The sequence below is a fragment of the Sporomusa intestinalis genome, from assembly GCF_055383785.1.
Map to the genome: position 1 here is coordinate 113,973 of NZ_AP042390.1, position 115,343 is coordinate 229,315.

Below are 115,343 nucleotides of genomic sequence, written 5' to 3' on the forward strand. Positions count from 1 at the left end.
CCCAGATTAAAGCCGGAGCCGGTATTCTGGATGTCAACATGGGTGTCCCCGGCATTAATCAGGCTGCAATCATGAAACAGGTTATCGAAGAATTGTCGGCCTTGGTTGACGTGCCGTTAGCCATTGATACAACTGACCCGGCCGCCTTGGAAGCCGGACTCAGGGCTTATCCCGGCCGGGCTCTGATCAATTCGGTCACAGCGGAAACCGAAAGGCTGGAAAGCTTCTTACCCCTAGCGAAAAAATACGGGGCAACCGTATTATGCCTGCCGCTATCTGATGGCGGTGTTCCCACTACAGCCGCAGAACGAATAAAAGTTGCCCAACAAATCATTGACAGGGCAATCGAATATGGGCTAAAACGGCAAGACCTGTTGCTTGACGCCTTAGTCATGACAGTGGCAACAGATGCCCGGGCTGCCGCCGAAACATTACTAACACTCAAATTATACCGAGAGCATTTTGGCTGCCCTGCCGTTATGGGCCTCAGCAACGTCTCTTTCGGCCTGCCCCGGCGCGATTTAATGAATGCCTCTTTTTGCGCAATGGCACTTGCCTCAGGCCTTGATGCTCCAATCCTGAACCCCTTTGATCCGCTTATGCAGGATATCTGGTCAGCAGCCTCCGCCCTCGGCGGCCATGACAGCCAAGCGATTGCTTACAGCAAAAGGTATGTTGAACAGCCCGCCCCGGCAGTTGCCGTTAGCAATACGGAGCCTGACATATTAACGCAGATCCGGCAAACGGTTATTAATGGTGAAACCTCCGGTGTTGCCCCGCTCATCCGTCAGGCACTTGCCGAAAACTATTCACCGCTTACTATCACCGACCAGTCTTTAACAGCAGCCATGAATGAAGTGGGACAGGCTTTCGGCCAGGGGCGCTGCTTTTTACCGCAGGTCTTACTGTCAGCTGAAACCATGCGTGTTGCTTTTAATACAATTAAAGAGGTTCTCCCGGCTCATACTACCCAAAGCCTGGGAACCGTACTGTTAGCCACTGTAAAGGGAGATATTCACGACCTCGGTAAAAACATTGTTGCTGCCCTGCTGGAGAACAACGGCTTCACGGTTATCGACTTAGGAAAAGATGTTGCACCAGCAGCCATTGTAGCCGCTACCAAAGAGCACCAGCCCCATATCATCGGTCTTTGTGCGCTGATGACAACTACCCTGCCGCAAGTTGACATAACTATAAACGCTCTGAAGACGGCAGGTTTTGCAGTCAAAACAATTGTCGGCGGTGCTGTGCTTACCGAAAGCTACGCCCAGCAGGCTGGCGCCGATGCCTATGCCGCCAACGGAATAGCTGCAGTCAATATTGCCAAACAACTGCTACGCAACAACAATTAGCGCGCAGCTAAAATCCGCTGGCACGGGGCCTGCCCTGAGCTAAGTTCGCTCAAAAAAGACTGCCGGTAACTATCACGCCAGCCACTACAGCCATCACTGCCGCCAGAAACAACCAGCAACCATATAGCCCAATAAAAAAACGCGGCTTGCGCCGGGCCTGTGGAGAAAGCTCAAGCCGATGTTGCCCTTATCCAGGGAAAGTTAACCTTTCTATCAGGATAAAAAATTCCTGATACCATGTTTTATCTGGTATCAGGAATTTATAATTATAGCTATAATTATAACAGTAATTAAGAGGGCAGTTTTTATTTTACAGGCGGTTGCGGGCGACTATTTTTAACCTGAATATTAATATTAATATAATCACCATCAATATCCTGTTTGACCTTGATATCCATACCGCTTTTTTTCATTTGACTGACAACACTATTGATCGTATTGATAAAGATGCGCACATCCTTAATTATTTTTACAACCGTTTGTTTGGGGGTTGCCTGTTTCTCCTTTTCCCGGGAAATATTACGGGTATAGTTTTCAATTAAATCCTCTGTTTCTCTTACATTTAAGCCTTTTTCCAGTACCCCGCCGAGTACTTCCAACTGTACGTTAGTATCCTCAATTTTTAATAAGGCCCGGGCATGGCGTTCGGTTAACTTTTGCTCAACTACAGCCTGCCGTACTTCTGACGCAAGTTTTAACAACCGAAGTTTATTGGCAATTGTTGATTGATTCTTCCCTACCCGCCTGGCCAGTTCTTCCTGGGTAAAATTAAAGCTCGCAATCAAATGCTGATACCCTTCCGCTTCTTCCAAAAAATGCAGATCTTCACGCTGCAGATTCTCAATCATGGCCAACTCTGCCATCTCTTGGTCCTCAAGCTCCCGTATAATCACCGGGACCTCCGGCAATCCAGCCAAACGCGAAGCCCGCAATCGCCGTTCACCGGCAATCAATTCATAAACAGTCCCCCGCCTCCGGACCAACAACGGCTGAATGACCCCAAACTCACGAATGGAAGCAGCCAATTCCTGCAACGAATCATCATTAAAGGTTTTCCTTGGCTGAAAAGGATTGGGAATAATGCTGTCAGGCGCCACCTTTTGCACTGATTGCGTTTCATCAACAGACTCTGTATCTGTATTTAGAGCAGGTCTAGCTGCAACTATTTCATCAACAATAACGGCAGAACTTTTATCGGGCACAAGTTCGGGAATAGTTGGCGAAGCATCTCCAATACCAAACAGCTTGGCCAAATTTCTCATGTTTCCACCACCTACAAACAACATTTGCAACTTGCGTTTATTATATATGTATTCTGCAAAAACTGGAATTTTCCTCTAACTTAGAGTGGCTTTTTTTCCGGCGTTCCCGGCCTGCGTGGATATTCAGGCGGCGTTGCCGCAATCTTTTTAATATAAATAACGGCTCTTTTATCATCAATGCCGGGCAAACGGACAGGTTCCATACGCTCGATACGTCCACCAAGGACTGCTACAGCCCGGGCTGCTTCTGCCGCCTCCTCTTCGTATTGAGTGCCTTTCAGGGCTATAAACCAGCCGCCTGTACGAATAAAAGGCAAGCAGAGCTCACATAAGATATTTAGCCTGGCCACAGCGCGCGATACGGCAATCTGGAATTTTTCCCGGTATTGCCTGCCTTTGCCGCCCTCTTCCGCCCGGGCATGCACAAGCTCAACATCCGGCAGGCCAAGACTGTCGGTCACCGCCTGTAAAAACAGCAATCGCTTATTAAGGGAATCCATAAGGGTCAGTTTTAGGTCTGGACGGTAAATTTTAAGCGGAATACCGGGAAATCCGGCACCGGTGCCAACATCAATCATGTGGGCATTATCCTGAAAAATATCCTGCCGGTAACAGGAGAGAGAGTCAATGATATGTTTAACAGCCACATCCTGTGGCTGGGTAATAGCCGTCAGGTTTATTTTTTTATTCCATTCAATCAGTAGCTGATAATAAACTGCCATTGCTGTTAACTGACTTTCTGATAATATCAGACCATACGCAAACGACGCTTGCGCCAGCAGTTTTTTAAACTCTTCCATACCTAGCCCCCTTTATTATCCCGCCGGCTGCGTCGTTGTTCCAGATACACCATCAATATGGAAATATCGGCAGGGGATACACCCGATATTCGTGCCGCCTGCCCCACTGACAGCGGCCGAATTTTATTAAGCTTCTGCCTGGCTTCTAATGCCAGACCACTGATATGATTGTAATCAATGTCTGCCGGCAACAGCTTGGCCTCCAGTTTGGCGGAGCGTTCAACCTGTTCAACTTGTTTTTGGATATAACCTTCATATTTAACAGCTATTTCAATCTGTTCACGAACTAATGGCGGTATATCAGGCAAATCAAAATGGGGCCGTATGGCCTCATAAGTGATTTCCGTCCGCCTAAGCAAATCATACAAAGTAATGCCTGTGCGCAATTCGGCCGTACCAAGCGCAGCTAATTTACTTTGTACCTCAGCCACAGGCGTAATGTGTCTGTTTTTTAACAGGGCCAGCGTACTTTCAATTGCATTACGCTTAACAGTAAACCGCTCATACCTTTCATCACTGACCAAACCAAGCTTGCGGCCTTTTTCCGTCAGGCGAAGGTCGGCATTATCCTGCCGGAGAATTAACCGGTATTCGGCTCGCGACGTCATAATCCGGTAAGGCTCACTGGTGCCCTTAGTCACCAGATCATCAATCAACACGCCAATATAAGCATCGGCCCGCGATAAAATAAAGGGAGGCTTGGCCTGTATCAGCAGCGCGGCATTAATACCGGCTATCAGTCCCTGAGCGGCCGCTTCCTCATAGCCGGAGGTGCCGTTAGCCTGCCCGGAGGAAAACAGCCCGCTGATCTTTTTCGTTTCCAGGGTTGGCTTTAGTTCTGTCGGGTCAATACAGTCATATTCAATCGCATAGCCGACCCGCATGACTTCTGCGTTCTCCAGTCCGGGAATGGTCCGCAAAAAAGCCATCTGCACATCAACAGGCAAGCTTGTTGACATCCCCTGCACATACATCTCAGTAGTTCCCGTACCTTCCGGCTCGACAAAAACCTGGTGTGCTAATTTATCAGCAAAACGGACGACTTTATCCTCAATTGACGGGCAATAACGCGGCCCTGTCCCTTCAATTATACCCATATATAAAGGGGACCGGTGCATGTTTTCTCTGATAATAGCATGGGTCCCGGCATTTGTGTAAGTAAGCCAGCAGGGTACCTGCTTCCGGGTCATAATATCACTCATAAACGAAAAATTATGGGTAATCTCATCACCAGGCTGTATTGTCATTTTCCCTGTATCTACAGTCCGGGCATCCACTCTGGCCGGGGTTCCGGTCTTAAACCGCATGAGCGTAATACCTAAATCGCGAAGGGCCGCGGACAAAGTTATCGCCGGCCGCTGCCCGGCCGGCCCGCCAGGATAATTAATATCACCAATAATAACCCGGCCGCGCAGATAAGTACCGGTGGCTATTATCACACAGGCAGCAGTGTACAACTCCCCTAACTCCGTAACAACACCTGCGACCTGCCCGTTTTCAACAAGTATCTGCTCGATCAGTGCCTGTTTAACATCCAAACCGGGCTGCATTTCCAGTGTATGCTTCATCGTTAGCTGATACAGCTGTTTATCAGCCTGTGCCCGCAAAGCATGAACAGCAGGGCCTTTGCCGGTATTCAGCATCCGCACCTGGATACAGGTTTTATCAGTATTAATACCCATTTGGCCGCCTAGTGCGTCAATCTCCCGCACCAGATGGCCTTTAGCCGGTCCGCCTACGGCAGGATTACACGGCATCATCGCTATATTATCCAGATTAAGTGTAGTTATGAGCGTCCGGCAGCCTAACCGCGCAGCTGCCAGGGCGGCTTCACAGCCGGCGTGTCCAGCACCAACCACTATTACATCATATTTTCCTGCCTGAAACAACGGCCTTCACCTCTTAATAACAAAACTAACTCTTTTTTATATGACGGTTCACTTACCAATACAAAACTGGGAAAAAATCTGATTAATAATATCCTCACCAATCGTGTCGCCCGTAATTCCCCCTAATTTCTCCCAGGCGGCCCGCAGATCAACAACAATGCAGTCCGGCGGCATGCCGTCCTCAATTGTTGCCAGCGCCTCAGCCAAGCGTTGCTTCGTTTGCCTTAAAGCATCGGCATGACGCACATTATTCACAAAAGCGGCTTCCCCCTGGCTAACCTGCCCCTGATAAACTAAGTTGCTTATCATCTCCTCCAGTTCAGCCAGGCCATCGCCTTGCGTTAGCGAAGTTTTTACGGTCAGCCTGCTGCCAATATACTGCTTCAGTTCTGTAAAATCAAGCAAAGGGGGTAAATCATTTTTATTGACGACAATAATAGCCTGCTGCCCCGCAAGCAGCGCTAATACAGCCCGGTCTTCCGGGGCTAGCGGCTTGGAGGCATCTAAAAGCAGTAAAACGAGATCAGCCTGCTTTACTAAGGCTTTGGCCTTTTCGACACCTATTTTCTCCACAACGTCAGTGGTGTCATGAATGCCGGCCGTATCAATTATTTTAAGCGGTATCCCGCGGATGTTAACATATTCTTCAATACTATCTCTGGTCGTACCGGGAATATCGGTAACAATAGCCCTTTTCTCTTTCAGCAGGGCGTTAAGCAGGCTAGACTTGCCCACATTAGGCTTGCCAATAATTACCGTCGCCAAACCTTCCCGGAGAATCCTGCCGGTCTGCGCTGTAGCCAGCAGTTTATCGACATCAGCCTGCGCCTGAAGGATAAGCCGGGCTACATCAGCGGCTGCCGCTTCCTCAATATCCTCTTCCGGAAAGTCAATAGCCGCTTCCAGCTGGGCAATCATACTAAGAATGACATGGCGCAGCTGTTTAATCTCTGTTGACAATCGCCCGGAAAGATTGCCTACTGCCAGCTTAAGCGAAGCATCAGTTTTTGATCTGATAATATCAATAACAGCCTCAGCTTGAGCCAGGTCAAGCCGCCCATTTAAAAAAGCCCGTTTTGTAAACTCACCAGGCTCAGCCAGCCTTGAACCCTGCCCCAGCGTCAGCGCTAACATTTTCTTTAACGGCACAGGTCCACCGTGACAATGAATTTCGACAATATCCTCCCGGGTATAAGACCGGGGCGCCCGCATAAGGATTAACAGCACCTCATCAACAGTCTCGCCCGTCTCCGGGTCAATAATGTCACCATATACAACTTGATGTGAAGCAAACTGTGCTGCCTGCTTGCCGCTTTTACTGGTGAACAGCTTGTCAGCAATAGCCACAGCTTTATTGCCGCTAATTCTGACAATACCAATGCCGCCCTCGCCCACCGCCGTAGCTATAGCGCTAATTGTATCATCGTCTGTCAGCCTATTCAAAAAAACTTCACTCCTCGAGACATATACTCATCAGTTAACCGAAAATAAACCGGTAAAGGTAATATTATTCCCTATACCTTTCCCTTTTCCTGCAAGGCAATAATTAATATATTATTTACAGTAAATAAAGAAAATACACAGTAAAATTATTCTTACAGAGAAGTTACTAGCAGGTAAAAGATCTCTAAGATAGAAATAAATAGGTAATTGAAAAATGTCTATATTTGTCGTTATCGAAAAAAGAAAGAAGGGCTGGCAATGTCTGAAAAAAAAGGCATTTTACTGGAAACTGGCACAAATGAATTTGAAATAGTTGAATTCTCAATAGGCCCGGTCAGCTACGGCATTAATGTGGCTAAAGTCAGAGAAGTGATCAACCCCCTGCCTGTCACAAAAATGCCAAATGTCCATCCATGGGTAGATGGTATTTTTACCCTGCGCGGCCGGGTTATGCCGTTGATTAATCTCCCCCGCTGCCTGAACAGCCAATCTACTACAACCGCACCCAAAATTATTGTAAGTGAGCTTAACAACTACTATGTGGCCTTCCTCGTCGATGAAGTATCCCGGATTCACCGGATTTCCTGGGCAGCCATGGAACCGCCTCCCCATATTGCCAACTCAGAAATGGTTGTCGGCATTATAAAAATGGCCGATAAGATGGTGGTCCTGCTTGATTTTGAAAAAATAGTAGCCGAGATAAACCCCGAAATGAATCAAAAATTTAATGAAGTTACCGAACAGTCGGCCGATATAACGGAAATTCGTAAAAATAAAACGATTTTAGTGGCTGAGGATTCAAAACTGCTCCGGGATTTATTATTAGGCACCCTTCATAAAGCCGGTTATGCCAATATTATCCTGGCAGAAAATGGTCTGGATGCCTGGCAAAGAATTGAGCAATTAGCTGCTGCCAGTGAAGCGATTGAAAGCAAAGTTCAATTAATAATAACAGACATTGAAATGCCCCAAATGGACGGCCATCATCTCACCAAACGTATCAAAGAAAATGATAAATTAAAACATTTGCCTGTCCTGATTTTTTCCTCCCTCATTAACGAAGAGATGCGAATCAAAGGCCAGTCAATCGGGGCTAACGGGCAGGTCTCAAAACCTGAAATCAGCCAATTAATTGACCTTGTTGATAAATTCATTCTATAAAGGAACATTTGCGCACTCCGGACGCAAAGCGGTCGCCGGCCGTTCTTTCCAGATAAGAGTCATTCGTACTCATGATCAGAAACCGTATACTTTCTGATCATGTGAAAAAATCGGCTACCCCGCAGGTAGTCGATTTTTTTATCCACCCAAGCGCCTCTATTTCATTACCAAATCCCATAATTGCTTGCCAATAAGCAGGCTGGTCATGCCGATAAATAATGGGCGCACATAGGAAGTACCGCTTTTAATCGCAACCCTTGAACCGGCAATGGCCCCGCCAATCATGGCCCCGCCCATAATAAAACCATAATAAAAATTCACTGAATCAAGATATATAAATGTTATCACAGCAGCAATATTACTGGCAAAGTTCATTACTTTAGCATTGCCGGCCGCCACAACAAAATCAAAACCCAGCATTAAAAATGAAAAAATGAAAAATGAACCGGCTCCGGGACCAAAAAAGCCGTCATAAAAACCAATCCCAAACACCGCCAGGGCAATAATTGATTTTGTTTTCAGAGTAAGCCCCTGATACGTTGATTCTGCACCCCAGTCTTTTTTTAAAACAGTATAAACAGCCACAACAATTAACAGCAAAACTACCAGAGGCTTTAAAAACTCCGGTGGAATGTGACGAACCGTATAAGCGCCCAGAACAGAGCCGATAAAGGATAAAGGAAACAGCCAGGCTACCAGGCGGCAATCAATCTTGCCTGATCGCAAAAAAGAAATGGTGCTTGTCATGGAGCATAACGAGCTGGCAAGCTTATTAGTGCCTAACACCACACTCGGCGGCAGGCCGGTAAACAACAGCGCTGGCAGCGAGATTAAGCCGCCGCCGCCTACAACCGAATCAATAAAGGCAGCAATAAATCCCGCAATAAGTAAAAATAAAATAATTTCCGGACTAATTGATTCCAAATTAACATCTCCTATGTACTGAGCGCCAAAACCAATAAATTCATCATAAACCTTAACTGATTTATAAATCAAGTCTTTTTTTACTTTCTTATATTGTCAATAAATTCCCAGCAGTGTACAATATGGAGTGAAAGTGAGGTGCCTGTATGGTTTGTGAACACAAATATTATAGCCTGATCCTCAAAGGATGCTCCCGGCGGGAAAAACTGGGACAGCAGCTGGAAAGTGTCTTATTGCGCGGAAAACTAGCCATAAAAATGGCAATTGACCAGATGCCGTCTGTTATAATATATAAGGGCAAAGTTAGCAATATACTGGCGATACTGCCAATATTTACAACCGAAAAGGCCGCCATCACGATTACCCCTGGCGATGTTCCCTCACCCTTACCTTTAGAAAAAATTTATCCCGATTTTTCAGCATTAACCCCTGATTTACAGTCATTATTATCCCCTGTCCCCCCCAAGCTCTGGTTAGGTGAAACAATACATTTGATTGTGCCGGCAAAATTTTTAGATGAAAACGGGGCATTGGTCATATCCAGCCATGCTATCTATTTTGTTGATAAACCAGCAGGCGATACGGACCGCCGCTGGCTTATCATTCCCTATACTCACATTACCGGTTTCCCGGTTGTGCCGCCAGGTAATAATTTGATAATAAACTACTGCGATCCAAACGGTTGTCAGTCCAATTCCTTCGCAATCCAGGCCGAGTCCCTGCACGCTGCTGAAACAGCCATCCGTAAAGCCAAAGCAGCTAAATGCTATTTAACAAAAATTAAAACAACCTGCCCCGGTTGCGGTTTCCTGTCAGAGGATTACGCAGACACCGCTCCTCCGGAAACCCTTTGCCACTGTGGGCAGCCCTATGAGCGGACAATTATTGCTTAAAGGCATTGAAACTTTATCTACAGCTCACCCAGCAAACACCGCAATACGGCAAAATAAGCGGCAATCGCATAAACAATAAAGCCGGGGCACAGGCCCCGGCTTTATTGTTTATCTTTTTAAAGTAATAACCACTTTGCGATAGGGTTCATCGCCTTCACTATATGTAACAATCCGATTGTCACTCTGGAGAGTCATATGAATGATTTTGCGTTCCTGCGGACTCATAGGTTCAAGGACTACCCGCTCACCCCGCCGCTTAACCTTATCAGCCAGACGCATAGCCAGACGGGAAAGTGTTTCCGCCCTGCGCTTACGGTAGTCTTCCACATCAAGCACAATGCGGCTGCGCTCATCAGCGTCACGATTGGCGGCAAGATTAGTCAGGTATTGCAAAGCATCAAGCGTTTGGCCGTGCTTACCAATCAAGATGCCCAAATCTTCGCCCCTGAGATTAATGACCACATGATCCTCATTGTCCACGTTCTCCATAGTAACATTAATCTTCATCGTCTTAAATACCGAGCTTAAAAACTGCTTCGCCTCTGCCACCGGATCAATCGGACGAATAGACACTCTTACTTTAGCAAGCTTAGAACCGATAAAACCAAACAATCCCTTGTTCGGTACTTCCAGTACCTCATGGTCAACCCGGTCACGGCTTACTCCTAGCTCGGCCAGAGCCAATTCAATGGCTTCCTCAATTGTTTTACCAGTCTTTTCAGTACATGTAAGCTTACCGTTCATAAATTAACGTGCCTCCTCACGAGCAACCGGCGCATTATTACGATACATAAACCACTGCTGACCAATCTGGAACATATTGCTTACTACCCAGTAGAGTACCAAACCAGCCGGGAAAGTCAAACTGATGTAGCCAATAAATATGGGCATAAAAATCAGCATCATTTTATTTTGCTGAGTCATCTCTGTTGTTGTCTGCTTTTGCTGAATATAGGTTGTGAGGGCCGATAATACAGGTAATATATAGGTTGGATCAGGCTGAGCCAAATCCGTCATCCACAAAAAACTGGGCGGCAGCTGTGCATATTGATAATCGCGGATAGCGAAAAAAATCGCAATTAAGAACGGCATTTGCACAAGCAGCGGCAAACAACCTGCCAAAGGGTTTACCCCTGCTTCTTTATATAAATTAGCCAGTTCCTTATTAAGCTTTTCCGGATTACCTTTGTATTTTTCCTGTAACTCTTTCATTTTCGGCTGAATGTCCTGCATCGCTTTCATTGACTTTACCTGCTTGACAGTCAGCGGATACATCAGCGCTTTAATTGCGATAGTTAGTAAAATAATCGCAACCCCATAATTAGGAAAGCCAAAGCTTATTGTCAAATTATAAAAGAAAGTCAATGCAGTTTGCATAATATTGCTTAAAAAATCCAAAAAATTTCCCTCCTGCAAATAATTGGCTGTTTATTTAAACAGGATCATACCCGCCGGGATTAAACGGATGGCAACGCAAAATACGCCGGATAGCCATCAATGAACCGCGGGCAACCCCATACTTTTCAATAGCTGTTAGCGCATACTCAGAGCATGTAGGCACAAACCGGCAGCTAGGCGGTTTTAACGGCGACAAAAATAACCGGTAAAACTTTATAACACCGATAATAAAGCAGGTAATAATTTTTTTCATAATTTTTCCGTCCCCAACTTAGCTTTGGAACATAAGTCCAGAAAAGCCTTTGTCGTTTGGGCCAGTCCAGCTTTAACCAAAGGCTGGCGGGCAACAAGAATCAAATCAACTCCATTCATTAGCTCACTTTGATGAAGTCGATAAGCTTCTCTTAACAAGCGTTTTAACCGATTGCGAACAACAGCGGATCCTAAACGCTTGCCGGCAGCAAAACCAATCCGGCGTTTACCAGAACGATTTGGCAAAACATACAACACAAGAAATTTATTGGCATAGGACTTGCCAGACCGGTATACTGTCTGAAAGCTTTTATTTTGACAAAGCCTGCCGCATTTAGGCAGAGTAAACCTTTTGACCATTGTAATCATCCGGTTTCTATAATTATTTTTTGGAGATGCTCATAATTAATAGAATACTGTTATAAGCATCCCCATCTGATGGAAAAAATAGGCCACGAAAGCGGCCTACTTTATGCTGACAATTTTTTTCTGCCTCTGGCCCGTCTTCTTTTGATTACGAGCCGGCCGCCTTGGGACGACATACGCTCACGAAAACCATGAGTTCTTTTCTTCCATAGCGTATTTGGTTGGTAAGTACGTTTCATCTCTAACACCTCCTTATATCAAGCGGAGACAAACAAGATACTGAAATCCACAAAATTTCACTAGCTTAGATTATAGACCAGCGCAAGGCAACATGTCAAGAATATTGGCGCTGACAAATTAATTGTTCTGTGGATAAAATATAACTTTTTTGGCTACAGTCGAAAATATCTTGTTGATAACTGTCACGTGATTTGTTAATATAAATTATGCAGTTATCAACACCCGCTTGGGATAATGTTGATTTATATACATTTTTTATGACTTATCCACAAAAATCATGACTTATTCACAGACTTGTCCACAAAGTCTTATAACTTGATAATACACGGTTGCGGGATTATTATGTCCCGCCGTTGTATTTTTTTTTCGCCTTAAACACTAGCTGAATAAAACTTATACACAATTGTTGATATCTTTGTGGATAACTTATGTTAATTGTCCGTATATTTTGTGGAAAACATTGTAGGAAAGGACTGATTAGCTAAAATGAGCGCGGATACCGCTTATATGGCAAACATTTGGCAGCAGGCCCTGGTGCATATGAAAAAAGCTTTCATTAAGCCGCTTTTTGAAACATGGATCAAATCAACGATACCATTATCAATTAATGATACGGTTATAGAAATCGGCACTCCTAAACTATTTGTCAAGGAATGGCTGGAAAGCCGCTATCTTCCTGTTATTAAGGCTGCCTTAAAAGCTGCCGCTAATAAAGATTTTGAAATTGTCCTGATCAATATGGATATCGAAATGGAAGGCCTTGAAGACAGCCCCTTACTTACAGCCGTAGAAGAGGCTGAAAACGACATTATCAGCGATATTAACATTGAATCTATTATTGCCGCAGACATACAGGACACATACAAACCGGCATCGGAAACACCAGATGTTCACCCTGATATTCCCCAGGATGATTTCCTCAAATACCTTGACGATATCAGTGATATTCCTGAAGCAGCAGCCACGCTGCCGCCGTCCCAAATAACAGCGCCGGTCCCCTCTCCCCCGGCAGCAAGCCAACAGGACAAAAGAACTGCCCGCAATCAGCAGCTTTACAATCTTCCCCCGGCCGATGAATTTATTCTAAATCCCAAATACGTATTTTCCACCTTTGTTATCGGCAATTCCAACAGATTAGCCCATGCTGCCTCCTTAGCCGTTTCCGAAGCACCCGCCCAGGTCTACAATCCCTTCTTTATTTATGGCGGCGTGGGACTTGGCAAAACCCATCTCATGCATGCGATTGGTCATCGTATTAAAGAGAACAATCCCAACATGAAAGTTGTGTACATATCAAGCGAAAAATTTACTAATGAACTGATCAACTCTATTATCAGCGGCAATCCAGAAAACTTCCGGCAAAGATACCGAAATATCGATGTCCTGCTCGTTGACGATATTCAGTTCTTATCCAAAAAAGAACATACGCAGGAAGAATTTTTCCATACTTTTAATACCTTACACGAAGCAAATAAACAAATTATCATCTCCAGCGACCGGCCGCCGCGTGAGATTCAAACCCTGGAAGACAGGCTCAGATCCCGCTTTGAATGGGGACTGATTACAGATATTCAGACTCCCGATCTTGAGACAAGGATTGCCGTCCTGCGGAAAAAAGCAATGATGGAAAGCCTTAACGTTCCCAATGAAGTTGTTGTATATATTGCCAGCAGAATCGAAAACAATATCCGCGAGCTGGAAGGTGCCCTGATCAGGGTTATTGCCTATGCTTCGCTCAACAACCAGCCAATTGACATTGATCTGGCAACCGAAGCCCTTAAAGACATTTTTCCCAATGGACGTCCCAAACAAGTCACGGCAGAGCTTATCCAGGACATTGTTGCCAGCCATTTTAAACTTAAATTAGAGGATATGTCAGCCAAAAAACGTACCCGCAATGTGGCCTATCCCCGGCAAATTGCAATGTATCTTTGCCGTGAACTAACCGAAACATCTTTGCCTAAGATCGGCGAAATATTCGGCGGCAGGGATCATACGACAGTTATCCATGCCCATGATAAAATAAGCCGTGAAAAGAATATGGATGCCAAACTCAACAATACCCTCAAGGAATTGATTAAACGTATTGAAGCCTAGGTATAAACCTGTGTATAACCACTCGTTTATCCTGTACACAAAATGTTAATAACTTTATTCAGCAATTTACCTGTTAATATGTTGATAACCGGTATAACACTTATCGACATATTATAAACAGTATCATTTCTTATACCATCAACATTCGCCCTATTTATCAACATATCAACAGCCCCTACTACTATTACGGCTATTCTATTAATATATGCGTTAAATAATAATAATATTACAACCTAAAATAAATTTTTTACTGATCGACAATATGCAAGGAGGCCTTCCCATGAAAATAACCTGTGCTAAAGACCTGCTCAACCATGCAGTGCAAACTGTCCAAAAAGCTGTAACGGCAAAAGCGACACTCCCTATCTTATCCGGCATATATATATCAGCCCAAAACAATAAACTTGAGTTGCAAGCAACTGACTACGAAATCGGCATCAGCTGTGCTATTGATGCGCAAGTTGAAATCCCTGGTCAAATTGTCTTGTCTTGCCGCTATTTTCAGGAGCTGGTTAAAAAACTGCCAGGTGAGACGGTCGAAATAGCATCATCCGCTGAAGACCGGACAATAAAAATAACAGCAGGTACTTCTCAATTTAATCTTTTAAGTCTGCCGGCAGAAGAATTTCCGGTATTAAAACCATTATTTGACAATTCAGTCCCTGAAAATTCATTGCTCATTAAAGATAATTTATTGCGCGATTTAATCAAAAGGACAGTCTTTGCTTGTGCAACAGAAGAAAGCCGGCCGATCTTCACCGGCGCATTATTGGAAGCAACAGAATCTGATGTACGGATGGTCGCTACCAACACACACCGGCTAGCATTAAAAAAGAGTCAGCTGGAAACAACTAATAGCAGCTACAACCCTCTGAAAATTGTAATCCCCTCTAAGGTTCTTAATGAATTAGCCCGTTTGTTGTCGTCCGAGCTTCCGGTTGATGTAAATATCTGCTGGGAGAAAAACAGGGTGGCTTTTCGTTTTGAAAATGTCTATTTGGAATCAAGAATTATTGAAGGGCAATATCCGGACTATAACCGGGTCATACCTCCCCAATTTGGCACAGTAGCCTCAATCAATACAGCCTTGTTTATGGATGCTGTTGAACGTGTTTCGCTAATGGCCAAAGACGGCGAATACAATGTCATTAAATTTCAGTTTAATCCTGATCAGGTTATTATTACCTCTAATAATCCTGATGTCGGCAAAGCGTATGAAACAGTGCCTGTTACTACCGCCGGCACGGAGATAACTATCGCCTTTAATGCGAAATATGTAACTGATATTTTAAAAAATATCGGTACTCCGGAACTGCATTTTTCCTTAAATACACCGCTTAGCCCGGCTAGTATAAAACCTGTCAATGATGAAAATTATACCTATATTATCACTCCGGTACGCACAAGCTAATTGTGGAAAAAAGAGTAGCCACGGAGGAATTTTCATGGATGAAATCGAAATACATACCCCGGAAATAAATATAGATCAACTGCTGAAATGGGCAGGTATCATTGATAATGGTGCTCACATCAAACCTTTTATTGAGAACCGGATGATTACTCTTAACGGTACTATTGTCACTGAACGCCGCAAAAAAGTTCGGCCTGGGGACATCATTGCTATTAATGATATTGGCAGTTGGAGGATAGTTACAGGTGAGGTATGAGAGTAAATCGGCTTTTACTGCGTAATTTCCGTAATTATGTAAACATAAATATTGATTTTACGGCAAATGTTAATATCTTTGTCGGGAAAAATGCCCAGGGAAAAACTAATTTATTAGAGGCTTTGTATTTTTCAGCAATGGGCCGTTCTCACCGTACCAATACGGATCAGGAATTAATTCGCTGGGAACAGTCTGCCGCTGCCATTGAGGTTTTTTTTACCAGGCAGGATATGGAAAACTCTTTGAAAATAAAGCTTATAACCGCCCAAAATAAGGAGATACTATACAATAGTTACCCCTTACCGGCACGAGAGCTGGTCGGCTCACTCAATGCCATACTATTTTCGCCAGAAGATTTGTTGCTAATAAAAGGAGCGCCGGCTTTACGTCGGCGCTTTTTGGATAATGAGATTTCTCAGGCCAACCCGGCATACTATCGGCAGCTATTAAGTTATAACCGGATACTTGGTCAGCGGAATAACCTGCTAAAAAAAATCCGCGAAGGAAAAGCAAGCAGTGATATGCTCTATCCTTGGGATGAACAATTAGCCTGCGCCGCTGCCGTTATCATCAAAAAACGCTTGGAATCAGTTAAAAAGCTGACAATGCTGGCTAATCTCCATCACCGCAAAATTACTGCCAGCCGTGAAAACTTAACAGTGGCTTATTTTTTAAATGGCTCAGACCAGGATAAAACTAAAGATTTAAGCGGCTGGTATCATGAACAGCTAAGTCGTCAGCGTAAGCAGGATATTATCAGCGGGAGCACGGCTATTGGCCCCCACCGGGATGATTTGATTTTTTCAGTCAATGGCAAAAATATGCGTAACTTCGGTTCTCAGGGGCAACAACGCACAGGCGTATTAGCTCTAAAACTAGCCGAATTAGAGTTTATAAAATCAGAAACAGGAGAATATCCTATCCTATTATTGGATGATGTCATGAGCGAACTTGACGCCGGGCGCCGTTCTGAGTTACTCTTATTTATCAGGGAACGTGTTCAGACCTTTATCACTGCTGCTGATGAACAATATTTTTCTGAAGCAAAACTAGGAAAATTTTACCGGGTTGCAGGCGGTACAGTAACGGAGTGATAGCATTGTTTAGGCTTAAAGATGTATTACCGGCTACGCTTAAATCAATGGGACTGACCAAAAAATATAATGCCCAGTCGGTAATTGTCCATTGGCAGGAGATTGTGGGTGAAGAAATATCCAGCCACTCCTGGCCGATTTCGGTGGAACGGAACATACTGTTTTTGGCTGTTAATAATTCTGTATGGAGTCATCATTTAATGATGCTTAAACCGGAAATTGTGGACAAAATTAATAAATTTTTAAATGAAAAACTAATTTTTGATATTAGATTTCAGGCAGGAGATTTAAAAAAATACCAGAATCAACAAGACGATGGGGAAAATATTACTATTTTACAGCCAATAAAACTTACTACTGATGAATTAGCCGATATTTGGAAAAAAACAGATATTATTCAGGACCAAAGTCTCCGGAAAAAATGTTATTATATATTAGTCAAGCAGACCGCCATTACTAAAGCAAAACAAAAAGCAGGCTGGAAGGCTTGTAAAAACTGTAGTGTCTTATTGCCTCCAGCCCAGGATTTTTGTACAGCCTGTAGTATTGAACGTAAACAGGAAAAAAACCGGTCGCTCATTCAACTGTTAAAAGAGGCTCCCTGGCTTAGTTATCACGATACCTGCCAGTTTGTTGCCTGCAGTCCGCGGGAGTTTCATACCGCGAAAAAAGGGTTGGTGCATAAACTAATCCGGGCCTTGTTTGCACCAGGCTGGGACAAGCTGAATGAGGCTGTCTTAGTTATGTTGATGACAGGCATTACACCAGATCGGATAAATCAAAGCACAATTGATACAGTAATTGGAAAAATTAAAGTGCGACTTGCGGAAAAAGTCAGGAGGAAAAAATATGTTTCTGCACCTGGGCGCTGATACAGCTATTCCTTTACGTAATGTAATTGCTATTTTTGATTTAAAGATATCCAGCTCAACTGCGACAGAACAATATCTAAAAAAGATCAGATCTATGAATAAAGTTATTGATATATCTGATAATAGTGCAAAAAGTTTTATTATAACCGACCAAATTGTGTATCTTTCAGCTATATCATCACAAACACTTAAAAAAAGAGCTGGTCATTTACCGGTCGGAGATGAGGAATACGGGGGTTAAATATTATGGCAGATATGAATGATACAACAGTTAACGGCAATTACGGTGCTCAGCAGATTCAAGTCCTGGAAGGCCTAGAAGCCGTTCGTAAACGCCCTGGCATGTATATCGGCAGTACATCGTCCAAGGGGCTTCACCATTTGGTGTACGAGGTAGTCGATAATAGTATCGATGAAGCCTTAGCGGGATTTTGCAACAGGGTTGAGGTAACCATACATAAGGATAATAGTATTACCGTTACTGACAATGGCCGTGGTATTCCGGTTGATATGCACGAAACCGGCAGACCGGCTGTTGAAGTTGTGCTTACCATATTGCATGCCGGCGGCAAGTTCGGCGGCGAAGGCTATAAAGTTTCCGGGGGGCTCCACGGTGTTGGCGTGTCGGTAGTAAATGCACTGTCAGAGTGGATGGACGTGGAAGTAAAAAGAGATGGAAAAATCCATTTTATCCGTTTTGAACGGGGAATTACTGTACAGGACCTTACAATCATCGGTGAAACCAGCGAGACTGGTACTAAAGTTTGCTTCAAACCTGACAGGGAGATTTTTGAGGAAACCGAATATAGTTTCGAAACACTAAAAAATCGTTTACGGGAACTGGCTTTTCTTAACAGAACATTGACTATCACCCTGGCCGATGAAAGGACTGAAGTCAAGAAAGAGTTTTATTATGAGGGCGGGATCACCTCTTTCGTCGAGCATTTAAATAAAAGCCGCGATATTGTGCATAAACCAATTTACTTAAATGGCGCAAAAGACACTACCCTGGCGGAGATTGCTATTCAATACAACGACGGCTATGTTGAGAGTATCTATTCTTTTGTCAATAATATAAATACTCAGGAAGGTGGAACCCATTTAAGCGGCTTTAAAATTGCCCTGACCAGGACAATTAATGATTTTGCCCGTAAATTCAATGTTCTTAAGGATAACGACGAAAATCTCAGTGGGGAAGATGTCCGTGAGGGTTTGACAGCTGTTATCAGCGTAAAGATTCAGGAGCCGCAGTTTGAGGGACAAACCAAGACTAAGCTGGGCAATAGTGAAGTCAGAGGGATTATTGACAGTATTGTATCGGAAGGTCTCAATGAGTTTTTTGAGGAAAACCCGGCTGTGACCAAAAAAATTATTGAAAAATCGGTTACCGCTTCCCGGGCCCGTGAGGCTGCCCGGAAAGCGCGTGAATTAACCAGGCGTAAAAGTGCGCTTGAATCAAGTTCATTACCTGGAAAACTGGCTGATTGCTCAATTAAAGATCCTGATCAAACAGAGATCTATCTGGTGGAAGGTGACAGCGCCGGCGGCTCGGCCAAACAGGGACGGGACCGGCGGTTCCAGGCTATTCTGCCATTACGGGGAAAAATCCTGAATGTAGAAAAAGCACGGATGGATAAAATCCTTAACAATGAAGAAATCAGGGCGATGATTACCGCCTTTGGCAATGGCATTGGTGAAGAATTTGACATTGAAAAGCGACGCTATGGTAAAATTATTATTATGACAGACGCTGATGTTGACGGCTCACATATTCGTACTTTATTGTTGACCTTCTTCTATCGCCATATGCAGCCATTAATCCAAAGCGGGCATGTATACATTGCCCAGCCGCCACTATATCTCGTCAAAAAGGGACGGGAAAGCTGGTATCTTTACAGTGATGCCGAAATGGATAATTTGCTGGCCCGAATTGGCCGGGACGGTATTAATGTGCAGCGATACAAAGGGTTAGGTGAGATGAATCCTGAGCAATTATGGGAAACAACTATGAATCCTGAGACCAGAACTATTCTCAGAGTTGACCTTGATGATGCCATTGCTGCCGATGAAATTTTTTCAGTACTTATGGGTGATAAAGTAGAACCGCGAAGAAGATTTATTGAGGACAATGCCAGTAAAGTGAGAAATCTGGATATCTAAGGCCGTGAAAAAAGAAGCTGTACCGGTTAAGTACAGCTTCTTTTCCATCTGGCCTGTTAGTCAATTTTGCTGGCAGTACATTCATATAACAGTTTTTTAGCCTGGCGGGAGGCCCATTTGATTTCATTGGCGGTTACGGCCACATCAAGTAAAGGGTGGAGATAGTGACTGCCTGTCAGTGTTGCCTGCCACCGTTCAATTGCCTGGGTAAGCTTTTCCCAGTAATCTTCCCTTATTTCCTCCGGTACGGCTGGTTGCCTGTCAATAATGATAGATCGTAACTTGCTATTGACTCTGGTTATCGTAATACAGCCACTTGCCAGTATCTCCAGAATTTCTTGAAATTCCGGTCTAACTGGCTGCAGTCCTGATTGCAGCCGCCGGTCAAATCGTGCCGGCAGAAGTTCGTATATCCTGTCAGCCTTGCCGATCAGGGATTGATTATAATCAATAAATTTTTCGGTAACACTAAACCAGTTTGGCTGTCCCGCTTTACCGGCAGGTAATAAATCACCTTCACGGCTTAGAAATTCCAGCAAATTACGGGTTTCTTTGTTAAGTTTATGAACAAAATCTTTTTTTTCCGGGTATGGTGACGGTTTAGTATTGTCCAGTTTTACATAATCCTGAATAGCCTGGCAAAAATATAAAACAGCCTCTTTATTAGTTTGTTCCAGTTTTTCTTTAAATTGTTGTTGGTAGCGGGGCGGCCACAAAACAATATTTATAACCATAGCTACACTTAAGCCGACAAATATCACCGATGACCTGGCAAGGGCATGGGGAATAAATTGTTCGGCGCTGGAGCTTAAGACAAATAATGCGGCAATAATTCCCATAGTTATACTGCTTTGAAAGTTAAATTTAATATGTAAAGCTATTAGCAATATGGTTATGAAACCCATAACCATTGGATTGCCTCCGATCAGGTAACCAAAGATGAGGCCGGTTGTTACTCCCAGAATGTGTACCAGGATTTGATCCTGAGCTGTTTTTACCGACAGAAAAATAGAGGGCTGCATATTAATAACGGCAGAGACAGCGCCAAAAAAAGCAGGCTCAAGCTTGAGCAGTTTGCAAATATACATAGTAATTGTTACAGCAATTCCTGTTTTTATAATACGGGCGCCAATTTTCATATTACTACCTTCTTTTTCAGTTGTTTTGCCAATAACATGATTATACTGTATGTTGCCTTCAAATATAAGAATTTTTTATAACCGCAGCGAGTTTAATTTGTAAAATTTCATGGAACTGGGATAATTTTTATAGCCAGGTACTAATTCTAGGTATTATATGTTAATTTATTGTGGTATAATAATTTCACTGCTAGGTAATAGAAATAGGAAGCATGAAATGAGGAGGCCCGTTTTGTGAAAGAAATAGCTGTAGGAATTTTAGGGATAGGCTCATATGTTCCAGAAAAAATTATTACCAATTTTGATTTAGAAAAAACCATTGATACCTCAGATCAATGGATTGTCGAACGAACCGGGATACGGGAGCGCCATGTTGTGTCTGGAGGGCAGGCAACATCAGATTTAGCCACTAAGGCGGCCGAAAAGGCACTAGCAGATGCCGGGATTAGCGCCGAGGAGATTGATTTAATTATTGTTGGCACTGTTACTCCTGATATGCAGTTCCCATCGGTTGCCTGCTTAGTACAAAACAATATTAAAGCAAATCATGCTGCTGCTTTTGATCTTACGGCAGTATGCTCAGGTTTTGTGTACGGACTTGCCACAGGCAGCTCTTTTATTAAAACAGGCACTTATAAAAAGGTTTTAGTTATTGGTGCCGAAGCCTTATCGACAATTACCGACTGGTCGGACCGTAATACGGCCATCCTGTTTGGCGATGGCGCCGGGGCTGTTGTTTTAGGTGAGACAGAGCCAGGAAGCGGAATCCTTGGCATCGATTTGGGCGCAGATGGCAATGGCGGCAACCTATTGTGCGTTCCCGCTGGTGGCTCGCGTCTGCCGGCCACAGAGGAAACAATCTCCCAAAGACTCCATTATACTCAAATGGATGGTAATGAGGTTTTTAAATTTGCGATTAAAGTAATGGGGGAAACGGTAAATAAAGCGCTGAACAATGCCGGGCTTACGGCAAAAGATGTTACTTGTCTTGTACCACATCAGGCGAACATGAGAATTATCCAGTCAGCAGCCAAGCGATTAGGCTTGCCTATGGATAAGGTTATTGTCAATCTCGACAAATACGGCAATACATCGGCGGCATCCATCCCGCTTGCACTGGACGAAGGCATTAAAAGCGGCCGCATAAAGAACGGGGATGTCATCGCTTTAGTTGGTTTTGGCGGAGGGTTAACATGGGGCGCCACAATTATTAAATGGTTCAAATCCTGATACAGGCAATAAATCCCGCTGGCTTGTCCAGCGGGATTTTACTTATCTACAGCGGGATTTATTTTATATCAATAACTTTACCCTGAGTGATTGTTACTAATTGCTGGGGTGTAAGGCAAAATACAGCAAATGGCGTACCGGCAGCTGCCCAAACCTCGCTATATTGGAACAGATCCGTGTCAATAAAACAGGTAAGCCTGTTTATATGTCCGACCGGTGGAATGCCACCAATGGCAAAGCCGGTCGTTTCCTGAACATAATTGGCATCTGGGCGGGATACAGCTTCTCCCAGATATTCTTTCATCTTTTTTTCATTAATACGATTATTGCCGCTAGCAACAATCAGCACAGGCTCACCGCTGGTTTTCCCCCGGAAAATCATAGATTTAACGATTTGCCCTACTTCACAGCCAATCGTATTGGCGGCTTCAACACAGGTCCGGGTAGAATCCCGCATTGTTACTACTTTAAGTTCAAGGCCGTATTTATTGAGCTCTGCCTGAATTTTTGCCGCGCTTTTTCCTAATATTTCTGACATGATCGCTTCCTCCTGGCTGAACAATAATTAGTTTATGTATTATTATACAATATTTGTCACAGATGTGAAGTGTTTTTAGCATTTGCCTGAAAGAGGGCATATAATACAGCAACATAATGTTCCAGGAAAGGGAGCGGTAGAATGACTGACAGAAAAACAGATAAATTTCAGGGTTGTTGTCAGCTCAATTTTAATATATTGCCTGTCAATAGACCGGCCGCCGTAGATGCCGGTTTCTGGGTTCAGGCTACAGCCAGTGGTGAAATATGTGGTTATGATTGCGGCGGCAGTATTTCCATTTCGGCCGAAGGACTTATTCCCTTAGGGGTATATACTGTCTGGTTTGAGACTGACCGGGGCTTGCGCCCCGCAGCCCCCACTGATGCCGTATATACAGCTGACGGCTTTGATCCTAACAGATTGGTGGTTAATAGTGACGGAATACTTAACTATTATGTGGCACCGCTAAATTTTAATCCGTTTAGAGGTATACCTGTGCAAGGAAGCAAAAGTACGGCGATTATTTATGGGGTCGTTATTGGTTTTAACAGTTACCGGATTACCAATGGCACTGTTCCCGGCGAATTTAACGTCAATTTTTTTGAACAGCTGCGGGCCGATGTTAATTTTAGAACAGCAAGCAATCCTGCTCAGGAGAACGGTGAGCAGGATTAATAAAGAATTGTGACCGGGGTGCCGACAGAGATCATTCTTGACAGCTCTAACGCATCCTGGTTGTACATACGGATACAGCCCTTTGAGACCGCCCCGCCAATGGACGAGGGATTATTAGTGCCATGGATGCCATAATGGGGCTGATTTAACCCCATCCATATGGCGCCAAACGGACCGCCGGGATTGGAGACTTTGCTTACAATAAGAAAATTACCTGTTGGAGTAGCGGTAGATACTTTGCCGACGCCAACAGGATAGGTTTTGATTATTCTGCCATCTTTAATCAGCGTTAAGGTCCGCCGTGACAGAGAAATCTTAATTAAATTAGCCAATTAGATCACCTCCGTTACTATAATATGCCGTCATTGACAGATGTGCAGCGATAAAAAGCTACAGTACCACTACGGAGGTGCTTATGTTGTAAAGAATAAGATGTGAACTTTTTAACATGTGCAGAAGATAAATAGAAGGAATTTACTGAAATTTCTAGAATTAAAAAATTTAGATGGTATTATTTAGTAGTTAATATTTTGGAAGGGAGTGACTTATAAAAATGGCGCAATTACTAAAATGGTCACAGGGAATTAATGGCAAGCTGGCACTCTGTCTATTTTTTACAGGCATAGCTCCTTTGCTAGGAATCCTGCTGTTGATGGGAATCCTGTCTCCGGTTAAGTTTCAGGCAATTATTAATACATATATTATTGTTATGGCTGCGATTTTGTTACTATGGACACTGTTTATTACCAGATTAATAGCCAACCCAGTGCATGAATTACTGGCAAGTTTAAAAGAAATGGCCGCAGGTGGCGGGGATTTAAGCAAAAAACTATACATTCAATCCCATGACGAGATTGGTCAATTGGCCCATACGACGAATAATGTAATGGGAAAAATTTCGGATTTGGTAGGTGAAATTACTCAGGTCAGCGGCAAAGTATCAGCAGCAAGTAAATATTTATCCGAATATACGACCCAAACCACAGAAGCTATGCGGCAAACTACGGAAAATATGGGTGAAATTGCTGCCGGGGCTTGCCGTCAGGTACAGGATATAGAACAATGTAGCCAGTCTGCAACTCATGCCAGCGTACAAGTGCAGGATACAAACCGTCTGGCCGCCCAGACCGTTGAGCTGGCTAAAGCAGCAAATACGAGCGCCATAGAGGGTGTCAGCCAGGTTAAAGAAGCGATTATTACCATGACCGGGGTTAAGAATCAGATGGATATCTCTGCTAAAGCCATCCATGGGCTGGCAGAAAGGATGAATCAGATTGGACAGATTGTGGAGGTAATTACGGCGATTGCGGCTCAGACTAATCTTTTGGCGCTGAATGCCGCCATTGAAGCGGCCAGAGCAGGTGAACAAGGGCGGGGGTTTGCCGTGGTTGCCGATGAAGTAAGGAACTTGGCAGAAAGCTCACGCCAGTCAGCGGAAGAAATAACCAGCCTGGTACTGGGAGTACGCCAGGAGACTATTGATACAGTGACAGCGATTGAGGATGCTCTTAATAAGGCTAATAAGGGAGCAGAAATGGCCGGCGGTTCTGAAGCTGCCTTAAACCGTATTATCACGATTAGCCGGCAATTAAATGAACAAGTTACCTTTATGGCTGAAAATACGGCTGGAGTAGCAACTGATATTGAGAATATTGCTGTGAATATTAGTGAAGTTACGACAATTGCCCGCCAATTTTCCGGTGCCAGTCAGGAAATAAATGCTGCCAGCGAAGAGGTTTTTGCAACAATCGAGAAAATTGCGGCATCAGCGCATGAGCTTGATGGTATGGCCCAAAGTATGGAGGAAATGACAGCTCAGTTTATAGCTATTGATGAGACTACCAAAAAAAGAATTAAAGATAAAATGGACAAAGCCCGGGCATTATTAATGCAGCATGGAATTATAGCCATTAATAATAATCAAATGTCTGCCGGCAATGTAGTCATAAATAATAATGATCCGCTTGTTGACGAGATTGCGCAGAAGGTCGGCGCTTCTTTTACTGTTTTCCAGGGCAATACCCGGATCGCTACAACCGTAACGACAAAATCAGGCCGCCGGGCTACTGGGACAACCGCGGCTAAATATATTGAAAAGGCAGTACTTGAGCGGGATACCGAATATATTGGCCGGGCTACGGTAATGCGGCAGTGGTGCATCGTCAACTATGAGCCACTCAAAGACAGGCAGGGAAATATTATCGGCATGTTATTTGTGGGGGAAAAGTTAAAAAATTAGCAATAAATAAAAATAAAAAAGCAGTTGATGCAGATTTGTAAGCATTAACTGCTTTTTTTTATTAAGACAGGCCCAATTTTTTTGCGAAGGTAATAAATTAGTAAAAAGCAGGTTCTGCTCCAATATGACATAACATAGAATAAAATATTAAAATTTAGAATATTAACCTGGATTTCCATCTCATAAATACAAAAAAGGAGGCATGGAACATGGCCTATGATTTTGAAAAATTAATCAAACAAGACCGGGATGACCATAAACAATACAAATTTGAGGGCACGTTGCTGGATTATCTGACAATCCTTAAAGACAATCCCGGCGTAGCGGTACTGGCTCATCAGCGAATGTACGAATTGCTTATAAAATCAGGTGTTGCTACAATCCAAACAGAAGAGAACCCGCGGTTAAAGAGAATTTATGGTAATGATACCCTAAAGCGTTACAGTTTTTTTCAGAATAAATTCTTTGGTATTGATAAAAGCATTATGAAAATTATGCGCTATTTCCATTCGGCGGCAATGAAAGGGGAAGAATCCCGCCAGGTTTTATATCTGGTCGGCCCGGTTGGTGCCGGGAAATCGTCGATTATGGAAGCTTTAAAACAGGCGCTGGAAATGAGCCCGCCGATCTATATTCTTAAAGACTGCCCAATGCGGGAAGAGCCGCTTCATCTAATACCGAAACACCTAAGACCGCAGTTTGAAGAAATGCTGGGAATCAGAATTGAAGGGGACTTATGCCCTAGCTGCCGCTACCGGCTTAAAAATGAATATCAGGGCGAGTTTGAGAGATTCCCGGTGACGACATCTGAATTCTCTATTCGTTCGCGCAAAGGAATCGGCGTTGTGCCGCCGGTCGATCCTAATAATCAGGATACATCCGTTCTGTCCGGGTCTGTTGATATATCAAAACTTGATCTTTATCCTGAGGATGACCCGCGGGTATTGTCTCTTAACGGCGCTTTTAACGTAGGGAACAGAGGGGTTGTAGAATTTATCGAGGTATTTAAAAATGATGTGGAATACCTTCACACCATGATTACCGCTACGCAGGAAAAATCAATTCCCTCTCCCGGTAAAGGCGCAATGATCTATTTTGACGGCATTATTCTGGCCCATTCCAACGAAGCGGAATGGAACAAATTTAAATCCGATCATACCAACGAAGCGATTCTTGACCGGATTGTCAAAGTGGAAGTTCCCTATTGCCTGGAACTTGATGAAGAAGTTAAGATATACCGCAAGGTATTAAAAAATAGCAGTTTTAATGCTCATATTGCTCCGCATACGATTGAGGTCGCATCAATGTTTGCTATTCTTACCCGGCTGGCACCCTCTGCCAAGGTTGACGCGTTTACTAAATTAAAAATCTATAATGGTGATGAGATCGTTGAAAAGGGATCGACCAAAAAGATTGATATATTTGAACTGCGGGACGAGGCACCACGTGAAGGTATGTCTGGTATCTCCACCCGCTTTATCATGAAAGCTCTTGATACTACCTTGTCAGAATCAGAGTTTAATTGTATTAATCCGATTGCCGTCATTGAGACGATGGTTAAAGCCACAAAAGAACTAGCGATTGCCGATGACGAAAAGAAAAAATACCTTGGCTTTCTGCAGGACACCGTTAAAAAAGAATACAATAAAATTCTGGAAAAAGAAGTAACCAAAGCCTTTATCCATGGCTACCGGGAACAAGCGGAGAGCCTGTTCAACAATTATCTTGATCATGCCGAAGCTTATGTTAATGCAACTAAACTAAAAGATAAAAGCACCGGGGAAGAGCTTGAACCTGACGTTAAATTTTTACAATCCATAGAAGAACAGATTGGAATTACCGGCACAGCCGCCCAAGGCTTTAGACAGGATGTTACTTCCTATATGTTTTCCGTGATGCGGGGGGGCGGAAAAATTAAATATGAAAGCTATGAACCCCTGAAAGAAGCCATTGAAAAGAAGCTGACAGCTTCCGTGAAGGAACTTTCCCGCATTATTACCCAATCCAGGGTGCGGGATAAAGAGCAGGACAGCAAATTCAATGCTATGGTCGAAGCCATGCAAGACAACGGTTATTGCCCGCATTGCTGCAATGTTATCTTAAAATATGCCGCTAATAATCTGTGGAAGGACTAATGGGTAGCGGAGGTGACCTATGGCAATTTTTAAAGAAGGACGTACCGGCCAGTCAGACCGCTCTCAATATGATCGCAAGCGTCATCGGGAACTGGTGGAGGATGCTATTAAGCGGAATATGGGTGAAATTATTGCCGATGAAAGTATCATTGGCCAAAGCAAAAATAAGAAAATCAAAATACCGGTTAGAGGCATCAAAGAATACCAGTTTATCTATGGAAAAAACAATGGCGGAACAGCCACGGGCACAGGCGAAGAACAGCGTGGGCAGGTGATTGGCCGCAGTAATAACCAGCAGGAAAAAGGGATGGGGCAGGCTGGCAGTGAACAGGGTGAGGACATCTATGAGATTGAAATCACCATGGATGAAATCATTAACTACATGTTTGAGGATATTAAACTGCCTGATCTTGAGCGGAAAAAATTTGCCTTGCAGGAGTCTGAATATAAATTTAAAAAAGCAGGTTATCAGCGCAAAGGGATTCCGCCGCGTTTGGCTAAAAAGCGCACAATAGTAGAAAAACTCAAACGCCAGCAAGGCCTTATTCGGGAAAAAGTATTTATAAAATCTGATGTAGAGGATAACTCCCCGCAGCGGGCGCGAGTGCCTTTTCGTGAAGATGACTTGCGTTACTTCCGGGTTAAGGAAGATGTTCGGCGGCACTCGAATGCGGTGGTTTTTTGTATCATGGATGTTTCCGGCTCCATGGACCAGAGCAAGAAATATTTGGCCCGCAGTTTCTATTTTTTGTTGTACCAATTTTTGCGGTGGAAATATGAGCAGGTGGAAGTCGTATTCATTGCCCATACCACCGAGGCCAAAGAAGTAAACGAAAGGGAGTTTTTTCATCACGGTGAATCCGGTGGCACCATGATATCGAGTGGCTATGCAAAGGCGCTTGATATTATTGAACAGCGTTACAATCCTACCATTTGGAATATCTATTGTTTTCATTGTACAGACGGCGATAACTGGACAGAAGATAATCCAAGAACGATTGACAGAGCAAGGGAGTTGGCTGGCGTCAGTAATTTATTTGGCTATGTGGAGATACTTGCCAATTACGGTTATGGAGCAACGATTCGCCGCGAATTAGAACAAAAAGTCAAGGATGAAAATTTTATTATTGTCTCTATGGGCAGCAAAGATGATATCTGGCCGGCTTTTAAAAGGGTGCTGGAAAAGGAAACAGAAACCGGGTCAGCAACCGGAGGTGAATTGTAATGCCGGCAGAATATACAATCAGTGAGCTGCAAAACTGGAATGACCAAATTGAAAGATTGATTAAAGACAATAACCTTGATTGCTATGAGCAGCAATTTGAAATTTGCAGCTATGAGGATATGTTATGTTATGAAGCCTATGTCGGTATGCCTTCCCATTATCCCCACTGGAGTTTTGGTAAAACCTATGAACGGCAAAAAACCTTTTACAGCTATAATCTGACCGGTTTGCCTTATGAAATGGTAATTAATTCCGATCCTTGCCTTGCCTATTTAATGCGGGAAAACACGTTGCTTTTGCAGATATTGACGATTGCCCATGTATACGGGCATAATGACTTTTTTAAAAATAACCGTCTATTTAAACAAAACACCCGGGCGGAACTGACTGTTGAAATGTTCAAAAGTCATGCCGGCAGGGTACGGGACTATATTGCCGATCCCAGTATCGGACCCAAAAAAGTGGAGCGCATTCTTGATGCTGCTCATGCACTCCGATTTCAGGTTAGGAGAACAGGCGAGGGAAAACTGCCCAGCAGAACTGAGCTGGCGCAGGAGACGCCGGATAAGATTCCTGAGCGGTTAAAGTGTGATTTGCTGGGCTATTTAAGTGAACGCGGTAAACTGGCCTATTGGGAGAAGGATCTAATTAATATAGTCAGAGAGGAGACCTTCTATTTTCTGCCCCAGATGGAAACGAAAATAATGAATGAAGGCTGGGCGAGTTACTGGCATTATCTGCTGCTCAATCAAATGAAGCTGGCCCAGGGACTGCACTTTGAATTTCTACAGCGTCATAATATGGTTATCAGGCCATTTGAAGGCAGTATTAACCCCTATTTTATCGGCTTTAAAATCTTTGAATATCTTGATAAAACTGTTGGTCGGGAAAAAATATTTGAGATACGTGCGCAAGAGCGCGACCAGTCCTTTGTGCGGCGGTATTTAAACAGGCAGTTGTGCGAAGAGTTGTTTTTATTTAATTATAAGGTGCGAGGCGTTGACATTATCGTGTCTGAGATAGCTGATGAAGAGGGCTGGCAAGCGATTAGAGATGAATTAGCAAATTCAGTGGGGCTGGGCATGGTGCCGGAAATAAATCCTCAAGGTGTTGAAAATGGAGTATTGATCCTTGAGCATGTTTATGACGGGCGGGAATTAGAAATGAATTATGCTAAAGAGACGGTAAAATATATCGCTGATTTATGGGGCGGTAAGGTGGATTTAAAGACTAAGCTGAATAACCGGGATAAGGTTATCCGGTGTACTGACGATAAAATTGTATCTGTCTGGGATTTGTAAATAAAACAAACGCCCCCTTGCCAGCAGGCAATTTGCCTTAAGCAAGGGGGCATTTGTTATGATATGTATTCCCGGGCTGCTTCTTCACCGGTAAGAACCCGGTAAGCGCCTTCGGCCAGAGCCTGTAATTCATTTTCACCAGGCATAACAGTAACAGGTGCAATAAAACCGATATACTCTTTAAGCTTGTTTGTCAGCTGCTCCGAGTAGGCAATACCGCCTGTCAGAATAATATGGTCGACTTTACCACAGACCGGTACGGCCGCCGCCGCAATACTTTTGGCGATGGTATAAATCATAGCCTGATAGATAAGTGTTGCCTGCTTATCACCGGCAGCCGCGCGGTGTTCAACCTCGCGTACATCATTAGTACCCAGATAAGCTACCAGGCCGCCTTGGCCGGCTAATAACCTGGCGATAGCTTGCTGGTCCAGCTTTTCCTTAATAACTTTGGCCGCAAGTTGTCCGGCCGGCAGCGTTCCGGCCCGTTCCGGTGAAAAAGGCCCTTCGCCATCAAGGGCATTATTCACATCGAGAACTTCCCCAAACGCATGGCAGCCTACCGAAATTCCGCCGCCAAGATGGGCCACAATCAGATTGAGGCTGTCATAGGGACGATTTATGCTTTTGGCAAAACGTTTGGCAGCAGCTTTTTGGTTAAGGGCATGAAAAATACTTTTGCGGCTTATTTCAGGCCGGCCGGTAATACGGGCTACAGGTGCCAGTTCGTCAACAACCACGGGATCGACAATATAGCCGGGGCAGCCGCCCTGCCGGGCAATAAAGTCGGCCAGGATAGCACCAAGATTGCTGGCATGGGCTCCGTAACGGTTTTGTTTCAAATCCGCCAGCATACAGTCGTTAATCTGATAAGTACCGCTTACCATTGGTTTTAGCAGGCCGCCCCGGCCAACCACCGCTGCAAAATCCGCAGGACTAACATTTTGACTGGCTAAAAAAGAATTTATATTTTCCAGACGAAACTGTATCTGATCGGCAATACTGGAAAATCGGGCAATGTCTGTGGCGTTATGGCTGATATTCTGGACAAAAAATTCTTTGGTGTCATGGTATAAGCCAATCTTAGTCGAAGTTGATCCCGGATTAATTGTCAAAATTTGATACGTCATAATGACCTCCTAATCGCATCCATGTTATATCCTTATTGTAGTCTTAAAGCTATAGTTTGTTAAGCACAATAAAGGAAATAAAAATACCTGGTTAAACCAGGCGTATAATCCCCAGAATAATTAAAATTGCGCCAGGAACATAAGGAACCCGTTTTCTTAGATCATCGGAAAATAAGCGGGCGGCAGCACTAATTCCCACAGCAATCAGCAACATTTGAATAAAAGCCATGACTGCCGGAGTATAGAGGGGGAGCGGATTAATCAGGGCAGCGGCAAAAGTTGCAACCAAATTGTCAATACCCAGGGCTAAGCCGAGCAGTATAGCTTCAGCTGGGCTGATAGAACGGGAACAATCAATATCAGCGGTCTCTGGATCACTCATAATACTGATAACGATACGCCCGATACGGAGTTTTAGGGACGGAGTTTCCGTTAAGGATTTCTGCAGTGCGGTTTTTTTAGCAATATATTCCTGGAATATGTTCCAGGCGCCAATAGCAATTAAAAGCAATGATCCGCCAGTGACAGCCACTGCGGTATTAACAAATGACCCTAAGTAATAAGCAAGGGTGATGGCAGTACTGGTGAAAAGCGCAGTGATCACACCGATCACCGCCAATGATTTTGCCGGCATTTTTATTGATTTTATGCCGTAAGCTACGCCGGCGGCAAAAGCGTCGATACTGACAGCGAAGCCAAGCAGTAGTACATAAAAGATGCTCATAAAGTATATGCCTCCTGTTGTATTTTAAAAACGGTTTTCTTTTTCACGTTTAGTATATGGAATACAGGGAACAGCGGTTACAAGTCCATGGCCATGAGATACTTTTTATTGGCTGTAATGATTTTTGCAGGATTTTTTTGCATATGTGGGGAAAATATAGTAAGATGTCGAGTATTGAGGTGGTTTTGTGGAAGATGGTTTAGATTTAGGTTTAGGTAAAGTATTGCCTATCAACATTGAAGACGAAATGAAAAATTCATATATCGATTATGCGATGAGTGTAATTGTTATGAGGGCATTGCCTGATGTGCGTGATGGCCTTAAACCTGTTCACCGGCGAATACTTTATGCTATGCATGAAGCTGGTATGGCTGCTAATAAGCCATATAAAAAATCAGCGCGTATTGTCGGTGAAGTTTTGGGTAAATATCATCCTCATGGTGATTCTTCGGTATATGATGCCATTGTTAGAATGGCGCAAAATTTCTCTACCCGCTATATGCAGGTTGACGGTCATGGTAATTTTGGTTCTGTTGATGGTGATTCGGCGGCAGCCATGCGTTATACTGAGGTGCGCATGTCGCGGATTGCGGAAGAAATGCTGGCTGATATCGAAAAAGATACGGTTGATTTTGTTCCCAACTATGATGAATCATTAAAAGAGCCGTCAGTACTGCCGGCAAAAGTTCCTAACCTGTTGATTAACGGTTCATCCGGTATCGCTGTTGGCATGGCAACTAACATTCCCCCCCACAACCTGGGAGAAGTGGTTGATGGTCTGGTCATGATGATTGATAATCCGGCAGTGACTATCAATGAAATCATGATGGCGATAAAAGGTCCTGATTTTCCTACGGGAGCGTTAATCCTTGGCCGTGAAGGCATTCGCCAGGCATATACCACTGGTCGGGGCAGTGTGAAAATCCGGGCCCAGGCCAGAATTGAAAATATGTCCAGTGGTAAACAGCGTATTTTAGTCACTGAATTGCCTTATCAGGTTAACAAGGCCAGAATGATTGAAAATATTGCCGGGCTTGTTCGCGACAAGACTATAGAGGGCATTACCGATCTCCGGGATGAAAGCGACCGGAAGGGAATGCGGGTGGTCATTGAGCTGAGGCGTGACGCCAATGCAGATGTAGTTTTAAATCAGCTTTATAAACACACGCAAATGCAGGATACCTTTGGGGTTAATATGCTGGCCCTTGTTAACGGCCGCCCCAAGGTATTAAATTTGTTGGAAGTTCTCCAACATTACATTGATCATCAAAAAAATGTCATTGTGCGCAGGACAAAGTTTGAGCTGGATAAAGCCCGGGCCCGGGCTCACATTTTAGAAGGCTTAAAAATTGCATTGGATCATTTGGATGCGGTTATTAAGACGATCAGACAGTCGCAAACCCCGGAAATTGCTAAAAATGCTTTAATAGATGCGTTTGACCTCAGTGAGAAGCAGTCCCAGGCTATTTTAGATATGCGTCTCCAGCGCTTAACCGGCCTTGAACGTGAAAAAATTGAGAACGAATACAAGGATATTCTGGAGACTATCGAATGGCTGGAAGCTGTACTGGCTGACGAGGGTAAGGTAATGAATATCATTAAAGAAGAGTTGCTGGATGTCAAAAAGCGGTTTGCCGATGAACGGCGTACCGTAATTACCAGTGACGTATCTAAGATGGATATGGAAGACCTTATTGCCGAAGAGGATATTGTAATTACTCTGACTCATCAGGGGTATATAAAACGTCTGCCTGTTGATACCTACCGCAGCCAGCGGCGGGGCGGCAAGGGTGTAACCGGGATGGGAACCAAAGAAGAGGATTTTGTTGAACATCTCTTTGTGGCGACAACCCATCATAATCTCCTGTTTTTCACCACCAGAGGCCGAATGTACAGGCTTAAAGGATATGAGGTACCGGAGGCTGGGCGAACAGCTAAAGGCACTGCCATTGTTAATCTGCTACAGGTAGAAAAAGATGAAAAAATTACGGCTGTTATTCCACTTAAAGAATTCAGCGCCAAAAGATACTTATTTATGGCTACCCAAAAAGGTATTGTCAAAAAATCAGAATTAATGGAGTTTGATACTGCCCGTAAAGGTGGTTTGATCGCAATATCCCTGGATGAAGATGACGACTTAATTGGTGTCAAACTCACCAATGGTGAGCATGATATCATCATGGGTACCAGGGATGGTAAGGCTATTGTCTTCCACGAATCGGATGTACGGGTCATGGGCCGGACAGCTCATGGGGTTCGCGGTATTAACCTTGAGGCCGGTGATCAGGTCATTGGCATGGAGGTAGTGAAAAAAGACGGCGAAGTATTGACAGTAACCTCTGAAGGGTATGGTAAGCGTACAGCTATTAGTGAATATCGGATAACAGGCCGCGGTGGCAAGGGTGTTATTAATATTAAACCAAATTCGGCCGAAAAAATTGGTCATGTTATCGGCATAAAGGTGGTTAAACCCGGACAGGAACTGATGCTGATAACCAGTGACGGTATTATTATCCGGATGGAGATTGATACAATATCGGTAACTAGCCGCAGCACCCAAGGTGTTAAAGTTATGCGTACAGATAAAGATGATCAGGTTGTGGCGTTAGCAGTTGTGGAAAAAAAAGCGAATAATGATTAATTCTCAACAGGCTGGTGCTGATGCACCAGCCTGGTTTATTTGTCATTTACAATGGTTCTGATTGTGGTAGATTCTTATAAACGCTATTGACATAAACAGGCCTAGCGTGCTAATATATTTAAGTCGATTCAATTATAAGGTAATAATAACCAAGTATGAATAATGGCAGGAAAATTTAATCAAAATAACGCTGTTGACACGTTCACGTAAACGTGATAACATATAAAAGCTGTCGCATTCAGCAGTAAGCAAGACAATAATGAATGCAAGCGTATTAACATGATGCGCACGTCGGTCCCGGGCAGAGCGTATCGTCCATGATACGCCCGTGATCCTAGCGCATCCATGCGCGTCGTTCCCTGAAAACTGAACAATGTAAAGAAATGCATCATTAAAAGCCAGATGTGCGGTGTGCTGCCATGCAGCACAACCAACAACAATTTTGATTGAATTGAGCCGATAAAACGGCTTCAATATAAATGTAGTCACTATGTGATTGCAGCATTTTATTGGAGAGTTTGATCCTGGCTCAGGACGAACGCTGGCGGCGTGCCTAACACATGCAAGTCGAACGGAGTAGTTAGCAATAGCTACTTAGTGGCGAACGGGTGAGTAACGCGTAGACAACCTGCCTCTCAACTGGGGACAACACCGCGAAAGTGGTGCTAATACCGAATGTGGTATCTTCGTTGCATGACGGAGATAAGAAAGATGGCCTCTATATATAAGCTATCGTTGAGAGATGGGTCTGCGTCTGATTAGCTGGTTGGTGAGGTAACGGCTCACCAAGGCGACGATCAGTAGCCGGTCTGAGAGGATGAACGGCCACACTGGGACTGAGACACGGCCCAGACTCCTACGGGAGGCAGCAGTGGGGAATCTTCCGCAATGGACGAAAGTCTGACGGAGCAACGCCGCGTGAGTGAAGAAGGCCTTCGGGTCGTAAAGCTCTGTCGTTTGGGACGAACGTATCCTATGTAAATAATATGGGGTAATGACGGTACCAAAGGAGGAAGCCACGGCTAACTACGTGCCAGCAGCCGCGGTAATACGTAGGTGGCAAGCGTTGTCCGGAATTATTGGGCGTAAAGGGCGTGTAGGTGGCCTGATAAGTCGTGTGTCTAAGTGCGAAGCTCAACTTCGTATGGGCGCAGGAAACTGCCAGGCTTGAGTGCAGGAGAGGAAAGTGGAATTCCCAGTGTAGCGGTGAAATGCGTAGAGATTGGGAGGAACACCAGTGGCGAAGGCGACTTTCTGGACTGTGTCTGACACTGAGGCGCGAAAGCCAGGGGAGCGAACGGGATTAGATACCCCGGTAGTCCTGGCCGTAAACGATGGGTACTAGGTGTAGAGGGTATCGACCCCTTCTGTGCCGGAGTTAACGCAATAAGTACCCCGCCTGGGGAGTACGGCCGCAAGGTTGAAACTCAAAGGAATTGACGGGGGCCCGCACAAGCGGTGGAGTATGTGGTTTAATTCGACGCAACGCGAAGAACCTTACCAGGGCTTGACATTGAGCGAAAGGTCTAGAGATAGATCCCTTACCTTCGGGTAACGCGAAAACAGGTGGTGCATGGCTGTCGTCAGCTCGTGTCGTGAGATGTTGGGTTAAGTCCCGCAACGAGCGCAACCCTTATCCTTTGTTGCCAGCGCGTAAAGGCGGGAACTCAAGGGAGACTGCCGCAGAGAATGCGGAGGAAGGCGGGGATGACGTCAAGTCATCATGCCCCTAATGTCCTGGGCTACACACGTACTACAATGGGCTTAAACAAAGCGAAGCAAACCTGCGAAGGCAAGCGAAACGCAGAAACAAGCTCTCAGTTCGGATCGGAGGCTGCAACTCGCCTCCGTGAAGTCGGAATCGCTAGTAATCGCAGGTCAGCATACTGCGGTGAATACGTTCCCGGGCCTTGTACACACCGCCCGTCACACCACGAAAGTCAGTCACACCCGAAGCCGGTGGGGTAACCAGAAATGGAACTAGCCGTCGAAGGTGGGGCCGATGATTGGGGTGAAGTCGTAACAAGGTAGCCGTATCGGAAGGTGCGGCTGGATCACCTCCTTTCTAGGGATAAGCAGAGAACCAGGTTTTTAGGAGCGAAAGCGACGCGGAAACCTGAGTGAATCGCTTAGTTCTGAGCATAAGCGAAGAACATCATTAAGCGAGCTCCATTCCAGGTCGGTACATTTGGTTGATGCAGGAAATACTAGACGCACCATATGCGGTGGCTGTAGTAAATCCATTTACATTGTTTGGTTTTGAGGGAATGCTTTTGTTAGCAAAAGTTACTTGTTGAAACATACAGGCAACGATGATAACCTAGATATTCCTGAAAACAAGATATCCAGTGACGATAGCTGTGGGGTTCCACCTGTTCCCATGCCGAACACAGAAGTTAAGCCCACAAACGCCGAAGGTACTTGGCTGGAAACGGCCCGGGAGATTAGGAAGCTGCTGGTTCCGGAACAAAAGTTCCACAACCTGCCTGTTGAAATACACAAGTGGTTGTGATAACATAGATGTTCCGCTGTTCCTTGAAAACTGCACAGAAGAAAGCAAAGTAAAAGTACCTCTCATATGCAAATATGTGAAGTAACTTAACGAAGCGCAATTAGGATTTTTAAAAAATGACTTAACCTTAGTCACAAGCAAAGTTTAAGTTGAGGCGGAGACTGGCTAGAAGGTGCCATATGCTAGGCGCCCCGGAAACCCGAGCCGTGCCGCGTACTCGCGTACGCAAACAATCGGGTTGAGGAGCAACAACGCAGATGGCGGCTTATAGACAGTCGGAGCTAGAAGTCAAGTTAGTAAGGGCATACGGTGGATGCCTAGGCGCCAAGAGCCGAAGAAGGACGCGGTAAGCTGCGAAAAGTCATGGGGAGCCGCAAGCAGGCCCTGATCCATGAATATCCGAATGGGGGAACCCAGTGGTGGTCATGCACCATTACCCGGCGTAAGTCGGGAGGTAAGCCGGGGAACTGAAACATCTAAGTACCCGGAGGAAAAGTAATCAAACGAGATTCCCCAAGTAGCGGCGAGCGAACGGGGAAGAGCCCAAACCAGTGGACTTCGGTCGACTGGGGTTGAGGACCGGCAGAAGTTTCGTCAGGCCTAGCCGAACTACCTGGAAAGGTAGGCCGCAGAAGGTAACAGCCCTGTAAGCGAAAGGCAGAGCGAAATGGCCGGAATCCAGAGTACCACGGGACACGAGGAACCCTGTGGGAAGCAGGGGGGACCACCCTCCAAGGCAAAATACTCGAGGCGACCGATAGCGCATAGTACCGTGAGGGAAAGGTGAAAAGCACCCCGGGAGGGGAGTGAAAAAGAACCTGAAACCGTATGCCTACAAGCAGTCGAAGGCCCGTAGGAGGCTGACGGCGTGCCTATTGAAGAATGAACCGGCGAGTTACAATATCCAGCAAGGTTAAGTGGAAGACACGGAGCCGAAGCGAAAGCGAGTCTAAAAAGGGCGAAAGTTGGATAGTGTAGACCCGAAACCGCAGTGATCTATCCATGGCCAGGTTGAAGCGCAGGTAAAAATGCGTGGAGGACCGAACCCGTGAGCGTTGAAAAGCTTTGGGATGAGTTGTGGATAGGGGTGAAATGCCAATCGAACGCGGAGATAGCTGGTTCTCCCCGAAATAGCTTTAGGGCTAGCCTCAGGAAGTAAGTACAGGCGGTAGAGCACTGATAGGGCTAGGGGCCTAATGGGTTACTGAACCTTGTCAAACTACGAATGCCTGTAGTGGAATCCTGGGAGTCAGACTACGAGTGATAAGACCCGTGGTCAAGAGGGAAACAGCCCAGACCATCAGCTAAGGTCCCCAATGCCGTACTAAGTGGCAAAGGATGTGGAGATACAAAAACAACCAGGATGTTGGCTTAGAAGCAGCCACCATTAAAAGAGTGCGTAATAGCTCACTGGTCGAGTGTCGCTGCGCCGAAGATGTCCGGGGCTAAAGTACGGAACCGAAGCTATGGCATGTCTAACGACATGGGTAGGGGAGCGTTCTATACCCAGAGAAGGTATACCGTAAGGAGTGCTGGAGAGTATAGAAGTGAGAATGCCGGTATGAGTAGCGAAAAGACAAGTGAGAATCTTGTCCACCGAAAGCCTAAGGATTTCTGAGGAAGGATCGTCCGCTCAGAGTCAGTCGGGCCCTAAGCCGAGGCAAAAAGCGTAGGCGATGGACAACTGGTAAATATTCCAGTACCACCTAGGATCGTTTGAGCGAGGGAGTGACACAGGAGGGCAGGCAAGCGCGAGGATGGAAATTCGCGTCTAAGCTTGTAGGGTGCATCACAGGCAAATCCGTGATGCGTAAAGCCTGAGGAGTGACGGGTAGCTGTTAGAGATAATGGCGAAATTGCTGATCCCAGACTGTCAAGAAAAGCTTCTAGTGAGAGACTAGGTGCCCGTACCGTAAACCGACACAGGTAGGCGGGGAGAGAATCCTAAGGTGCGCGGGAGAACCCTCGTTAAGGAACTCGGCAAAATGTCCCCGTAACTTCGGGAAAAGGGGAGCTTGTAAACCGTGTAGACCAGAAGCGGTCGAAGCGGGAATGAGTTGCAAAAAAGAGGCCCAAGCGACTGTTTACCACAAACACAGGTGCCTGCTAAAGCGAAAGCTGACGTATAGGTGCTGACACCTGCCCGGTGCCGGAAGGTTAAGAGGAGAGCTTAGTGGAAACGCGAAGGTTTGAATTGAAGCCCCGGTAAACGGCGGCCGTAACTATAACGGTCCTAAGGTAGCGAAATTCCTTGTCGGGTAAGTTCCGACCCGCACGAAAGGTGTAACGACTTGGGCACTGTCTCAACGAGGGACCCGGTGAAATTGAAATACCTGTGAAGATGCAGGTTACCCGCGACTGGACAGAAAGACCCCATGGAGCTTTACTGCAACCTGACATTGAGTTTTGGTAAATGATGTACAGGATAGGTGGGAGACTAGGAAGATGGGACGCAAGTCTTGTTGGAGTCAATGTTGGGATACCACCCTTTATTTACTGGAGTTCTAACTCAAGGAGTAACGAAACTGAGGACAGTGTCAGGCGGGCAGTTTGACTGGGGCGGTCGCCTCCGAAAGAGTAACGGAGGCGCCCAAAGGTTCCCTCAGCGCGGATGGAAATCGCGCGAAGAGTGTAAAGGCAGAAGGGAGCTTGACTGCAAGACAGACAAGTCGAGCAGGGACGAAAGTCGGGCTTAGTGATCCGGTGGTACCGAGTGGAAGGGCCATCGCTCAACGGATAAAAGCTACCCTGGGGATAACAGGCTAATCTCTCCCAAGAGTCCATATCGACGGGGAGGTTTGGCACCTCGATGTCGGCTCATCACATCCTGGGGCTGAAGTAGGTCCCAAGGGTTGGGCTGTTCGCCCATTAAAGTGGTACGTGAGCTGGGTTCAGAACGTCGTGAGACAGTTCGGTCCCTATCCATCGCGGGCGTAAGAGACTTGAAGGGAACTGCTCCTAGTACGAGAGGACCGGAGTGGACGGACCCATGGTGTACCAGTTATCCCGCCAGGGGTAGAGCTGGGTAGCTACGTCCGGAAAGGATAAACGCTGAAAGCATCTAAGCGTGAAACCAGCCTTAAGATGAGGTCTGTCATTCGCAAGAAGTAAGGCCCCTTGGAGAAGACAAGGTTGATAGGCCAGGAGTGGAAGTGGAGTGATCCATGGAGCGGACTGGTACTAATAGGCCGAGGACTTGACTTTAAACCCTCGTTTGCATGAAGTGCAAACATCGATGATTATTGCGCAATGCTTATCTTCTGTGAAGTTTTCAGGGAATAAAGAGAGGAGAATTAGGAGGTTCCGCGCTCCGCTTGGAACTAAGCGATTCACGCAGGTTTCCGCGTCGCTATCGCTCCTAAAAACCTGGTTCTCTGCTTAAAAATCCAGTGACGATAGCTGTGGGGTTCCACCTGTTCCCATACCGAACACAGCAGTTAAGCCCACAAACGCCGAAGGTACTTGGCTGGAAACGGCCCGGGAGATTAGGAAGTTGCTGGTTGCAAAGCACCTACTGAATGTAGGTGTTTTTTATTTACCGTAAGTTTTGACTGTTTGCAAAAACTTTTTTTATTTGCCATATTATATTATAATAATTATTAGGTACAAACCGGCAATCTACACGAGGGAGGGTTAATCAAATGGCAAGCAAAATAGGCAAAGAGTTTATGGAGAAAACCAAGTACAAATTTGCCACACATTCTGATCAGGCCCGGGGCTTGCCACACCCGCCGGTGGAAATGGATATAGGTAATACCGGCTTTGTGATCGATCTGCCAGATCACAGTTCGGGGACGGCTGATATTTCCCTAACCCAGGCGATTCAGCATCGGACCAGTGTCCGTAACTATGCAGCCAAGGCATTGTCTTTATCTGAGCTTTCTTATTTGCTGTGGTGCACACAAGGGGTTAAGTCGATTGAACCGCATTTGGTCACCTTCAGAACCGTACCTTCAGCCGGGGCAAGACACGCCTTTGAGACGTATCTGCTAGTGAATCAGGTTGCTGGTTTGGAACCGGGATTATACAGGTTCTTAGCGGTTGATCACCAATTGGCCAAGCTAGAGGCCACAGGCAATATCGCCGAAATAATTACAGAAGCATGTCTGGGGCAAAAGTTTGTTAAGACAAGTGCAGTTACATTTATTTGGACGGCAGCTGCTTATCGTATGACCTACCGCTATGGCCAGCGCGGCTACCGGTATTTACACCTGGATGCCGGTCATGTCTGCCAGAACCTCTACCTGGCGGCAACCGCAGTGGATTGCGGCGTGTGCGCCATTGCCGCTTTTGATGATGATAAGCTTAATGCGGCACTGGTCATTGATGGCGATAACCAGTTTGCTGTCTATGTAGCAACTGTTGGGAAAAGAATATAACCCATGTAGTACCAGGCGATAGGGAAGAGGGAACCCACTCTTACTGACCAATAAAAATTCTTGACAGTTACATATACCTGTGTTACTATTACTCAAGAATAAAAAAAGAATACAGTATTTTTCATCAAGAGTTGGCTGAGGGACTGGCCCAATGAAGCCGCGGCAACCATCGCAAAGCGAACGGTGCCAATTCCTGCAACCTGTAAGGGTTTGGCAGATGAAGAATGCATAGTTTTTGAATTATGCCTCTTCGACTGCGAAGAGGTTTTTTATTTGTACAGCATAAAAGGGAGGCAGTTACTATGATTTCATTAACAGGATTGCAGAAGATATATAACGGCGATTCCGGCGCGGTAATCGCCCTTGATAATGTATCTTTGGCTATAAAGCAGGGCGAGATTTATGGCATTATCGGCAAAAGTGGCGCCGGTAAAAGCACGCTTATCCGCTGCATAAACCTATTGGAACGTCCTACCGCCGGCCAGGTATTTGTTGCCGGCCAGGAAATGACAGCGTTGTCGGAAGCGCAATTGCGCGATGCCCGTAAAAGCATCGGCATGATTTTTCAGCATTTTAATCTGTTGTCTTCGCGCACCGTGCTCGACAACGTAGCTTTTCCCTTGGAAATTGCCGGTATCGGTAAAGCGGAGCGGATAAAAAAAGTACTGCCGCTGTTAGAGCTTGTTGGCTTGTCTGACAAAAAAGATGTTTACCCGGCCCAGCTCAGCGGCGGGCAAAAACAACGGGTAGGCATTGCCCGGGCCCTGGCGAGTGAGCCCAAAGTGCTATTATGCGATGAGGCAACTTCAGCCCTTGACCCGCAGACGACAGAGTCAATTCTGGCTTTATTGAAAGATATTAATAGAAAGCTCGGCTTGACGATTGTTTTGATTACCCATGAAATGCATGTCATTAAGGCAATCTGTGATCAAGTGGCCGTAATTGAAGCCGGCCGGCTTGTGGAAACCGGGAAGGTGTTTGATGTATTTACCAGGCCGCAGTCAGACACCGCCCGTGAGTTTATTAAAGCCGTAGTAAATAATAAATTGCCGGAAGCCTTGGCCGAGATGGTATCAGACCAGCCGGTTGCCGGCAGCAACCTGGTTGTGCGCTTATCTTTTTTTGGGACGGCCACGAATGAACCTGTTATTGCCGGCCTAATCAGGCGTTTTGCCGTTGATGTCAATATAATCTCCGGCAATATCGACCATTTACAGGCAATACCTTATGGCACGCTGGTTATAGAGCTGTCAGGCAAACAGGAGGATATTCAAGCTGCGCTGCATTATCTGCAGGCCAGAGATTTAGGAACAGAGGTGATTGGATATGTCACAAGACATGCTTATGCTGCTGGCTGAGGCTTTTGGCGAAACAGTGTATATGGTAGCGGTTTCAGCCCTGGTCTCCGCCTTGCTGGGAATCCCGCTCGGGGTAATCCTGGTTATTACCGGCAAGGGCCATATAAAAGAGAACCTGGTTTTTAACCAGGCCTTAGGGGCAATAGTTAATGCTGCCAGGTCAACTCCGTTTATTATTTTGATGGTCGCTATTATACCTTTTACCAGGATTATTGTTGGTACATCCATCGGCACCAATGCGGCGATCGTACCTCTCACCATTGCGGCCATTCCCTTTGTCGGCCGGGTTGTAGAGTCAGCCCTCAAAGAAGTGGATGCCGGACTTGTCGAAGCAGCGCAGTCAATGGGGGCATCGCCCCGGCAAATCATCTTGAAGGTGCTTATCCCGGAAGCCCTGCCATCTATATTACTAGGGCTGACATTAATGGTAATCAGTTTGATTGGTTATTCGGCCATGGCTGGTGCAATTGGCGGCGGCGGTTTGGGAGACCTGGCGATCCGCTATGGTTATCAACGCTTTAGAGCGGATGTCATGCTGGCAACGGTTGTTATCCTGATCGCGCTGGTACAGATTGTCCAGTCCAGTGGCGACTACTTCGCCCATAAACTTAACAAACGCTAAACTATGGAAACAGAATACAGGGGGTATACGTAAGCATGGAAGCTATTATTGGCAATATTCGTGGCGGCGGTTACGCTTCAGCCAAGGCCCGGCAATTTACTGAATCAGTCATTAGAGAGATGAGCCGGATTGCGGCTGCCCATAATGCGATCAATCTTGCCCAGGGGTTCCCTGATTTTCCGGCGCCGGCAGCGATTAAACAGGCTGCTGTCAGGGCAGTTAATGACGATCATAATCAATACGCCATAACCTGGGGCACAAAAGGCCTGCGTGATGCTATTGCCGCCAAGGTGGAACGGGACTATGGCGTTGTTATCGACCCTGAACGCCAGCTTACCGTGTGTTGCGGAGCCACAGAGGGAATGATTGCCACCCTCCTGGCAATTGTTAACCCCGGCGATGAAGTCATTATATTTGAACCGTTTTATGAAAATTATGGCGCTGATGTAATCCTGTGCGGCGCGGTACCCCGGTATGTCAGCTTAACCCCGCCGGCATTTAATTTTAACCGGGAGGAGCTTATTGCCGCTTTTTCCGATAAAACCAGGGCTATCATCATTAATACGCCCAATAACCCGACAGGTAAAGTCTTTAATCGCGAGGAGCTGGAGCTCATTGCCCGCTTGTGCATTAAGCATGATGTACTGGCAATTAATGATGAAATCTACGAACATATCTTATATGACAATACTGAGCATATCCCGCTATGGACATTGCCGGGTATGGCTGACAGGACGATTGCCGTAAACAGCGTATCCAAAACCTTCAGCGTAACCGGCTGGCGCATTGGTTATGTTCAGGCCTCACCGGAGATCACGGCTTCGGTGCGTAAAGTACATGATTTTCTTACCGTAGGAGCGGCGGCACCCCTGCAGGTAGCTGCGGCCGAGGCCTTTACTTCCGGCCCGGAATACTATGCCGAATTGGCCGGTTTTTATAGCGAACGACGGGATTATTTGCTTACTGCCCTGGAGAAGGTTGGCTTTAGCTGTGTGCGGCCCCAGGGAGCCTACTATATCATGGCAGACATTACACCATTTGGCTGGGACGATGATGTGGCCTTTGCTAAATACTTGGCCAGCGAGATCGGGGTGGCTGTTGTCCCGGGCTCAAGCTTTTTCCGTCCCGAAAGCAATGCCGGCAAAACCTTGATCAGGTTTTGCTTTTGCAAAAAGTTTGAAACCCTGCAGGCCGCTGCCGACCGTTTGGCCAAGCTGACCATTAAAAAATAAGGAGTTATAAGAGGGGGAGACAAGAATGAAAAAGTATATAAAAACCGTTGGCCTGGCCACGGTTCTCATGATCGCAGTTGCCGGAATTGCCGGCTGCGGCAAACAGGCACCGGCGCCGACAGCAGATAAGATAATTAAGGTCGGGGTAACAGCCGGTCCTCATGCCGAAATCATGGATGTTGTTAAACAAGTTGCCGCTAAAGACGGCCTTAAAATTGAAGTTGTTGAGTTCAATGATTATGTTCAGCCTAATGTGGCTCTAAGCCAGGGCGATATTGACGTCAACAGTTTTCAGCATCAGCCGTACCTGGACAATATGGTCCAAGACCGCAAATATGATATAGTGTCGGTTGCGAAAACTGTTATTTACCCAATGGGCATCTATTCGAAAAAGGTTACCGCGCTTAATGAGCTTAAACCAGGCGCCACGATAGCCATCCCCAACGATCCGACCAATGGGGGCCGGGCCTTATTACTGCTGGAAAAGCAGGGCTTGATCAAGCTTAAAGCAGGCGCTGGCCTGAAAGCGGCAGCCGCTGATGTTGCTGAAAACCCCCAGGGTTATAAAATAAAAGAACTTGACGCTGCTCAGGTACCGCGTTCGCTGGAAGACGTTGATCTGGCCGCTATTAATACCAACTATGCCATGACTGCCGGCCTTGTTCCCAATAAAGATGCCCTAGCGATTGAAGACGGCAACTCGCCGTATGCAAATGTCATTGCCGTACAGGCAAAGGACAAAGATAATCCGGCAGTGGCTAAATTAATTAAGGCCTATCATTCCGAAGAGGTAAAAAAGTTTATTAACGAGCATTTTAAAGGCTCTGTAATTGCAGTCTGGTAATCGTAATATCGCATTACATAAAAAGCTACGGCTCTGGCAGCCGTGGCTTTTTAGCTCTATCGGCATTTATAAGTCTGGCGATATACATAAAAAATGACTCAAAAGAACCGTCCCCGTGAGTCCAGCCGTGTTTTTGTTTACTGTGCAGGAGATTGCCCGAAGTAAAGCGAAAACCCTTCAACAAAAGAGTACTGAGAAGTTAAAGGAGCGACTATGCGCATTTTACATACGGCCGACTGGCATTTTGGCAAAACAATTGAAGGCCGGGACAGACACCAGGAGCAGGTGGCGTTTGTGGAGGAATTAGCGGGCATTTGCGCAGATGAGCGCATTGATCTGGTGCTGGTGGCCGGAGATGTATTTCAGAGCCCTAACCCCAGTGCCGCCGCCGAGGAGCTGTTTTACTATGCCGTTGACAAGCTGGCCGATCATGGCCGGCGGGGCCTAGTCATTGTGGCCGGAAACCATGATAATCCGGACCGGTTGTGTGCCGCCGCACCGCTGGCCGGCCGTTTAGGCATTACTCTGGCCGGCATGCCTAAAGAAGAGCTTGGCCCCACCAGTCCGGCACCGGGGAAGGTGTACCGGGTTAATGGCGGCCAGGCCTGGCTGGAATTAGCGGTGCCGGGAATTGACCATACCGCAGTCATTGCGGCCCTGCCTTACCCGTCCGAAGGACGGCTTAAAGAGGTTCTGGCCGCCTCCCTGGAAGATAATGATTTGCGTCAGGGCTATAATAACAGGCTTGCCGGGTTGTTTAGCGCAATTAATACCAGATACCGGCCTGCTTCCGTCAATCTGGCGGTAAGCCATCTGTATGTCCGCGGCGGCATTGAATCAGAATCGGAGCACCAGATACAGGTAGGCGGTGCCTATGCGGTGGAGCCAACGGTATTTCCAGCTGGCGCCCAATATATTGCCCTTGGGCATTTGCATCGTCCCCAGTATGTAGGCGGGGCGACCGCTCCCTGCCGCTATGCCGGCTCGCCCCTGGCCTACAGCTTTTCCGAGACCGGTTATGCTAAGTCGGTAACTATTGTTGACGTCCGGCCCGGTCAGGCTGCCAATATCCGGGAATTACCGCTAAGTGCAGGCCGGCCGCTGGTAAGATGGCGGGCGACCGGCGGTTTGGCTCAGGTGCGGGCCTGGGTTGACGCCGGGCGCGATAAAGAGGCCTGGATTGAGGTGGAGCTGGAGATTGCCCAGGCGCTGGCGCTGGAGGAAATTCAGCAATTACGGGCCATGCATCAGGGTTTTGTTACCATCAGGCCGGTGTTTCAGATAGTAGAGGACCGTCTGTCCAAGGTTGCGGCTAGCCTGAACAGTATGCCGCTCAATGAACTGTTTATCCGGTTTTACGAACAGCAAAACGGCGGCCTTAAGCCTGATGACCGGCTGGTGGAACTATTTCTTGAATTAAGTCAGAGTATCCTGGACGAGAAAGAACAGCGTGACAGCAGCGGGGAGGCAGTGATATGAAGCCAATTCTGCTGAAAATTGCCGGACTGCACAGTTTCAGGGAAGAGCAGGAAATCCCTTTTGAGCGGCTGTCCGAGCTTGGGGTTTTTGGCATTTTCGGGCCGACAGGCAGCGGCAAATCCTCCATCTTAGATGCGATGACCCTGGCCTTGTACGGGACAGTGGTCAGAGCCGGCCGCCGCACCCAGGGCATCTTGAATCATGCGGAAAAACATGTGAAGGTTGTATTTTCGTTTTCACTGGGCCAGGCCGCTGAGCGCCGTCTGTACCGGGTAGAGCGCCGCTATGCCCGCAAAGATCAACTGGCTGTCGCTAACACTCACAGCCGGCTGATTCTGATACATGGCGGCCAGGAAGAACTGCTGGCCGATAAGGACCGCGAGGTCACCGAGCAGATAACCGGACTTTTGGGGCTGAAGGAAGAAGACTTCACCAGAGCGGTTGTACTGCCGCAGGGTAAGTTTGCCGAATTTTTGAATCTGGGCGGCAAAGAACGGCGGGAGATGCTGCAGCGCTTGTTTTCACTGGAACAGTATGGCAATGTGCTGATTAATAAAGTAAATGACAGGTTGCGAACTGCTGAAACAGGCTACATTGAGGTAGAGAGCGAGCAAAAAGGGCTGGGAGATGCTTCCCCGGCCGCTATTGCCAAGGCCCAGGCCGGGCTGAGTATTGCCGTCCGGTCGGAAGAACAGGCCCTGCAGGCGTACCGTCTGGCCGAGTCACAATATACTGAAGCGAAGACAGTATACAACCTGCAGGGTGAATTGTCCCGGAAGCAGGCGGAGCTTACTGCCCACCGGCGGCAGGAAACGGAAATACAGCAACTGGCCGCGGCTCTTGAACTGGCAGAAAAAGCGGAGCGGGCGGCCGGCGTTGTGAGCGAGTTTTTGACAAGCCAAACAAATGAGCAGGCAGCAGCTACGGTTAAGCAGCAGGCCTGCGAGCAGGCAGCCCGGCTGGCGGCGGTAAGCAAAGAGTTGCATGCCGCCTATAACACAGCCAGAGAAGCCCGGGGCAGGCGAGAGCCTGAGCTAATCGAACAGCGGACAAAGTTAGAAGCAGCCCGGCAGCTGGAAGAACAGGTAACCGGGCTGCAGGCTGCCGCCGCCGGCTTGGCAGCACAGCAACGGCAACAGCAGCTTGTGGCCGCCGGGGTCGGTGAGTCATTGGCGCAGCAGACAGCCCGCAGCCAGCAATATGAGGCAAGCTTAAAAAAGCTTGAGCAGCAGCTAACTGCTGCCGGTATTAGTGCGGTCCGGCGGGCCAAAGTGCAGGAATGCGTAACGGGTGCGCAAATTCTCCGGCAAAGCCTTATTGCTGCCGATAAAATTAAGCAGGCCGGGGTTTTACGCAAACAACAATGTGAACAGACAGCCGCTGCGGCCAGACAGGCAGAGGCAGCCCGGCAGCAGGTTGAACTGCGGTTAAATACACTGTCGGCGGCTGAGGCGAAAACGGCAGAGTTCCAGTTTCAGGCCGCAGCTGATCAGCTTGATCAGCTGCTGTCAGGTGAAAAGCAGGCCGCAGCCGTTCGGCTGGCCAGTGAACTGACGGCTGGCCGGCCTTGTCCGGTCTGTGGCTCTGACAATCATCCCTGTCCGGCAACAAACAAAGCAAATTCCGGTAATATTGATGGCTATTCGCATTTTGAGCAGGAAATTGCCGCTGCTAAACAACGTATGGCCCAGTTGACCCTAACCCTGACCGAGACAGGTAAAATGGTAGCAGCCGAGCGCCAAAGCCTGGCTGATGCGAGTGCTGCTGCGGCTGCGCTTAGCCAGCAGGCTGCGTCTGCAACTGCTGAACTTGATAAGGTCCGAACTGAATATGGCGAAGCCCGGGAGACGGCCAAGGACTTGCACCGGCAGCTATTAGAGGCCTTGCAGGCCGCAGATCTGAGCCTTGCCGGTCCGTTGTCGCCAGATGAAACACTTAGGCATGCGGAGAAACTGGCCGAATATATTAGTAATCAGGATATGCTGGCAGAAACACTGACAAAACAACTGGTTAGCCAGCGGCAGGAATACGAAGGCTGCCAGCGGGAAATTTCTATACTGCACCAGCAGGTGCAGGCGGCGGCGGCCGGTTTGGCAGCAATCACTGCCAGGGTTAACGCCGCGCAGGAACAGGTGACAGCCAAACAACAAGAGCTTATAGCCGTTACCCAGGGGATACCTGCCAGCCAGCTCTTGGCCCGAACAGCACAAGCCCTTGAAACGGTACGCAGAGAGGAAGAATTGGCGAAAAACCGGGCGGAACAGGCGGCAGAGGCCTTAATCACCGCGGAACAGGCCCGGACCCGGACGGAAACCAGCTGGCTGGAGGCGGTTAGGCGCCGGGAGCTTAGCCAGGTACAATTGGAGGCTAGACTACGGGAAGAAGGGTTTGCCGATGTCAACGCTATGACGGCCGTGCATATGCCGCCGGCCCGGCTGGAAGAAGGGCGCCGCCTGCTCAAGGTTTATGCGGAATTTGACCAGCGGCTGAACGCTCAGTGTGAACAACTGCTGGAGACTCTGCAAGGCCGGGTGGTCACTGATGCGGTCTGGGAAAAAATTCAACAAGGCCTGGCCCAAGCGGAACTGGAAAAGAATACGGCTACCCGGGAACGGGTAGAGGCGGATAAGGAATACCGGGATTTATCGGTTAAGCATCAACGCTGGTCGGAGCTGGAGGCGGTGCGGCTGAAGCTTAAAGAACAGCGGGAATGCCTGATTGCACTGCGTACATTGTTGCGGGGCAATATCTTTGTGGAATTCTTGGCTCAGGAACAGATGGAATTAGTGGCCCGGCAGGCATCGGAGCGCTTAAAACAGATAACCCGGCACCGCTATGCTCTTGAGCTTAACTCTGACGGCGGGTTTCTGATTCGTGATGATGCCAATGGCGGTGTCAGGCGGCCGGTCAGTACGCTGTCAGGAGGAGAAACCTTCCAGACCGCATTGGCCTTATCCCTGGCGTTATCGGCGCAAATTCAGCTTAAAGGCAAGTATCCGCTTGAATTTTTTTTCCTGGATGAAGGGTTTGGCTCTCTTGACCAGCAGGCCTTGGATGTGGCGATGACCACCTTGGAGAAGCTCCATATCGAACGTTTGACCATTGGCATTATCAGCCATGTATCTGAGCTAAAACAGCGTTTGCCGCGCCGGTTGGTTGTGGAACCGGCTGAACCGGCCGGGCGGGGCAGCCGCGTAAGGGTGGAGGAGGCATAATAATGGCGTTTAAGCCCGGGCGAGGCCTGATTCTTTGCTTAGTTTTACTGGCAAGTACCGTAATTGGGGCCGGTTTATTTATCACTAACTATACGGGTACCGCCAAGGCCGCTACATTTTCCTACCAGATGCTGCCGGCGGACGGGGCGGTTATCCAGAATAAGCAGCCGGAGCTCCAGGTTCAGCTTACTTTACACGGGGAAAGTCTGGAGTCTTATCAGCTGTATCTTAACGGCCAGGCTATAGCGGCGGTCTATCAGGCCGAACCGGGTTTGATTACCGGCCGTCCTCCCGGGGAACTCCAGGCTGGCAGGCATAACCTGAGCCTGACTTTCGTGCTTACCGGCTACCAGCCGGTAGAAATTAGCAGCAGCTTTACAATTGAGGATAAACGGTCCGAATACCTGCCGCCAGGCGCTGGAACGGAACAGTCCTCGTTCCTGGCGGCGGGTCTTACCGTCCTTAATCAATACCGCACCGCACTGGCGTTGCCGCCGGTAACCGAGCAGCCCCTGCTTACCCGCAGTGCCCAGGCCCATGCCGATTATCTAGCCCGCAACAAGCTATTTGGCCATTATGAGGATAAAACCCGGCCCGGTTTTACCGGGGCGACTGTAAAAGAGCGGGCCGAACTGGCCGGGTATTATCAGCCGGTGGGTGAGGGCCTGTCTACCGCAACTGTTTCTGGCGGGGTGGGAGTTGATAGTTTGATGGATGCCCCTTATCACCGCCTGGCGCATATAAACCCCAATTTTACCGAAGCCGGTATCGGCTTTACCCTGCGGCCGGATTGCACGGTGATTAACTATGGTGCGCCCCAGGGGTTCACAGATGGCAGAATCGTATTATATCCCTACCCGGGCCAGGCTGATGCCAAGATTGGCTGGAAAGCCGTCGAAAGCCCTAATCCCCTGGCCGCCTATGGCCAGGAGGAGACCTATGTCGGTTATCCGATTAGTTTAAGTGTGCATGACAGCGCCACCCGGGAACTGCAGGTTTTATCAGCCGGACTGGCAGCAGCCGGCGGACAGCCGGTCCCTTTTTACCTGGTTGATGCCAGCAAAGAGAGTTCCTGGAAGCAGCATGTATTTCTTATTCCCCGGACCGTACTGCTTCCGGGGATGACCTATACTGCGCGGATTGAAGCCCTGCGGCTGATGGCTGACGGCAGTACCGCCACCCTGCTCCAGGAGTGGACCTTTACCACCCTGCCTGACCTGCAGGCCTTGTCGGCTACGCTGGAGCAAATGAGCACCGGAGAGGATTTTGTTAATGTCAGGCTGAAAAATGGTGAACTTGCCGATTTGGCCTATACAGTTAAAAAAGGCGGTCAGCTCTGGCAGACTTATCAGGACGGGCGTTACCTGCGCTATAACCCCGGCCAGCCGCTGACCGGCACCTTTACGCTTGAGCTTACCAGCAGTTTGTTTTCCGCCCCTGTGGTGTATGAGCTTGAGATTACGGACAACAGGCAAAACAGGCAGCTTTTGCTGCATGCGACAAAAAAATGATAGAGGGAGGCTGACTGTGTATTTTAAACGAATCCTCAGTATTTTGACCCTTAGCTTTGCTCTGGCTCTGACTGCAGCTGCTGTTGGCGATGCGGCTCCGCTTGCCGGCCAACAGGCTGAGGTGCCGCCTGGGCCAGTGAACGTCAAGCTGGGCATTGACAACCTTGACAGGTATCTGCCTGTGTTCCAGGGAAAAAGGATTGGGCTTATAACCAACCCAACCGGGATGACCAGTGACTTTAACAGTACGATTGATGTGCTCAAAGCCAAGACCCGGCTTGTCGCGCTTTTTTCACCCGAACACGGCATCCGGGGCCATGTGCCGGCAGGGGCAGCAGTAGGCAGCTATGTGGATGAAAGGACCGGCATACCGGTTTACAGCCTGTATGGGCAAACTAAGAAACCGACTGCCGCCATGCTGGCTGATATTGATGTATTGGCTTTTGATATGCAGGATATCGGGGCCCGTTTCTATACTTATATGTATACGATGGCTTATGCTATGCAGAGTGCCAAAGAAAACGGCAAAACCTTTGTTGTGTTTGACAGGCCCAATCCGGTGGGCGGAACGGTGGTAGAAGGCAATATTATTCAGCCCGGCTATGAGTCATTTATCGGCCTGTATCCGATCCCGGCCCGCCATGGCCTGACAATTGGTGAACTGGCCAGGTTGATGAACCGGGAATATCAGATTGACTGCGAGCTTGTTATCATTCCCATGACCGGCTGGCAGCGCAGCATGTATTTTGCCGATACCGGTTTACCCTGGGTTATGACCTCGCCCAATATTCCGACGCCTGATACGGCGTTAGCCTACAGCGGCACCGGTATTTTTGGCGGTACTAATGTTTCTGAAGGCATCGGCACTACCCGTCCCTTTGAGCTTGTCGGCGCCCCCTGGATTAACGCCGCTGAGCTGGCCGGACATATGAATGCCGCCGGTCTGCCAGGAGTCAGGTTCCGGCCGGTGTATTTCACACCCCGCCAGCCTGAGGTTAAATATCAGGGCCGGCTGTGCGGCGGCGTGCAGCTGCATGTCACCGATAAGGAGGCATACCGGCCGGTACGCACCGGGCTTACCCTTTTGTATGCAATTAAAGAGCTAAGTAACGGCAAGTTTGCTTTTAATCAGTCGGCTACCGCCGCCACCGCCACCATTGATATCTATACCGGTGACAGCCATGTCCGCCAGGGTGCGCCGCTGGCTGAAATCCTGCGCCAGTGGGAGGGCACGGCCGGGCAGTTTAAAGAATTATCCAGGCAATACTATCTCTATCAATAGCCGGATAAGCAAAATTAGCTCCCAAGCGTACGGTCTGGCAGGTATGGCGGGAGTTATACCTGCCAGACCGTTTTTGAAACATAGCATCAATTTTAAAAAATCCCTATTACCAATGCAAGGATCCGGGACCGTGTGGTATAATCTGGGTAGCAGTATGAATTCAGCTGATGGGGGGAATTGGAATTGAGAATAAAGCATCTCAGACATGCTACTTTTCATTTGCATATGAATGGGCTGAGCCTGCTGGTAGATCCTGTTTTAGGCGCCGCCGGCAGTATGACGCCGATTGATAATTCGCCTAACCCGCGGCGGAATCCATTGGTAGAGCTGCCGGTTAGTACGGGCGAGGCAATAAGCACCGATGCTTGCCTTATTACTCATCTACATCGTGACCACTTTGACTCTGCGGCCGGCGAGTTTCTGCCCAAACACATGGCGGTGTTTTGCCAGCCGGAAGATCGGGATAAACTACAGGAACAGGGGTTTAATAACATCCAGGCGGTTAATCCGGCTGTTACCTGGCAGGGAATAACCATTACACGCACCGGCGGCCAGCATGGCACCGGGGAAATTGGCCGTAAAATGGCGCCTGTATCCGGTTATATACTGAAGAGTGAGGGTGAGCCTGTCCTTTATATCGCCGGTGACACTATCTGGTGCCCGGAGGTGGCTGCGGCCCTGGCGGAGCATAAGCCGCAGGTAATTGTGCTGAATGGGGGCGCGGCCAGGTTTAATGAGGGCGAACCAATAACCATGGGAACGCAGGATATCTATCAGGTATGCCGGCAGGCCCCCGCGGCCATAATTATTGTTGTGCATCTGGAAGCCATTAATCATTGTTTGTTGACCAGGGCTGAACTCAAGGGTTTTCTGGTTCAGCACGGTTTAGAGAGCAGGGTGATGGTTCCTGATGATGGTCAGTGGCTTATGTGTTAAACTGGCCGCAGGAGGGTAGTATATGAAGAGGTATGTGCTTATCTATAATCCCGTAGCCGGCGATGCGAAATTTAAAACCCGCTTGGATGAGGTAATCGAATACCTGCAGGCGGCAGACGGTATATTAATTCCATTCCGCACCAGGATTAAGGGGGATGTCCGGTCCTTCGTCAGTCAGATCAAGGGCTTTGCCACCGATGGCCTGCTTGTGGCCGGTGGTGACGGTACTGTCCATGAGGTTATCAACGCCATGCTGGCCGAATCTGTCGATGTACCCTTAGGGATTATCCCCAGCGGCACATGCAATGATTTTGCCAGTCACTTAAATCTGGGAAAAGATTTGACCGGCTGCCTGCGGGCCGTGACCGGCGGACAGTGGTCTACCGTTGATGTGGGCATGGTTAATGGCGAGTATTTCCTCAATGTGGCGAGTGCCGGCCTGCTGACCTCGGTGGCCCATAGTGTGGATACGGCCTTAAAAAATACCCTGGGCCGGATGGCCTACTATTTTAAAGGCCTGGGCGAGTTGCCCAGTTTCCGCTCCCTGCGGGTCAGGATAACGGCAGACGGCAGGACGATCAATGATGATATTCTGCTATTCCTGGTCATGAACAGCGGGCTGGTGGGCAGCTTTCCCACTCTCGCCCCTCAGGCCAAGATTGATGATGGCAAGCTGGATCTGCTGATTGTTAATAAATGCAGTATTCCCGAGCTTATGGGACTGTTTTTTAGTATCTTTTCCGGCCGGCATATTGCAAGCAGCCATATCCGGCACCTGCAGGCCGCCGATATCTTTATAGAGTGTGACGAACCGGTGGAAAGCGATCTGGACGGGGAATTGGGTCCATTGCTGCCGCTGGCGATTTCTACAGTAACCAATAAACTTAAGGTTTTCCGATTGACCTAAAGGAGGGCTATTATGCAGTCAACGACTTTATGCCTGCCTGTTCAGGGCCGGCCGGCGGAGCGTATCCTGCTCGGCCTGAAAAAGACCGGTTTCGGTTGCGGCAAGTACAACGGGTTTGGCGGCAAGTTTGAGGAGGGGGAGACGGCTGTTGCCGCGGCAGTGCGCGAATTGAAAGAAGAATGCGGCTTAGCCGTCCAGGAGGCTGACCTTGAATATGTGGGCGAATTGCAGTTTGTTTTCCCGGCCAGCCCGGAGCTTGACCATGATGTGCAGCTGTATGTGGTGTATACCTGGCAGGGCGAACCGCAGGAAACCCCGGAGATGAAGCCTGAATGGTTTGCTATCGCCGATATCCCCTACAAGCAAATGTGGGCCGATGATATCTATTGGCTGCCAGCCGTGCTTAAGGGTAAAAAAATCAGCGGCCGGGTAATTTTTGGTGAGAATAACGAGGATGTTGAGGATATCACCATCAGAAGCAAGTAAAAATTGTAAACGGCAAAATTAAAAATTTAATTGACAGAGAGACCTGTCTTTTGCTATACTTTGCACAAATACATATTTGCTATTATCAATGACCAGGGAAAGTACACACGGCCAGAGAGCCGCAGCGAGCCAACGGTAGTGGGAGTTTGGCGCTGCTCAGCCTGTCGAATGGGCCTGGGAGATGCAGTCCGAGCCGCAATCAGCGGGGTAGGCACTGACGGGTTGCTGCCGCCGTTATCAGGGAGCAGGTATCGGGCTGGTTTGCCCTGTACCCAGTAAGCCGGGCCGGAGTATTTCTGGCCAACCAGGGTGGCACCGCGGGTTATCCCCGTCCCTTAGTCATACAGTACCTGTATGACTAAGGGACGGGGTTTTAATTTTGGCCTGATTATACAAATGCAGCTAACTTATTAAGATAAACAAGGAGGAGATTAATGTGGAAAGCAAACAGCAACAAGAATTAATTACAGTCCAAACCGGACAGGAGGGCCGCTTCCGCTGGGTGGCGGTCACGGCTCTGCTGCTGGCTATTGGTGTTATATTAAAAATTGTTACCCCGGCGATTGCCGGTATTACTCCCAACTGGCTGATTGCCATGTATTGCATTGCCATTAATCTCACCCGGGTTGGCGTTAAACAGGCCGCCGGCATTGGTTTGGTAACAGGAGCTATCTCTATTCCCATATCCAAGGCTGCCTTGCCTTACGCCAACTTTATCAGTGAGCCGGTTGGCGCCGTTGTCTGTGCGCTTATAGTGCATACCTCACTGAGCCTGACAGTCGGCAAGATCAATCTGCGTCCGGCCATTACCGCCGGTATCAGTACTGTGGCCAGCGGGTTTACTTTTATTACCATTCTCAAAGTTGTGCTGTCATTGCCGCTGGCGGTTTATCTTTATGGCATGATGCCTGTTGTTCTGACAGTGGCCGCTATTAATATGGTCATTACCCAGCTTTTATATTTTCCCGCAAAAAAGATGTTTGGCGGCAAGGAGGCGTAATGAATGGCAGCTGTAGAATTTGAAAATTTTTCGTACGCCTATCCCAACGGCGGTGTCGTGCTTGACCAGATATCACTAACGGTTGAGAAGGGTTCATTCACTGTAATTACCGGTCCCAGCGGCGCCGGCAAGACGACGCTGGCTCTGGCTGTTGCCGGGGTTGTACCGCATTATTTCGGCGGGCGGCAGGGGGGAACGGTGCTGGTAGGCGGCCTCAATTCGTCGCAGAAAAGTATGGGTGAACTGTCTGAGCAGGTCGGAACAGTGCTGGCAGATTATGAAAGCCAGCTGGTGGCCCTGACGGTAGCGGAAGAAGTGGCGTTTGGTCTGGAGACCTCCGGTCTCAGCCGCAGTGAAATCAAACGGCAGGTGACGGCCGCGCTGGCTAAAGTAGGGCTTGCCGGGCTGGAAGAATGCCAGGTGGCCGGGTTATCGGGCGGGCAGAAGCAGCGGCTGGCCATTGCTTCGGTCCTGGTGATGTCGCCAGCCATCCTGGTGCTTGATGAGCCGGCATCAGCCCTTGATCCGGAAGGAGCAGCCGGGATTTATGAATTATTGTATGACCTCAATTGCCAGGGAACAACGGTGATTGTGGTTGAACATCAGCTGGCGCGGATTTTGCCCTATGCCAGCCAGCTTGCCGTGCTGCAGGGCGGCAGTCTCTGCTTTGCCGGTGATGTAAGCCAGACCCTGGCCTATATGTGGCAGCAGCCTGAGCTAAAGCTGGGAGTGCCGGCTTTATGGGCGATAAAGCTGACGCTGGAGCAGGAAACCGGGCTCCGCCTCGGGGCCTGGAAGAATGAGAGCGAGGCAGCCGAGGAACTCAACCGGCTTACTTGTATAAAAGGGGTGGCCAGAAGTGCCTGAATTACTCCTGAGCCTGAAAAATATTGAATTTAATTACGCAAGCGGCAAAAAAGCGCTGGATAAGGTTGATTTTACGGTAGCAGCCGGTGAATTTGTGGCGCTGGCCGGGCGCAACGGCAGCGGCAAAACAACGCTGACCCGGCTGGCCATGTCTCTCTTAAAGCCTGGTGGCGGCAGTATACACTTGCGGGGGCAAAACACGGCAGGTATGACTACGGCCGACATGGCCCGCAGTATTGGCTATGTATTCCAGAATCCCGACCGGCAGATATTCCGGGACAGTGTGCTTAAAGAAGTGGCTTATGGGCCTGAGCAGCTGGGCTTTGCCCCGGCGGCCGTCACCGAAGCGGCAGAATGGGCACTGGCTGTGACCGGCCTGACTGAATTAGCCGGCAGCTTTCCCCGCACGCTTAGCCGGGGCCATAAGCAGAAGGTGGCCATTGCCTCGGCTATTGCCATGCGCCCGCAAATGCTCATTTTGGATGAGCCGACAAGCGGCCAGGACCCCTGGGAAGCGCAAAGCCTGATGGAGCTGTTAACAGGCCTGAACCAACAGGGGATTACTATTATTCTGGTTACTCATGATATGGAGCTGATCAGCCGGTATGCTGCCCGGGCTGTTGTTTTGGAACAGGGCCGTAAAGTATTTGACGGCCCGCCGGCAGAACTGTTTGGCGGCAGTCAGGATATTGGCGCCTGGGGGCTGCTGCCGCCGTCAGCCCTGGCTCTAAACCGCCGGCTTACCGGGGTTAATGCCCAGAATGCCGATGACTTGGTGGAACTGCTGGGAGCGGCGATAAAACGAAGGAGGGAGCAGTATGCCTAGACTTGCACCGCTTACCAAACTTATCTTAACCGCGGCCGTGTCGGTATGGGCGCTGCTTGTGCCGACACTGGCCGGTCAGGCTGCCCTGGTTGGCGGCCAACTCCTGCTGTTTATGCTTTATCGCCTGTCAGGCAAGCATTTTAAGGGGGTTTTTGGCTTAGCCGTGTTTGCCGTCATGCTGGCCGGGCTTCAGTATGTATTTGGCAGTACGGTTGAGTTTGCCCTGATGACAGGGCTTAAAATGCTGGCGATGTCGCTGATTTTTATATTTTTACTGGCAACTACCCGCCTGCAGGACTTGACAGCCGCTTTAGTCAGCCAGTGCCGGATTCCGTACGAATATGCATTTATGTTTACCTCGGCGCTGCGGTTTGTACCTGATTTTCTGGCGGAAAGCCAGGCAGTCCGTGAGGCCCAGGCTTGCCGGGGCTATGTTTTTCGCGGCAATCCCCTGAAGCGGCTGCGGGACTATGTTGCGATCGTCGAACCGCTTGTTCTGCGGGCCGTGTCGCGTTCGGAAACCATGGCGATGAGTCTGGAGCTTAGGGGTTTTGGCAGCCGGGGCCGCCGGCAGTTTACGGCCGACGTAGCGCTTGGTACCGCCGATTATACGGTGCTGCTCCTGATGCTGGCCCTTACCGCCGGGCTGGCGGTTTTCCGGTAATTCGTCCAGTTGCTGCCACCAGGGTGCAAATAGGGTGGCAGCAGCATTTTTTTTGCCTGCCCATGAAGGAAAAAAAACTATATGGCAGAATATAATACCAAATATCAGTTGCTGTTCTGCTAACTGCATTGACGCTGGTATTTTGGGGAATAATTTAAAATCTGCCCGATGATTTAAACAAGAGAGGAGTTTCAACGCATGGCCGTAATTAATGAAAATTATCTAAAATTGCCTGGAAGCTATTTGTTTGCGGAAATAGCAAAGCGGGTCGCAAAATTCAAAGACGATAATCCCACTGCAAATATTATCAGACTTGGTATCGGTGATGTGACCAAACCCTTGCCTGAGGCGGTAATTAAAGGCCTGCATGCTGCTGTTGACGAAATGGCTGATGCCAGGACCTTCCGCGGCTATGGCCCGGAGCAAGGCTATGCTTTCTTGATAGAGAAAATTATTAAAACCGACTACGAGACACTGGGCGTAACCCTTGGTGTTGACGAAGTTTTCGTGAGCGACGGCTCCAAGAGCGATGTCGGCAATATTCAGGAGATTTTCGGTGTTAATAACAAAGTGGCCATTACTGACCCGGTATATCCGGTTTATCTGGACACCAATGTTATGGCCGGCCGCACCGGGCAGCTCAGCAGCGGGAAATTTGCCGGTGTAACTTATCTGACCTGCAATAGCGGGAACAATTTTATCCCCGCCCTGCCGGAAGAAAAAGTCGATATTATTTATCTCTGCTATCCTAATAATCCGACAGGCACCACCTTGTCCAAGGCCGAACTGAAAAAATGGGTCGATTATGCCAAGGCCAATGGTTCCATCATCCTTTATGACGCCGCTTACGAAGCCTATATTCAGGAACCTGGCGTGCCTCATAGCATTTATGAAATCGAGGGTGCCAAGGACGTGGCCATTGAGTTTAGGACCTTCTCCAAAAATGCCGGCTTTACCGGTACCCGCTGCGCCTTTACGGTGGTGCCGAAAAGCGTTATGGCTTATACTGCCGATGGCAGCCAATACCCCTTGAACAGCCTGTGGAACCGCCGTCAAACCACAAAATTTAACGGTGTGCCCTACATTATTCAAAAAGGGGCCGAGGCCGTATACACCCCGGAAGGGCAACAGCAGATCAAAGAGCTGATCAACTATTACATGACAAATGCCAAAACCATCCGCCAAGGCTTAAAAAGCATTGGCCTGGATGTTTTCGGCGGGGTCAATGCTCCGTATATCTGGCTTAAAACACCCCAGGGCTACGACTCGTGGTCCTTCTTTGACAAGCTCCTGACAGACGCCCACATCGTCGGCACCCCGGGCGCCGGCTTCGGTCCGGCCGGCGAGGGGTATTTCCGGCTTACCGCTTTCGGCAGCCAGGAGAGTACCAAGGAAGCGATTGAGCGGATTAAAGTCAAGTTAAGTTTGTAAGCAATAAAAGTGAGATTATCCACATCATGTGGATAATCTCACTTTTTTACGGTACAAGCCGGCGGCAATAAATTTCAGCTCCAGAGCGGTAGTGCGTCTGAGTTATGATGATTGGATTACGGTGATGGCAGCACCATCGCTGATTTCGTTTGTAGGGGCAGCTATAACCATACTTTCCGGCGGGAGGGCAGAGGTTACTTCTGTTAACTCGCCGCTTGTTTCTCCCGGTGTTATTTGCTGGCGCACCGCTTTACCGTTGACCGCGAGGTAAATAAAGCTTTGTCCCTGATCGTCCCGAACTATGGCGGAGGAGGGAACGGCAGGTACGGTGGCGGCGGCGCCTGTATCAATGCGGACCGTGACCGGCAGGCCGGGCTGGAGTACGCCGGCCGGGGGCGGGGTGAGAGCAAGGCGGGCCAGGAAGGCCGGGATTTGATTGTCTGTGATTTGGGGATAGATGCGGGCAACCTGCCCGGGCAGGGGCTGTTGCCCGGCCTCTACTGTAACCGGTGTGCCTAAATGGACCAGATACAAGTCATTCTGGTTAAGCTGAACCACAACCTCCACTTCCTGGCCACTCCCTAAAACAAGCAGCTGTTGCCCGGCCTGCACCGTTTTTCCGAGAACAGGCAGACCGGATACAATGCCGCTGACCGGGGCGTTGAGGGTGGTGTCGGCAGCCGGCCCCGTAGTTGGCGGCGCGGTTACAGCGGCTTTCGCCTGTTGGAGTTTGGCTGTGGCAAGCTCCAGCTGCCGCCTGGGGATCGCCCCGATTTCGTATAATTTCTGGTCACGGTTAAATTCTCTCAAGGCCTGTTCATAATTACTCCGGGCGTCCTGCCCGGCTGGCTGTGCCGCCGGTTCGGCCGCTGGCCGGAGCTTAAGCAGCGGCTGACCGGCTTTAACGGCCTGGCCTTCTGTTACATATAGCTCAATGAGGTAACCGGCCAGTTCGGCAGTGACCGGGACAAGAGCGGTGGTTTCGACCGTGCCGGGGCGGACGAGCTGGATTGATTTATTTATCGTACTAACAGGTACTGCTGTTAGGCTGACAGGCGGGCGGGGAGGCCGGTGCTGCTGAAAAAATGAGGCCGGCAGCAGATTGCCGCTGGCTGCCGCCAGCAGCGCCAGAGGAAATAGCAGTACACTGAATACCGTGAGCAGGCGATACTTAGGGGAAATTTTTTTCACACAGATCATCTCCAGTACTGTTTGGCTGGCACTGATACTATGTTCTCACTTTTCCCCGCCGGCGTCAAGTGTTGCCGCCAGGGTGGACTTTCCGCTATAATATAGAGAGGTTGGCCTGTAAGGAGGAGAGAACCTATGCGCGTTCGACAATTTATAAGTGCCAGTAAGCTGAAGGCCGGCAAACGGTGGATAAAACATATGGCTGTCAGGTGGCTGCTCCCGCTGGCAGTGGTATTTAGTATAGTTCTGGCAGGCCTCGCAGCCAATGATCAGCAGCCGTTAAGTGCCGCCAGTGTGCCGGCAGTGGGGCTGGAACCTGACCGGTATGGTGGCGACAGGCAGGTCGAGGCTGTTGAAAGCCTGGCGAGGAGTAATGACCCCTTAGCGAATAAGCCTACGATTTGGCCAACAAGCGGGGCCGTTACTTCCGGCTTTGGCGGCCGCAACTCGCCGGGGGGCATTGGCAGTGAAATGCATCCCGGCATTGATATTGCCAACAATGTCGGTACACCGGTTGTTGCTACCGCTGATGGCGTGGTTGCCCGCAGCGAGTGGTCTGACGGCTACGGCAATGTTGTTCAGCTTGACCATGGCGAGGGTATTTCAACCATTTACGGCCATAATTCACGCCTGGTGGTAACTGTCGGCCAAAGGGTCAGCAAGGGTCAGATTATTGCTTATCTTGGCAGTACCGGGAGAAGCACAGGGCCCCATGTTCATTACGAAGTCAGAGTAAAGGGCACGGCTGTGGACCCCCTGCGCTTTTTGGTGTTATAACTATTTTTTATTTCTTCATGGAAGTAAATAAGGATAAAAAATGACGGGCCGTTGCGGAGAGAAAGCGATTGCGGACCCAAATGAGGGCCGCTGCTGTTTCCAGGGCCGGATTAACTATTTCTTTGGTCATCAGATTGGCGCTGGGAACGAGGCTCACAGCCGAGCGCGGGACGACGGCAATGCCGATAGCGGCGGCGGCCCAGGCCAACAAGGGCAGGACATCGTCGCTTTCGCAAAGAATTTCAGGGGAAAAACCAGCCTGATGGCAGTGCTCGGTCAGCATGTTTTTGTATTTGCGGTGAATCATTAACGGTTGACCTGCCAACTCTGCCAGGTCAACCTCCGGCTTGCCGCCGCTGCCAATGCTGCTGTAGCCGGACCGGAAGGCAATAATAAGCGGCTCATTGGGCAGTTCAATTGATTCATAGACCTCTGTGTCAACAGGAACCCGTACCATGCCCAGATCAACGATACCTTTGTCAAGCAGTTCGGTAATCCGCCGGCTCTCTCCCTCCCGCAGGCGAAAGCGCACATGGGGGTAGCGGTTCCGGAAGGTGTGGATCAGATCAGGCAGAAGTGTGACCCAGGAGGAGGTAACGGCGCCAATTGACAAGGTTCCGCGCACGCCGGTGTCAAACTCCTTTAACTCCCGGACCGTATTAGTTGTCAGCTCCAGTATCTGCTCAGCCCGGTGTCTCAGCAGATTGCCGGCTTCGGTGACTTTTATCCGGCGCCGGCCCCGCTCAAACAGCTGAACGCCAAGCCGGGCTTCCAGCTGTTTCATTTGCCTGCTTAGCGGTGGCTGGGCGATATGCAGCCTTTTGGCGGCTGCAGTGATACTCCCCTCTTCAACAATAGCCAGGAAATACTGCATGTCCTGAATATTCATAACATCCTCCGGCATACCTGTACGGTATAGTTAGTGATTGTATTTAGTATTTTACGTATGGTAACGGACTTGTTACAATCATACGCAAGAACTATGCTGTCGTCAATGGTATTTTGGTCGGAGGGGTATTATGATTTTTAGCATGATGCATTTGGCGGGGTTTTTAGCCACGCTTATCATTGTTTTTGCGATTGGTATTTATTCAGCGCGCCGTGTGCAGTCGGCGGAGGCCTTTAGTCTCGGCGGGCGTTCGGCCGGACCGGCCATTGTATCGGGAACAATCGCCGGCACAATTATTGGCGGTGCCGCTACGATCGGCACGACGCAACTGGCCTATTCATCCGGTTTGTCAGCCTGGTGGTTTACCCTGGGGTCTGGCATCGGTTTTTTGGTGATGGGTTTTTTCTATGCCAGCCCCTTGCGCAATACGGGACTGGAGACGATCTCCCAATATCTTGTCCTGAACTATGGACGGCCCATCGGGCCGTTGACAAGCATCATTTCCTCGATTGGTATTTTCTTCAGCATCGTGGCCAGCAGTCTGGCGGGTATTCATTTGTTGACAACCCTTTTCGGGCTTGGATCCTGGCAGGCGGCTTTGGTTACCGTGCTGCTGGTAGCAACTTATGTTTTTTGGGGTGGAATGCAGGGAACGGGCTTATCGGGCCTAATGAAGGTCGGCATCATTTATGTCACGTTGTTTTCCGCCGGCTGGTATGCCTTGCAGTTTTTGCGGCAATTGCCAACCCTGGCAACTGTATTTCCCTCGCCGGTATGGTTCAGTCTCTTCGGGGCTGATGTCTGGGGCGGGCTTGGCAATGTAATTTCCCTGATTGTCGGTATTATCTGCACCCAGACTTATATTCAGGCAATCTTTGCCGCCCGTGATTCGCAGACGGCCCTGATCGGCACTTGTACAGCCGCGATTATCACTATTCCGGTAGGCTTGCCCTCGGTGGCAGTAGGCATGTTTATGCGCGTTAATTACCCCGATATTCTGCCGATTGATGCCTTGCCGATGTATCTGCTGCACCATATGCCCGCCTGGCTTGGCGGTATCGGTCTGGCCGGGCTGCTTATCTCGGTTGTGGGCTCGATTGCCGGCCTGCTGCTGGGCATTGCCACAATGGTGGCCCGTGATATCTTTCATGGGGTGTTGGGTGTCAGCGGCAGCCGCAGCTTGCTGTGGGTTAACCGCGGCACCATTGTGGTAATCGCAGCTTGCGCCATGCTGACGGCGCTGGCTAATCTGCAGTCCTTTGTTTTAAGCTGGAATTACCTGTCCATGGCCTTGCGGGGGGCGGGCGTGTTTTTACCGCTGACGCTGGCGGTGTTTTGGCCGGGGGTTTTAAAGCGCCAATGGGCGATTTCTTCCATGATCGTCAGTACGCTTTTCGCCATTGCCGGTTATTCCCTGTTGGCGCTGTCGGTCAATCCCTTATACACGGGATTGGCCGCAAGCTTGTCAGTCATTTTGACAGGGCGATTTTTTTTCTGGGTTTCCCAGCGGAGGCATGTACTTGAGTAGGCTCTTTTTTGCCCTGCCAGATTTAAAAATGCTGTAATGACCACGGGGTAAGAAACCGGAGCCACGGCGGCTGTGGCCGTGGCCTGAAGGCCTGGCAGAAGCCAGGGTTATCCCCGCTGCGCAGCCGGTAGGCGGCGGGCTGGTTGCAAGGCTATCACCAGCAATGATCGATATGATCATTACTGGTGATTTTTCATTATAAGAGCGGCATGCTATACTGTGTCCAGAGAAATTTTATATTTGCGCTAGCCTGAGGGAATTGCACAGCGTGACTTATAAGTAGTCAAAGAAGACACTTTCATTTTAGAAAGTGTCTTTTTTGTTTGCAGGCCGATACGGCTGCTGGGAGGAGGTGGCCCTGGGGGTGCCCAAGAAGGCCGGGCTAGGTGATTTAAGATTTTAATTATAGGAATAGGAGGAATTGGGAAGATGAGCAACATTCCATGTCAGGTGCCTGTGAGTAACAGCCAAAGGGGGTTCTTTGCCAAACTGGAGGCCAGGGTTCCCTTGTGGCAGCAAATGATAGTAGGGCTTATCATTGGGGCCATAGTGGGGAATTTCTGGCCTGATTTTGGTAAAACACTGGCCCCGGTGGGAACGGCATTTATTAAATCCATTAAAATGATTATCATTCCCCTGGTATTATCGGCCGTGACTTTGGGTATTTACCATATGGCCAGTGATATGAGGCAGTTGGGAAAGATGGCATTTGTTACCTTCTCCTGGTTTTATATTGCCACCGGCCTGGCCTCTTTGCTAGGGATTGTTCTTAATCAGATTTTTCACCCGGGGATCGGGGTGGAGATGGCTGCCACCGGTACAATTCCCAAAGATTTGGCAAAATCGATCGATTGGGTAAAATTTTTTCTGGATATGATTCCCGATAATGTGGTGGCAACTGCTGCCGCGGGCAAAATTTTGCCCTTTTTAACCTTTTGCATTGCCTTTGGGGTGGCCCTGGGGACGATGAAGGAAAAAGCCAAGCCAATTGCCGACGTTCTGGAAGCATTATTTGAAGCGACAATAAGAATTGTCAATGGTATTTTACGGGTGACGCCAGTGGCGGTGGCTTGCATTATCGCCTGGGTTTTTGCCTCCCAGGGCAAGGCAATGATTATTGCCTTATCCAAGTTAATCTTCACTTTATATGTGGGCCTGTTCGTTTTTGGCGTAATATTTATGATACTGGTTGCCTTGCTGGGCTATAATCCGATAAAAATGGTGAAAACAATAGCCGATGCCTTGTTATTGGGTTTTGCCACCTGCTCTTCCGAACCGGCCCTGCCCATCCTGTTGAAGCAACTGGAAAAGATGGGGGTTCCAACTAAAATACCGGCGTTTTGCCTGCCGCTTGGCTATACGTTTAATCTTGACGGATCGGCCTTATATCAATCGCTGGCGATCTGCTTCATTGCTGATGCTTATGGCATGGAGCTGACTCTGCCGGCCCTCGCGACCATCCTTATTACCACGCTGATTGCCAACAAAGGGACAGCTAATGTTCCTTCGGCCTCTCTTGTCGTCATGGCCGTTATCCTGACGACCATTGGCCTGCCGGCCGAAGCGATTGCCATCCTTGCCGGTGTGGACCGCCTTATGGATATGGGCCGCACGGTTGTCAATGTATTTGGCAATACCTTTGTCGCCTTGCTGCTGAACCGGTTTTTCGGCAACCCTGATGCCCCCAAGCAATTCAATTCAATGCCAGTATAGCTTTATGGGCCTGACCGCTTATACGGTGTAGGTGAGACTGGGTTGGCGCCGGCCAGTTCTATAAAAGCCCGCATAGCCGGTGTCAGCCATTTCTCACGGTGGTAGATTAATTGTGTTCTTACCTGAAATACAGGCCCGCACCAGTCCAATTCAATCAGATTATTGCGCTGGATATCGTCGGCAACCGCAATTTTAGGCAAAAATGCGATTCCTAAGCCACAAATAGTGCACTGTCTGATCGCGCCGATGCTGGATAGCTCCATAAATGCACCCGGTTTGGCCGCCTGTTCCTTAAACATGGACAGAATTAAAGGCCGGTAGCCGCAGCCGGGCAAGGTCGTGATTAGGCAGTGGCCGGCCAAAGCCCGGGGGGTGATTTTTTTCTGCCGGGCCAGGGGATGGAGGGGGCTTGCCACTGCTGTCAATTGCTCGTCATGTAATGTTTGTACTGCCATTTCCGGGGCCTTAACCGAATCGGTCAGTACTAAAGCCACATCAATAGCGCTGGCTTTGATTAATTCGAAAAAATGCTCACAGCTTTCTGTTTGTACCCGGATTTCAACCTGGGGATAGAGTCTGCGGTACTCGGTTAAAATCTGGGGCAGCCGGTATACGCAAACCGTCTCGGCGGCGCCAATATTCAAAACGCCACGGACCGCGTGCGGCAAAAATTCGCCTTTGGCCTTGGCACATAGTTCAAGAATATGTTTTACATTCTCAAAAAATTTTTTGCCGTCGTTCGTGAGCTGGATACCACGCCCCATCCGTTCGAATAACTTTACCTGCAGTTCGTCTTCCAGCTGACGGATTTGTCCGGTGATATTGGACTGGGCATAACCCAGCTTCAGGCCGGCTTTGGTGAAATTAAGTGTCTGGGCCGCTGTATAAAAAATTTGCAATTGACGTAACTCCATATTGTTCTCCTTGCTAATTATATAAATAAGTGATTGATACCATATAAAATAATCATTATTTTAATTAATAGTTACATGATATACTATTGCCGGAGATTAGTCTATATACTGCGCACTAAAGTATTTGGGCAGAGCGGAAATAATGTTACAAATTTGCTGCTTTGCCTAGTATTGCTGGCGAAGTATAAAGGAATTATAAGCCAAAAGAAAAGGGATGAGGAGCAAATGAGTAATGTGTTCTATCGGGCGCTAAATAAAGAGTACCTCGAGGTCGACTACGGGGAAGGTATTTATTTGTATGATACAGCCGGGAATAAGTATATTGATGCCTGTGCGGGCGCGGCCGTGGCCAATCTGGGGCATGCCCACCCGGGGGTGCTCGCGGCGATGGCTGAGCAGGCCCGGAAGGTCGCTTTCAGCCATTTGTCCCGCTGGACATCACAACCGATTCAGCAATTAGCCGATCTGGTAGCCGCTCTGGCACCGGCTTCGCTGAACAAGCTGTATTTGGTGTCCGGCGGTTCGGAAGCGACGGAGGCAGCACTGAAAATGGCCCGTGGCTATTTCGTGGAACGGGATGGGCAGAGCGCAAAATACCGGATTATTTCCCGGTGGAAAAGCTTTCATGGCAATACAATCGGCTCACTGTCCATGACCGGCGATAAACGCCGGAAAAAATATACCCCCTTGCTGCTCAATTTTCCCCATATTGCCCCAGCCTATTGTTATCGCTGTCCTTTTGGCAAATGCCAGGATACGTGTCAGGTGGAATGTGCCCTGGATTTGGAGCGGGCAGTGAAAATGGAGGGGGCCGAATATGTTGCCGCCTTCATTGCCGAGCCGGTAGGCGGGGCAGCCTGCGGCGCCATTGTTCCTCATAAAGAGTATTTTAAAATTATCCGCCAGATTTGCGATCATTATGATATTTTGCTGATTGATGACGAGGTAATGGCCGGTTTTGGCCGCACCGGCGCCATGTTCAGCATTGCCGACTGGGGTGTGGTGCCTGATATGATCTGCGCCGCCAAAGGGATGAGCGCCGGTTATTCTCCCCTTGGGGCCGTAATCGCAAAGCAGGAGATTTATGACACCTTTAAGCAGGGCTCTGGCGTATTTGTACATGGCCACACCTATGGCGGCAACCCCTTATCGGCCGCCGTGGCATTAGCGGTGGTTAAAACCCTGGTTGCAGACAACCTTGCAGAAAACTCCCGGACCATTGGCGCTTATTTACTGGCCCAAATGCAGGCAAAATTATTACCGTTCTCTTTTGTTGGCGACGTGCGGGGCAAAGGCTTGCTGCTCGGTGTTGAAATTGTCAGAGATAAAAAAACGAAAGAGCCCTATCCGGCAGTGCTGGGGATGGCGGAAAAGCTGACCGTCACACTGCTAAAACACGGGGTTATTGTCTATCCGGGCACAGGTAATGCGGACGGGGAAAACGGGGACCAGTTTCTCCTGGCGCCGCCGCTCATTATTACCAAAGACCAGGCAGATGAGCTGATTGCCGCGATGGTGGCCGGATTTAGGGAATTTGAAAAAAATATTGGCCCGCTTAAGTAAGAAGGGAGGATCAGATGGAAAAATTAATTATTACCATTGCTCCGACCGGCAATGTGCCGACCAAAGCTATGACACCGCACGTACCGGTAACGGCGGCAGAAATAGCCGCCGATATTATCGCCTGTTATGGACAGGGGGCGGCTGTTGCCCACATACACGCCCGGGATGAACAAGAGCAGCCTACCTGCGAGGTTGCCTGCTTTGCCGAAACGGTAAGGCTCCTTACTGCGTCCGGCTGCCCGATTATTAAACAGATTTCCACCGGGGCCAGGGGCGGGAAGGCTGGGGAAGCCAGGGCCGAGCCGCTGATGCTGAAGCCGGAGTCGGCCAGCCTGGCGACCGGGTCTTCTAATTTTCCGGCAAGCATTAACGCCAATGAGCCCAGGCTTATCGAATATATGGCAAAAGTTATGCTGGAAAAAAACATTAAACCGGAAATTGAAGTGTTTGATGTGTCGATGATTAATAATGCTGTCAACCTGCAACAGGCGGGGCTGTTAAGAGGGCCGCTGTTGTTCAACCTTGTCCTGGGAGTAAAAGGATCATTGCCGGCCACGGCTAAAAATTTATTTTTTCTGCTTGACAGCTTGCCGTCTGATGCTGTCTGGAGTGTATCCATTATTGGACCGCAGCATGTCAATTTGTCAGCGGTGGCTATCGCCTTAGGCGGCCATGTCCGGGTCGGCATCGAGGATAATGTGTATTACGCCAAAGGGGTTTTGGCAACGAATCGTGCTTTAGTCGAAAGGATGGCCACGATCGCCACAAGTATTGGCCGGGAGCTGGCAACACCGGCCGATGTTACAAGGATCTGGGGCGTTGCAGCCCTGTAGTCCGGCTGAAAAGTTAAGCCGCCAGAAGGGACAGTACGCCAAAGACAGAACAGCTTCGGCTGGCTGGCGAATGGGCAACAAACAAAAGAGAGCCTGCTGCACAAGTTGCGGCAAGCTCTCTCGTCCTTTTGGCGGCCAAGAACGTGGCTATTCAGTCTGGCTGCACCGGCGCGTTCAGGTGAGGCAGTTAATCGGCCTGCAAATATTTTTGCAGTACCGATCTTACTGCGCCGGCACCGGCTGTCATTTCTACAAAGTAATGTTCAATTTTGTCCCCTAACCCTGTTTCATACAGGTTCAGGCCAAACAAGTCCGCTCTGGCGAGAATAGGGCGCAAAGCGTGGCCGGCATTGGGGTTTTCACCTAGCCTGATACCGGCAACGGCCGCCGTTAAGCCAGCCAGCAAAGGATCAGGACTTAAACTCATGGTCCGGCCCTGGTCGTCAACTCCCAGCAGATAACGGCACCAGCCGGCAATGACAAGCGGTATGCAGGTAAGCTGCCGGGGATCTAAAGCCGGATTCCGGCTATAGGCTTTGATTGTTTCACCAAACCGCACGCCTACCTTCTGCGAGGTGTCTGTAGCAATGCGCTGCGGCGTATCAGGGATATACGGATTAGGCAATCTTACTTCAATGACCTCCCGGAGAAAGGCCTCCGGGTCCATAATCCCGGGCTTCATCACTACCGGCAGGCCTTCCTGATAGCCGATTTTTTCCACTAATTTTTTCAGTTGCGGATCTTTCATTTCATCGGCAATCAAAGTATATCCCAACAGGCAGCCAAAAATGGCTAATGCCGTATGCAAGGGGTTTAAGCACGTGCATACTTTCATTTTTTCAACAAGGTCAACGGTTTGTCTGTCGGTAAAAAATACCCCGGCCTGCTCCAAGGGCGGGCGGCCATTGGGGAATTTGTCTTCAATAACCAGATATTCAGGCTTTTCCGCATTGACAAACGGCGCAATAAAGGTGTTTTTGCCTGTGCAGATAATTTCTGTGCTGCTAAAACCCGCTTCCTGCAGGGTTTTCTGCACGCTTGCTGCCGGCCGGGGGGTGATTTTATCAATCATACTCCAGGGAAAAGCTACTATTTCCGGGTTGTTCAGATAGGTAAGGAACCCTGCTTCCGCCCGCCCGTTTTCTACCCATTTGCCGGCAATTGCCGCCATGGCGTTGTGCAGCCTGTCGCCATTGTGAGAGCAATTATCCATACTGACGAAGGCAAGCGGCAGCGCCCCGCTGCGGTAGCGTATGTAAGCCAGGGCAGTAACTTTAGCCATAACGCTTTGCGGCTGCTCCGGTCCGCTGCCCATGTCGGCCAGAACGTCTGCGGCATATGTGTCGCCACCAGCCTTCAGATTATAGCCTTTTTCCGTGATGGTAAAACTGGCGATTTGCAAGGAGGGTTGGGCAAATATGGTTTTAAGGCGCTGCCAGTCCCCTGCCGCGGCCGGATCGCCAACTAAACTTTCACTGATACTGGCAATAAGCTTTTTCTCCAGGCTGCCGTCGGCATTCATAATTGCCAGTAACCCCAGATTGTCATACGGGTCATAAATTTTTTTTATTATTTCGGTATCATAGGTTTCGACGGCAACGATTCCGGTTTGGCTTTGGCCGGCCTGCAGCAGCGTTTGCTGCAATGCGGCAATAAAACCGCGGAAGATATTGCCGGCGCCAAAATGTATCCAGGCCGGATTTTCCCGGGTTTGAGCGAGCATCCGGTCATAATCAAATGTTATACTTTCTATGCCGGCCTGGGCCCAGGCGGTGTTATTTTTTATCGAACTGCTATGTAAACTTACCATATTAAGCTTCCTCGCCTCCGTTAGTATCCGGTTTCTTGGTATTTCAGGTTCAGGCGGTGAATCGACGATCAGCGTCTGCCGGTGGGCAGATTAAGGTTTTGAACGGCCGGTTATATTTACGGAAACGGTCTTTAGCGGCAGGAAATAGTACTCATATTGCTGGCGCAGATAAGCGAGGTCAACGACGACCTTATTCAAATGTATGTCAATTGTGGCCTTTGCCAGCAGGGCATCTTTCTCTCTGATGGCCTGCAGCAGGGTTTTATGCTGCTGAATCAATTGGCCCCAGTCATAACCCACTGCTAAATTGAGCATTCTGACCCGGTTATAGTGGGCATTCATTTGCTGCAGCATAAACCAGATCCGCGCTTTTTTACAACCTTTAAAAATGGTACCATGCATGCTTTCGTCAAGCTCGAAAAATTTAAGATAATTTTTTTCATTGATACATAATTCCTGGAGGGTAACATTGGACTGCAGCTCAAACAGAGCCTCGCCGGGGAAAGACCGGCAGGCCTCCTGAATAATTTCCCGTTCCAGTGTTTCTCTGGCAAATTTTGATTCTTCGACCTGATCTGGGTCGATAAGAGAAACATAAGTTCCTTTCTGCGGTACAATATCCAGCAAGTTTTCCTGGGACAGCTTGATAAATGCCTCACGTACAGGAGTACGGCTCACCTGCAAATAGTCTGCGATCTCCTGTTCGGAAATACTTTGTCCCGGTGGCAGCGTTAAATTAACTATATTTCCTTTTAGTAATCGGTATACATACTCTCTGGCTGATTCCTGCGGAAATCGTTCAATTATGCGCAAGTTCTCACTTAACTCCTTTCTATGTTTTTCTTACATGGTATCATAGTCTTCTGAGTGCGTAAACAGAGTTATCTACATGGCCCGGCCTTGCTGCGAGTATCACACGTACAGGGCCGCTGTGTATATTTGACGTGGAGCTGTAACGCATAACTGAATTCACGGCATAATGACGTAGGCCGGCGCCGGACAGCGCTTAGTCAAAAACAAGGACAATCTTTCTCACGGCCGGGTCCTTGGCGTCAATCATGTCAAAGGCTTTTTGGGCATCTGCAAACGGGAGGGCATGAGACACCAAGCCGCCAAAGTCCAGTTGTTGGTTGCGGTAGGCGGCAATGACCTCTTCAAATTTATGGCATTGTAAACGGGAGCCGCGGATATCCAGTTCCTTGGCCGTTATTTTTAACTGGGCGACCGGCGACGGCTGATCCAGGAAGGCCATGGTGATCACCCGGCCTGCGTTACAGGTAACCTCAGCCAGCTGGGCTAAAGAGTCGGCCACACCGGCACCGTCAATTGAAACAGTAGGGCCATAACCGCCGGTCAGCCGGCGAACCGCGGCGATCATATCCTGCGTACTGGCATTGACGGCATGATGGGCACCCAGTTTGCGGGCTTCGTTCAGCCGTTCCGCCATGATGTCAGCCACAATTATTGTGGCGCCGGTCAGCTGAATTGCCTTGATTAAACTTTTTCCCAGTGCCCCGGCTCCTAAGATCAGCACTGTATCATCGGCAGTAATCTGGGCCCGTGCTTTAGCCTGAAAAGCAATGCTCAGCGGTTCAATCATAATGGCATCGGCAAACGGCAGCTCTGGCGGCAGCAGGTGCAGGGCTGCCTGATCCGCCACCATATACTCGCGGTAGCCGCCATCGACGTGGACACCGCGAACGTTAAGATGGCAGCAGACATTAGGGCGCCCGATGCTGCAGGGGTAACAATGACCGCAGTTGATGACCTGGTCAATAATGACATGGTCGCCGGTCTTTACCCGGCTGACACCGGGTCCGGTTTCTGCCACTACCCCGACCACCTCATGGCCCATAACGCGCGGGTAAGTGGCAACCGGTGAGGTTCCATGATAAATATGGACATCAGAGCCGCAGATACCGGCGGCCTTTATTTTTATCAGGACATCGCCGGGATTCTGCAGTGTCGGTTGCGGTACGTCGCACATTACAAGGGCTAATGGTTTTGTGGTTACTAATTGCTTCATGCGATTTTTCTCCTCCCGGGTGCTGTGTTTATCGTGTCAGCCAGTTCAGGGGGGCAATAACCAGCGGTGGATACAAAATCAGCAGCAGCAGCAGGACGCACTCCACAAGAAAAAAGGGAATGATGGCCTTGACAATGGCTTCCATGCTGATTTTGCCGGCCCCGCAGGCTACATTAAGCACTGTTCCCACCGGTGGTGTAAGCAGGCCGATCACATTGTTGATAACAAATATAAGCCCAAAGTAGACCGGATCGATGCCTGCCTGGCGCACAAGCGGCATTAGTACCGGTGTAAGAATAAGGATGGTAGGCGTCACATCCATGGCTGTTCCCACCAAGATCACAACAAGATTAATGATTAACATGAGCACAATCGGACTGTGCATAAACGGCTCTAAAATCTCGGCAACCAGACCGGGAATATTGCCGATTGTCATCAGCCAGGAAGAAACCATGGCCGCTGCGGCCAGAAACATAATCACACTGGTCATTTTGGCTGAAGAGGCAAGGCACTCGAATACATCCCGGAACGTAAGAGACCGGTAAACAAAGGTGCCGACAAATAAAGCATAAGCCACGGCAACCACTCCGGCTTCAGTGGGGGTGAAAATACCGCCGCGCATCCCCACCACAATCAGCACCGGCATGAGCAGTGCCCAGAGCGCCTTACTTACTGCCTGGAGCATTTCCCGGCAGCTTTTCCGGGGCAGAACCCGCACCTTGTCTTTGCGGGCAATCCAGGCCCAGGTTGCGGCCAGTGCCACGGAAATATACAAGCCGGGCATGATGCCGGAGAGGAACAGTTTGCTGATGGAAACGCCTGCGGTTACGCCAAAGATGATCATCGGCACACTCGGCGGCATAATTGGAGAAACAATATTGCCGGCTGCCACCAAGGCGGTGGAGCGGTTGCGGTCATAGCCGGCATTTACCATCATAGGTATGAGAATAGCTCCCAGGGCCGCCGTGCTGGCCACTGCAGAGCCAACCAGGCTGGCAAACATAACAATAGCTAAAATCGCAACATAGCCAAGGCCGCCGCGAATGTGGCCCACCAGGGCCAGGGCGGCGTCGACAATACGCTGGGTAAGGCCGCCGCGGTTCATTAAATCTCCGGCCATAACGAAAAAGGGTATTGCCATCATGGCGAAGCTATCGGCGCCAAGCATGAGATTTTGCGCAATAATCTGAGCATCGAACACATCAAGATAAAACATAAGACAAACGCCGCTGAACAGCAAGGAAAAGGCGATCGGCACGCCAATGGCCATGGCAGCACAGAGTGAGACTAAGAAAATGAACATGGACATTATGATTTTTCCTCCTCTGCCTGCGTTGTTTCCACCAGCATGTCTTCTTCAGACTCGTGCATTGGAAGCAGCAGCTTCAGCGCGCCGGGTATAAACAGTGCTTTATAACCGTTGCTAAGCACATTGACGGCAATGCAAAAGCTGGTTATCAACCCAATTCCATAGATCAGGGTAAGCGGAATATTGGTTGCAGAAGCCTTGCTGTCAACATTGAGCAGGGTAAGCTCCCAACTGCCCTGGAAAAGCAATATCATCAACAGCAGAATCAGCACTTGCCCGCAGAGATAGCCGGTTTTCTGGAAAACTGGCGGCAGGCGGCGGATAACGGTGTCAACACCCAGGTGAGTGTTGTCGCGCATGGCGCCGATAGCACCGATATAAATAATCCAAACGAACAAATACCGTGCCATTTCCTCTGACCAGGTAATGCTGGAATTGAAGAAATACCGCAAAATAACATTCATAAATACCAGCAGTATCATCAATCCCAGCATGGTTGCCATGAGTATTTCCACAATCTTAAACAGCTTAGCCAGAGCACGGGACATAACCATTCCTCCTAATCGCTTCCCCGGTTATCTAATTTTTTACGTCTCTGATTCTCCGCACCATATCTTCGGCCCAATCATATTTTTGATAAAGCTTTTCATAAACAGGCTGCATCAGCGTGATCAGCTGCTGACGGGTCGCGTCGTTAGGCGTGGTAATCTTAATGCCGTGCTCTTGCAGGAATTTCTTGTCATCGGTAATACTTTGGGCATAGGAATCCCAGGCCTCCTGCGAGGCTTTGAGCGCGGCCTTCTCGATCAGCTCAACCTGTTCCCGGCTTAAGGAACTGTATAATTTATTGCTGGCCAGCAGTTCAATTGTTGTGATCATATGATTGGATTCAAAAATATCGCTCTGCACCTCATACCAGCCTTCATTGCGAAAGGTGGAAAGAGGATTATCCTGGCCGTCCACAACCTTTTGCTCCAGCGCCGTAAATACCTCACCCATCGGCATGGGGGTAACATTCGCCCCCAGGAGGCTGCCAACCTGAATATGGATAGGATTATTAGGCATTCTCAGGCGTAAGCCTTTAAAATCGTCCAGGCTGGCAAGCGTGCGATTGCTGCTGAATACGCGCACTCCGTTCGGATACCATCCCAGAAAATGCACTTTTGCAATTTTCTCAACAACTGCCGCCATTTCCTCGCCGATTTTACCGGTGTAAACGGCGCGGGCGTGGTCAAGATCGCGGAACAGGAATGGCCAGTCGGGAATTGACATTTTCGCTACTTCATTCCACATGACTGTACCAACAGCGCACATTTGCAGATTGCCGTTGCGCACACTGTCATACAGTTCTTTTTCCCCGCCCAGGGTGCCGCCTTCGTAAACCTCGACTTTTAATGCTCCGTTGGACCCTTCCTCAACCAGCGGTTTAAATGTTTTGGTCAGAGCAACCGTTGCCGGATGGGTTGACGCCAGCGTGGAGCCAACCCGGATTACCACCGGATTTTTGCTGGTGGCCTCAGTGCCTTTGGGGCCCGACCCGCCGCAGCCTGTCAATAACAGCGTACCTAAAGCCCCTGCCAGCAGTATCTTGCTAAGTTGATTAAATTTTTTATTCATAAATTCTTAGCCTCCTAACCTTATAATCCCATTATCAGCGCCTGTAAGCCAGGTTCCTAGCTTGTGCACCATGCCCCCCTTTCCGCGGCATTGCCGCCTTGCGCGTTGACCCCTCCTTCCCTGCCCGGGCCGGTTGGCGCCAGGCTGTTCGTTGGGTTTTGCCTATTACTGATTAGGTATTGCCGCAGCGCTCAATGGCATCCCATAACCCCTGTAGATACAGGGCTCCCAGCGCGCGGTCGTACAAACCATAGCCGGGCCTGCCGTCTTCGCCCCAGATCATCCGCCCGTGGTCAGAGCGCAGGGGGCCGGTAAAGCCTGTATCGTACAGCGCTTTCATAATACCGTACATATCAAGTGAAGCATCGTCCGCTTTATGAGCGGTTTCGTCGAAAACACCCGGTTCGTGAATTTTAATATTGCGGACATGGGCAAAATGAAGCCGCTTGATTTTGCTGAAATGATGAAAAATCTCCACAATATCGTTTTCGCGGTTGGCTCCCAGCGAGCCGCTGCACAGCGCCAGGCCGTTAGCCGGGCTGTCAACTAAACGCAGAATGCGCTCCAGATGCGCGCGGGAAATGACGATACGGGGCAGGCCGAATACCGGCCAGGGCGGATCATCCGGGTGAATGGCCATTTTTATACCGCACGTTTCGGCGGTGGGAATAATTCCCTCTAAAAAATATTTAAGATTAGCCAGCAGCGTTTCTTCTGTTATCTTTTTATATAGTTCGAAGAGTTTTTTGACTTCAGCAAGTCTTTCTTTTTCCCAGCCGGGCAGTTCGAAGCCGTTAGCGCCCTTTTCCATTTCCCCGGCCAGAACCTCCGGTTGTAAGCCTTTGAGAATTTTTTCATCATAGGACAAAGCCGTCGAACCATCAGGCAGGACTTTAGCCAGATCAGTGCGCATCCAGTCAAAAACAGGCATAAAATTGTAGCAGACAACCTCAATCCCGGCTTTAGCCAGATTGTTAAGAGTCGTACAATAGTTTTTTATGTAGCGGTCTCTGGTTGGCAGTCCCAGTTTAATGTCCTCATGGACATTTACACTTTCCACCGTTTTAAACATAAGCCCGGCAGCTTCAATCTTGTTTTTGATAGCCAGTATGTCTTCATACGGCCACACTTCCCCTACCGGGATATGGTAGATCGCGCTAACTACATTTTTCATTCCCGGTATTTGTTTGATATAGCTAAGCGGGATCGTATCCAGCTGGCCGCCATACCAGCGAAAAGACATTAACACATGAAATTCCTCCCTGTATGCCGTTTTTCATGCCAAAACCTGACTGAATATAACATAGGTTCAGTAACAATTTTTTTGGTAAATCAGGCTTAATTGAATATTACCATACTACCATACTAGTGTAAATAGAATGCGCAAAAATTTTGAAAACAAGCAATGCAATACACAGGGCCGGCCAAGCATAGTTTATACCTGCAGCCTGATTAGCGCCGGCGGCATAACAAACAGTGCCGATGTCTGCCTGCTTTATTATAGTTCTGTCAATTGACGAGAATATCATATTGACATTCGTACGCTGGCTGAGTATAATCATGTTAATAATAAAATATCCAATATAGTGATGACGGAAAAAAGTAATTATGTCTTTTCCATACAGAGAGCTGGTGGGTGGTGTGAACCAGCTGGAGATACTTAATGAAGTTCCTTCCCGAACCGCAGGCTGAAGAGGTAGTAGGCTGGGCCGTGTTGTCTACGTTACAGACATTAAAGTAGATCTTATGATTTATAAACAGGGTGGTACCGCGGCTTTTCGCCCCTTCGGTGCTGCCTGTTTTTATTTTTAAGGATCTTAACTGGGTGGTACCACGGTAATTATCGTCCCTCTTCACAGGGGGGCGATTTTTTTCTTCTATAGCCGGCATAGAGGAAAATAACAAAGATGCTATATCACAGGAGGTTACTATGAATATTCCTTTTATCATTGTCTGTCTGTATATTGTATTACTGTTTCTGATCAGCTATTATGCTAAACGGCGGTCTACCGGCAGTGCGGCAAACTATGTGCTTGCAGGCCGGCAGCTTACCACCCCGCTTATTACTGTATCCATTGTCGGCCTGGCCGTAGGTGGCGCGTCAACGATTGGGGTTGCCGAGCAAGCTTACAAGGTCGGGCTTTCCGCCGGCTGGTATACAACCGCCTGGGGCCTGGGGGCGATTGCCATGGGGCTGCTGGTTGCCAGAAGGTATCGTGAGCTCAATATCACAACAATCCCTGAGCTGTTAGGGCGTTATTATGATAAGAAAGGCATGATTGCCGGGATTACCTGCCAGATCCTCATTCAGCTTGTTGTCATGTCGCTCCAGTATATTGCCGGCGGCAGTATTCTTTGCGCGTTAATGCCTGAGGTATTTACCCTGACCTCGGGGATGCTGACGAGCGCTGTTGTATTTATCGGCATTACCGCGATGGGCGGGATGTGGTCAGCCAGTTTATCCAATCTTTTAAATGTCAGTCTGAAATATATCGGCATCATCCTGGCCACAATTGTCGGCGTAAGCCATGCCGGCGGTATGGCCAATATCCAGGCCAACCTGCCTGCTAATGCACCGTATCTGGATTTGTTCGACGGGGTGGGCATCATTGGCATCATTAGCTGGATTGTGGTCCTGGTTACAGTCAACCTTTCGCTGCAGAGCATCATTCAGATATCATTGGGGGCCAAGGATGTAAAAACCGCGCAGCGGGGCTTTATCATCGGCGGATTGATGATGCTGCCCATTGGTTTTGTCAGCGCCTTAATGGGGGTTATTGCCAAGTCGATGTTCCCTGATGTCAGTCCCGCCCTGGCCCTGCCGATGACGATTATGTCTTTGGATCCTGTGCTGGCCGGTATTACCCTGGCCGCACTCTGGGCGGCTGATGTATCAACAGCCTGTAACCTGCTCTTGAGTTCGGCAACCTTGTTTTCCCAGGACATTTACAAGAAATTTATCAACCCCGGGGCCAGCGAGCAAAGCTTCCTTGTTACCACCAAAGTGGCGGTAGTGGCCCTTGGTTTGCTTACTCTGACCCTGGCGATGACCATCAGCGGCATTATCAGTACCCTGATGATTGGGCTCAGCCTTACCGCGGCTTTTAGCGTCATTGTCTTGTTCACCCTGTTTGCACCGGCGCTCTGCCGCCGGAATTCCGCTTTTTATACAATCCTGACCGGGGCAGTTGTGCTGGTATTGTGGCAAACAACCCCTGCCATCCGGATATTGCCCCATGTCATCTATCTGGAATGGCTTGCTTGCCTGGCTACCTTCTTCCTCACCTATTTGCTTGACCCCAAACCAATAGCCCGCACAGAGTGTGCATAAGCTCTACCGGAGTAACACAAAAGCAGACCCGGATCAAAAATCCAGGTCTGCTTTGCACGCCTGCGAGCGTTTAATTACGTCTGATCTCGGCCATTACTTCCTTAATATCCGGCAGTTCGGGAATGGGGTATATTTTTACCCACAGAACCTTCCCGGTCTCATCAATGAGAACATTGGCCCGTTCGGAGAAGCCCTCGCCGTCACGGAACAGCCCGTAGGCCTGGGCAACCTGGCCGTGGGGCCAGAAGTCGGCCGGCAGCTTGGTCCGGGTAATTGCCAGTTCTTTAGCCCAGGCATTCTTGCTGGGGTACGCATCAACGCTTAATCCTAAAGGAACGGTATTGAATTTTTCCATTTCCTCATAATTCGCTTCCAGTGATTTCATTTGTTCGGCACAGACCTTAGTCCAGGCGAGAGGATGCCAGGACAACAATACCTTTTTTCCCCGGTAGTCGGATAACTTCACATCCTGACCACGATTATCCTTAAGTACAAAGTCGGGCGCATAATCACCTGCGGCAATCTGTTTCATGGTTTTACCTCCTATGGATTAGATTAATAAACCAGCGCTTTAATCACTGCCTTATAGTATTTCCTTAACGATATGCGGGCAATCATTATATAAGCCTAAGGATGTAATTCTAGGATAACCTGAATTTTCCTGCGCAACCGGCAGATTTTTGTTGCTAAAGCCAGCCATACAGGCCGCAGTTTTCCCCGGCTGTCGGCATACCTGTATGTACCGCTTGCTTTCCGGTTAAAATATTTGCAGAAAGAGTTGACAAAATTAGCAAATAATAATATTATTTAAGTGAGAAATATTATCAATGAAAGGTGTGATGAATGTATGTCTGTTAAAGTTGGTCAAAAAGCACCCGGTTTTGCGATGACAACTACCAGTAATATGGAGACCCTTGACCAGGTTGCCAGGCTGGAGGATTTTCAGGGAAAGTGGCTGGTGTTATTTTTTTATCCGCTTGATTTTACTTTTGTTTGTCCGACCGAAATTCTGGGGTTTAACTCCAGGCTGGCTGAATTTGAAAGCCTGGGAGCTTCGGTGCTTGGCGTGAGCACTGACAGTGTATACTCACACCGGGCCTGGATCAAGGCTGGGCGGGGCGACGGCGGCCTGGGCGGCCAGCTTAACTATCCGCTGGCATCGGATATAACCAAACAGGTGGCCCGTGATTATGGTGTTCTTATTGAAGAGGAAGGGATTGCCCTCAGAGGTTTGTTTATCATTGATCCTGATGGTATACTCCGTTATCAGGTTATCAGCGATTTGAACGTGGGCCGCAGCGTGGAAGAGGTGGTGCGGGTTCTGAGTGCCCTGCAAACCGGCGGTCTATGCCCTATTGACTGGCATCCCGGCGATAAAACCCTTTAATTATATACATATTAACTGATAATTTGCAGGTCCTCTTACCGTTATTTTGCGGTTAGAGGACCTGTTTTTCGTAGCGTTTTGTCAGCTTAATGACTTCTTTCTCTGACAGGACGTAATTAATAAAACTCGTTAAATTCTTTGTCAGTTCGACCTCCAGCCATTCATCCCGGAATTTGCCCTGGGCATCGGTGATAACCGTTACTGTTGGCCGGGCCTGCAGTTTTGGCCTGGCTTCAGTGACCACGCCGATAAAGCCGCTGTCAAGCACCACAAAGGTTCCCAGCGGATATAAGGGGGCTTTGGCTAAGAATATATCGGCAATTTCCTTGTCCAGGTAGGTTCCGCTCATCGACATAATTGCCTCATAAGCCTGATGGGGCAAAAGAGCCGGAGCTTTTTGGAAATCAGAGACGATAGTGTCATAAGCGTCGGCTACGGCTGTAATGCGGGCATACTCATGCAGCTGATCACCACTGAGGCCGCGCGGATAACCTGTGCCGTCGACCTTTTCATGATGCTGGAAGATGACATGGCTGGCGACAATGGAATAATCGCGGAGTTTCCGGGCATACTCGAAGCCTTGGCGCGGATGGTCTTCCTCACTGACACTGCCATTGTCCAGCACTTTGCCAATATCATGCAATAAGGCTCCCATCACCAGTTCCTGCATTTTGGCTGAATTATATTCCAGGTCACTGGCGATAACGGCAGCCAGTGCGGCTACATTTATACAGTGGCTATACACGTAGTCGTCCGCGGTGACGGTGGTATCCAGCCGTATGAGCTGATTGCTGCTAATGGTCTCAATAATAGTTCTGGCCATAATATAAATGCTGTGCACATCGATGAGCTTACCCTCTTTGGCATTATCGAAAGCAGCTTTCAGGATTTTGATCGCTTCGGTTCGCTTATCTTCCGGCAGCGTTTCTTCATAGATTAAACCAATCCGCTCAATAATCGGATTGGTTACGAATAAGTTTAAAACGCCGAAGCTCTGAATTTTTTTGATGTAGCTTGCGGTTAGACGAATGCGGCTGCCTAACAATACCCGGCCGTCTGCGGCACATAGGCGTGTGTAGGTAGTCATTCCTTCTGCCAGATTGGTGATGGAAACTTTCTGCATATAGTGCCTCGCTTTATTTATAATGTATTTAAAGCTAGAATCTTCTTAGGCAATTATAACGGTATTTCCAAGATAAACTAAAATGGCATCAGTCTACGGACAGACTGATGCCTTAATAATAATTACAATGCAATTGCAACCTGGCAGTCATAGACATATCCTTAGACCCATAGCTTTGCGTCCTTATCTTTCGGTAAGTTTGCCATCTATTCTCTTTTTTGTAAATTGATTACTGTATATATTATTACTTTTATTCTTATTTTTGTCAAGAAATTAATTATTTCGACAAAATAAGCATATTGTTATGTTTATTTTGTCTATTGACAGATAAGATAGTGCGTACTATTATGAAATAATACTTAACTAGTTAAGTATTAGGAGTTCACACAGTCAATAGTATGTTTTTTTCAAGGAGTCAAAGCAGCGATGAAAACTAATTTGCAGCCAGTAAAGAAAGCGTTATGGACCAAAGATTTTTTAATTTTATTTTTTACCAATAGTTTGTTTTTTGCGGGATTTCAATTGTTAATTCCGGTTATACCGCTCTATGTTACCGTGTTGGGCGGCACCAGCAGCCAGGTTGGCCTGATAACCGGTGTTTTTGTGTTTTCGGCAATCTTCATTCGCCTGTTTACCGATTGGGGGATTGAGAAATTTGGCAAAAAGTATTGCCTCTTTATTGGCATTATTATTTCTTTTTTATCAGTGGCCGGTTATTATCTCTGGACTTCGGCGGGCGGACTGCTGGCAATCCGTATTGTTCACGGGCTTGGCTTTGGCATTGCCACTACTTTTTACGCTACCCTTGCTGCCGACATTATTCCTGCTTCCCGCTGCGGCGAGGGCATGGGGTATTTTGGTTTGGGCACAACCATGGCAATGGCTGTAGCACCTGCGGCCGGAATCTGGTTGATGAATAGTTACGGCTTCGGTGCTGTTTTTCTTGTGTCGGCCTTATGTCAGGTGCACGCGCTGCTGGGGGTATCCTTTTGTTCTGTGCCGGCAGTTACAGTAGCAGGTGATGTACAGACAGACATAAGCCGGCCTTTCTGGGACCGGTTTATGGTGAGCGGGACTCGCTTACCGGCGTTTCTTACCATGCTGTTTGGCATTTGTTACGGCAGTGTGCTTACTTTTATTGCGGTATTTGCGAAAGCGGTTAATATAGAAAACCCCGGCTACTTTTTTCTGCTGGGCACGTTCTGTATGTGCCTGTCCCGTACTGTGACCGGAAAGATCTTTGACCGTAAAGGGCCTGTTTGGGTCATTTTGCCGGGGGCAGTTTTATTTTTAGCAGGCCTTGCCATTCTTACCAGCGCCACCACGCTGACCGCCATCTTAGCGGCTTCTGTTTTCTATGGTTTTGGTGTAGGCGCTCTTTTCCCGGCACTGCAAACCTGGATATTGAATCTGGTTCCGGCCGGCCGGCGCAGTGCTGCCAGCGCGACCTTCTATAATGTATTGGATATTGGTGCCGGCGGAGGCGCTATCCTGCTGGGGCTGCTGGCCGGCGCTACCGGCTATGCTTCGCTATATATATATTCAACCGGGGTAATGTTTGTATTTCTGGTGTCTTACAGTTATTATTACATTAATAAACAGAACCATGCAGCAACTGCAGGGAAATGACAGGAGGGTGTATGGAAACAAGGGAAAAGATCGTTCACCAGCTCTATCAAACGACCCGGATTATTTCTACGGGCTTGAACCAACAACTGGAACCGTGGGGTATTTATAGCTCCGAGTGGGCCATTATTACCACTGTTAAAACCAAGGGGGCCATGTCGCAGACTGCTTTGGCCAACTATCTTCATATTGAACCGCCGGCCATATCTAAGAGCTTGTCCAACCTGGAACGGAAAGGTCTGATAGAACGGCGGGAAGGCTGTAACAAACGGGAAAAAACAGTGTTTCTGACTGACGTAGCCCTAAGCCGGTACCCGCAATGGAACAATATTGTCAGCCAGCAGCGGCAACAGCTATTGGCAGGGCTAAGTGAAGAGCGCCTTGACAGCTTCTATGGAATGTTAAAAGATATTTTTAAAAATGCCCAGCAGTTAAAATAACTCTGCCCGCGTAAGGCCGCAAAGAAAGCAAGAGCCTGGCAAGCCATTGGCTGCCAGACTCTTTGTTTTTCAATATGTACTGCTTATTCGAACACAACAATCGCATCTTTGCGTTTAATACGCAGTAAAATTGTCTCCAGTACCCGGAAGGCGTGGTTTAGTTTTTCTGCCCCTAAATAACCGGTAATCAAATCCTGGCCGATTACCAGGTCGAGATTTTGGGGTTCGGCGCAGACCAGCACCGCCTTATTGGCGCCAAGGACCGGGGTTTGATACAGATTGCCGTCCAGCAGGCTTTTTATCCTGTCGCTTTCCAGCAAGCCCGTATTGGCCTGGATACGCTGCAACTGCATATATAAATCAGGGCTGACTGTTAAGGCAAACTTACCGACAAAGCCCTTGGCTGTCAGGATCTCCAGCCCTTTTACAATATCATTGAAGGAGTTTTCTCCCTCTTGCCAGTCTTTTTTTGCCAGTCTGGTTGAGCCGGCGACAGTGGCAAGCCCTTCGTACCCCAGAGCCGTATTACCCTGAAAAATCAACTCATCTTCTTTTTTGGAACAGATAGCGGCGGCGCCGGCGGTACTTGCCAGATCTAACGGTAAGCCAAATTGTTTGCTGTTTTCAATATCCCGCCAGGAGATAAAGAAATCCTTATAGACCATCGGAATTTCAATAAACCGGCGGCCCTGTGTTTTTATCGGGGCTGCATCATCATCATCGCCAAAAAAACCAACCTCACCTTGGCCGGCAGTACCGAAGTCATCCACATGGATGCTTTGTGTACCTGCTCCCAGAGGACCGTATATTGTTATGAATTTTCGTCCGACTAGCGTGGCTTTGGCGGTTTTAACAACAACCTCGTCAATTTTTTCCCATTGGTCTTCAGAGAACTGAGCGTCGTCCCGTAACAAAAATTCCATACCCATACACCCCTTTATTTTTGGATTAAACTGCCTACCGTAGACTGGGCGGCAATAATTTTCTTCTGATTGGCAGTTGATTCACCGGTCAGGCCCAACTCTTCCAGCATTTCCTGGACCTCGCCCTCGCCGGCGGCAAAATGGTCGGCTTCTTCGGGGTCAAGATATTTTAACAAAGCCATCAGTTCCCCGACATGGGCCTTTTCTTCATCGCGAATATCGCCGATTACCTTTTTGGCAACAGGATCGTCCGTTGCCTGGACATGCGCATCATAAACATAAATTGCTTCCAGCTCACCGGCGATGTTTAGTCTGATTGCCTGCAGAAGCTCTTCCCGGGTTATTTTCCTGTTAACATTCCCCTGAAACGGATTTGCAAAGTTTGGCATAATGTCAATCTCCTTTCTTTATAACACAACTGTAGCTGCTAAACGGCTGGTATTTTTTTCTGCATTTACCCAAGCGGGCTAATTACCATAATTCTACCATATCCTTTAATAGTATTCAATAAATAATAATAAATATCCGCCTTAATTTCAAACTACAGCGAGGCCGGCTGGCTGGTGCTTATTTTACGCTTTCTTCGTAAAAACCATTTAGTAAGCTCGGTAGCGAAAAAAGGAATCGGCGTCAGCAGGAGAAAGAGCAGCCAGTGGTGGAGACTGGGCTCCACAGTTTTGAAAACAATGTGCAGCGGGCCGTAAACCGAGACTAACAGCAAAAGGAGGGAAACGGATACGCCGAGATTCAAATATTTGTTGCTGAAAACTCCTAGTTGAAATACTGAATAGTGCTCTGAGCGGGCGGCATAAGAACAAACCACCTGGGTGGTAATCAGGGTGATGAAGGCAAAGGTCCGGGCTATATCCAAGTCGCCATGATAGGCATGCAGGCCATAATAGAAGGCGCCTAAGACGGTAACAGCCATAGACAGGCTTTGCACGGCAATCATAATCTGGAAGTTGGTGGTCAGCAGTGGTTCAGCCGGGTCCCGCGGTTTTATATTCATGACATTGGGTTCCCGCTTTTCTACGCCCAGGGCCAGGGCGGGAAAGGCATCTGTAACCAGATTGACCCATAAAAGCTGAATGGGGAGCAGGGGAATGGGCCAGCCTAGGGCGATGGCAAAGAAGATAACCAGTATTTCCGCAGCATTACAGGATAAGAGGAAGTAGACAAATTTACGGATGTTGGCATAGATAACCCGCCCTTCCTCCACGGCGGAGACAATGGTGGCAAAATTATCGTCAGCTACTACCATATCCGCCGTTTCTTTCGTGACGTCAGTGCCTGTTATACCCATGGCAACACCAATATCGGCTTTTTTCAAAGCCGGGGCGTCATTGACACCGTCACCGGTCATGGCGACAATCTGATGATTGCTGCGCAACGCTTCGACAATTGACATCTTGTGTTCAGGCGACACCCGGGCAAATACGCTGGCCGACTGAACAAGCCCCTGCAGATCGGCCTTATTTAGAGTATCAAGCTGAGCACCGACAATCACCTGATCATCCCCGGCGGCAAGCCCCAGGTCTTTAGCGATGGCCAGGGCTGTGTCCGGGTGATCACCGGTTATCATAATGGGGCGGATGCCCGCGTCCCGGCAAATAGCGACAGCCTCGCGGACCTCCGCCCGGGGCGGGTCAATCATTCCCAGAAGGCCAATGAAAACCAGCTCAGTTTCTACTGTGGACGGGGCGGTCATAGCCGGCAGTTCCTCCCACCGGCGGTAGGCCACGGCCAAGACCCGCAGGGCCTGTGAGGCCATCTCCCGGTTGGCGGCGGCAATCTCGAGCTTGGCTTCAGGCGTTAACAGCTGAACTGTGCCATTAACAACAATATGCGTGCAGCGGCTGATTAATACATCAGGAGCCCCTTTGGTAAAGGCCAGCAATTCGCCGTCAACCTGTTGAAACGTGGTCATCATTTTTCTGACAGAATCAAAGGGCAGCTCCTGCAGGCGCGGGTACCTGGCCGTCAGTACTGGCCGAGAATAACCGCCTTTTTCCGCCGCCACTACCAGGGCGCCCTCGGTCGGATCACCGACGATGTGCCAGCTTTGCTGATCGGTGGTTTGCTTAAGCTGGGCATCATTGCAAAGTGCCGCCCCCTGCAGCAACCGGCTTAGATCCTGTTCGCCGTCAACCTTCACCGGATTTTCCTGCCGCTGAAAGCTGCCGGCCGGTGAATAGCCTTCGCCACTGACACTGTACATCTTAGCTAATGTATAGCATCTGACCACAGTCATTTGATTCTGCGTCAGTGTACCTGTTTTGTCCGAGCAGATCACAGAAATACTGCCTAATGTTTCCACGGCATGCAGTTTTTTCATGATCGCGCGTTTTTTCGCCATACGCTGCATGCCCAGGGCCAGCACGATTGTAACAACCGTAGGCAGCCCCTCCGGGATGGCAGCAACAGCCAGACTGATCGCAGTCATCAGCATCAACTGCACCTCGGCGAATTCCAGCAGGCCGTCGCTATAGCTGTTATAAATGCCCATGGCAAAAACAGCTGCGCAAACAATCAAGCAGAGATAACCGAGCATTTTTCCGAATTCAGCCAGCTTTTTCTGGAGGGGCGAGCTTTCTGTTTCGACAGTTTGCAGCATTTCGGCGATTTTACCGATTTCCGTATTCATGCCGGTGGCGACAATGATGCCTTTTCCCCGGCCATAGGTAACAACCGTGCTCATAAAGCCCATATTATGGCGATCGGCCAGAGCGGCATCAGCGGCAACCGTCTCTGTGGCTTTGTCCACCGGCACGGATTCGCCGGTGAGAGACGCCTCTTCCACTTTGAGATTAAATGATTCTATAATACGCAGATCTCCCGGAATATAATCCCCGGCCTCCAGGAGGACCATATCACCGGGGACCAGCTCTTTGGAGGGAAGTACGGCAGTCTCGCCGTCGCGCAAAACTTTTGTAGTGGGGGCAGACATTTCCTTCAGGGCAGCCAGGGCTTTTTCCGCTTTAGCCTCCTGAAACACACCCAGACAGGCGTTCAACAGTACAATCGCAATAATAACTATAGAATCTGCGATTTCGCCGACTAAAACAGAAATCAGGCTGGCGGCAATAAGAATCAGCACCAGGAAGTCTTTAAATTGATTGATGAATTTTTGCCATAGCGGTTCCGGCTCTTTTTCCTTCAGTTCGTTATAGCCATAAGTTGCCAGCCGCTCGGCTGCCGCAGCTGTGGATAGGCCTGTGGCGGCATCTGATTGCAATAAGGAAGTGGTTTCCTGTGAAGTTAATTCATGCCAGCGCTTTTTCATAAAACTCCCCCTCTGATTTATTCTTTTACCAAGAGTTTTTTCAAAAAGGAACACTCTTTTCTTCATCCAGGATCTTAAAGGCCCGGAAAGAATAGCCTAGAAAAACAAATGTGGAGATATCCGGGATAAGGCACAGGCCGGCGGCAATACTTCCCCAAACGGCTTCCAGCCACTTGCCGGTCTTCTTTTTTAAAAATGCACCCAGGGAAAGTATGGCATAGGACCAGAGAAGCCGTCCCCAGCGTACGATCTCCTCAGTTTCTTCGAGGTTCCGGTAGTCTGGTACAATAGCGGCGATAATTTGCGCTAATGCAGCAACGACGATGTGTAATAAACCGACATACCCTGTTATTCGCGCCCATTTCCAGTTCATCATCCCACCGCTTGTGTATAATAACCGGTGTCGCCTTTACTTTGTACCCTCCCCGAAAAATTCATCAGGTTTACCTTCCTTTCATCTTTTTTTATTAAGAAAAGACTTGGCTTGTGCCAAGTCCTGCAGGACGCCGGCAGAAGCCCTAGTCGTTCTTATGTCCACAGAATTTATTTATAAATTCTGGCAGACTTAGAAACTTGGCATATGCCGGATCCGTTAGGACACCGGCAAAGCCGCTATACCCTTGGGGGGTATAGGTTTTCTTATCCATTGCCTTATGCCTTCTGTACTTTTATAAATACCGAGGGGGTAATAAAAAGACCTTGCCTTAAAAAAAGGCAAGGTCTTACCAACAACATAACAGTTGCCAACAAAGCCGGGAATCGTACCGCACTGACGACTTTGCTGTAAAGGTTACTCCCCTTGGATATAATTAAATTATAATATAATTATATCCAACCAAATAAAGGAAGTCAATGGAAGCTGGTACGTTTTTGCCAAAGAGATATAGGCTGTCTGTCTCTTCCGGTTTGCTGTTTGGCGTTTGGGCCGCTTATAAAAGCCGGAGGCAGTCAAATCGACATTGACAGTTGCCTGCTAATTATAGTATATTAAAAAAAATGGCTGTGTCATAATTTAATGAATTTTTGGCTAATTGGAAAACCAAAGGCTAAGAGAAACTCCCTGTAGGGGAGCATTCTCATACCCTTTGGTTTTTTTAGTGCAATAACCCTTTAATTTGCAAGTTAATAAAGAACAGGAGGGATAAGCAAGCATTGGTGATAGAGTGGGTATTATTTTTTAGGAGGTTAGATAATGAAAAAAGTTAGTTTATGCCTGATTATTACCTTGATTTTTACGGTATTTATGGTGGGCTGCGGAACACAACCCGCAAAGGTGGCAGAGCCCCAGAAACAGACCTTGCTGGATGTTATAAAACAGCGCGGCACAATAAAGGTGGGAACGGAAGGGACCTATCCGCCGTTCACCTTTAAAAATGAAAAAGGCGAATTGGAGGGTTTTGATGTTGAGATCATCAACGAAGTGGCACAACGGCTGGGCGTTAAGGCGGAATTTGTGCCTACCGAATGGAAGGCAATGTTTGCCGGCCTTGATTCGGAGCGGTTTGATGTTATTGCTAATCAGGTAGGTATTAACGAAAAAAGGCTGGAAAAGTACGACTTTTCAATTCCCTATACTGTTTCCGGCGCTCAGGTTATCGTCAATAAGGACACTACCGATATCAATAGCATAGAAGACATCAAAGGGCGTAAAGTAGGCGTAACGCAGGGCAGTAACTGGGAAGAACTTGCCAAGAAGTCCGGGGCCAACGTTCAGTATTATAAAGGGGCCAACGAAATTTTTGCCGACCTGGGAGCTAAACGTATCGAAGCGGCCTTGAATGACCGGCTGTTTGTCTCCGAGTATCTTTTGAAAAATCCCAATCAGAATCTTAAAGTCACAGGCAAAACCTTTAATGTAGAACAGTCAGGGCTTGCATTCCGTAAAGGATCTCCCGAGCTTGTCGAAGCGGTAAATAAAGCGCTTGTGGAAATACAAGCAGATGGTACCTATCTAAAAATATCGAAAAAGTGGTTTGGGGAAGATGTTAGTAAGTAGAGAATGGGGGATTGTCATTGACTCCCTGCCTGTTTTGGGGCAGGGCGCCCTGGTCACTCTTTATTTAAGCGTGGCAGCAATGACCGGCGCAGTCTTGCTCGGACTGGTAGTCGCATTAATGAGAATATCCAAGGTTAAGGTATTCGAACAAGCCGCCAGGGTTTATATATCGTTTTTTCGCGGGACACCGCTGCTTGTGCAGCTGCTAATATTATATTTCGGTTTAACCTCGTTTCATATCGTGCTCGATCCCTTTGCTGCAGCACTTATTGGCCTGATTTTGCATTTCGGGGCTTATATCTCGGAGATTTTCCGGGCGACTATCCTGTCCATCAGCCGGGGGCAGTGGGAGGCCGCCCTGTCTCTTGGGATGACTAACGCGCAAGTACTGAGAAGAATCGTTTTGCCCCAGGCTACCCGCATATCCATTCCGCCGCTGTGGAATTGCCTTATTGATATTTTAAAATCATCATCATTAGCCTCTGTCGTTACTGTACCGGAGTTAACCCGCCAGGTAGAAGAGCAAAGCGCGGCCCAGTTTGTTTTTATGCCGTATTTTATTACCTTGGCGATGTTTTACTGGGTAATGGTTATTGTTATGGGCTGGGTTCAGGAATGGCTGGAGAGAAAGCTTGAGATACCGGGGGGCTCCGGATGATTGAGGTTGTGGACTTATACAAAAACTTTGGCGGCACAAGTGTTCTGAAAAGTGTGAGCCTGAAGGTGCGGGCGGGAGAAGTCTGTGTCATTATCGGGCCTAGCGGCTCAGGTAAAACCACGTTGCTGCGCTGCCTGAACTATTTAGAGGTTCCGGACGCCGGGCGAATCCGGGTAGGCGACTTTAGCAGTGCCGTAGATCACCTTGCCGGCAACAACCGGCTGATCCGGCAGTTGCGCCAGCGGACCGGTATGGTATTCCAGCAATTTAATCTTTTCCCCCATAGAACTGCGTTAGAAAATGTTATGGAAGGGTTGCTTACCGTCAAGAATATTCCCCGGCAGGAAGCCCAAAGGCAGGGGTTGTCCTGGTTGACGAAAATGGGACTTGAAGATAAGGCGGCAGCGTATCCAGGACAACTTTCGGGCGGACAAAAACAGCGTGTGGCAATAGCCCGGGCGATGGCGATGGAGCCAGCGGTGCTTTTACTGGATGAGCCCACGTCGGCCCTTGATCCGGAACTTGTCGGCGAAGTCCTGCTTGCTTTAAAAAGGCTGGCGCAAGAAGGGATAACCATGGTTGTGGTGACCCATGAAATGGGCTTTGCCCGGGAGGTCGCGAACAAGGTTGTGTTTATGGATGAAGGCGTAATTGTGGCGGAGGGGCCACCACCGCAAGTATTCGCGTCCGCCAACCCCAGAATAAAAGCATTTACAGCGCAACTGCTGCGGTAATGCAATTTATTCCGGGGTATAAGCATAGATTAAGAAATGCAAATCCGGCTTTTTACCCTTGAGCTAAATATCAGATCAGTTAAGAAAGTCTGATGTTGCGAAGGGCTGCCAATGCTGCTGCTGCTGTTGGATAACCATCGCCGGGTTTGAGCAGTTTACCAATGAATTCGGAAAAATCATCGGTACAAACGGGTTGGCCCGCCCTGACTGCCGGCAGGCGGCTATCCATCAGGTCAGCGGCGACCAGGCCGGCTCCAAACAGATCACTGGCCGGGGCGAAGGCCCGCCGGCGCATCATATAACTGCCGGCAGAGGCTGAGGCTTTGGCAGCAGGCGGTGCCGGCAGGGTGAGATCAGGCCAATGCTGTGGCCTGACAGCAAGCCCAAAATCAATCAGATGCAGCTTTTTTCGGTTAAGAATAAGGTTTGACAGCCGCAGATCGCGATGGAGGATTAGGGGTTTGTTCCGGCCAGGGGTGTGGAGATAGAGTAAAATTTCCAGTAATTGCTGGAGGAGGTTCTTTATTTCGGCCTCCGTAAAAACCCGGCCCCGCATAATATGCGTGCTTAAAGGCAAGCCGGGAATATATTCCTGTACCATAAACAGGATATCATTAAACGCAAATACATCTATCCATTGGGGAATCCGGGGATTGCTTATTGACCGGAGAATCTCCTGCTCATGCCAAAAGAGCTGTATTTGTTCGGTGGTCGGCGGCTGACAGTATGACGGATAGCCATGCATAAATTTCAGCGCATAATAGCAGCCCTGCTTGCTCGCCTTGACGACGCTGCCGTAACTGCCAGCGCCAAGCGGAGCCTCGATGGAATAGTTATTTACCGGCGACAGTGATTTTAGGAAAAAAAACGGTCAAGGAAGCCTTTCTTGCGGCGATGATAATTACCGGAGGAGTTACTTCTGTCATGATAGCGCGGTTTGCTGTATTGCGGCGGGGGCAAAACCGGCGAGTGGCCGGCGGGAGGGATTGGCGGAGCCTTTAGATTAGCGCCGCAGAAGGGACAATTAACCCAGTCGGCATTTACATCTTTCCGGCAATGGCTGCAGGCAGGTTTCGCCTGTGAGCCGCATACCGGACAGAAGTTGTAATGGGGATGTAATTCGTTCTGGCAGCGTTGACATTTCATAAAAACAGCCTCCTTATTAATGGTTTTCTGTTAAATAGACAATGACCTAAGGTACAAAGCCGCTTTTGCACCTTAGGTCATTTCCGTGTACGGGAATAGTTAAGACCCTTAGTACGGTGAACACCATACTAAAGGTCTGGCTTATTGGTTACCCAACGATAATACCAGGCTGTACAGCCATGCTGTTGATACTATCTGTAAAGCTACTCCCCTTCAGAGAATATTAAATTAATTCATTATAACCCGGTTTGCAGAATATGTCAAAAGGGTTGACAGGCAGTAAAAAAAAACTGATCCTTTGGCAACAAAGGATCAGGTGAGGACGCCCTGTCTATTTACCGACACAGCCAAACTGCCCGGGCTGTTGAGCTACTGCGATAATAGTAGCGTTACCGCCGCATTTTTCGCAGGTTTCCGGCTTTTTTCCTTCCGCGGCCTCAAGAATCCAGCCACACTCCACGCATTTGTAAAAAATATCGGCCATTAGTAACCCTCCTTTATATAATTTTTATTTGTTTATATTTATTCTCTATTAAATAAAATTATCCTTTTCTGGATTTATATGTATTCAATATACATGAATTGATAGGCTCATGCTCGAAAAAATCAGTTTTTTCGAAATACGCTACAGTTAAAGACGCAGCATTGGTTTGTCTGTCTCATTTATAAAAAAAGTTGACTTAGTCAATTATTTTTATTATATTATTACTAATACTTTATACTGAAGAGATTGCGAGGGGGGTTTTTATGGATGAACGCATGAGAAATATGGCCAATGTAGTCCGTGAGTTTAATCGGTTTTATACCCGTTTTATTGGACTGGTTAATAAGAATATATTAGACAGCCCCTATTCTCTGGCTGAGGCCAGGGTTTTGCTTGAGGTGGACAAGGCGGGTCAATGTACGGCAAGTGAGTTAACCAGGCTGCTGCAGATGGATCCCGGCTATCTGAGCCGCATCCTGACCCGGTTGATAGCAGAAAAATTAGTTGTCAAGTCCCGGTCGCCGGCTGACGGCCGGGCCCAGGTTTTATCATTAACAGCGCAGGGGCAGGAAACATTCAGCAAGCTGGCCGAAGCATCGACGCAGCAGATTGGCCGTATCCTGGCGGAGTTGCCGTTACCTCAGCAGCAGGAGCTGATCAACCTGTTGAGCCGGGTGCGCAAGATCCTTGCTCATGACAGTGCGCCGGCCATTACCATCCGGGCCGGGCAGCCGGGAGACTTAGGCTATATTGCCTACAGGCATTGTGTGCTTTATCACCAGGAATATAATTTAGAGCCGGCGGTATTTGAGCAGTATGTGCTGGCAAGCCTTTTACAATATGCCGAAGACCGGCAAGCCGGTGCAATCTGGGTGGCCCAGGTTAACGACAAGATTGCCGGTTTTGTCGGTCTGGTTGATTTGGGCGAGGAAACGGCTCAGTTAAGATGGTTTCTGATTGAGCCCGAATTCCGCGGCCTTGGCCTCGGACGGCGTTTGCTGCAGGCTGTCATGGACTATGCCCGGGAGAAAAAATATAAAAAAATGATATTATGGACCTTCCAAGGCCTGGAAGCAGCCTGCCATTTATATAAAAGTTTTGGCTTTACGCCTACGCAGCGGGTCGGGAATGATACGTGGAAGAATGGGCTGCAGGAGGAACGGTGGGATATAATTTTATAAAATGGCAGTTCTGGCAGTAATGGGGGTAGCCAGGATTGCTCTCGGCTCAATAATATGTTAAAATGTAAGTAATCTAGGATGAGCGTCGACTTGAATATGTCCAACCTACTTTGATAATAAGGGAATTCAATGGTGTGCGGCTGCCGGGCCATCTCTGTGTGGAAGGCAAAAACAGATCTCAGGATACCCACCTGCCGGGTGCAGGTTTGGACATATAAAGGAACGGCATTTTGGATGGAAGGACTTGCCAGATACTGGTAAGTCCTTTTGATTTTACCTCACTCTATTTTAAGCATCCTCGCAGTTTTCTTAAAAAGAGTACCGAATGCCCAAAAAGACGGGAATGCCCCAAGCGTAAGCTGAGGCATTCCCGTTTTTGGGCCGGGCTGGATTTTTTTGACGCAGTCCGGATTATTTTATATGTTGGTTATACTGCATATATACTACATGGGTTTGCAGATATTCTTCAAGGCCATGCTTACCGTCCGCACCGCCAATTCCGGATTTGCGCCAGCCAGCATGGAACCCTTGCATAGCTTCAAAGTTTTCTCTGTTAACATAGGTCTCGCCAAACTTGATTTCCCTGCAGGCCCGCATGGCCACATCAAGGCTCCTGGTATAGATGGACGAGGTCAGTCCGTATTCACAATCATTAGCTAACGCAAGCGCCTCATCCAGATCTTTAAATGTGGCAATTGGTAATACTGGACCGAAAACTTCTTTTTGCATAATCGCAGTGTGTTGTTGGCAGTGCGTAAGGACGGTAGGCTCAAAATAAAACCCTTCTTTGGCTGGCGCCCGTTTACCCCCTAGGACCAGCTGGGCTCCATCAGCCAGAGCCCGTTTGACAGCGGCTTCCACAAGTTCGAGCTGCGTTTTGCTGACCAGTGGCCCCATGTCAATATCTGGCTGAGTGAGCGGATTGCCATAGGTAGTATTTCGCATAGCGGCTGTTATCTTTTCAGTAAACTGGTCGGCCACTGATTCATGGACATATACTCTTTCGGCGCAGTTGCATACCTGGCCGCTATTAATAATACGGGAATCGCGAATGCTGGCCGCGGCCAAATCAAGATCGGCATCAGGCATTACAATCGCAGGTGCCTTGCCTCCGAGCTCCAAAGAAACCTTAGTGACATTTTCCGCTGCCGCCCGCATAATAGCAATGCCGCCGTCAACGCTGCCGGTGAAACTAACCATACCTACTTTTGGATGACCGGCAAGAGCATTGCCAACAACGGCTCCTGCTCCTGAAACCAGGTTGAACACCCCTTTTGGCAGCGCGGTTTGAGCAACAATTTTAGCAAATTCAAACGCGTTATTTGGTGTTTCGCTACTTGGTTTTACCACGATAGTATTACCTGTTACCAGGGCCGGCGCCATTTTCCGGGCAATTAGGAAAAAAGGAAAGTTCCAGGGCAGTATGCCGGCAATAACACCGATTGGCATTTTAAATAAAAAAATATTTTCATTAGGCCGGTCACTCTGTATGATCTCGCCCTCATAGCGGCGGGCAAACTCAGCCATATAATCCATATAATCGGCAGTAAAGTTGGCTTCAATCCGCGCCAGCGGCAAAATTTTACCTTGTTCCTCGGCAATAACCCTGGCGATTTCTTCCGCATTTTCACGGACTTTTTGGGCAATTTCCTTGATATACCTGGCTCTTTCAATTGCTGGTAGTTTAGCCCACGCTTTTTGTGCCTGTTCAGCCGCATGAATGGCCGCATTGACATCTTCCGGCGTACCTTCGGGAATTTCGGAAATTACCTGTTCTGTGGCGGGATTAATTACAGCAATCATCCTGCCTGAGCGGTTTTGAATAAACTCACCATTAATGAACATCTGATAGCTTTTCACGCCTATTCCCCCTCAATTGTCATTGGCCCTAAACCATAGTGCTGCTTTTCCGTGGTTGATATCAGCGCCCGGAAAATCGGCAGCCAACAGTTTAAAAAGTCTGCCTGTATATATTTGACAAAAAACAGGATAGTCCTTTAGCAAACGGCTAGGTTGACAAATAACTGCTAAGGGCTGTTTGTTTATTGCTATTATTGCGGAGGTCTTTTTGCATGCAAGTCAGCCCTACGGGAACAATACAGGGGAAGAAAAAAATCCGGAGGTGAATAACTATGAGCCGGTACTTGCGGCTTATCCGAGATCCGGAGAATCCACTGGCGGCACTTTTAGCTGGCACCATTCCCCAGGCACAGCGGGGCATTATTTTTATTGAAGAAATTAACAGGCTTGCCGATACGGCCCCGGAAGTAGCCGCTGTAGTATTACCTGCTATGGGAACCAGGCCCGGGCAAGTCCAAATGGCAGAGCCTGGCCTGCCTGGTGTAACGCTGCCGATTGCGGTAACTATCTGGGCAAAAGCCAAGCCGGCAGAGGCTGCGGGCCCGCATAGCCCGGTCGGGAAACCGCTGGCTGACAGGTTTGATTTAACTGTGGCCATGGGCCAGCCGGATAATTATCAGGCTGTAGCAGATATTCCGGCCGGAAGCAGTGCGCAACCGGTGATTGCAGCCTTGCCGGGAAAAGCGGACAATACGCTTAACGCCCGGCTGACCTCCTGCTGGGTTCTGCTGTGGGCAACTGTCAAAAGGCAATTAGCGGCCGTAATGAGAACACGGTGTCACCTGCCTGCGCCTCAAGGTGGCGGGGAGGCCGGCGCGGCAGCCCGGATAGTAGACCCGCTGGCGACGACAATTATTGCGCCGCCGAAGCCAGCCATCCCGCTTGCCAGCCTGCCTGATGACCAGCTTGTAACCAGGGATAACCGCACCCATGTCTGAGCGACTGGAAGTCAATCTTGCCGGTTTGTCTTTAGCGCGGCTGACAGAACCGGGGGCTGTTATTATCCAGGCCCTTGAGGCCGGCGAAGGGGTGCGCCTGGGGCAATGTGCTGTTCTCAGTACCAAGGTCCATGCCTTTAATGCCCGCAGCCCTGAGCATGTGCAGGTTATGGTGAATGCAGATGCCGGGCAGGTATTTTACCACCGCCGGGACAGCGGCGCAATTTGCCATCTGGATATTTTTCATCAGTGCGGAATGATTGATCATGTGCTGGCGGCCAGCTATGTATGTCAGGCAGTTGATTTCTATCATAAGCTGGCTGGTGCGAAAGCCCCAAGCAGCCCTGCCGGCTTAGTCAATCCTGATTTAATTGATATTCAGACAGCCGCAGGCGGGGGGCGGATAACCGGGACGCTTACTGGCGGGCAGAAAGAATCACTGTGCCGTGTTCACGAAAACCATGTTCATCTTGCCCTGCATTTACCTTATGACCATATCTGCTGCTTATTTTTCATCGTTGCTGCTATAGAAACCGCGATCCTTGCCTGCGGTTTCGAATTACGGTGCAATGAACAAATTACCTGTATTTATTCAGCCGATACGCAGGCCGATTTGAGTCCCTATACCGGTCAGACCGATTCGCAGCTGACCGGGCAGCAGGAAGAAGCACAAACTTGCAGTCGGGGCGGGGAAGCCGTCAATGGCAAGCAGGCGGGAACTGCCGGCGCGATAGGCTGCGGTAGTGCCCATCACCAGCGGCATTTGCCAGGCGGGTTGATTTCCGGGGCGGACCGTGCAAGGGCAATTGCCCTTGACGGTGCAGCTGCTGTCACGGCTACCGCTTGTCAGTTGGCGGAGCAACATGGCAGCCTGTTGCGAATTCGGCCTGCTGATCTGCAGTTTGCGGTATGGCGTCCCTGCTTTAGCGATAATGTTTGCCTGCTGACTGACAGCAGTGGCAGTATGGCCGGTTCAAAACCGGCGGCAGCCGAATACCTGGCGGGTGAAATCCTCCGGGGCGGGTGTAACCGGGCCAGTGTAATTACCTTTCAGGCCAACTGGGCGGAGGTGATCAAACCGTTTGCTGCCAGCCGGCAGGCTGTGTTACTTGCTTTTGACTCCATTGCCCCGTATGGCGTGGCACCTTTGGCACTGGGGCTGCGCTACTCACGGGGATACTGCCAGGAAAAACAGCTTGAACGGCCACTGCTGGTACTTATTACCGCTGGTATATCCGGCCGGAGCTATGAAGAAGCAGCCAATCCGCTGCTTGAGGCGCTGACTGCAGCCATAGAGGTTAAACAGTATTCTCACAGTTTTTTATGTATAGGGCTGGCTGATGATGCCGGTTTTCTCAAAAAGCTAGCGGTAGCGGCTGGCGGTGTATTATATCTGTTCACCGAGTTTGAGCACCAGCTTATGTTATAGCTGCAGCCTGGCGTCAATTTCAAGGGCGGCAGCCAGCTCCCGGACAGGGATAAATAGCTGCCCGTTTTGCCTATAGGGGGCGTGCGGCAGCAGCAGTGTTTCGCCGTTTACGCTCATTTGGGTATCTCCTGCCGTCAGGACGGCTTTTTTTTGACCATGGGTAAAGGTTACCGTATCGCCTTGCTGGTTAATGCCGGCGGCCAGCGCATCGGCTGTTGAGACGGCCGGCAGAAAAAGGTGCAGAGAATTTCCAGATCCGGCAATGGCAGCCGGGGCCGGCAGCAGGATTTTACGGCCGTTGACTGTAATAAAATCAGCGTTGGCTTTAACTCTTAGCTCCCGGCTTATATTAACCGCGTTAGGGGCAAAGGCGGCAAATAAGGTTTTGGCAATGGCAGTTTCGACGCCGTAAAAGGGAGCGGCATTATTTAATTTAGCCCCATTCATCAGAAACACGAAGCCTAATTTGCTGTCCGGATCGTAATAGGCATCACCTGACAGCCCGTAGGCTTCACCCGAATGGCCGATCAGGCGCCTGCCTGGCACTAAATCATCGGTAATATGAAAGTTTAGTCCTTTTTGTTTATAAAATCCGTCCATACTGTAGCCAGACCATTGCAGGCTATGCATGAGATCGGCTGTATCGGCCTTGAGGATCCGGATCCGGTTATAGGCACCGCCATTCATATGCGCTTGCATAAACTTGGCAAAGTCAGTGGCGCTGGTACGTAATCCCCCGGCCGGGGACCGGCCGAGCGCACTGCCCAGCGGGGCAGCAACGGCTGCTGGTGCGGGTTTGCTGCCGGTATACACATCTTTGGTAGGCCGGAAATGAGTAAACTGCCCGTCCGGTCTGTAGAGGGTAGCTATGCTCTGCCAGTTGTTAATGTCAGCCGGTTCAAAGCTGGCATCCATGCCGAGCGGCTTAAATAGGAAGGTGCGGCAATACTCGTCAAAGGGCAGACCGGAAATCTTCTCGACCAGCGAGCCGGCAATGCCGGTGCCGAAATTGGAATAATTAAAGCAGGTGCCGGGAGCCTGCGGCGCAAACGTGGCCGGGTTATAATACCGTCCCCCGGGGACAAGCAGGTCTTTAATATCCAGTGCCTGCAGCAGAGCAGGATCTGACTCGACAATAGCATCATAAGCCCCGCTGTCGACTATACTTGAGGTGTGATTCAGGAGTTGGCGAAAGGTGATTTTTACAGTTGGGTGGTAAGGGTTTCTTACCTGATAGCCAAGATAGCTGCCGATATCGTCATCAAGACCGAATTTACCCTGCTCGTATAACTGCATGAGTGCTGTTGCTGTTACCAGTTTGGAAAGAGACGCCACCCTGAATAAGGTAGCAGGCGTTACTGTCCGGCCTGTGTTAAGATCAGCCCAGCCGTACCCGCCGCTCCAGATTAGCTTATTGTCGCGATATACGGCAGCTGACAGGCCGACAACACGATACTCCGCCATAACCGCAAGCAGTTGGTTATCAAGGGCTGTGGGGTTGGCCGGCTGTTGATAGGCCCAAAGCGCAAAATAGCCGGGTGGGGCTGCGGTCTGGCCGGCCATAACCGATGGCGGGGTGCTGGCAGCCGCCAGGGTTATGCCTGCCAGTATTACGCACAGATATTTACATACACGGGCACAAGACATCAGTGATTCCTCCTCATAGCCTGAAAAACAGGTGATGATAATAAAGCGTCTTATTGACAATCCTGACCGGCTGCGGTCCAATTCCCAGATCACAGATCAATTTTCGTTTTTTTGTAATCCTATTCAGCCGGTATAAGGCATGATTGGCGGCGGTGCTGGTATAGTAAATATCGTTGCCGGCAGTGGCGATAAATCCGGCTTTGTCATCGGTGAGCTTCGTGCGATTTTGGCCTTCGGCGCCAATGGCATACAGCTTTTGCCCGTCATCATAATTGCTGTAATAGACAGTATTGCCGGCAACTGCCATACTGATGGCCCGGTCATCACCCACTTTACTGCGTCCGCTGCCGTCAAGCTTTACTTTATATATTCTATAATTATCGGCGGCATTGAGATAATATACCCAGTCGTTTGCCAGGCAGAGGTTTTCTGACGGGTCGTAATTTAACTGTTGCGTTACCTGGCCGTCCAATGAGGTTTTATAAATCATATTAGCCGGTGCAAGATGGCGGCTGCCCCCTTGGGTATAAACAAGCCAGTTACCGGCCAGTGTTACCTGCCGGGCAGGGGCGTCGCCGAGCCTTTTTTTGTCTGTGCCGTCAATGCTCAACCGGTAAAGGCGGTGTTCGTCAGACCAATTGCTGTAATATAAATATTTCCCGGAAATATTTAGGTTCCAGGCTTCGTCGCTGCTAAGTACAATGGGAGCGGCAGCGCCGGGGGTAAGGCGGTGAATGTTCTCCCTGCTGCCGGTGCGGGGATCAGGGGCTAACGCCAGGTAATACAGGGTCTTGCGGGCAGGTGCCAGCGCCCGGCGCTGGCCGGACGCGACTGCCGGGGCCGGTGCCGGACGGGGAAAGGGCCGCCGGTTAAAATAAACATCTGTTGCCTGAACAATCGCTTTCGCGGCCTCCAGGCGGTATACCCGCTGGGATATCATTTTTGCATCCTGCGGGTGGGGCAGCATGGAGATTTCCGCAATGACCGCCGGTACCCAGGTTGCGTTTAGTAAAACCAGCCCCGGCCGGTCCTGCAAGGGCGCTTGCGGAATCCGCAGTGCTTGGGCCACGTTGGCTGCGATCAGGGCGGCCAGGTTCTGGGCCGGCCGGGGAGCTGAGTTATTATAGAGCGCCGTGGTGCCCCGTTCCAGCTTGACGGCGGCCCTGTCTGCCGACACTGCATTATTATGAACCGAGATTAAGGCAGCAGCATCCAGAATATTGGCGGCGTCAGCCCGGTCCAGCAAGCTGGGCCGGGAATCATCCGTACGGGTCATATATACGTCATAACCGGATTGGATGAATACATCGCGGCTTAAGCGGGCAATATCAAGATTCAGCTCCTTTTCCAGGAGAAAGTTACTGGTGGTGCCTGAATCCGCTCCGCCGTGACCAGGATCTAGTACAATGGTTTTAGGCAAAGTGATGGTGCCGTTGTCTGTAAACCGTAGTACCAGATAGGTACGCAGTGTTACTGTATTGTCCGGATTGAAGCGCGCTTTGCGTTTGACTGTGGCAATCTCCAGATTGGTGACCCGGCTGTTATAGTCAACCCTTAGCTTCAGCTCATTGGCGGCGGTCGCTGTGATTGCCACCTGTTGTACCCGGGGAGAAGCCAGGGGGCTGATAAAGGTGTCCTGCTCTGCCAGTTCCGGTATTGCCGGCCGGGCAGCCAGAAATATTTCGACTGCGCTGTCTTGCTGCACTACCCGGTAGGCCGGTTCCAGGCGATCAGTACCCGCGTCCGCTGTACAGGTCTGCCTGCTTTCTACGGCGATGGCGACAGCATCTTTATAATTTAGTTGGAACAACATTAGTCCCGTGGCCGACAGGGCAGGCGGGGCCGGTAATGATACTGCCAGGCTGGCCGCTGCCGGGCCCGGACAGAATAATAAGATAATAGCCAGCAGCAGTGACAGAAGCGGGACCTGTATAGGCAAAAATTAACACCTCCTTATGGCTAATCAAGCTAAAAAAGAAGTTCGCTCTTAAAAACAAAACACCTGCAGAATTTTCCTTATTGACATTTGTATCTGTCCCTTGGTATGCTATATACAATATACGAAAAAAACATGCATCGATGACCAGGAATAGTAAACATGTGCAGGAAGCTGCAGCGAGCCAATGCCAGTGAGAGTTTGGCGCTGTCCGGTATGTTGAATGGGCCTGGGAGATACAGCCTGAGCCGCAGTGGCGGGGTAGGCGCTGTCGGGTGTTCTTCCGCCGTTACCAGGAAGCGGGTATCGGATGCTTATCCTGTACTTAGTAAGCCGGGCCATGCCTGTCATGGCCAATGAGGGTGGCACCGCGGGTTATTCCCCGTCCCTTTGCTCATGTTGACACATGAGCAAAGGGACGGGGTTTTATATTTTTTACGAGGAGGATATGCACTGATGGAAAACAAACAGACCGAAATGGTTACGGTCACAACCGGCCGGGAAGGGCAGTTCCGGTGGGCGGCGGTAACGGCCATGCTGCTGGCCATCGGGGCGATACTCAGGCTGATAAGCCCCAGTATTGCCGGGGTTTCGCCGAACTGGATCATTGCCATGTACTGTCTGGCTATTGTGTTGTTCCGGCCATCCTTTGGGCGGGCAATGAGCATTGGGCTGGTGGCCGGCGCCTTGTGCCTGGCTACGTCAAAATCAGTTTTTCCTTATGGCAATCTGATCAGTGAGCCGATTGGCGCCCTGGTTTGTGCCTGTATCGTCAGCCTGCCGGTTAATATGAAAGCAGGCCGGCTGGATTTGCGGCCGGCGCTGGGAACTGTCGGCGGGACTCTGGCCAGCGGCCTGACTTTTACGACCCTGGCCAAATTTATTCTGGGTCTGCCGCTTCCGGTCTATCTGTACGGGATGCTGCCGGTGGTGCTGACTGTGGCGGCAGCCAACACGGTTATTGCGCAGGCGCTTTATTACCCGGTGTCTGCCCTGCTGGGCGGGCTGACCGGCAAAACCAAGGAAACGGGGGTAAATCGGTAAATGACCATCTGGAATCAAGAAATGGAAACAATGCCTGTGGCCGCTATGCGGCAGTTGCAGCTGGGGCGCCTGCAGGAGCTTGTGGACAGAGTATACCGCAATGTGCCTTTTTACCGGCACAAAATGGAAGCGGCCGGCGTAAGGCCGGCTGACATCGGATCGCTGGCGGATATTACCAAATTGCCGCTGATGACTAAACAGGATATGCGGGATAATTATCCCTATGGGCTTCTGGCCGTCCCGCGCCGGCAAATCGTCAGGTTTCATTCATCCAGCGGCACCACCGGCCGGCCAACTGCTGTTGCTTATACGCAAAAGGATGTGGACATGTGGGCCGAATCTCTGGCCAGAACGCTGGTAGCCGGTGGACTGGAGCCTGATTCGGTGTTTCAGGTTGCTGTCAACTACGGTATGTTTACCGGCGGCCTGGGGATGCATTATGCGGCCGAGAAGGCGGGGGCCGCCATCGTACCGGCCTCCTCCGGCAATCCTGTCCGCCAGGCGATGCTGATGCAGGACTTTGGGGTGACGGCAATTATTATTACGCCATCTTATGCCCTGCATTTGGCCGAAGCGGTGCAGGCCAGGGGAATTGATCCCCGCAGCCTGGCTTTAAAATCAATATTTTGCGGGGCTGAAGCCTGGTCGGATGGTATGCGGCTGGAGATTGAAAAAACGTTTGGCGCCACTACCTATGATGTGTATGGTCTAAGTGAGATTATCGGCCCCGGTGTGGCCACAGACTGCCGCTTGCAGACCGGGCTTCATCTGCATGAGGATCTGTTTTACCCGGAAATCATTGACCCTGTTACCGCTGAGCCCCTCCCTGACGGCCAGGTCGGGGAGCTGGTGATCACTACATTAACTAAAGAAGGAATGCCGATGCTGCGGTACCGTACCCGCGACCTTACTTCCCTCAGCCGCAATCGGTGTGCCTGTGGCCGGACCGGTGTGACTATGCAGCGGGTTACAGGCCGCAGTGATGATATGCTGATTATTCGCGGCGTTAATGTTTTTCCGTCTCAGATTGAGAGTGTTTTGCTGGAAATGGGCGCTACCGCCCCCCATTATCAACTGATTATTGAGCGGAAAAACAATCTGGATGAGCTGACTGTGCTGGTGGAGCCCACGGAAGCCGGTTATGCAGAGTTGGGAGATACCGGGCTGCGCAGCCTGGAAAAAATAATTCAAAACCAGTTAAAAGCGGTACTGAATATCAAGGCCATCGTGCGGCTGGTGCTGCCGCACACGATTGAGCGCAGCGAAGGCAAAGCCAAACGTGTGGTGGACAACCGCAAACAGGCATAAAGCAAACAGGTCTGTTCTGAATCATTGCGTCAGAACAGACCTGTTGTTAGTGCGAGTATTTACACCGGTCCCTGCATTAGTTGGCGTTACTTAAATATTCCTGATTGATCAGGTGTTTAATAGCCACATTCCGGGTAGCGGCAAGATCAATGATTGTGCCGTCAGCTGTTTTAATTACCGGCCTGTCAAGCTTGTTGGCATTGAAGAAAATAACCTGGCCTGTGCTCTCATTGCTTAAAAGCACAGGCGAGTTTATCAGGCAATCGCGAATGTGCCGGATAAAGGGCTGGCACACACCCTGGTCAAGTTTGCCGAACATCTCCTTGGCCATGGCTTCCAAAACCGGGAAAGGATTGGCATGGACGCCGGTATAAGACCGCTGGTGGAAGAAATCGGCAACAGCAATGATTCTGGCATAGAGGTGGATCTTATCCCCGGTTGTCCCCAAGGGGCGCCCGCTGCCGTCCATGTATTCATGATGCTGCAAAACACTCAGCATGACCTCCTGGGGTATTGCAGGAACATGCTGGAGCAGTTTGCCGCCGGTTATGATATGGGAATTGGGATGAGCATCGGCCTCTTTGGCAATGACCAGCTTTCCCACATCATGCAGCAAGGCCGCCAGAATTAACACGTGGATTTGGTCGTCGGTCATTCTCAGCTTCCGCCCGATAATGCTGCTGATAAAAGCCACCATGACCGAATGGCGGGCCACTTTGTCGGCCAGATTATAATCGCTGACCAGCAGGTAATCCATAATTGCCGGTCCGGTGGAAAGCACAGCCGAGTAGATGCTGAACGAAGTATCCTTAAGTTCCTGTACCGGAATCTGATTGTTATTTCTAATAAAATCAAAAGAATGGGCAGCACCTGTCATCACACTGTCATATTCTTTAAAAAAGGCAATAAAGTCTGCCGTCAGACTGCTTGGCTGGGCAACCGGCGGCGGCGATTCCTGCGGGCTTTCCGTTTCCTGCCCGGCTGTTTCATCGATAATAATAATGCTGTGAACATCCCACATGAGCAGCAGGGAGATGATGCGGGGGTTGACAACAATGTCTTTCCCCAGTAAGGTCTTGCCGCTGGCTGACAGGACCGGTTCACCGATAACCATCCCGGAAACTAACTCATTGACGCTGATCATCCTTGTTGACATACTCCCAACCCCCTTTTCAGTAAAAATCATGGCAATATAAGTATAAAGTTGATCCTGGCGAATTACAATCAGCCTTAAGTCATGGATGCTAGTGCCGAGGTCCTAGAAAAAAAATCCCCGGCAAGCGGGGATTTTACGAACTCATTATTTTCAGCAGCAAGGGGTTAGGTACGGACTGTTATGGATAGTTTGCCGGCGGGGGCGTTTAGTTGTACTTTGCTGCCCTCCGGTACTTCGCCCCTGATGATCATTTTGCTCAATTCGGTCTCAACCAGGCGGCTGATTAAACGTTTCAGCGGTCTGGCGCCGAATTGCGGGTCATAGCCCTCTCTTGATAATAGTTCCAGGGCGCTGTTATCCCAGGTCAAAGTAATGCTCAATTGTTTTTGCAGGCGTTTGTTGAGGGTTTCCAGCATGATGGCGGCAATGGCACCGACCTGCCCGGCGGTGAGGGCATTAAAGACGATGATATCGTCAATGCGGTTTAAGAACTCAGGCCGGAAGTTGTGTTTCAGTAAATCCAGCACCCGATCTTTGGCGGTGGCAAAATCGCTGTTTAAAATTTCATGGGAACCGATATTGGAGGTCATGATGATCACCGTATTTTTAAAATCAACCGTGCGGCCCTTGCTGTCGGTAAGACGGCCATCGTCCAGAATTTGCAGCAGGACGTTAAACACATCAGGATGGGCTTTTTCAATTTCATCCAGCAGCAGGACACTGTAAGGGCGGCGGCGGACAGCTTCCGTCAATTGGCCCCCCTCATCATGACCGATATAACCGGGCGGGGCGCCAATCAGACGGGCGACGGCATGTTTCTCCATATATTCACTCATGTCTAGCCGGATCATACTGCGTTCATCATCAAACAGTACCTCGGCCAGGGTTTTAGCCAGTTCGGTCTTGCCGACCCCGGTCGGACCCAGGAAGATAAAGGAACCGATAGGCCGGCTCGGGTCTTTGATACCGGCCCGGGCTCTGATAATGGCTTCGCTGATGGCTGTGACCGCGGCTTCCTGACCGACGACCCGCTGATGGAGGATGTCTTCCAGGTTGACCAGTTTCTCCCTTTCGCCCGTCATCAGTTTGGTTACAGGTACACCTGTCCAGCGGCTGACTACCTTGGCGATGTCATCCTCATCGACCTCTTCCTTGAGCATGGTTTTATGGGTGCGGTTATGGGTGAGCTGTTCTTCTTCGGTTTTGAGCTTTTTTTCAAGCTCCGGTAAGCGTCCATATTTGAGTTCGGCCAGCCGGTTCAGATCATAGGCCCGCTCGGCGGCTTCCATCTGGGTGCGGACAGTTTCAATCTCTTCTTTTAAGTCTCTAAGCCGGATGATAGCCTGTTTTTCCAGCTGCCACTGCGCTTTTAGGGACTCGGCCTGCTCTTTGAGGGCGGCCAGCTCCTGGCCGAGGCGGCCAAGTTTGTCTTTGGAAGAAGAGTCGGTTTCTTTTTTCAGGGCCTGTTCCTCAATTTCCAGCTGCATAACCCGCCGCAAGGTCTCATCCAGCTCTGTCGGCATGGAATCGATCTCGGTACGCAGCTTGGCCGCCGCTTCGTCAATCAGGTCAATCGCCTTATCCGGCAAAAAGCGGTCGGAAATATACCGGTCGGACAGAACCGCGGCGGCGACAAGGGCGGCGTCTTTTATCTTTACGCCATGGTGGACCTCGTAACGCTCTCTTAGCCCGCGCAAAATTGAAATCGTGTCCTCGATGTTGGGCTGGTTTACCATAACCGGCTGGAAGCGCCGTTCCAGGGCCGTGTCTTTTTCAATATGCTTGCGATATTCATTCAGCGTGGTTGCGCCGATGCACCGGAGTTCGCCCCTGGCCAGCATTGGCTTGAGGATATTGCCGGCATCCATGGCTCCTTCCGCGGCCCCGGCCCCCACCACGGTATGCAGCTCATCGATAAACAATATGATTTTGCCTTCGGATTTGGAGATTTCACTTAATACTGTCTTCAGCCGTTCTTCAAATTCGCCGCGGTATTTGGCCCCGGCGAGCATGGCCCCCAGATCGAGGGAATACACGGCTTTATTCTTTAAGGTTTCCGGTATGTCGCCGGCAACAATGCGCCTGGCCAGGCCTTCAACAATTGCTGTTTTGCCAACCCCGGGCTCGCCAATCAGCACCGGATTATTTTTTGTGCGGCGGGATAAAATTTCAATAACCCGGCGGATTTCCTCGTCCCGGCCGATTACCGGGTCGAGCTTGCCTTGGCAGGCCAGTTCCGTCAGATCCCGGCCATATTTAGCCAGGGCCTGCAGGTTTTCGTCAGGGTTATCGGTGGTGATTGTTTGCCCGCGCCGGAACTCAGTGATAATCTCCTGAATCCGGTTTTTCGTCAGGCCGAAATCGCGGCATACTTTTACCAGGTCGGCATCACCGTCATCCGTGATGGCCATAAACAAATGTTCGACACTGATATAATCGTCTTTCATAGTTTGGGCATGTTTTTCGGCTAACGCCAGTACCCGCACCATGGCGGTATTCATGCGCAGTCCGCTGTCCTGCCCCCGGACCGCGGGAATGGTCTGCAGCAACTGCTCAAGTTTAACGGTAAACAGCCGGATGTCGACGGCCAGCTGTGCCAGGAGATAAGCCATAATACCCTCGGCATCCTTGACAAGAGCCAGTGCCAGGTGTTTGGCGGTTAGCTCCTGATGGTAGTGCAGGGCGGCCAGCTGCTGCGCTTCCTGCAGGGCCGCCGCAGCTTTCTGGGTATATTTTTCACTGTTCATTATATTATCCCTCCCTGAAAAAATTATTTGAAGTTACTGCAAGGATTATGTGCTAAAATAAGCTTACAGTTAAATATTAGCAGAAAAATGTTATTAATAGGAGTCGGATTAAAGGCAATGTACGTTGATTTTAGGCTTAATCGGCTGATTTTTTGCCTGTTAGTGCGAGCAGGCGCAGGGATACTCACCTTTACTGACTTTTTGACTTTATTTGACTTTTGTTATAGGCGTTATTACCTGTTTTAGCAGTGATATTAATCCAATGGAGGCTTGTCCGGTAGCTTTACAGATTGGATGGCTTGTATTTTTAGGTAAAATATGTTAAAATTTAAACAATTTTATAAGGTATGGGCTAGGGGCGCTGGAGAGGCCAGCTGAGATTAAGATCCTTTGATATCTTTGACTCTTTAACCTGATTCTGGATAATGCCAGCGTAGGGAAGCTAATTGCTGCCATCAACTGAGGGCACAGGTATTCCTGCACGGATTACCTGTGCCTATTTTTACCCCATCAGACTATGATCTAAGGGGTAAGAAGAATCTATACCCTAAAGGGCACGGGCGGCTTCTGCCGGCATCCCGGCGGACTGGCCCAAGCCAAGTTTTTCTAATTGTGAGGTGAGGATATGAAAAATGTGTTAACAATTGCCGGTTCCGATTCCAGCGGCGGGGCCGGTATCCAGGCCGACCTTAAAACTTTTGCCGCCCATGGGGTATATGGGATGAGCGTCATTACCGCGATCACTGCGCAAAATACCCAGGGGGTATTTGCGGTTCAGGATGTTACGCCAGATATTATCGCCCGGCAGCTTGAAGCAATTTTTGATGATATTGAGGTGGCGGCCGTTAAAATTGGCATGGTATCGCAAGTTGAGACCATACAAGTGATTGCAGACAAGCTAAGGGAATATAACGCTAAAAATATTGTCGTCGATCCGGTTATGATATCAAAAAGCGGCTATCATTTGCTGCAGCCGGCGGCAGAGAGTACGCTGGTTGAGCATTTGCTGCCGCTGGCGGCCATTGTGACCCCCAATATACCGGAAGCAGAGGTAATTACCGGTCGCTCCATCACAACCCTTGCCGATATGGAAGCCGCCGCCCGGGAGATCTTTGCCCTGGGACCCCAGAGTGTGCTGCTCAAGGGCGGGCACCTGAGCGGTGATGCCACAGATGTCTTACTGGCCGGCAGCCAGCCAGTGTATTTGCCGTCCCGGCGGATTAACACCAGGAATACCCATGGCACAGGTTGTACGCTTTCCTCCGCTATAGCGGCCAACATCGGCCGCGGTTTGCCTGTAGCGGCCGCGGTAAAGGCGGCCAAAGAATACATAACCCTGGCGATTGAACATTCCTTGTCTGTTGGCAAAGGTGTGGGGCCTACGCACCATTTTTACAGTCTGTATAAGCGGGCAGGCCTGCTGACGGATTAGGTGACGGTGCTGCACCTTGCTGCGCAGCCTGGCGCCAGTACTAGATGTGCTTGCGGGTTAAGGGGCTTTGGGGCCGGGGTATTGGCGGGGCAACAGGGGTGGCTTCTGTTTCCAGCTCCTGCGTTGTTTCCAGGTCGCTAAGGACATCACCAGGCGGCAGCTCCGTCTGGGCCGGCTTGGCGGGCGGTTCGGGGGTAATTCCTGTCGGCGGGGGACCAAAACAGGAGGTGGTGCGGCAGCGGTTGAACAGTGTTTGGCGAAGGGCTTCCAGCACAACGATCTGCTCGGCGGTAGCGCACTGGTCATCGGCAGCGGACGAGAGGCAATCAGTCACAAGCTTTACTATATCAATGGGCGCGCAGGTAATGCTGAGCAGTTCACTGCTGAAGGCAATTTTGCAGCATAGCAGTTCATTCAGCATATCGATCAGAGTGCCTGCCCGGTCATAACGGATTACGGACCGCTCAAAGATTTCAAACGGTACTCCGGGAGTACGCTGAATTTCCTCCGAGGCGCCGACCAGCAGCCGGTAGGAAGCAACAAGTGAGGAATAGTTGGGGATAACAGCATTGATGTCAGCTAACAGGGTATTGATTATTGAAATATTGTCGCTGGTCGTGCTGGTCGTGGTATTAGTGGTAGTAGTGGTACTGTCGGTGGTATTGGTGTCCGGATTAGTGGTGGAGCTGGTAGTGTTGCAGGTCGTATTGCAGGTGTTGGTTATAACCGCCATGGTAATCCCTCACCTCCTTTCAGAGTACAGCTTCAAAAGTGAGCACTGTACTATATGCCGTATGTTTTTGCCTAAAAAAATATGCCCTTATTAACAAAAAAACAATAAGTTATAGAAGAAACCGGTAATTTTGTATACGGTTTCTTTGTTTTTATCTATCATTTTTGACTGCTGGATATAGAGCTTTTTTTTTTCGCTAAGATCTACTATACTAAAGGTATTTTACGGAGATAATTAGGAGATACGGATAAGGGTTATAAGGAGGCTAATATGCAGCATGGTCCGGCACTCTATGGAATCTTGTTCATACTGGCGCTTTTTGGCGGGCTGACCTGGCTGGGGGTCCGAATTCTGCCTAAATGGCACCCTGTTTATGCCGGCAAGGCGGTTAGGTATGGTTACTGGCTGGCCACCATCCTATCATTCGCGATTCTTGGCAGCGGCCGCTGGCTGCGCCCTGCCGGCGAATGGGCCCGGTATGCCGCTTACGCGGCGTATGTATGGCTGTTTGGACTGTTGTTCATGCTCGGGGTACTGCTGGCCGGCTATGTTGTCAGGCTGCTGGCAAGGCGGTTTAGCCGCCGGCAAACCGGACAAACAGCGACAGAACCGGCAGCGGGAGGAGTAGCGGCCGGGGGCGGGTTAACCCGCCGGCAGTTTTTACAGGGGGCCGTGGCTGTGGTTCCGGCCCTGCCGCTGGCGGTTACTGCGTATGGCGTCGTTGGCGGGGATACAAATATTGTTGTTCACCGGTATACCCTGTCTTTCCCGCAATTGCCGCCGGCGCTTGACGGCTATTCCATAGCTCAAATCAGTGATACTCATATTGGTTCATTTTTTGGCATGGATAAGCTGGATCGGGTACTGGCCATGGTTAAGCAGGAAAAGCCGCAGCTATTGACAATTACCGGCGATTTGGTGGACGATCTGGATTTGCTGTCGCCGACAATGGCGCGGCTGACCGCTTTTCATTCTGAACTGCCGCACGGTATGTTCTACTGCCTGGGCAATCACGAATACTTCCGGGATATTGGCCGCATTCGTAAGGCTTTGTATGCCAGCCCGGTCACGGTGCTGGAAAACCGCAGCCAGGCAGTAGGCGGCGGGTTATATCTGGCTGGTGTGGATTATCCCTGGGGCAGAAACAAAGCAGAGCAGGAAGCGAAACGGCAGGATTTTTTTGCTCAGGCTGTTCGGTCCATACCGCCAGAGGCCTTTACCGTCCTGCTGGCCCACCATCCCGATTTTTTTGACAACGCTTTTGCGGCTAAGGTACCGCTGTCGTTAGCCGGCCATACCCATGGCGGTCAGGTATCGGTTTTTGGCGTTTCCCTGCTGCCGGTACAGTATCGCTACATGCGGGGGATGTTCCGGCAGCAGGGCTCCTACGGATATGTCAGCGTCGGCACCGGCCATTGGATGCCGCTGAGAATCGGCTGTCCGGCAGAGGTTAGCCTATTTACACTCAAGCGGGGAGAAGCATAGCAAATGGCGGAGGTTGTCATGCAGCAGGTTCCTGATATTATTGACTACAACCTGAACATTTTATTTATCGGCTTTAATCCCGGCCTCAGATCAGCCGCAACAGGGCATCACTTTGCCGGTTATTCAAATAAGTTCTGGAAGCTGCTAGCCGCGGCCGGCCTTACGCCCTGCCAGTTCCGGCCTGAAGAAGACCGGAATTTGCTGGCTGTAGGCCTGGGGATCACCAATATCGTAGCCCGTCCCAGCCGGGCGGCCGCCGAGATTACCAGAGCCGAATATCAGGCGGGGAAGGAAATTCTGACAGCAAAGCTCCGTAGGTACAGTCCACGGATCGCCTGCTTTGCGGGGGTGGGAGTATATAAGGCGCTTGCCGGGCGGGCAAAGATCAAATGCGGGCAGCAGCCGGTGCAGACGGTGGCAGGAGTAATCGATTTTGTTGTGCCGTCTCCCAGTGGTTTAACGCGGATTGTGTTTGCCGAGCAGTTGGCTTATTATCAGGAGCTGGCGCGGCTCCTGGCGTGTTCCACTCACTTGCCGGAATGATAATGCCCACGGTGGCAGGACGATAGTGGCAAAAATTTGGCATGAATATTAGGAAAAAGGATGAGGCAGGCGTTTATTGGAGAGAAAGCCTGCTTTTCTTATAAATTCAGTTGTTGGCGCTGCTTGGCTGCTATTTAAAAGTTAAGTATAATTATGAATAGATTATGCAGAGGAGAGGGGTACGCACATATTATGTCAAAAAAATGGCTTACATTTATTGTTCTGGCCCTGTTTGTACTGACTGTAGGCTTAGCCGGCTGCGGCGGCAGCCAGCAGGCTCAGCCGGCGGCAGCTAAAGTCCTTAAGGTTGGGGCTGAGGCGACTTTCCCGCCGTTTGAATTCCAGGACGAACAAAGCAAGGATTATGTTGGGTTTGACGTGGATCTGATGAAAGCGATTGGAAAACAGATGGGCGTGGAGGTACAGATTGTTAACACCGCGTTTGACGGTCTGATCCCTGCGCTGGAGAGCGGACAGATTGACGTTATCGCATCAGCGATGACTATTACCGCTGAACGGGCGCAAAAAGTCAGCTTCTCTAACCCTTATTACAAATCCGGTTTATCAATTGTTGTGAAAGCCGACAATAATGACATTACAGCCTTTAAAGACCTGGAAGGCAAACGGATTGCCGTGCAGATCGGCACTACCGGCGCGGAAGCAGCCAAAAAAATTACCGATGCCAAGGTCCGTGAATTCAACAGTGCCTCGGAAGCCTACCTGGAATTAAAGGCCGGCGGCGCTGATGCTGTTGTCAACGATCTGCCTGTCAATGAGTTTTATTTGGCTAAGGGCGGCAGTAAAGACGCTAAACTGGTAGGCGAGGTCCTCAGCGCCGAAGAGTATGGTGTGGCTGTTGCCAAGAAAAACACCGAACTGGCCGGTAAGATTAATAAAGCCTTAGAGGATATCAAGCAAAATGGCGAGTATGCCAAAATCTACGAAAAGTGGTTCGGCAGGAAGCCGCAATAAGCATCAATCTAGCTGTATCAGCCTAAGCCGCTGGTGCAGCTTTTTCTTTTTCTGGCAGGTATTGTTCCGTTTTTGTCCAATACCTATAAAAATAAGAAAGCTCATACTTTCCGGTATCGGCTTAGCGGATAAGGCCCCTAAGAACTGTGAGGAGGAGATAACTGCATGAAAAAGCTACTGTTGGGTGGCCAGGTCATTTTCACCGGCGCCGGTTCAATTGCCGAGTTAAAATCAGTGCAATCAGGCCGGGCTTTCATTGTAACCGGCGGCCAGGCAATGCAAAAGAGCGGTGTTATTGCCCGGATTGAAACAATTCTGGCCGCGGCCGGCTGTGCTACCTGCGTCTATGGCGGTATTGGCAAAAATCCCGACACCCAGGCTGTGCTTAGGGGGCTGGAGAAAATGCGGGCGTTCGCTCCTGACCTGTTGCTTGCCGTTGGCGGCGGTTCACCGATTGATGCCGCCAAGGTGATGGGCTTGTTTTATGAATATCCGGAATTGGACTTTGCCAAAGCTGCGGCCGGCCAATTGCCGCCTGGCCGCAAAAACCTGAAGTTTATTGCGATCCCCTCTACGTCCGGAACGGGGACGGAGGTTACCAAAGCTGCGGTGATTACCTTCCGTGAACTTCAGTTAAAGGTGGGTCTGAAGACGCCGGCATTTATTCCCGACTGGGCCATCCTTGACGCTGATATTACTATGACGATGCCTGCTAATATTGTTGCCGAGACCGGCCTGGATGCCCTTACCCATGCTGTCGAGTGTTATATGAATGCTGGTCTGGACGATTTCACGGAAGTGCTTGCCAAAGGGGCGGTGGCCGGCCTGTTTGCCTGGCTGCCTGTTTCTTATCATGCCGGTACGCTTGAGAGCCGGGAAAAAGTGCATCATTACCAGTGTATGGCCGGTTTAGCCTTTGATAATACCGGCCTGGGGATGGCCCATGGCATCTCCCATGCCCTGGGCGGCAAGTTTGACCTCGGGCACGGGCTGCTAAACGCCATTGTGCTGCCTTATGCCCTGGCGTTTAATGCCCGCAATCCTGCCGTGGCTGCCCGGTTAGGTGAATTGGCCCGGACCGTCGGCCGCATGGGCAGCAGTGGGTTTATTAACGCTGTCAGAGACCTGAATCAAGACCTGAAGATTCCTGCAGGCCTGGAGCAAGCCGGCGTCAGCCGCTGCGCTTTTGAAGCTGATTTTGAAGGCTTGGTCAGTAACTGCCTGCAAGGGTCT

The 115,343-nt window shown here is 49.1% G+C and carries 96 protein-coding genes, 4 rRNA genes, 1 other RNA gene, 3 riboswitches and 2 other annotated features (2 of these 106 cut by a window edge); of the genes, 61 read left to right on the forward strand and 40 right to left on the reverse strand.

Features of this window, described 5'->3' with window-relative positions; translation table 11 throughout:
* Positions 1 to 1,352, forward strand: partial view of a homocysteine S-methyltransferase family protein gene (locus ACZ481_RS00610; RefSeq protein ID WP_464768279.1) — the 3' portion only. It extends 1,024 nt beyond the left edge of the window; only the last 1,352 of its 2,376 coding nucleotides appear in the window; its start codon lies beyond the left edge, outside the window; the stop codon is at positions 1,350 to 1,352.
* A gap of 305 nt (positions 1,353 to 1,657) precedes the next feature.
* On the opposite strand, the gene noc is transcribed toward ACZ481_RS00610, so the two are convergent.
* The 4 genes from noc to mnmE all read right to left on the reverse strand — a co-directional run bounded on the left by noc (position 1,658) and on the right by mnmE (position 6,737).
* The gene (noc, locus tag ACZ481_RS00615) at positions 1,658 to 2,614 is read right to left on the reverse strand and encodes a nucleoid occlusion protein (RefSeq protein ID WP_464768280.1); all 957 of its coding nucleotides are present in this window, start codon (positions 2,612 to 2,614) and stop codon (positions 1,658 to 1,660) included.
* Positions 2,615 to 2,694: 80 nt separating this feature from the next.
* The gene (gene rsmG / locus ACZ481_RS00620; protein ID WP_464768281.1) at positions 2,695 to 3,414 is read right to left on the reverse strand and encodes a 16S rRNA (guanine(527)-N(7))-methyltransferase RsmG; all 720 of its coding nucleotides are present in this window, start codon (positions 3,412 to 3,414) and stop codon (positions 2,695 to 2,697) included.
* 2 nt (positions 3,415 to 3,416) lie between these two features.
* Positions 3,417 to 5,303: a tRNA uridine-5-carboxymethylaminomethyl(34) synthesis enzyme MnmG gene (gene mnmG / locus ACZ481_RS00625; protein WP_464768282.1), complete on the reverse strand. Its 1,887-nt coding sequence runs from the start codon at positions 5,301 to 5,303 to the stop codon at positions 3,417 to 3,419.
* A gap of 48 nt (positions 5,304 to 5,351) precedes the next feature.
* Positions 5,352 to 6,737 (reverse strand): tRNA uridine-5-carboxymethylaminomethyl(34) synthesis GTPase MnmE, encoded by a 1,386-nt coding sequence (gene mnmE, locus ACZ481_RS00630; RefSeq protein ID WP_464770697.1) that lies wholly within the window; start codon positions 6,735 to 6,737, stop codon positions 5,352 to 5,354.
* Positions 6,738 to 7,004: 267 nt separating this feature from the next.
* Here mnmE and ACZ481_RS00635 point away from each other — a divergent pair, with 267 nt between their 5' ends.
* Entirely contained in the window at positions 7,005 to 7,907 is a 903-nt protein-coding gene (locus tag ACZ481_RS00635) for a chemotaxis protein (RefSeq protein WP_464768283.1), read from the forward strand.
* A 156-nt stretch (positions 7,908 to 8,063) separates the two neighbouring features.
* On the opposite strand, the gene ACZ481_RS00640 is transcribed toward ACZ481_RS00635, so the two are convergent.
* Positions 8,064 to 8,831 carry a TSUP family transporter gene (locus ACZ481_RS00640; protein ID WP_464768284.1) on the reverse strand — a complete coding sequence of 256 codons (768 nt, stop codon included), beginning with the start codon at positions 8,829 to 8,831 and terminating at the stop codon, positions 8,064 to 8,066.
* 146 nt (positions 8,832 to 8,977) lie between these two features.
* On the opposite strand from ACZ481_RS00640, the gene ACZ481_RS00645 reads away from it, so the two are divergent.
* Positions 8,978 to 9,724, forward strand: a complete 747-nt coding sequence (locus tag ACZ481_RS00645; RefSeq protein ID WP_464768285.1) for a hypothetical protein — start codon at positions 8,978 to 8,980, stop codon at positions 9,722 to 9,724.
* 108 nt (positions 9,725 to 9,832) lie between these two features.
* On the opposite strand, the gene jag is transcribed toward ACZ481_RS00645, so the two are convergent.
* The 5 genes from jag to rpmH all read right to left on the reverse strand — a co-directional run bounded on the left by jag (position 9,833) and on the right by rpmH (position 11,979).
* Complete coding sequence (gene jag / locus ACZ481_RS00650) at positions 9,833 to 10,468, reverse strand: RNA-binding cell elongation regulator Jag/EloR (RefSeq protein ID WP_464768286.1); 636 nt, start codon at positions 10,466 to 10,468, stop codon at positions 9,833 to 9,835.
* 3 nt (positions 10,469 to 10,471) lie between these two features.
* Positions 10,472 to 11,101: a YidC/Oxa1 family membrane protein insertase gene (locus ACZ481_RS00655; protein WP_464770698.1), complete on the reverse strand. Its 630-nt coding sequence runs from the start codon at positions 11,099 to 11,101 to the stop codon at positions 10,472 to 10,474.
* Between the two features lie 55 nt (positions 11,102 to 11,156).
* The gene (yidD, locus tag ACZ481_RS00660; RefSeq protein WP_464768287.1) at positions 11,157 to 11,375 is read right to left on the reverse strand and encodes a membrane protein insertion efficiency factor YidD; all 219 of its coding nucleotides are present in this window, start codon (positions 11,373 to 11,375) and stop codon (positions 11,157 to 11,159) included.
* Entirely contained in the window at positions 11,372 to 11,734 is a 363-nt protein-coding gene (gene rnpA, locus ACZ481_RS00665; protein ID WP_464768288.1) for a ribonuclease P protein component, read from the reverse strand. Before rnpA ends, yidD begins: the two co-directional genes overlap by 4 nt.
* Before the next feature lie 110 nt (positions 11,735 to 11,844).
* Positions 11,845 to 11,979: a 50S ribosomal protein L34 gene (gene rpmH, locus ACZ481_RS00670; protein ID WP_144352409.1), complete on the reverse strand. Its 135-nt coding sequence runs from the start codon at positions 11,977 to 11,979 to the stop codon at positions 11,845 to 11,847.
* A 508-nt stretch (positions 11,980 to 12,487) separates the two neighbouring features.
* On the opposite strand from rpmH, the gene dnaA reads away from it, so the two are divergent.
* From dnaA to gyrB, 7 genes are all read left to right on the forward strand, one after another.
* Entirely contained in the window at positions 12,488 to 14,077 is a 1,590-nt protein-coding gene (dnaA, locus tag ACZ481_RS00675; RefSeq protein ID WP_464768289.1) for a chromosomal replication initiator protein DnaA, read from the forward strand.
* Between the two features lie 280 nt (positions 14,078 to 14,357).
* The gene (gene dnaN / locus ACZ481_RS00680) at positions 14,358 to 15,488 is read left to right on the forward strand and encodes a DNA polymerase III subunit beta (protein WP_464768290.1); all 1,131 of its coding nucleotides are present in this window, start codon (positions 14,358 to 14,360) and stop codon (positions 15,486 to 15,488) included.
* A gap of 34 nt (positions 15,489 to 15,522) precedes the next feature.
* A complete protein-coding gene (locus ACZ481_RS00685; protein ID WP_464768291.1) occupies positions 15,523 to 15,744 on the forward strand; it encodes an RNA-binding S4 domain-containing protein in 222 nt (73 codons plus the stop codon).
* Complete coding sequence (gene recF, locus ACZ481_RS00690; RefSeq protein WP_464768292.1) at positions 15,741 to 16,838, forward strand: DNA replication/repair protein RecF; 1,098 nt, start codon at positions 15,741 to 15,743, stop codon at positions 16,836 to 16,838. Before ACZ481_RS00685 ends, recF begins: the two co-directional genes overlap by 4 nt.
* Positions 16,835 to 17,710, forward strand: coding sequence for a DciA family protein (locus ACZ481_RS00695; RefSeq protein WP_464768293.1), 876 nt, complete (start codon positions 16,835 to 16,837; stop codon positions 17,708 to 17,710). Before recF ends, ACZ481_RS00695 begins: the two co-directional genes overlap by 4 nt.
* On the forward strand, positions 17,688 to 17,951 hold the full coding sequence (gene remB, locus ACZ481_RS00700) for an extracellular matrix regulator RemB (protein ID WP_464768294.1): 264 nt from the start codon (positions 17,688 to 17,690) through the stop codon (positions 17,949 to 17,951). The genes ACZ481_RS00695 and remB overlap by 23 nt, the downstream gene beginning before the upstream one ends.
* A 5-nt stretch (positions 17,952 to 17,956) precedes the next feature.
* On the forward strand, positions 17,957 to 19,870 hold the full coding sequence (gene gyrB, locus ACZ481_RS00705) for a DNA topoisomerase (ATP-hydrolyzing) subunit B (protein WP_464768295.1): 1,914 nt from the start codon (positions 17,957 to 17,959) through the stop codon (positions 19,868 to 19,870).
* A 56-nt stretch (positions 19,871 to 19,926) separates the two neighbouring features.
* Here gyrB and ACZ481_RS00710 read toward each other — a convergent pair whose 3' ends face one another.
* Positions 19,927 to 21,009 carry an FUSC family protein gene (locus ACZ481_RS00710; protein ID WP_464768296.1) on the reverse strand — a complete coding sequence of 361 codons (1,083 nt, stop codon included), beginning with the start codon at positions 21,007 to 21,009 and terminating at the stop codon, positions 19,927 to 19,929.
* Positions 21,010 to 21,243: 234 nt separating this feature from the next.
* Between ACZ481_RS00710 and ACZ481_RS00715 the strand changes: the two genes are divergently transcribed.
* The gene (locus tag ACZ481_RS00715; RefSeq protein ID WP_464768297.1) at positions 21,244 to 22,239 is read left to right on the forward strand and encodes a beta-ketoacyl-ACP synthase III; all 996 of its coding nucleotides are present in this window, start codon (positions 21,244 to 21,246) and stop codon (positions 22,237 to 22,239) included.
* Positions 22,240 to 22,297: 58 nt separating this feature from the next.
* On the opposite strand, the gene ACZ481_RS00720 is transcribed toward ACZ481_RS00715, so the two are convergent.
* A complete protein-coding gene (locus ACZ481_RS00720; protein ID WP_464768298.1) occupies positions 22,298 to 22,777 on the reverse strand; it encodes a YbaK/EbsC family protein in 480 nt (159 codons plus the stop codon).
* Positions 22,778 to 22,918: 141 nt separating this feature from the next.
* On the opposite strand from ACZ481_RS00720, the gene ACZ481_RS00725 reads away from it, so the two are divergent.
* Positions 22,919 to 23,452: a hypothetical protein gene (locus tag ACZ481_RS00725; protein ID WP_464768299.1), complete on the forward strand. Its 534-nt coding sequence runs from the start codon at positions 22,919 to 22,921 to the stop codon at positions 23,450 to 23,452.
* Here ACZ481_RS00725 and ACZ481_RS00730 read toward each other — a convergent pair.
* Positions 23,449 to 23,784: a L,D-transpeptidase gene (locus ACZ481_RS00730; protein ID WP_464768300.1), complete on the reverse strand. Its 336-nt coding sequence runs from the start codon at positions 23,782 to 23,784 to the stop codon at positions 23,449 to 23,451. The two genes, ACZ481_RS00725 and ACZ481_RS00730, sit on opposite strands and share 4 nt — an antisense overlap.
* 221 nt (positions 23,785 to 24,005) lie before the next feature.
* On the opposite strand from ACZ481_RS00730, the gene ACZ481_RS00735 reads away from it, so the two are divergent.
* The 4 genes from ACZ481_RS00735 (at position 24,006) to ACZ481_RS00750 (ending at position 30,352) form a co-directional block, all read left to right on the forward strand.
* Positions 24,006 to 25,691 carry a methyl-accepting chemotaxis protein gene (locus ACZ481_RS00735; protein ID WP_464768301.1) on the forward strand — a complete coding sequence of 562 codons (1,686 nt, stop codon included), beginning with the start codon at positions 24,006 to 24,008 and terminating at the stop codon, positions 25,689 to 25,691.
* Positions 25,692 to 25,900: 209 nt separating this feature from the next.
* On the forward strand, positions 25,901 to 27,826 hold the full coding sequence (locus ACZ481_RS00740) for a serine protein kinase (protein WP_464768302.1): 1,926 nt from the start codon (positions 25,901 to 25,903) through the stop codon (positions 27,824 to 27,826).
* A 19-nt stretch (positions 27,827 to 27,845) separates the two neighbouring features.
* The gene (locus ACZ481_RS00745; RefSeq protein WP_464768303.1) at positions 27,846 to 29,051 is read left to right on the forward strand and encodes a YeaH/YhbH family protein; all 1,206 of its coding nucleotides are present in this window, start codon (positions 27,846 to 27,848) and stop codon (positions 29,049 to 29,051) included.
* Positions 29,051 to 30,352: a SpoVR family protein gene (locus ACZ481_RS00750; RefSeq protein WP_464768304.1), complete on the forward strand. Its 1,302-nt coding sequence runs from the start codon at positions 29,051 to 29,053 to the stop codon at positions 30,350 to 30,352. The genes ACZ481_RS00745 and ACZ481_RS00750 overlap by 1 nt, the downstream gene beginning before the upstream one ends.
* Before the next feature lie 56 nt (positions 30,353 to 30,408).
* Here ACZ481_RS00750 and buk read toward each other — a convergent pair whose 3' ends face one another.
* On the reverse strand, positions 30,409 to 31,482 hold the full coding sequence (gene buk / locus ACZ481_RS00755) for a butyrate kinase (protein WP_464768305.1): 1,074 nt from the start codon (positions 31,480 to 31,482) through the stop codon (positions 30,409 to 30,411).
* A gap of 91 nt (positions 31,483 to 31,573) precedes the next feature.
* A complete protein-coding gene (gene ytaF / locus ACZ481_RS00760; protein WP_464768306.1) occupies positions 31,574 to 32,206 on the reverse strand; it encodes a sporulation membrane protein YtaF in 633 nt (210 codons plus the stop codon).
* Positions 32,207 to 32,393: 187 nt separating this feature from the next.
* On the opposite strand from ytaF, the gene gyrA reads away from it, so the two are divergent.
* The 22 genes from gyrA to ACZ481_RS00870 all read left to right on the forward strand — a co-directional run bounded on the left by gyrA (position 32,394) and on the right by ACZ481_RS00870 (position 60,398).
* The gene (gyrA, locus tag ACZ481_RS00765; RefSeq protein ID WP_464768307.1) at positions 32,394 to 34,847 is read left to right on the forward strand and encodes a DNA gyrase subunit A; all 2,454 of its coding nucleotides are present in this window, start codon (positions 32,394 to 32,396) and stop codon (positions 34,845 to 34,847) included.
* A gap of 506 nt (positions 34,848 to 35,353) precedes the next feature.
* Positions 35,354 to 36,912, forward strand: a 16S ribosomal RNA gene (locus tag ACZ481_RS00770).
* 279 nt (positions 36,913 to 37,191) lie between these two features.
* Positions 37,192 to 37,308, forward strand: a 5S ribosomal RNA gene (gene rrf / locus ACZ481_RS00775).
* A 337-nt stretch (positions 37,309 to 37,645) separates the two neighbouring features.
* Positions 37,646 to 40,563, forward strand: a 23S ribosomal RNA gene (locus ACZ481_RS00780).
* Between the two features lie 181 nt (positions 40,564 to 40,744).
* Positions 40,745 to 40,861, forward strand: a 5S ribosomal RNA gene (gene rrf, locus ACZ481_RS00785).
* Together the 16S, 23S and 5S rRNA genes form the textbook arrangement of a ribosomal RNA operon.
* Before the next feature lie 139 nt (positions 40,862 to 41,000).
* Complete coding sequence (locus ACZ481_RS00790) at positions 41,001 to 41,738, forward strand: SagB/ThcOx family dehydrogenase (protein WP_464768308.1); 738 nt, start codon at positions 41,001 to 41,003, stop codon at positions 41,736 to 41,738.
* A gap of 118 nt (positions 41,739 to 41,856) precedes the next feature.
* Positions 41,857 to 41,962: riboswitch (SAM riboswitch) on the forward strand.
* A gap of 78 nt (positions 41,963 to 42,040) precedes the next feature.
* A complete protein-coding gene (locus tag ACZ481_RS00795; RefSeq protein WP_464768309.1) occupies positions 42,041 to 43,096 on the forward strand; it encodes a methionine ABC transporter ATP-binding protein in 1,056 nt (351 codons plus the stop codon).
* Complete coding sequence (locus tag ACZ481_RS00800; RefSeq protein WP_464768310.1) at positions 43,065 to 43,718, forward strand: methionine ABC transporter permease; 654 nt, start codon at positions 43,065 to 43,067, stop codon at positions 43,716 to 43,718. Before ACZ481_RS00795 ends, ACZ481_RS00800 begins: the two co-directional genes overlap by 32 nt.
* A gap of 35 nt (positions 43,719 to 43,753) precedes the next feature.
* Positions 43,754 to 44,950, forward strand: a complete 1,197-nt coding sequence (locus ACZ481_RS00805) for a pyridoxal phosphate-dependent aminotransferase (RefSeq protein WP_464768311.1) — start codon at positions 43,754 to 43,756, stop codon at positions 44,948 to 44,950.
* Positions 44,951 to 44,975: 25 nt separating this feature from the next.
* A complete protein-coding gene (locus tag ACZ481_RS00810; RefSeq protein WP_464768312.1) occupies positions 44,976 to 45,794 on the forward strand; it encodes a MetQ/NlpA family ABC transporter substrate-binding protein in 819 nt (272 codons plus the stop codon).
* 213 nt (positions 45,795 to 46,007) lie between these two features.
* Complete coding sequence (locus ACZ481_RS00815) at positions 46,008 to 47,273, forward strand: exonuclease SbcCD subunit D (protein WP_464768313.1); 1,266 nt, start codon at positions 46,008 to 46,010, stop codon at positions 47,271 to 47,273.
* A complete protein-coding gene (locus tag ACZ481_RS00820) occupies positions 47,270 to 50,488 on the forward strand; it encodes an AAA family ATPase (RefSeq protein ID WP_464768314.1) in 3,219 nt (1,072 codons plus the stop codon). Before ACZ481_RS00815 ends, ACZ481_RS00820 begins: the two co-directional genes overlap by 4 nt.
* A 2-nt stretch (positions 50,489 to 50,490) precedes the next feature.
* Positions 50,491 to 51,999, forward strand: coding sequence for a CAP domain-containing protein (locus tag ACZ481_RS00825; RefSeq protein ID WP_464768315.1), 1,509 nt, complete (start codon positions 50,491 to 50,493; stop codon positions 51,997 to 51,999).
* 16 nt (positions 52,000 to 52,015) lie between these two features.
* Entirely contained in the window at positions 52,016 to 53,281 is a 1,266-nt protein-coding gene (locus ACZ481_RS00830; RefSeq protein WP_464768316.1) for an exo-beta-N-acetylmuramidase NamZ family protein, read from the forward strand.
* Positions 53,282 to 53,464: 183 nt separating this feature from the next.
* Positions 53,465 to 54,217 (forward strand): MBL fold metallo-hydrolase, encoded by a 753-nt coding sequence (locus ACZ481_RS00835; RefSeq protein ID WP_464768317.1) that lies wholly within the window; start codon positions 53,465 to 53,467, stop codon positions 54,215 to 54,217.
* A gap of 22 nt (positions 54,218 to 54,239) precedes the next feature.
* Positions 54,240 to 55,124 carry a diacylglycerol/lipid kinase family protein gene (locus ACZ481_RS00840; RefSeq protein WP_464768318.1) on the forward strand — a complete coding sequence of 295 codons (885 nt, stop codon included), beginning with the start codon at positions 54,240 to 54,242 and terminating at the stop codon, positions 55,122 to 55,124.
* Positions 55,125 to 55,136: 12 nt separating this feature from the next.
* On the forward strand, positions 55,137 to 55,610 hold the full coding sequence (locus ACZ481_RS00845; protein ID WP_464768319.1) for an 8-oxo-dGTP diphosphatase: 474 nt from the start codon (positions 55,137 to 55,139) through the stop codon (positions 55,608 to 55,610).
* Between the two features lie 436 nt (positions 55,611 to 56,046).
* Positions 56,047 to 56,610, forward strand: coding sequence for a tryptophan transporter (locus ACZ481_RS00850; protein ID WP_464768320.1), 564 nt, complete (start codon positions 56,047 to 56,049; stop codon positions 56,608 to 56,610).
* Positions 56,611 to 56,613: 3 nt separating this feature from the next.
* Complete coding sequence (locus ACZ481_RS00855; protein WP_464768321.1) at positions 56,614 to 57,477, forward strand: energy-coupling factor ABC transporter ATP-binding protein; 864 nt, start codon at positions 56,614 to 56,616, stop codon at positions 57,475 to 57,477.
* A complete protein-coding gene (locus ACZ481_RS00860) occupies positions 57,470 to 58,303 on the forward strand; it encodes an energy-coupling factor ABC transporter ATP-binding protein (RefSeq protein WP_464768322.1) in 834 nt (277 codons plus the stop codon). The genes ACZ481_RS00855 and ACZ481_RS00860 overlap by 8 nt, the downstream gene beginning before the upstream one ends.
* On the forward strand, positions 58,296 to 58,967 hold the full coding sequence (locus ACZ481_RS00865; protein ID WP_464768323.1) for an energy-coupling factor transporter transmembrane component T family protein: 672 nt from the start codon (positions 58,296 to 58,298) through the stop codon (positions 58,965 to 58,967). The genes ACZ481_RS00860 and ACZ481_RS00865 overlap by 8 nt, the downstream gene beginning before the upstream one ends.
* Before the next feature lie 198 nt (positions 58,968 to 59,165).
* Positions 59,166 to 60,398 carry an LL-diaminopimelate aminotransferase gene (locus tag ACZ481_RS00870; protein ID WP_464768324.1) on the forward strand — a complete coding sequence of 411 codons (1,233 nt, stop codon included), beginning with the start codon at positions 59,166 to 59,168 and terminating at the stop codon, positions 60,396 to 60,398.
* 102 nt (positions 60,399 to 60,500) lie between these two features.
* Here the strand turns inward: ACZ481_RS00870 and ACZ481_RS00875 are convergent, their stop codons facing one another.
* Positions 60,501 to 61,589: an efflux RND transporter periplasmic adaptor subunit gene (locus ACZ481_RS00875; RefSeq protein ID WP_464768325.1), complete on the reverse strand. Its 1,089-nt coding sequence runs from the start codon at positions 61,587 to 61,589 to the stop codon at positions 60,501 to 60,503.
* A 135-nt stretch (positions 61,590 to 61,724) separates the two neighbouring features.
* Between ACZ481_RS00875 and ACZ481_RS00880 the strand changes: the two genes are divergently transcribed.
* Positions 61,725 to 62,366 (forward strand): M23 family metallopeptidase, encoded by a 642-nt coding sequence (locus tag ACZ481_RS00880; RefSeq protein ID WP_464768326.1) that lies wholly within the window; start codon positions 61,725 to 61,727, stop codon positions 62,364 to 62,366.
* Positions 62,367 to 62,373: 7 nt separating this feature from the next.
* Here ACZ481_RS00880 and ACZ481_RS00885 read toward each other — a convergent pair whose 3' ends face one another.
* The gene (locus ACZ481_RS00885) at positions 62,374 to 63,255 is read right to left on the reverse strand and encodes a LysR family transcriptional regulator (RefSeq protein ID WP_464768327.1); all 882 of its coding nucleotides are present in this window, start codon (positions 63,253 to 63,255) and stop codon (positions 62,374 to 62,376) included.
* Between the two features lie 130 nt (positions 63,256 to 63,385).
* Between ACZ481_RS00885 and ACZ481_RS00890 the strand changes: the two genes are divergently transcribed.
* Together ACZ481_RS00890 and ACZ481_RS00895 are read left to right on the forward strand one after the other, a co-directional pair.
* Positions 63,386 to 64,783 carry a sodium:solute symporter family protein gene (locus ACZ481_RS00890; RefSeq protein WP_464768328.1) on the forward strand — a complete coding sequence of 466 codons (1,398 nt, stop codon included), beginning with the start codon at positions 63,386 to 63,388 and terminating at the stop codon, positions 64,781 to 64,783.
* A gap of 429 nt (positions 64,784 to 65,212) precedes the next feature.
* Positions 65,213 to 66,496 carry a dicarboxylate/amino acid:cation symporter gene (locus ACZ481_RS00895; RefSeq protein WP_464768329.1) on the forward strand — a complete coding sequence of 428 codons (1,284 nt, stop codon included), beginning with the start codon at positions 65,213 to 65,215 and terminating at the stop codon, positions 66,494 to 66,496.
* A 2-nt stretch (positions 66,497 to 66,498) separates the two neighbouring features.
* On the opposite strand, the gene ACZ481_RS00900 is transcribed toward ACZ481_RS00895, so the two are convergent.
* Positions 66,499 to 67,410: a LysR family transcriptional regulator gene (locus tag ACZ481_RS00900; RefSeq protein WP_464768330.1), complete on the reverse strand. Its 912-nt coding sequence runs from the start codon at positions 67,408 to 67,410 to the stop codon at positions 66,499 to 66,501.
* 225 nt (positions 67,411 to 67,635) lie between these two features.
* On the opposite strand from ACZ481_RS00900, the gene ACZ481_RS00905 reads away from it, so the two are divergent.
* Entirely contained in the window at positions 67,636 to 68,973 is a 1,338-nt protein-coding gene (locus ACZ481_RS00905; RefSeq protein WP_464768331.1) for an aspartate aminotransferase family protein, read from the forward strand.
* Between the two features lie 14 nt (positions 68,974 to 68,987).
* Complete coding sequence (locus tag ACZ481_RS00910; protein WP_464768332.1) at positions 68,988 to 69,806, forward strand: beta-keto acid cleavage family enzyme; 819 nt, start codon at positions 68,988 to 68,990, stop codon at positions 69,804 to 69,806.
* A 187-nt stretch (positions 69,807 to 69,993) separates the two neighbouring features.
* Here ACZ481_RS00910 and ACZ481_RS00915 read toward each other — a convergent pair whose 3' ends face one another.
* The 7 genes from ACZ481_RS00915 to uxuA all read right to left on the reverse strand — a co-directional run bounded on the left by ACZ481_RS00915 (position 69,994) and on the right by uxuA (position 77,811).
* Positions 69,994 to 71,616, reverse strand: a complete 1,623-nt coding sequence (locus tag ACZ481_RS00915; RefSeq protein ID WP_464768333.1) for a mannitol dehydrogenase family protein — start codon at positions 71,614 to 71,616, stop codon at positions 69,994 to 69,996.
* 90 nt (positions 71,617 to 71,706) lie between these two features.
* Positions 71,707 to 72,429: a GntR family transcriptional regulator gene (locus tag ACZ481_RS00920; RefSeq protein ID WP_464768334.1), complete on the reverse strand. Its 723-nt coding sequence runs from the start codon at positions 72,427 to 72,429 to the stop codon at positions 71,707 to 71,709.
* Between the two features lie 193 nt (positions 72,430 to 72,622).
* Complete coding sequence (locus ACZ481_RS00925; protein WP_464768335.1) at positions 72,623 to 73,642, reverse strand: zinc-binding alcohol dehydrogenase family protein; 1,020 nt, start codon at positions 73,640 to 73,642, stop codon at positions 72,623 to 72,625.
* A 28-nt stretch (positions 73,643 to 73,670) separates the two neighbouring features.
* The gene (locus ACZ481_RS00930; protein ID WP_464768336.1) at positions 73,671 to 74,951 is read right to left on the reverse strand and encodes a TRAP transporter large permease; all 1,281 of its coding nucleotides are present in this window, start codon (positions 74,949 to 74,951) and stop codon (positions 73,671 to 73,673) included.
* Positions 74,951 to 75,499: a TRAP transporter small permease gene (locus ACZ481_RS00935; protein WP_464768337.1), complete on the reverse strand. Its 549-nt coding sequence runs from the start codon at positions 75,497 to 75,499 to the stop codon at positions 74,951 to 74,953. The genes ACZ481_RS00930 and ACZ481_RS00935 overlap by 1 nt, the downstream gene beginning before the upstream one ends.
* Positions 75,500 to 75,530: 31 nt before the next feature.
* Positions 75,531 to 76,568 carry a TRAP transporter substrate-binding protein gene (locus ACZ481_RS00940; RefSeq protein WP_464768338.1) on the reverse strand — a complete coding sequence of 346 codons (1,038 nt, stop codon included), beginning with the start codon at positions 76,566 to 76,568 and terminating at the stop codon, positions 75,531 to 75,533.
* Between the two features lie 172 nt (positions 76,569 to 76,740).
* Entirely contained in the window at positions 76,741 to 77,811 is a 1,071-nt protein-coding gene (gene uxuA, locus ACZ481_RS00945) for a mannonate dehydratase (RefSeq protein WP_464770551.1), read from the reverse strand.
* 337 nt (positions 77,812 to 78,148) lie between these two features.
* Positions 78,149 to 78,357 (forward strand) — a binding site (T-box leader).
* A gap of 141 nt (positions 78,358 to 78,498) precedes the next feature.
* Between uxuA and ACZ481_RS00950 the strand changes: the two genes are divergently transcribed.
* Positions 78,499 to 79,899: a sodium:solute symporter family protein gene (locus ACZ481_RS00950; RefSeq protein WP_464768339.1), complete on the forward strand. Its 1,401-nt coding sequence runs from the start codon at positions 78,499 to 78,501 to the stop codon at positions 79,897 to 79,899.
* 70 nt (positions 79,900 to 79,969) lie between these two features.
* Here the strand turns inward: ACZ481_RS00950 and ACZ481_RS00955 are convergent, their stop codons facing one another.
* A complete protein-coding gene (locus ACZ481_RS00955; protein ID WP_464768340.1) occupies positions 79,970 to 80,431 on the reverse strand; it encodes a redoxin domain-containing protein in 462 nt (153 codons plus the stop codon).
* 315 nt (positions 80,432 to 80,746) lie between these two features.
* Here ACZ481_RS00955 and ACZ481_RS00960 point away from each other — a divergent pair, with 315 nt between their 5' ends.
* The gene (locus ACZ481_RS00960; protein ID WP_464768341.1) at positions 80,747 to 81,286 is read left to right on the forward strand and encodes a peroxiredoxin; all 540 of its coding nucleotides are present in this window, start codon (positions 80,747 to 80,749) and stop codon (positions 81,284 to 81,286) included.
* A 52-nt stretch (positions 81,287 to 81,338) separates the two neighbouring features.
* Here ACZ481_RS00960 and ACZ481_RS00965 read toward each other — a convergent pair whose 3' ends face one another.
* Complete coding sequence (locus ACZ481_RS00965) at positions 81,339 to 82,409, reverse strand: HD-GYP domain-containing protein (protein ID WP_464768342.1); 1,071 nt, start codon at positions 82,407 to 82,409, stop codon at positions 81,339 to 81,341.
* Positions 82,410 to 82,540: 131 nt separating this feature from the next.
* A riboswitch (cyclic di-GMP riboswitch) is annotated at positions 82,541 to 82,623 on the reverse strand.
* Between the two features lie 212 nt (positions 82,624 to 82,835).
* Here ACZ481_RS00965 and ACZ481_RS00970 point away from each other — a divergent pair.
* Together ACZ481_RS00970 and ACZ481_RS00975 are read left to right on the forward strand one after the other, a co-directional pair.
* The gene (locus ACZ481_RS00970; RefSeq protein ID WP_464768343.1) at positions 82,836 to 84,038 is read left to right on the forward strand and encodes an MFS transporter; all 1,203 of its coding nucleotides are present in this window, start codon (positions 82,836 to 82,838) and stop codon (positions 84,036 to 84,038) included.
* 11 nt (positions 84,039 to 84,049) lie between these two features.
* Positions 84,050 to 84,475, forward strand: a complete 426-nt coding sequence (locus ACZ481_RS00975; protein ID WP_464768344.1) for a MarR family winged helix-turn-helix transcriptional regulator — start codon at positions 84,050 to 84,052, stop codon at positions 84,473 to 84,475.
* Positions 84,476 to 84,558: 83 nt separating this feature from the next.
* Here the strand turns inward: ACZ481_RS00975 and ACZ481_RS00980 are convergent, their stop codons facing one another.
* From ACZ481_RS00980 to ACZ481_RS00995, 4 genes are all read right to left on the reverse strand, one after another.
* The gene (locus tag ACZ481_RS00980; RefSeq protein ID WP_464768345.1) at positions 84,559 to 85,398 is read right to left on the reverse strand and encodes a family 1 encapsulin nanocompartment shell protein; all 840 of its coding nucleotides are present in this window, start codon (positions 85,396 to 85,398) and stop codon (positions 84,559 to 84,561) included.
* A gap of 14 nt (positions 85,399 to 85,412) precedes the next feature.
* Positions 85,413 to 85,787: a demethoxyubiquinone hydroxylase family protein gene (locus tag ACZ481_RS00985; RefSeq protein WP_464768346.1), complete on the reverse strand. Its 375-nt coding sequence runs from the start codon at positions 85,785 to 85,787 to the stop codon at positions 85,413 to 85,415.
* Positions 85,788 to 85,939: 152 nt separating this feature from the next.
* A complete protein-coding gene (locus ACZ481_RS00990) occupies positions 85,940 to 88,681 on the reverse strand; it encodes a cation-translocating P-type ATPase (protein ID WP_464768347.1) in 2,742 nt (913 codons plus the stop codon).
* A 40-nt stretch (positions 88,682 to 88,721) separates the two neighbouring features.
* Positions 88,722 to 89,057: a hypothetical protein gene (locus ACZ481_RS00995; RefSeq protein WP_464768348.1), complete on the reverse strand. Its 336-nt coding sequence runs from the start codon at positions 89,055 to 89,057 to the stop codon at positions 88,722 to 88,724.
* A gap of 816 nt (positions 89,058 to 89,873) precedes the next feature.
* Here ACZ481_RS00995 and ACZ481_RS01000 point away from each other — a divergent pair.
* The 3 genes from ACZ481_RS01000 to ACZ481_RS01010 are packed head-to-tail and all read left to right on the forward strand — an operon-like array spanning position 89,874 to position 92,069.
* Positions 89,874 to 90,677, forward strand: a complete 804-nt coding sequence (locus ACZ481_RS01000; protein ID WP_464768349.1) for a transporter substrate-binding domain-containing protein — start codon at positions 89,874 to 89,876, stop codon at positions 90,675 to 90,677.
* Positions 90,664 to 91,335, forward strand: coding sequence for an amino acid ABC transporter permease (locus ACZ481_RS01005; protein ID WP_464768350.1), 672 nt, complete (start codon positions 90,664 to 90,666; stop codon positions 91,333 to 91,335). Before ACZ481_RS01000 ends, ACZ481_RS01005 begins: the two co-directional genes overlap by 14 nt.
* Positions 91,332 to 92,069 carry an amino acid ABC transporter ATP-binding protein gene (locus tag ACZ481_RS01010; protein WP_464768351.1) on the forward strand — a complete coding sequence of 246 codons (738 nt, stop codon included), beginning with the start codon at positions 91,332 to 91,334 and terminating at the stop codon, positions 92,067 to 92,069. The genes ACZ481_RS01005 and ACZ481_RS01010 overlap by 4 nt, the downstream gene beginning before the upstream one ends.
* Positions 92,070 to 92,148: 79 nt before the next feature.
* On the opposite strand, the gene ACZ481_RS01015 is transcribed toward ACZ481_RS01010, so the two are convergent.
* From ACZ481_RS01015 to ACZ481_RS01025, 3 genes are all read right to left on the reverse strand, one after another.
* A complete protein-coding gene (locus tag ACZ481_RS01015; protein ID WP_464770552.1) occupies positions 92,149 to 92,919 on the reverse strand; it encodes a protein kinase domain-containing protein in 771 nt (256 codons plus the stop codon).
* Positions 92,920 to 92,924: 5 nt separating this feature from the next.
* Positions 92,925 to 93,215 carry a zinc ribbon domain-containing protein gene (locus ACZ481_RS01020; RefSeq protein ID WP_464768352.1) on the reverse strand — a complete coding sequence of 97 codons (291 nt, stop codon included), beginning with the start codon at positions 93,213 to 93,215 and terminating at the stop codon, positions 92,925 to 92,927.
* A gap of 331 nt (positions 93,216 to 93,546) precedes the next feature.
* Positions 93,547 to 93,699, reverse strand: a complete 153-nt coding sequence (locus ACZ481_RS01025) for a hypothetical protein (RefSeq protein WP_170233376.1) — start codon at positions 93,697 to 93,699, stop codon at positions 93,547 to 93,549.
* Positions 93,700 to 93,962: 263 nt separating this feature from the next.
* On the opposite strand from ACZ481_RS01025, the gene ACZ481_RS01030 reads away from it, so the two are divergent.
* Positions 93,963 to 94,880 (forward strand): bifunctional helix-turn-helix transcriptional regulator/GNAT family N-acetyltransferase, encoded by a 918-nt coding sequence (locus tag ACZ481_RS01030; protein ID WP_464768353.1) that lies wholly within the window; start codon positions 93,963 to 93,965, stop codon positions 94,878 to 94,880.
* A 67-nt stretch (positions 94,881 to 94,947) separates the two neighbouring features.
* A non-coding RNA gene (ssrS, locus tag ACZ481_RS01035) (6S RNA) lies at positions 94,948 to 95,121 on the forward strand.
* A gap of 170 nt (positions 95,122 to 95,291) precedes the next feature.
* Here ssrS and aldA read toward each other — a convergent pair.
* A complete protein-coding gene (gene aldA, locus ACZ481_RS01040; protein ID WP_464768354.1) occupies positions 95,292 to 96,740 on the reverse strand; it encodes an aldehyde dehydrogenase in 1,449 nt (482 codons plus the stop codon).
* Positions 96,741 to 97,012: 272 nt separating this feature from the next.
* Between aldA and ACZ481_RS01045 the strand changes: the two genes are divergently transcribed.
* Both ACZ481_RS01045 and ACZ481_RS01050 read left to right on the forward strand, forming a co-directional pair.
* Positions 97,013 to 97,678 (forward strand): hypothetical protein, encoded by a 666-nt coding sequence (locus tag ACZ481_RS01045; RefSeq protein ID WP_464768355.1) that lies wholly within the window; start codon positions 97,013 to 97,015, stop codon positions 97,676 to 97,678.
* The gene (locus tag ACZ481_RS01050) at positions 97,671 to 99,107 is read left to right on the forward strand and encodes a vWA domain-containing protein (RefSeq protein ID WP_464768356.1); all 1,437 of its coding nucleotides are present in this window, start codon (positions 97,671 to 97,673) and stop codon (positions 99,105 to 99,107) included. The genes ACZ481_RS01045 and ACZ481_RS01050 overlap by 8 nt, the downstream gene beginning before the upstream one ends.
* Here ACZ481_RS01050 and ACZ481_RS01055 read toward each other — a convergent pair.
* Positions 99,102 to 100,754, reverse strand: coding sequence for a serine hydrolase (locus ACZ481_RS01055; protein WP_464768357.1), 1,653 nt, complete (start codon positions 100,752 to 100,754; stop codon positions 99,102 to 99,104). The two genes, ACZ481_RS01050 and ACZ481_RS01055, sit on opposite strands and share 6 nt — an antisense overlap.
* Positions 100,755 to 100,767: 13 nt before the next feature.
* Positions 100,768 to 102,693 carry a DUF5050 domain-containing protein gene (locus ACZ481_RS01060; RefSeq protein WP_464768358.1) on the reverse strand — a complete coding sequence of 642 codons (1,926 nt, stop codon included), beginning with the start codon at positions 102,691 to 102,693 and terminating at the stop codon, positions 100,768 to 100,770.
* A 131-nt stretch (positions 102,694 to 102,824) separates the two neighbouring features.
* Positions 102,825 to 103,083, forward strand: a binding site (T-box leader).
* A gap of 63 nt (positions 103,084 to 103,146) precedes the next feature.
* On the opposite strand from ACZ481_RS01060, the gene ACZ481_RS01065 reads away from it, so the two are divergent.
* Complete coding sequence (locus ACZ481_RS01065) at positions 103,147 to 103,734, forward strand: tryptophan transporter (protein WP_464768359.1); 588 nt, start codon at positions 103,147 to 103,149, stop codon at positions 103,732 to 103,734.
* Positions 103,735 to 105,042: a phenylacetate--CoA ligase family protein gene (locus ACZ481_RS01070; protein ID WP_464768360.1), complete on the forward strand. Its 1,308-nt coding sequence runs from the start codon at positions 103,735 to 103,737 to the stop codon at positions 105,040 to 105,042.
* Between the two features lie 76 nt (positions 105,043 to 105,118).
* Here ACZ481_RS01070 and ACZ481_RS01075 read toward each other — a convergent pair whose 3' ends face one another.
* Together ACZ481_RS01075 and clpB are read right to left on the reverse strand one after the other, a co-directional pair.
* On the reverse strand, positions 105,119 to 106,198 hold the full coding sequence (locus ACZ481_RS01075) for an HD-GYP domain-containing protein (protein ID WP_464768361.1): 1,080 nt from the start codon (positions 106,196 to 106,198) through the stop codon (positions 105,119 to 105,121).
* A gap of 164 nt (positions 106,199 to 106,362) precedes the next feature.
* Entirely contained in the window at positions 106,363 to 108,945 is a 2,583-nt protein-coding gene (gene clpB, locus ACZ481_RS01080) for an ATP-dependent chaperone ClpB (protein WP_464768362.1), read from the reverse strand.
* A 344-nt stretch (positions 108,946 to 109,289) separates the two neighbouring features.
* Positions 109,290 to 109,402, forward strand: a riboswitch (TPP riboswitch).
* Positions 109,403 to 109,570: 168 nt separating this feature from the next.
* Between clpB and thiD the strand changes: the two genes are divergently transcribed.
* On the forward strand, positions 109,571 to 110,377 hold the full coding sequence (thiD, locus tag ACZ481_RS01085) for a bifunctional hydroxymethylpyrimidine kinase/phosphomethylpyrimidine kinase (RefSeq protein ID WP_464768363.1): 807 nt from the start codon (positions 109,571 to 109,573) through the stop codon (positions 110,375 to 110,377).
* Positions 110,378 to 110,417: 40 nt separating this feature from the next.
* On the opposite strand, the gene ACZ481_RS01090 is transcribed toward thiD, so the two are convergent.
* A complete protein-coding gene (locus ACZ481_RS01090) occupies positions 110,418 to 111,110 on the reverse strand; it encodes a hypothetical protein (RefSeq protein WP_464768364.1) in 693 nt (230 codons plus the stop codon).
* A 270-nt stretch (positions 111,111 to 111,380) separates the two neighbouring features.
* Between ACZ481_RS01090 and ACZ481_RS01095 the strand changes: the two genes are divergently transcribed.
* From ACZ481_RS01095 to ACZ481_RS01110, 4 genes are all read left to right on the forward strand, one after another.
* A complete protein-coding gene (locus ACZ481_RS01095) occupies positions 111,381 to 112,595 on the forward strand; it encodes a metallophosphoesterase (RefSeq protein WP_464768365.1) in 1,215 nt (404 codons plus the stop codon).
* Positions 112,596 to 112,598: 3 nt separating this feature from the next.
* Positions 112,599 to 113,138 carry a mismatch-specific DNA-glycosylase gene (locus ACZ481_RS01100; RefSeq protein ID WP_464768366.1) on the forward strand — a complete coding sequence of 180 codons (540 nt, stop codon included), beginning with the start codon at positions 112,599 to 112,601 and terminating at the stop codon, positions 113,136 to 113,138.
* Positions 113,139 to 113,330: 192 nt separating this feature from the next.
* Positions 113,331 to 114,110: a basic amino acid ABC transporter substrate-binding protein gene (locus ACZ481_RS01105; RefSeq protein ID WP_464768367.1), complete on the forward strand. Its 780-nt coding sequence runs from the start codon at positions 113,331 to 113,333 to the stop codon at positions 114,108 to 114,110.
* Positions 114,111 to 114,275: 165 nt separating this feature from the next.
* Positions 114,276 to 115,343, forward strand: partial view of an iron-containing alcohol dehydrogenase gene (locus ACZ481_RS01110; protein ID WP_464768368.1) — the 5' portion only. Its footprint extends 75 nt past the window's final position; the window shows 1,068 of its 1,143 coding nt (coding positions 1–1,068); the start codon lies at positions 114,276 to 114,278; the stop codon falls past the right edge of the window.

Excerpts from the sequence above, each read along its gene's own strand:
- noc (WP_464768280.1), bottom strand. The coding sequence starts at position 2,614 with ATGAGAAATTTGGCCAAGCTGTTTGGTATTGGAGATGCTTCGCCAACT.
- rsmG (WP_464768281.1), bottom strand. The coding sequence starts at position 3,414 with ATGGAAGAGTTTAAAAAACTGCTGGCGCAAGCGTCGTTTGCGTATGGT.
- ACZ481_RS00635 (WP_464768283.1), top strand. The coding sequence starts at position 7,005 with ATGTCTGAAAAAAAAGGCATTTTACTGGAAACTGGCACAAATGAATTT.
- ACZ481_RS00645 (WP_464768285.1), top strand. The coding sequence starts at position 8,978 with ATGGTTTGTGAACACAAATATTATAGCCTGATCCTCAAAGGATGCTCC.
- jag (WP_464768286.1), bottom strand. The coding sequence starts at position 10,468 with ATGAACGGTAAGCTTACATGTACTGAAAAGACTGGTAAAACAATTGAG.
- ACZ481_RS00655 (WP_464770698.1), bottom strand. The coding sequence starts at position 11,101 with ATGCAAACTGCATTGACTTTCTTTTATAATTTGACAATAAGCTTTGGC.
- yidD (WP_464768287.1), bottom strand. The coding sequence starts at position 11,375 with ATGAAAAAAATTATTACCTGCTTTATTATCGGTGTTATAAAGTTTTAC.
- rnpA (WP_464768288.1), bottom strand. The coding sequence starts at position 11,734 with ATGGTCAAAAGGTTTACTCTGCCTAAATGCGGCAGGCTTTGTCAAAAT.
- rpmH (WP_144352409.1), bottom strand. The coding sequence starts at position 11,979 with ATGAAACGTACTTACCAACCAAATACGCTATGGAAGAAAAGAACTCAT.
- dnaA (WP_464768289.1), top strand. The coding sequence starts at position 12,488 with ATGGCAAACATTTGGCAGCAGGCCCTGGTGCATATGAAAAAAGCTTTC.
- dnaN (WP_464768290.1), top strand. The coding sequence starts at position 14,358 with ATGAAAATAACCTGTGCTAAAGACCTGCTCAACCATGCAGTGCAAACT.
- ACZ481_RS00685 (WP_464768291.1), top strand. The coding sequence starts at position 15,523 with ATGGATGAAATCGAAATACATACCCCGGAAATAAATATAGATCAACTG.
- recF (WP_464768292.1), top strand. The coding sequence starts at position 15,741 with ATGAGAGTAAATCGGCTTTTACTGCGTAATTTCCGTAATTATGTAAAC.
- remB (WP_464768294.1), top strand. The coding sequence starts at position 17,688 with ATGTTTCTGCACCTGGGCGCTGATACAGCTATTCCTTTACGTAATGTA.
- gyrB (WP_464768295.1), top strand. The coding sequence starts at position 17,957 with ATGGCAGATATGAATGATACAACAGTTAACGGCAATTACGGTGCTCAG.
- ACZ481_RS00710 (WP_464768296.1), bottom strand. The coding sequence starts at position 21,009 with ATGAAAATTGGCGCCCGTATTATAAAAACAGGAATTGCTGTAACAATT.
- ACZ481_RS00720 (WP_464768298.1), bottom strand. The coding sequence starts at position 22,777 with ATGTCAGAAATATTAGGAAAAAGCGCGGCAAAAATTCAGGCAGAGCTC.
- ACZ481_RS00725 (WP_464768299.1), top strand. The coding sequence starts at position 22,919 with ATGACTGACAGAAAAACAGATAAATTTCAGGGTTGTTGTCAGCTCAAT.
- ACZ481_RS00735 (WP_464768301.1), top strand. The coding sequence starts at position 24,006 with ATGGCGCAATTACTAAAATGGTCACAGGGAATTAATGGCAAGCTGGCA.
- ACZ481_RS00740 (WP_464768302.1), top strand. The coding sequence starts at position 25,901 with ATGGCCTATGATTTTGAAAAATTAATCAAACAAGACCGGGATGACCAT.
- ACZ481_RS00745 (WP_464768303.1), top strand. The coding sequence starts at position 27,846 with ATGGCAATTTTTAAAGAAGGACGTACCGGCCAGTCAGACCGCTCTCAA.
- ACZ481_RS00750 (WP_464768304.1), top strand. The coding sequence starts at position 29,051 with ATGCCGGCAGAATATACAATCAGTGAGCTGCAAAACTGGAATGACCAA.
- buk (WP_464768305.1), bottom strand. The coding sequence starts at position 31,482 with ATGACGTATCAAATTTTGACAATTAATCCGGGATCAACTTCGACTAAG.
- ytaF (WP_464768306.1), bottom strand. The coding sequence starts at position 32,206 with ATGAGCATCTTTTATGTACTACTGCTTGGCTTCGCTGTCAGTATCGAC.
- ACZ481_RS00790 (WP_464768308.1), top strand. The coding sequence starts at position 41,001 with ATGGCAAGCAAAATAGGCAAAGAGTTTATGGAGAAAACCAAGTACAAA.
- ACZ481_RS00795 (WP_464768309.1), top strand. The coding sequence starts at position 42,041 with ATGATTTCATTAACAGGATTGCAGAAGATATATAACGGCGATTCCGGC.
- ACZ481_RS00800 (WP_464768310.1), top strand. The coding sequence starts at position 43,065 with ATGTCACAAGACATGCTTATGCTGCTGGCTGAGGCTTTTGGCGAAACA.
- ACZ481_RS00805 (WP_464768311.1), top strand. The coding sequence starts at position 43,754 with ATGGAAGCTATTATTGGCAATATTCGTGGCGGCGGTTACGCTTCAGCC.
- ACZ481_RS00810 (WP_464768312.1), top strand. The coding sequence starts at position 44,976 with ATGAAAAAGTATATAAAAACCGTTGGCCTGGCCACGGTTCTCATGATC.
- ACZ481_RS00815 (WP_464768313.1), top strand. The coding sequence starts at position 46,008 with ATGCGCATTTTACATACGGCCGACTGGCATTTTGGCAAAACAATTGAA.
- ACZ481_RS00820 (WP_464768314.1), top strand. The coding sequence starts at position 47,270 with ATGAAGCCAATTCTGCTGAAAATTGCCGGACTGCACAGTTTCAGGGAA.
- ACZ481_RS00825 (WP_464768315.1), top strand. The coding sequence starts at position 50,491 with ATGGCGTTTAAGCCCGGGCGAGGCCTGATTCTTTGCTTAGTTTTACTG.
- ACZ481_RS00840 (WP_464768318.1), top strand. The coding sequence starts at position 54,240 with ATGAAGAGGTATGTGCTTATCTATAATCCCGTAGCCGGCGATGCGAAA.
- ACZ481_RS00845 (WP_464768319.1), top strand. The coding sequence starts at position 55,137 with ATGCAGTCAACGACTTTATGCCTGCCTGTTCAGGGCCGGCCGGCGGAG.
- ACZ481_RS00855 (WP_464768321.1), top strand. The coding sequence starts at position 56,614 with ATGGCAGCTGTAGAATTTGAAAATTTTTCGTACGCCTATCCCAACGGC.
- ACZ481_RS00865 (WP_464768323.1), top strand. The coding sequence starts at position 58,296 with ATGCCTAGACTTGCACCGCTTACCAAACTTATCTTAACCGCGGCCGTG.
- ACZ481_RS00870 (WP_464768324.1), top strand. The coding sequence starts at position 59,166 with ATGGCCGTAATTAATGAAAATTATCTAAAATTGCCTGGAAGCTATTTG.
- ACZ481_RS00880 (WP_464768326.1), top strand. The coding sequence starts at position 61,725 with ATGCGCGTTCGACAATTTATAAGTGCCAGTAAGCTGAAGGCCGGCAAA.
- ACZ481_RS00885 (WP_464768327.1), bottom strand. The coding sequence starts at position 63,255 with ATGAATATTCAGGACATGCAGTATTTCCTGGCTATTGTTGAAGAGGGG.
- ACZ481_RS00890 (WP_464768328.1), top strand. The coding sequence starts at position 63,386 with ATGATTTTTAGCATGATGCATTTGGCGGGGTTTTTAGCCACGCTTATC.
- ACZ481_RS00895 (WP_464768329.1), top strand. The coding sequence starts at position 65,213 with ATGAGCAACATTCCATGTCAGGTGCCTGTGAGTAACAGCCAAAGGGGG.
- ACZ481_RS00900 (WP_464768330.1), bottom strand. The coding sequence starts at position 67,410 with ATGGAGTTACGTCAATTGCAAATTTTTTATACAGCGGCCCAGACACTT.
- ACZ481_RS00905 (WP_464768331.1), top strand. The coding sequence starts at position 67,636 with ATGAGTAATGTGTTCTATCGGGCGCTAAATAAAGAGTACCTCGAGGTC.
- ACZ481_RS00910 (WP_464768332.1), top strand. The coding sequence starts at position 68,988 with ATGGAAAAATTAATTATTACCATTGCTCCGACCGGCAATGTGCCGACC.
- ACZ481_RS00915 (WP_464768333.1), bottom strand. The coding sequence starts at position 71,616 with ATGGTAAGTTTACATAGCAGTTCGATAAAAAATAACACCGCCTGGGCC.
- ACZ481_RS00925 (WP_464768335.1), bottom strand. The coding sequence starts at position 73,642 with ATGAAGCAATTAGTAACCACAAAACCATTAGCCCTTGTAATGTGCGAC.
- ACZ481_RS00930 (WP_464768336.1), bottom strand. The coding sequence starts at position 74,951 with ATGTCCATGTTCATTTTCTTAGTCTCACTCTGTGCTGCCATGGCCATT.
- ACZ481_RS00935 (WP_464768337.1), bottom strand. The coding sequence starts at position 75,499 with ATGTCCCGTGCTCTGGCTAAGCTGTTTAAGATTGTGGAAATACTCATG.
- ACZ481_RS00940 (WP_464768338.1), bottom strand. The coding sequence starts at position 76,568 with ATGAATAAAAAATTTAATCAACTTAGCAAGATACTGCTGGCAGGGGCT.
- uxuA (WP_464770551.1), bottom strand. The coding sequence starts at position 77,811 with ATGTCTTTTCGCTGGTATGGCGGCCAGCTGGATACGATCCCGCTTAGC.
- ACZ481_RS00950 (WP_464768339.1), top strand. The coding sequence starts at position 78,499 with ATGAATATTCCTTTTATCATTGTCTGTCTGTATATTGTATTACTGTTT.
- ACZ481_RS00955 (WP_464768340.1), bottom strand. The coding sequence starts at position 80,431 with ATGAAACAGATTGCCGCAGGTGATTATGCGCCCGACTTTGTACTTAAG.
- ACZ481_RS00960 (WP_464768341.1), top strand. The coding sequence starts at position 80,747 with ATGTCTGTTAAAGTTGGTCAAAAAGCACCCGGTTTTGCGATGACAACT.
- ACZ481_RS00965 (WP_464768342.1), bottom strand. The coding sequence starts at position 82,409 with ATGCAGAAAGTTTCCATCACCAATCTGGCAGAAGGAATGACTACCTAC.
- ACZ481_RS00970 (WP_464768343.1), top strand. The coding sequence starts at position 82,836 with ATGAAAACTAATTTGCAGCCAGTAAAGAAAGCGTTATGGACCAAAGAT.
- ACZ481_RS00975 (WP_464768344.1), top strand. The coding sequence starts at position 84,050 with ATGGAAACAAGGGAAAAGATCGTTCACCAGCTCTATCAAACGACCCGG.
- ACZ481_RS00980 (WP_464768345.1), bottom strand. The coding sequence starts at position 85,398 with ATGGAATTTTTGTTACGGGACGACGCTCAGTTCTCTGAAGACCAATGG.
- ACZ481_RS00985 (WP_464768346.1), bottom strand. The coding sequence starts at position 85,787 with ATGCCAAACTTTGCAAATCCGTTTCAGGGGAATGTTAACAGGAAAATA.
- ACZ481_RS00990 (WP_464768347.1), bottom strand. The coding sequence starts at position 88,681 with ATGAAAAAGCGCTGGCATGAATTAACTTCACAGGAAACCACTTCCTTA.
- ACZ481_RS00995 (WP_464768348.1), bottom strand. The coding sequence starts at position 89,057 with ATGATGAACTGGAAATGGGCGCGAATAACAGGGTATGTCGGTTTATTA.
- ACZ481_RS01000 (WP_464768349.1), top strand. The coding sequence starts at position 89,874 with ATGAAAAAAGTTAGTTTATGCCTGATTATTACCTTGATTTTTACGGTA.
- ACZ481_RS01005 (WP_464768350.1), top strand. The coding sequence starts at position 90,664 with ATGTTAGTAAGTAGAGAATGGGGGATTGTCATTGACTCCCTGCCTGTT.
- ACZ481_RS01010 (WP_464768351.1), top strand. The coding sequence starts at position 91,332 with ATGATTGAGGTTGTGGACTTATACAAAAACTTTGGCGGCACAAGTGTT.
- ACZ481_RS01020 (WP_464768352.1), bottom strand. The coding sequence starts at position 93,215 with ATGAAATGTCAACGCTGCCAGAACGAATTACATCCCCATTACAACTTC.
- ACZ481_RS01025 (WP_170233376.1), bottom strand. The coding sequence starts at position 93,699 with ATGGCCGATATTTTTTACAAATGCGTGGAGTGTGGCTGGATTCTTGAG.
- ACZ481_RS01030 (WP_464768353.1), top strand. The coding sequence starts at position 93,963 with ATGGATGAACGCATGAGAAATATGGCCAATGTAGTCCGTGAGTTTAAT.
- ACZ481_RS01045 (WP_464768355.1), top strand. The coding sequence starts at position 97,013 with ATGAGCCGGTACTTGCGGCTTATCCGAGATCCGGAGAATCCACTGGCG.
- ACZ481_RS01050 (WP_464768356.1), top strand. The coding sequence starts at position 97,671 with ATGTCTGAGCGACTGGAAGTCAATCTTGCCGGTTTGTCTTTAGCGCGG.
- ACZ481_RS01055 (WP_464768357.1), bottom strand. The coding sequence starts at position 100,754 with ATGTCTTGTGCCCGTGTATGTAAATATCTGTGCGTAATACTGGCAGGC.
- ACZ481_RS01065 (WP_464768359.1), top strand. The coding sequence starts at position 103,147 with ATGGAAAACAAACAGACCGAAATGGTTACGGTCACAACCGGCCGGGAA.
- ACZ481_RS01070 (WP_464768360.1), top strand. The coding sequence starts at position 103,735 with ATGACCATCTGGAATCAAGAAATGGAAACAATGCCTGTGGCCGCTATG.
- ACZ481_RS01075 (WP_464768361.1), bottom strand. The coding sequence starts at position 106,198 with ATGTCAACAAGGATGATCAGCGTCAATGAGTTAGTTTCCGGGATGGTT.
- clpB (WP_464768362.1), bottom strand. The coding sequence starts at position 108,945 with ATGAACAGTGAAAAATATACCCAGAAAGCTGCGGCGGCCCTGCAGGAA.
- thiD (WP_464768363.1), top strand. The coding sequence starts at position 109,571 with ATGAAAAATGTGTTAACAATTGCCGGTTCCGATTCCAGCGGCGGGGCC.
- ACZ481_RS01090 (WP_464768364.1), bottom strand. The coding sequence starts at position 111,110 with ATGGCGGTTATAACCAACACCTGCAATACGACCTGCAACACTACCAGC.
- ACZ481_RS01095 (WP_464768365.1), top strand. The coding sequence starts at position 111,381 with ATGCAGCATGGTCCGGCACTCTATGGAATCTTGTTCATACTGGCGCTT.
- ACZ481_RS01100 (WP_464768366.1), top strand. The coding sequence starts at position 112,599 with ATGGCGGAGGTTGTCATGCAGCAGGTTCCTGATATTATTGACTACAAC.
- ACZ481_RS01105 (WP_464768367.1), top strand. The coding sequence starts at position 113,331 with ATGTCAAAAAAATGGCTTACATTTATTGTTCTGGCCCTGTTTGTACTG.